Source organism: Clostridium drakei (genome assembly GCF_000633595.2).
GTDB lineage: Bacteria > Bacillota > Clostridia > Clostridiales > Clostridiaceae > Clostridium_AM > Clostridium_AM drakei.
The window spans coordinates 230,687-346,029 of record NZ_JIBU02000023.1; the positions used below are offsets into that span (position 1 = coordinate 230,687).

Annotated in this window: 116 protein-coding genes and 1 riboswitch (2 of these 117 running past the window's edge); of the genes, 9 read left to right on the plus strand and 107 right to left on the minus strand. The window is 29.4% G+C overall.

Annotated elements, in window-relative coordinates; translation table 11 throughout:
* Positions 1-119, plus strand: the end of a protein-coding gene (locus tag EG57_RS0212890; protein WP_032077603.1) for a DUF4367 domain-containing protein. 796 nt of this gene lie to the left of the window's left edge; only the last 119 of its 915 coding nucleotides appear in the window; its start codon lies beyond the left edge, outside the window; its stop codon occupies positions 117-119.
* 201 nt (positions 120-320) lie between these two features.
* Positions 321-1,406 (plus strand): protease complex subunit PrcB family protein, encoded by a 1,086-nt coding sequence (locus EG57_RS0212895; RefSeq protein ID WP_032077604.1) that lies wholly within the window; start codon positions 321-323, stop codon positions 1,404-1,406.
* Between the two features lie 42 nt (positions 1,407-1,448).
* On the opposite strand, the gene dut is transcribed toward EG57_RS0212895, so the two are convergent.
* The 18 genes from dut to purB all read right to left on the minus strand — a co-directional run bounded on the left by dut (position 1,449) and on the right by purB (position 22,396).
* Positions 1,449-1,895 carry a dUTP diphosphatase gene (gene dut, locus EG57_RS0212900; RefSeq protein WP_032077605.1) on the minus strand — a complete coding sequence of 149 codons (447 nt, stop codon included), beginning with the start codon at positions 1,893-1,895 and terminating at the stop codon, positions 1,449-1,451.
* A gap of 160 nt (positions 1,896-2,055) precedes the next feature.
* Positions 2,056-3,513, minus strand: a complete 1,458-nt coding sequence (locus EG57_RS0212905; protein WP_032077606.1) for an amino acid permease — start codon at positions 3,511-3,513, stop codon at positions 2,056-2,058.
* 99 nt (positions 3,514-3,612) lie between these two features.
* Positions 3,613-3,790, minus strand: a riboswitch (Lysine riboswitch).
* Positions 3,791-3,910: 120 nt separating this feature from the next.
* Positions 3,911-4,369 carry a translation initiation factor IF-3 gene (infC, locus tag EG57_RS0212910; RefSeq protein WP_414629347.1) on the minus strand — a complete coding sequence of 153 codons (459 nt, stop codon included), beginning with the start codon at positions 4,367-4,369 and terminating at the stop codon, positions 3,911-3,913.
* 89 nt (positions 4,370-4,458) lie between these two features.
* Positions 4,459-5,697: a flagellar filament capping protein FliD gene (fliD, locus tag EG57_RS0212915; RefSeq protein WP_032077608.1), complete on the minus strand. Its 1,239-nt coding sequence runs from the start codon at positions 5,695-5,697 to the stop codon at positions 4,459-4,461.
* A gap of 237 nt (positions 5,698-5,934) precedes the next feature.
* Entirely contained in the window at positions 5,935-8,154 is a 2,220-nt protein-coding gene (gene clpA, locus EG57_RS0212920) for an ATP-dependent Clp protease ATP-binding subunit ClpA (RefSeq protein WP_032077609.1), read from the minus strand.
* Between the two features lie 2 nt (positions 8,155-8,156).
* Positions 8,157-8,456: an ATP-dependent Clp protease adaptor ClpS gene (locus tag EG57_RS0212925; RefSeq protein WP_032077610.1), complete on the minus strand. Its 300-nt coding sequence runs from the start codon at positions 8,454-8,456 to the stop codon at positions 8,157-8,159.
* A gap of 57 nt (positions 8,457-8,513) precedes the next feature.
* A complete protein-coding gene (lexA, locus tag EG57_RS0212930; RefSeq protein WP_032077611.1) occupies positions 8,514-9,977 on the minus strand; it encodes a transcriptional repressor LexA in 1,464 nt (487 codons plus the stop codon).
* A gap of 299 nt (positions 9,978-10,276) precedes the next feature.
* The gene (locus tag EG57_RS0212935; protein WP_032077612.1) at positions 10,277-10,969 is read right to left on the minus strand and encodes a Crp/Fnr family transcriptional regulator; all 693 of its coding nucleotides are present in this window, start codon (positions 10,967-10,969) and stop codon (positions 10,277-10,279) included.
* 151 nt (positions 10,970-11,120) lie between these two features.
* Positions 11,121-12,068 (minus strand): sulfite reductase subunit C, encoded by a 948-nt coding sequence (gene asrC / locus EG57_RS0212940; protein ID WP_200880561.1) that lies wholly within the window; start codon positions 12,066-12,068, stop codon positions 11,121-11,123.
* Positions 12,069-12,087: 19 nt separating this feature from the next.
* Complete coding sequence (gene asrB / locus EG57_RS0212945; protein WP_032077614.1) at positions 12,088-12,879, minus strand: anaerobic sulfite reductase subunit AsrB; 792 nt, start codon at positions 12,877-12,879, stop codon at positions 12,088-12,090.
* Positions 12,880-13,881: an anaerobic sulfite reductase subunit AsrA gene (gene asrA / locus EG57_RS0212950; RefSeq protein ID WP_032077615.1), complete on the minus strand. Its 1,002-nt coding sequence runs from the start codon at positions 13,879-13,881 to the stop codon at positions 12,880-12,882. It lies immediately after the preceding gene.
* 44 nt (positions 13,882-13,925) lie between these two features.
* Positions 13,926-14,696: a formate/nitrite transporter family protein gene (locus EG57_RS0212955; protein WP_032077616.1), complete on the minus strand. Its 771-nt coding sequence runs from the start codon at positions 14,694-14,696 to the stop codon at positions 13,926-13,928.
* Positions 14,697-14,934: 238 nt separating this feature from the next.
* Positions 14,935-16,245: an MFS transporter gene (locus tag EG57_RS0212960; protein ID WP_032077617.1), complete on the minus strand. Its 1,311-nt coding sequence runs from the start codon at positions 16,243-16,245 to the stop codon at positions 14,935-14,937.
* 293 nt (positions 16,246-16,538) lie between these two features.
* A complete protein-coding gene (locus EG57_RS0212965) occupies positions 16,539-17,765 on the minus strand; it encodes an NAD(P)/FAD-dependent oxidoreductase (RefSeq protein ID WP_032077618.1) in 1,227 nt (408 codons plus the stop codon).
* A 20-nt stretch (positions 17,766-17,785) separates the two neighbouring features.
* A complete protein-coding gene (locus EG57_RS0212970; protein WP_032077619.1) occupies positions 17,786-18,202 on the minus strand; it encodes a 4Fe-4S dicluster domain-containing protein in 417 nt (138 codons plus the stop codon).
* A 3-nt stretch (positions 18,203-18,205) separates the two neighbouring features.
* A complete protein-coding gene (locus EG57_RS0212975; protein ID WP_032077620.1) occupies positions 18,206-20,293 on the minus strand; it encodes a molybdopterin oxidoreductase family protein in 2,088 nt (695 codons plus the stop codon).
* A 246-nt stretch (positions 20,294-20,539) separates the two neighbouring features.
* Positions 20,540-20,800, minus strand: coding sequence for a hypothetical protein (locus EG57_RS0212980; protein ID WP_029161531.1), 261 nt, complete (start codon positions 20,798-20,800; stop codon positions 20,540-20,542).
* A 159-nt stretch (positions 20,801-20,959) separates the two neighbouring features.
* Positions 20,960-22,396, minus strand: coding sequence for an adenylosuccinate lyase (purB, locus tag EG57_RS0212985; RefSeq protein ID WP_032077621.1), 1,437 nt, complete (start codon positions 22,394-22,396; stop codon positions 20,960-20,962).
* Positions 22,397-22,599: 203 nt separating this feature from the next.
* Between purB and EG57_RS0212990 the strand changes: the two genes are divergently transcribed.
* Positions 22,600-22,839: a DUF378 domain-containing protein gene (locus EG57_RS0212990; RefSeq protein ID WP_032077622.1), complete on the plus strand. Its 240-nt coding sequence runs from the start codon at positions 22,600-22,602 to the stop codon at positions 22,837-22,839.
* A gap of 29 nt (positions 22,840-22,868) precedes the next feature.
* Here the strand turns inward: EG57_RS0212990 and EG57_RS0212995 are convergent, their stop codons facing one another.
* From EG57_RS0212995 to dprA, 38 genes are all read right to left on the minus strand, one after another.
* Positions 22,869-23,129 carry an HPr family phosphocarrier protein gene (locus EG57_RS0212995; protein WP_029161528.1) on the minus strand — a complete coding sequence of 87 codons (261 nt, stop codon included), beginning with the start codon at positions 23,127-23,129 and terminating at the stop codon, positions 22,869-22,871.
* Positions 23,130-23,298: 169 nt separating this feature from the next.
* Complete coding sequence (locus EG57_RS0213000) at positions 23,299-24,492, minus strand: pyridoxal phosphate-dependent aminotransferase (RefSeq protein WP_032077623.1); 1,194 nt, start codon at positions 24,490-24,492, stop codon at positions 23,299-23,301.
* Positions 24,493-24,704: 212 nt separating this feature from the next.
* The gene (locus tag EG57_RS0213005; protein WP_032077624.1) at positions 24,705-25,061 is read right to left on the minus strand and encodes an SMR family transporter; all 357 of its coding nucleotides are present in this window, start codon (positions 25,059-25,061) and stop codon (positions 24,705-24,707) included.
* A complete protein-coding gene (locus EG57_RS0213010) occupies positions 25,058-26,311 on the minus strand; it encodes a glycosyltransferase family 39 protein (protein ID WP_032077625.1) in 1,254 nt (417 codons plus the stop codon). The genes EG57_RS0213005 and EG57_RS0213010 overlap by 4 nt, the downstream gene beginning before the upstream one ends.
* Positions 26,312-26,349: 38 nt before the next feature.
* Positions 26,350-27,216 (minus strand): decaprenyl-phosphate phosphoribosyltransferase, encoded by an 867-nt coding sequence (locus EG57_RS0213015; protein WP_032077626.1) that lies wholly within the window; start codon positions 27,214-27,216, stop codon positions 26,350-26,352.
* A gap of 139 nt (positions 27,217-27,355) precedes the next feature.
* On the minus strand, positions 27,356-27,616 hold the full coding sequence (gene spoVS, locus EG57_RS0213020; protein WP_007060056.1) for a stage V sporulation protein SpoVS: 261 nt from the start codon (positions 27,614-27,616) through the stop codon (positions 27,356-27,358).
* Between the two features lie 140 nt (positions 27,617-27,756).
* Positions 27,757-29,298 (minus strand): ribonuclease Y, encoded by a 1,542-nt coding sequence (rny, locus tag EG57_RS0213025; RefSeq protein ID WP_032077627.1) that lies wholly within the window; start codon positions 29,296-29,298, stop codon positions 27,757-27,759.
* 263 nt (positions 29,299-29,561) lie between these two features.
* Positions 29,562-30,638, minus strand: coding sequence for a recombinase RecA (recA, locus tag EG57_RS0213030; RefSeq protein WP_032077628.1), 1,077 nt, complete (start codon positions 30,636-30,638; stop codon positions 29,562-29,564).
* Between the two features lie 306 nt (positions 30,639-30,944).
* A complete protein-coding gene (gene pgsA, locus EG57_RS0213035; RefSeq protein WP_032077629.1) occupies positions 30,945-31,532 on the minus strand; it encodes a CDP-diacylglycerol--glycerol-3-phosphate 3-phosphatidyltransferase in 588 nt (195 codons plus the stop codon).
* A complete protein-coding gene (rimO, locus tag EG57_RS0213040) occupies positions 31,516-32,853 on the minus strand; it encodes a 30S ribosomal protein S12 methylthiotransferase RimO (protein WP_032077630.1) in 1,338 nt (445 codons plus the stop codon). The genes pgsA and rimO overlap by 17 nt, the downstream gene beginning before the upstream one ends.
* A gap of 96 nt (positions 32,854-32,949) precedes the next feature.
* Positions 32,950-35,214, minus strand: a complete 2,265-nt coding sequence (locus EG57_RS0213045) for a DNA translocase FtsK (RefSeq protein ID WP_032077631.1) — start codon at positions 35,212-35,214, stop codon at positions 32,950-32,952.
* A 110-nt stretch (positions 35,215-35,324) separates the two neighbouring features.
* Positions 35,325-35,996, minus strand: a complete 672-nt coding sequence (locus EG57_RS0213050; RefSeq protein ID WP_032077632.1) for a ClpP family protease — start codon at positions 35,994-35,996, stop codon at positions 35,325-35,327.
* Between the two features lie 64 nt (positions 35,997-36,060).
* Positions 36,061-37,266 (minus strand): aspartate kinase, encoded by a 1,206-nt coding sequence (dapG, locus tag EG57_RS0213055; protein ID WP_032077633.1) that lies wholly within the window; start codon positions 37,264-37,266, stop codon positions 36,061-36,063.
* 54 nt (positions 37,267-37,320) lie between these two features.
* Positions 37,321-37,593, minus strand: coding sequence for a YlmC/YmxH family sporulation protein (locus EG57_RS0213060; protein WP_032077634.1), 273 nt, complete (start codon positions 37,591-37,593; stop codon positions 37,321-37,323).
* Between the two features lie 68 nt (positions 37,594-37,661).
* Entirely contained in the window at positions 37,662-38,960 is a 1,299-nt protein-coding gene (locus tag EG57_RS0213065; protein ID WP_032077635.1) for a M16 family metallopeptidase, read from the minus strand.
* Between the two features lie 76 nt (positions 38,961-39,036).
* Positions 39,037-41,151 (minus strand): polyribonucleotide nucleotidyltransferase, encoded by a 2,115-nt coding sequence (locus EG57_RS0213070; protein ID WP_032077636.1) that lies wholly within the window; start codon positions 41,149-41,151, stop codon positions 39,037-39,039.
* A 154-nt stretch (positions 41,152-41,305) separates the two neighbouring features.
* On the minus strand, positions 41,306-41,569 hold the full coding sequence (gene rpsO / locus EG57_RS0213075) for a 30S ribosomal protein S15 (protein ID WP_029161513.1): 264 nt from the start codon (positions 41,567-41,569) through the stop codon (positions 41,306-41,308).
* 115 nt (positions 41,570-41,684) lie between these two features.
* On the minus strand, positions 41,685-42,623 hold the full coding sequence (locus tag EG57_RS0213080; RefSeq protein WP_032077637.1) for a bifunctional riboflavin kinase/FAD synthetase: 939 nt from the start codon (positions 42,621-42,623) through the stop codon (positions 41,685-41,687).
* Between the two features lie 6 nt (positions 42,624-42,629).
* Positions 42,630-43,505, minus strand: a complete 876-nt coding sequence (gene truB, locus EG57_RS0213085) for a tRNA pseudouridine(55) synthase TruB (RefSeq protein ID WP_032077638.1) — start codon at positions 43,503-43,505, stop codon at positions 42,630-42,632.
* A gap of 21 nt (positions 43,506-43,526) precedes the next feature.
* On the minus strand, positions 43,527-44,486 hold the full coding sequence (locus tag EG57_RS0213090) for a DHH family phosphoesterase (protein WP_032077639.1): 960 nt from the start codon (positions 44,484-44,486) through the stop codon (positions 43,527-43,529).
* Entirely contained in the window at positions 44,473-44,838 is a 366-nt protein-coding gene (gene rbfA, locus EG57_RS0213095; protein ID WP_032077640.1) for a 30S ribosome-binding factor RbfA, read from the minus strand. The genes EG57_RS0213090 and rbfA overlap by 14 nt, the downstream gene beginning before the upstream one ends.
* 74 nt (positions 44,839-44,912) lie before the next feature.
* Entirely contained in the window at positions 44,913-47,000 is a 2,088-nt protein-coding gene (gene infB, locus EG57_RS0213100) for a translation initiation factor IF-2 (protein WP_032077641.1), read from the minus strand.
* 17 nt (positions 47,001-47,017) lie between these two features.
* Positions 47,018-47,332: a ribosomal L7Ae/L30e/S12e/Gadd45 family protein gene (locus EG57_RS0213105; RefSeq protein WP_032077642.1), complete on the minus strand. Its 315-nt coding sequence runs from the start codon at positions 47,330-47,332 to the stop codon at positions 47,018-47,020.
* On the minus strand, positions 47,322-47,591 hold the full coding sequence (gene rnpM, locus EG57_RS0213110; protein ID WP_032077643.1) for an RNase P modulator RnpM: 270 nt from the start codon (positions 47,589-47,591) through the stop codon (positions 47,322-47,324). Before rnpM ends, EG57_RS0213105 begins: the two co-directional genes overlap by 11 nt.
* Before the next feature lie 23 nt (positions 47,592-47,614).
* Entirely contained in the window at positions 47,615-48,721 is a 1,107-nt protein-coding gene (gene nusA, locus EG57_RS0213115; protein ID WP_032077644.1) for a transcription termination factor NusA, read from the minus strand.
* A 17-nt stretch (positions 48,722-48,738) separates the two neighbouring features.
* Entirely contained in the window at positions 48,739-49,203 is a 465-nt protein-coding gene (rimP, locus tag EG57_RS0213120) for a ribosome maturation factor RimP (RefSeq protein WP_032077645.1), read from the minus strand.
* Positions 49,204-49,422: 219 nt separating this feature from the next.
* Positions 49,423-50,472 carry a flavodoxin-dependent (E)-4-hydroxy-3-methylbut-2-enyl-diphosphate synthase gene (gene ispG, locus EG57_RS0213125; RefSeq protein WP_032077646.1) on the minus strand — a complete coding sequence of 350 codons (1,050 nt, stop codon included), beginning with the start codon at positions 50,470-50,472 and terminating at the stop codon, positions 49,423-49,425.
* A 115-nt stretch (positions 50,473-50,587) separates the two neighbouring features.
* Positions 50,588-51,598 carry an RIP metalloprotease RseP gene (gene rseP / locus EG57_RS0213130; protein ID WP_032077647.1) on the minus strand — a complete coding sequence of 337 codons (1,011 nt, stop codon included), beginning with the start codon at positions 51,596-51,598 and terminating at the stop codon, positions 50,588-50,590.
* A gap of 49 nt (positions 51,599-51,647) precedes the next feature.
* Entirely contained in the window at positions 51,648-52,802 is a 1,155-nt protein-coding gene (gene dxr, locus EG57_RS0213135; protein WP_032077648.1) for a 1-deoxy-D-xylulose-5-phosphate reductoisomerase, read from the minus strand.
* Between the two features lie 279 nt (positions 52,803-53,081).
* Positions 53,082-53,879 (minus strand): phosphatidate cytidylyltransferase, encoded by a 798-nt coding sequence (locus tag EG57_RS0213140; protein WP_032077649.1) that lies wholly within the window; start codon positions 53,877-53,879, stop codon positions 53,082-53,084.
* A 75-nt stretch (positions 53,880-53,954) separates the two neighbouring features.
* Positions 53,955-54,659 carry an isoprenyl transferase gene (locus EG57_RS0213145; RefSeq protein WP_242859854.1) on the minus strand — a complete coding sequence of 235 codons (705 nt, stop codon included), beginning with the start codon at positions 54,657-54,659 and terminating at the stop codon, positions 53,955-53,957.
* 152 nt (positions 54,660-54,811) lie between these two features.
* Entirely contained in the window at positions 54,812-55,369 is a 558-nt protein-coding gene (frr, locus tag EG57_RS0213150; RefSeq protein ID WP_032077651.1) for a ribosome recycling factor, read from the minus strand.
* Positions 55,370-55,390: 21 nt separating this feature from the next.
* Positions 55,391-56,104, minus strand: coding sequence for a UMP kinase (pyrH, locus tag EG57_RS0213155; protein WP_032077652.1), 714 nt, complete (start codon positions 56,102-56,104; stop codon positions 55,391-55,393).
* A gap of 129 nt (positions 56,105-56,233) precedes the next feature.
* Positions 56,234-57,154, minus strand: coding sequence for a translation elongation factor Ts (gene tsf / locus EG57_RS0213160; RefSeq protein WP_032077653.1), 921 nt, complete (start codon positions 57,152-57,154; stop codon positions 56,234-56,236).
* A 75-nt stretch (positions 57,155-57,229) separates the two neighbouring features.
* Complete coding sequence (gene rpsB, locus EG57_RS0213165; RefSeq protein ID WP_032077654.1) at positions 57,230-57,931, minus strand: 30S ribosomal protein S2; 702 nt, start codon at positions 57,929-57,931, stop codon at positions 57,230-57,232.
* A gap of 302 nt (positions 57,932-58,233) precedes the next feature.
* The gene (gene codY, locus EG57_RS0213170) at positions 58,234-59,010 is read right to left on the minus strand and encodes a GTP-sensing pleiotropic transcriptional regulator CodY (protein WP_032077655.1); all 777 of its coding nucleotides are present in this window, start codon (positions 59,008-59,010) and stop codon (positions 58,234-58,236) included.
* Positions 59,011-59,260: 250 nt separating this feature from the next.
* Positions 59,261-61,366, minus strand: a complete 2,106-nt coding sequence (gene topA / locus EG57_RS0213175) for a type I DNA topoisomerase (protein WP_032077656.1) — start codon at positions 61,364-61,366, stop codon at positions 59,261-59,263.
* Positions 61,367-61,511: 145 nt separating this feature from the next.
* Positions 61,512-62,591 carry a DNA-processing protein DprA gene (gene dprA, locus EG57_RS0213180; protein WP_032077657.1) on the minus strand — a complete coding sequence of 360 codons (1,080 nt, stop codon included), beginning with the start codon at positions 62,589-62,591 and terminating at the stop codon, positions 61,512-61,514.
* Between the two features lie 182 nt (positions 62,592-62,773).
* Here dprA and EG57_RS0213185 point away from each other — a divergent pair, with 182 nt between their 5' ends.
* Both EG57_RS0213185 and EG57_RS0213190 read left to right on the plus strand, forming a co-directional pair.
* Positions 62,774-63,577 (plus strand): MBL fold metallo-hydrolase, encoded by an 804-nt coding sequence (locus EG57_RS0213185; RefSeq protein ID WP_032077658.1) that lies wholly within the window; start codon positions 62,774-62,776, stop codon positions 63,575-63,577.
* Positions 63,578-63,589: 12 nt separating this feature from the next.
* The gene (locus EG57_RS0213190) at positions 63,590-64,408 is read left to right on the plus strand and encodes a TIM barrel protein (RefSeq protein WP_032077659.1); all 819 of its coding nucleotides are present in this window, start codon (positions 63,590-63,592) and stop codon (positions 64,406-64,408) included.
* A gap of 48 nt (positions 64,409-64,456) precedes the next feature.
* Here EG57_RS0213190 and EG57_RS0213195 read toward each other — a convergent pair whose 3' ends face one another.
* Complete coding sequence (locus EG57_RS0213195; protein ID WP_032077660.1) at positions 64,457-65,974, minus strand: YifB family Mg chelatase-like AAA ATPase; 1,518 nt, start codon at positions 65,972-65,974, stop codon at positions 64,457-64,459.
* A 324-nt stretch (positions 65,975-66,298) separates the two neighbouring features.
* On the opposite strand from EG57_RS0213195, the gene EG57_RS0213200 reads away from it, so the two are divergent.
* Complete coding sequence (locus EG57_RS0213200; RefSeq protein WP_032077661.1) at positions 66,299-66,667, plus strand: YraN family protein; 369 nt, start codon at positions 66,299-66,301, stop codon at positions 66,665-66,667.
* Between the two features lie 89 nt (positions 66,668-66,756).
* On the opposite strand, the gene EG57_RS0213205 is transcribed toward EG57_RS0213200, so the two are convergent.
* The 22 genes from EG57_RS0213205 to pta form a co-directional block, all read right to left on the minus strand.
* A complete protein-coding gene (locus EG57_RS0213205) occupies positions 66,757-67,578 on the minus strand; it encodes a ribonuclease HII (RefSeq protein ID WP_200880562.1) in 822 nt (273 codons plus the stop codon).
* A 98-nt stretch (positions 67,579-67,676) separates the two neighbouring features.
* The gene (gene ylqF / locus EG57_RS0213210) at positions 67,677-68,519 is read right to left on the minus strand and encodes a ribosome biogenesis GTPase YlqF (protein WP_032077663.1); all 843 of its coding nucleotides are present in this window, start codon (positions 68,517-68,519) and stop codon (positions 67,677-67,679) included.
* Positions 68,520-68,553: 34 nt separating this feature from the next.
* Positions 68,554-69,075: a signal peptidase I gene (lepB, locus tag EG57_RS0213215; protein WP_032077664.1), complete on the minus strand. Its 522-nt coding sequence runs from the start codon at positions 69,073-69,075 to the stop codon at positions 68,554-68,556.
* A 108-nt stretch (positions 69,076-69,183) separates the two neighbouring features.
* Entirely contained in the window at positions 69,184-69,528 is a 345-nt protein-coding gene (gene rplS / locus EG57_RS0213220) for a 50S ribosomal protein L19 (protein ID WP_029161484.1), read from the minus strand.
* A 131-nt stretch (positions 69,529-69,659) separates the two neighbouring features.
* A complete protein-coding gene (trmD, locus tag EG57_RS0213225; protein WP_032077665.1) occupies positions 69,660-70,376 on the minus strand; it encodes a tRNA (guanosine(37)-N1)-methyltransferase TrmD in 717 nt (238 codons plus the stop codon).
* Positions 70,367-70,855 carry a ribosome maturation factor RimM gene (gene rimM, locus EG57_RS0213230; protein WP_032077666.1) on the minus strand — a complete coding sequence of 163 codons (489 nt, stop codon included), beginning with the start codon at positions 70,853-70,855 and terminating at the stop codon, positions 70,367-70,369. The genes trmD and rimM overlap by 10 nt, the downstream gene beginning before the upstream one ends.
* Before the next feature lie 86 nt (positions 70,856-70,941).
* Positions 70,942-71,169: a KH domain-containing protein gene (locus EG57_RS0213235; protein WP_029161481.1), complete on the minus strand. Its 228-nt coding sequence runs from the start codon at positions 71,167-71,169 to the stop codon at positions 70,942-70,944.
* Positions 71,170-71,190: 21 nt separating this feature from the next.
* Entirely contained in the window at positions 71,191-71,448 is a 258-nt protein-coding gene (gene rpsP, locus EG57_RS0213240) for a 30S ribosomal protein S16 (RefSeq protein ID WP_007060101.1), read from the minus strand.
* A 32-nt stretch (positions 71,449-71,480) separates the two neighbouring features.
* Complete coding sequence (ffh, locus tag EG57_RS0213245; RefSeq protein ID WP_032077667.1) at positions 71,481-72,845, minus strand: signal recognition particle protein; 1,365 nt, start codon at positions 72,843-72,845, stop codon at positions 71,481-71,483.
* Between the two features lie 12 nt (positions 72,846-72,857).
* Positions 72,858-73,199 (minus strand): putative DNA-binding protein, encoded by a 342-nt coding sequence (locus EG57_RS0213250; RefSeq protein WP_032077668.1) that lies wholly within the window; start codon positions 73,197-73,199, stop codon positions 72,858-72,860.
* Between the two features lie 114 nt (positions 73,200-73,313).
* The gene (gene ftsY, locus EG57_RS0213255; protein WP_032077669.1) at positions 73,314-74,225 is read right to left on the minus strand and encodes a signal recognition particle-docking protein FtsY; all 912 of its coding nucleotides are present in this window, start codon (positions 74,223-74,225) and stop codon (positions 73,314-73,316) included.
* Between the two features lie 31 nt (positions 74,226-74,256).
* On the minus strand, positions 74,257-77,823 hold the full coding sequence (smc, locus tag EG57_RS0213260; RefSeq protein ID WP_032077670.1) for a chromosome segregation protein SMC: 3,567 nt from the start codon (positions 77,821-77,823) through the stop codon (positions 74,257-74,259).
* A gap of 10 nt (positions 77,824-77,833) precedes the next feature.
* Complete coding sequence (locus tag EG57_RS26295) at positions 77,834-77,932, minus strand: DUF4044 domain-containing protein (protein ID WP_108849443.1); 99 nt, start codon at positions 77,930-77,932, stop codon at positions 77,834-77,836.
* A gap of 207 nt (positions 77,933-78,139) precedes the next feature.
* On the minus strand, positions 78,140-78,400 hold the full coding sequence (locus EG57_RS0213265; RefSeq protein WP_007060107.1) for a stage V sporulation protein S: 261 nt from the start codon (positions 78,398-78,400) through the stop codon (positions 78,140-78,142).
* A gap of 48 nt (positions 78,401-78,448) precedes the next feature.
* A complete protein-coding gene (locus EG57_RS0213270) occupies positions 78,449-79,537 on the minus strand; it encodes an elongator complex protein 3 (protein ID WP_032077671.1) in 1,089 nt (362 codons plus the stop codon).
* A complete protein-coding gene (gene rnc / locus EG57_RS0213275) occupies positions 79,530-80,231 on the minus strand; it encodes a ribonuclease III (RefSeq protein WP_200880563.1) in 702 nt (233 codons plus the stop codon). The genes EG57_RS0213270 and rnc overlap by 8 nt, the downstream gene beginning before the upstream one ends.
* A gap of 133 nt (positions 80,232-80,364) precedes the next feature.
* A complete protein-coding gene (gene acpP, locus EG57_RS0213280) occupies positions 80,365-80,598 on the minus strand; it encodes an acyl carrier protein (protein WP_108849544.1) in 234 nt (77 codons plus the stop codon).
* A gap of 135 nt (positions 80,599-80,733) precedes the next feature.
* Positions 80,734-81,741 carry a phosphate acyltransferase PlsX gene (gene plsX / locus EG57_RS0213285; RefSeq protein ID WP_032077674.1) on the minus strand — a complete coding sequence of 336 codons (1,008 nt, stop codon included), beginning with the start codon at positions 81,739-81,741 and terminating at the stop codon, positions 80,734-80,736.
* Positions 81,742-81,832: 91 nt separating this feature from the next.
* Positions 81,833-82,015, minus strand: coding sequence for a 50S ribosomal protein L32 (gene rpmF, locus EG57_RS0213290; RefSeq protein ID WP_032077675.1), 183 nt, complete (start codon positions 82,013-82,015; stop codon positions 81,833-81,835).
* A gap of 14 nt (positions 82,016-82,029) precedes the next feature.
* Positions 82,030-82,533, minus strand: a complete 504-nt coding sequence (locus EG57_RS0213295) for a YceD family protein (RefSeq protein ID WP_032077676.1) — start codon at positions 82,531-82,533, stop codon at positions 82,030-82,032.
* A gap of 95 nt (positions 82,534-82,628) precedes the next feature.
* Entirely contained in the window at positions 82,629-83,828 is a 1,200-nt protein-coding gene (locus EG57_RS0213300; RefSeq protein ID WP_032077677.1) for an acetate/propionate family kinase, read from the minus strand.
* Positions 83,829-83,844: 16 nt separating this feature from the next.
* Positions 83,845-84,849 carry a phosphate acetyltransferase gene (pta, locus tag EG57_RS0213305; RefSeq protein WP_032077678.1) on the minus strand — a complete coding sequence of 335 codons (1,005 nt, stop codon included), beginning with the start codon at positions 84,847-84,849 and terminating at the stop codon, positions 83,845-83,847.
* A gap of 255 nt (positions 84,850-85,104) precedes the next feature.
* On the opposite strand from pta, the gene EG57_RS0213310 reads away from it, so the two are divergent.
* Both EG57_RS0213310 and ylbJ read left to right on the plus strand, forming a co-directional pair.
* Positions 85,105-86,331, plus strand: coding sequence for a nucleotidyltransferase (locus tag EG57_RS0213310; RefSeq protein ID WP_032077679.1), 1,227 nt, complete (start codon positions 85,105-85,107; stop codon positions 86,329-86,331).
* Positions 86,332-86,477: 146 nt separating this feature from the next.
* A complete protein-coding gene (ylbJ, locus tag EG57_RS0213315) occupies positions 86,478-87,647 on the plus strand; it encodes a sporulation integral membrane protein YlbJ (protein WP_032077680.1) in 1,170 nt (389 codons plus the stop codon).
* Here ylbJ and EG57_RS0213320 read toward each other — a convergent pair.
* The 6 genes from EG57_RS0213320 to EG57_RS0213345 all read right to left on the minus strand — a co-directional run bounded on the left by EG57_RS0213320 (position 87,630) and on the right by EG57_RS0213345 (position 93,508).
* Positions 87,630-88,154 (minus strand): hypothetical protein, encoded by a 525-nt coding sequence (locus EG57_RS0213320; protein WP_032077681.1) that lies wholly within the window; start codon positions 88,152-88,154, stop codon positions 87,630-87,632. The genes ylbJ and EG57_RS0213320 overlap by 18 nt on opposite strands.
* Positions 88,155-88,168: 14 nt before the next feature.
* A complete protein-coding gene (gene coaD, locus EG57_RS0213325; RefSeq protein ID WP_032077682.1) occupies positions 88,169-88,651 on the minus strand; it encodes a pantetheine-phosphate adenylyltransferase in 483 nt (160 codons plus the stop codon).
* Positions 88,652-88,656: 5 nt separating this feature from the next.
* On the minus strand, positions 88,657-89,217 hold the full coding sequence (gene rsmD / locus EG57_RS0213330) for a 16S rRNA (guanine(966)-N(2))-methyltransferase RsmD (RefSeq protein WP_032077683.1): 561 nt from the start codon (positions 89,215-89,217) through the stop codon (positions 88,657-88,659).
* 146 nt (positions 89,218-89,363) lie between these two features.
* Entirely contained in the window at positions 89,364-91,409 is a 2,046-nt protein-coding gene (gene recG, locus EG57_RS0213335; RefSeq protein ID WP_032077684.1) for an ATP-dependent DNA helicase RecG, read from the minus strand.
* A 95-nt stretch (positions 91,410-91,504) separates the two neighbouring features.
* Positions 91,505-93,142: a DAK2 domain-containing protein gene (locus tag EG57_RS0213340; protein ID WP_032077685.1), complete on the minus strand. Its 1,638-nt coding sequence runs from the start codon at positions 93,140-93,142 to the stop codon at positions 91,505-91,507.
* Positions 93,143-93,157: 15 nt separating this feature from the next.
* Positions 93,158-93,508 carry an Asp23/Gls24 family envelope stress response protein gene (locus EG57_RS0213345; RefSeq protein ID WP_032077686.1) on the minus strand — a complete coding sequence of 117 codons (351 nt, stop codon included), beginning with the start codon at positions 93,506-93,508 and terminating at the stop codon, positions 93,158-93,160.
* 204 nt (positions 93,509-93,712) lie between these two features.
* Between EG57_RS0213345 and rpmB the strand changes: the two genes are divergently transcribed.
* Positions 93,713-93,904 (plus strand): 50S ribosomal protein L28, encoded by a 192-nt coding sequence (rpmB, locus tag EG57_RS0213350; protein ID WP_007061457.1) that lies wholly within the window; start codon positions 93,713-93,715, stop codon positions 93,902-93,904.
* A 146-nt stretch (positions 93,905-94,050) separates the two neighbouring features.
* Here rpmB and EG57_RS26730 read toward each other — a convergent pair whose 3' ends face one another.
* The 22 genes from EG57_RS26730 to EG57_RS0213455 all read right to left on the minus strand — a co-directional run.
* A complete protein-coding gene (locus EG57_RS26730; protein ID WP_200880555.1) occupies positions 94,051-94,218 on the minus strand; it encodes a hypothetical protein in 168 nt (55 codons plus the stop codon).
* Positions 94,219-94,309: 91 nt separating this feature from the next.
* Positions 94,310-94,984 carry a DUF2971 domain-containing protein gene (locus EG57_RS0213355; protein WP_032077687.1) on the minus strand — a complete coding sequence of 225 codons (675 nt, stop codon included), beginning with the start codon at positions 94,982-94,984 and terminating at the stop codon, positions 94,310-94,312.
* A gap of 178 nt (positions 94,985-95,162) precedes the next feature.
* Positions 95,163-95,801: a thiamine diphosphokinase gene (locus tag EG57_RS0213360; protein WP_032077688.1), complete on the minus strand. Its 639-nt coding sequence runs from the start codon at positions 95,799-95,801 to the stop codon at positions 95,163-95,165.
* Complete coding sequence (rpe, locus tag EG57_RS0213365) at positions 95,802-96,452, minus strand: ribulose-phosphate 3-epimerase (RefSeq protein ID WP_032077689.1); 651 nt, start codon at positions 96,450-96,452, stop codon at positions 95,802-95,804.
* A gap of 38 nt (positions 96,453-96,490) precedes the next feature.
* Positions 96,491-97,357: a ribosome small subunit-dependent GTPase A gene (gene rsgA, locus EG57_RS0213370; protein WP_032077690.1), complete on the minus strand. Its 867-nt coding sequence runs from the start codon at positions 97,355-97,357 to the stop codon at positions 96,491-96,493.
* A gap of 23 nt (positions 97,358-97,380) precedes the next feature.
* Complete coding sequence (pknB, locus tag EG57_RS0213375; protein WP_032077691.1) at positions 97,381-99,240, minus strand: Stk1 family PASTA domain-containing Ser/Thr kinase; 1,860 nt, start codon at positions 99,238-99,240, stop codon at positions 97,381-97,383.
* On the minus strand, positions 99,218-99,967 hold the full coding sequence (locus EG57_RS0213380; protein WP_032077692.1) for a Stp1/IreP family PP2C-type Ser/Thr phosphatase: 750 nt from the start codon (positions 99,965-99,967) through the stop codon (positions 99,218-99,220). The genes pknB and EG57_RS0213380 overlap by 23 nt, the downstream gene beginning before the upstream one ends.
* A 3-nt stretch (positions 99,968-99,970) precedes the next feature.
* Positions 99,971-101,020 (minus strand): dual-specificity RNA methyltransferase RlmN, encoded by a 1,050-nt coding sequence (rlmN, locus tag EG57_RS0213385; RefSeq protein ID WP_032077693.1) that lies wholly within the window; start codon positions 101,018-101,020, stop codon positions 99,971-99,973.
* Positions 101,021-101,029: 9 nt separating this feature from the next.
* A complete protein-coding gene (rsmB, locus tag EG57_RS0213390; protein WP_032077694.1) occupies positions 101,030-102,358 on the minus strand; it encodes a 16S rRNA (cytosine(967)-C(5))-methyltransferase RsmB in 1,329 nt (442 codons plus the stop codon).
* Positions 102,359-102,383: 25 nt separating this feature from the next.
* Positions 102,384-103,064, minus strand: coding sequence for a zinc metallopeptidase (locus tag EG57_RS0213395; protein WP_032077695.1), 681 nt, complete (start codon positions 103,062-103,064; stop codon positions 102,384-102,386).
* A gap of 39 nt (positions 103,065-103,103) precedes the next feature.
* On the minus strand, positions 103,104-104,036 hold the full coding sequence (gene fmt / locus EG57_RS0213400) for a methionyl-tRNA formyltransferase (RefSeq protein WP_032077696.1): 933 nt from the start codon (positions 104,034-104,036) through the stop codon (positions 103,104-103,106).
* Between the two features lie 4 nt (positions 104,037-104,040).
* Complete coding sequence (gene def / locus EG57_RS0213405; protein ID WP_032077697.1) at positions 104,041-104,496, minus strand: peptide deformylase; 456 nt, start codon at positions 104,494-104,496, stop codon at positions 104,041-104,043.
* A gap of 42 nt (positions 104,497-104,538) precedes the next feature.
* On the minus strand, positions 104,539-106,743 hold the full coding sequence (gene priA, locus EG57_RS0213410) for a primosomal protein N' (RefSeq protein WP_032077698.1): 2,205 nt from the start codon (positions 106,741-106,743) through the stop codon (positions 104,539-104,541).
* Between the two features lie 81 nt (positions 106,744-106,824).
* A complete protein-coding gene (gene coaBC, locus EG57_RS0213415) occupies positions 106,825-108,012 on the minus strand; it encodes a bifunctional phosphopantothenoylcysteine decarboxylase/phosphopantothenate--cysteine ligase CoaBC (RefSeq protein WP_032077699.1) in 1,188 nt (395 codons plus the stop codon).
* A 3-nt stretch (positions 108,013-108,015) separates the two neighbouring features.
* Positions 108,016-108,234, minus strand: coding sequence for a DNA-directed RNA polymerase subunit omega (rpoZ, locus tag EG57_RS0213420; protein ID WP_032077700.1), 219 nt, complete (start codon positions 108,232-108,234; stop codon positions 108,016-108,018).
* Positions 108,215-108,844: a guanylate kinase gene (gene gmk, locus EG57_RS0213425; RefSeq protein ID WP_032077701.1), complete on the minus strand. Its 630-nt coding sequence runs from the start codon at positions 108,842-108,844 to the stop codon at positions 108,215-108,217. The genes rpoZ and gmk overlap by 20 nt, the downstream gene beginning before the upstream one ends.
* On the minus strand, positions 108,844-109,122 hold the full coding sequence (remA, locus tag EG57_RS0213430) for an extracellular matrix/biofilm regulator RemA (RefSeq protein ID WP_032077702.1): 279 nt from the start codon (positions 109,120-109,122) through the stop codon (positions 108,844-108,846). Before remA ends, gmk begins: the two co-directional genes overlap by 1 nt.
* Positions 109,123-109,138: 16 nt before the next feature.
* Positions 109,139-110,017, minus strand: coding sequence for a YicC/YloC family endoribonuclease (locus EG57_RS0213435; protein WP_032077703.1), 879 nt, complete (start codon positions 110,015-110,017; stop codon positions 109,139-109,141).
* Positions 110,018-110,282: 265 nt separating this feature from the next.
* Positions 110,283-111,761, minus strand: coding sequence for a stage IV sporulation protein A (gene spoIVA / locus EG57_RS0213440; protein WP_032077704.1), 1,479 nt, complete (start codon positions 111,759-111,761; stop codon positions 110,283-110,285).
* An 86-nt stretch (positions 111,762-111,847) separates the two neighbouring features.
* The gene (locus EG57_RS0213445) at positions 111,848-112,846 is read right to left on the minus strand and encodes an NAD(P)H-dependent glycerol-3-phosphate dehydrogenase (protein ID WP_032077705.1); all 999 of its coding nucleotides are present in this window, start codon (positions 112,844-112,846) and stop codon (positions 111,848-111,850) included.
* 2 nt (positions 112,847-112,848) lie between these two features.
* Complete coding sequence (der, locus tag EG57_RS0213450) at positions 112,849-114,165, minus strand: ribosome biogenesis GTPase Der (protein ID WP_032077706.1); 1,317 nt, start codon at positions 114,163-114,165, stop codon at positions 112,849-112,851.
* Between the two features lie 2 nt (positions 114,166-114,167).
* A protein-coding gene (locus EG57_RS0213455) for a DUF512 domain-containing protein (RefSeq protein WP_032077707.1) crosses the window boundary here: on the minus strand, positions 114,168-115,343 show its 3' portion. It continues 159 nt past the right edge of the window; 1,176 of the gene's 1,335 nt are visible here — the last part of the coding sequence; the start codon falls outside the window, past its right edge; its stop codon occupies positions 114,168-114,170.

The window sequence follows — 115,343 nt, forward strand, 5'->3', positions numbered from 1 at the left end:
CGAAAGATAGTAAGTCTGCCAATACACAGATAGTATGGATAAACAATAATGTACAATATTATCTATCTAGCACTTTGCCAGAGGATTCGTTGATAAATATAGCTAAGTCTATTAATTAAAAAAACATAAAAACTTTTGAAACATTTTATAATATGATTACGTCTAATTCAATATACGGAGGAAGTTCTATATATTTATTATTTTAATAGGGTATATTTCTTGTACCCTATTAAAATGGCGTTTGACTAATTTAGAATTTTAAAAATACATTTATTTTGTATTTAATTAACTAAAGGATTATTTTCAGGGAGGTCCCATTAATGAGAAAAAAATTTTTAATATCCACGTGTATTGCTTTGAGCATAGGTTTAGTATACATACCATCCAAAGCAAGTGCTGAAGTCTTGTCCAAAAACACAAATTCTGTTGAAACAAAAACATATTCTATAATTTACAATAAAGTTAATTTTCATACTATATCACAGGATGACGCTCCTAGTGATTTGATGAAAAAAATTGAACTTTATAAAGGTAATGAAGGGTTTGTTTCCTATACTGATAGTTCTTCTAATAAATCATATATAGCTGTTATGGCTGGAGAAAAGTCCACTTCTGGTTACGGAATTACTGTAAAAACTGTAGAAAATTCTAAGCAAGAAGTAAATGTATTAGTTGAAGAAACTTCTCCAGATAATAATGCTATATTACCTCAAATAGTAAGTTATCCTTATACTATAATAGAAACAGATGTTCCATTAAATAATATAACAGTAAAAAATTCTGATGGAAAAAATTATAGCTATTATGACATTCAAAGAAGTTTTCAACCTATAATTGGTATATCATGGGTTTCAGGTAATTTGAAAAATATATATAAAGAAAATAATTTTATATTTTTGGAAGTTCAAAATTCTAACAAAGTATCCCAATTTTTCTACCTTAATGATAATGAAGAAAGTGAAAATAAAATTAAAGATTTAAAATTAAATAGTAACGTTACTATAAAATACGCATTAGGAACTCCACAAAAATATAATAATAATGCTTCTTTCCCATTAACAGAAATATTATTGCCTGTTGATAAATCATCTTTTACTGACTCTAAATGGCAGGATTTAAGTCTACAAAAAAGCTTAGACAAAAATATGCAGTTAACGTTATATTATGATAAAGACCTTGAAAAAGAAAATGTAAGCAACACAAACATATATGTAGTGGATAGTGATGGAACTAGAATTCCTACCGAAGCAACTTTATCTGATGATAAAAAATCTATAAGAATTATTCCTTTGAAACCTTATATTGCTAATCAAACTTATTATCTATTCATAACAAGTGATGTTACCTCTAATATTAAGGTTTCTAATCAAGGCTACAGAATGCAATTTGAAGTATCAGTTCAATAGAAAAAGGAGTACTTATAAGTTCATAAGTACTCCTTTTCTATATTACTTGACTCCTGTTGATCCAAATCCCCCTTCTGCTCTTTCACTTTCAGATAACTCTCCTACTTCCAATATACTAACTCTAATTATAGGTTTAATCACCATTTGAGCTATTTTCATATTCTTTTCAACTTTAAATGGAAACTTTCCATGATTGATAAGTATTACACCAATCTCACCTCTATATCCTTCATCTATAGTTCCCGGAGTATTTAAAACTGTTATTGAATGTTTAAGCGCTAGACCACTTCTTGGTCTAATTTGAGCTTCAGTATTTCTTGGAAGCTCTATTTTTATACCTGTATGTATAAGTGCAGTTTCTGATGAAGGTATGGTAACTTCTTCTATAGAAAATAAATCCATACCTGCATCACCTTCATGAGCATACTCTGGTAATTTTGCCATTTCATTAACTTTTATAACTTTTACTTGTATTGTACTTTCATTCATTGTATTTATCTCCTTAATCATATATTTTGTGACATTATTCATTTTATCAATTATTAGTCATACTGCCAAGGAATTGGATAAAAAAATAGTTAGCAAAACATAAAAGTACACGCTAATAATATACAACCTAGCATGTACTTTTTACATTACAAAATATATCCTATTTAAAATGTTTTTTTTCAGTAACTTCTAAATCAACCTCTTCCAATTTTACAACCTTAGTATTATGCTTCTTTTTATATCCTAACCATAATACTAAAAATAATGGTAATCCTATATATGATGAAGTTACTCCTTTCCAATCTATTGTATCTGCTTGAAAATAAGTTAATCCCTGCCCTAAAATAACCACTATGCACAATACCAAGGCTATTATTGGGCCTAATGGAAATAACTTAGCTGTATACTTCAATTTACCTAAGTCACGTCCTTGAGCTACATAAGCCTTACGAAAACGATAGTGACATAATGCTATACCAACCCAAGCAACAAAGCCTGCAAGTCCTGAAGCCGCTACAAGCCATACATAAACTGTTGTTTCTGCATAAAGACCTGTTAAAAAGCAAAGTGATGCTATTATTGTAGTTGCTATTAATGCATTTACAGGAACTCCTCTTGAATTAAGTTTTCCAAAGAATGCAGGAGCTTTTCCATCCTTAGCCATTGCGTATAGTGTTCTACTTGAAGCATACATTCCTGAATTTCCAGCTGACAATACTGAAGTTAGAATAATAGCATTCATCAATGATGCTGCTGCTGCAATACCAGCTCTTTGAAATACCATAGTAAAAGGACTAGTTTGAACACCTGCATCTGTATAAGGAATTAATGCTCCAACTACAAATATTGTTCCCATATAGAATAGCAAAATTCTCCAGAATATTGTATTTATTGCTTTTGGTATATTTTTTTCAGGGTCTTCACTTTCACCAGCAGCTACACCAACAAGTTCAGTTCCTTGAAATGAGAATCCTGCAATTAAAAATATTAGGAAAATTGATTTAGCTCCACCTACAAATGGTGCTTCACCAATTGTAAAATTCTTGAATCCAACATAATGTCCGCCTATTATTCCATATATAGTTGCAATGCCTACTATTAAAAATATAATTACAGTAGCTACTTTAATACCTGCAAACCAAAATTCTGCTTCTCCATATGCTCTTGCTGACAAAAGATTAAGTACAACTACTAATGTAAGAAAGAATACACTCCATATAACAGGTGGTACTCCCGGAAACCAAAATTTCATAAGAACAGCACCTGCAACCATTTCCGTTGCAACAGTAATTGCCCAATTATACCAATAATTCCATCCCATAGCAAATCCAAAAGCTGGATCTACAAATTTTGTTGCATAAACACTAAAAGAACCTGAATCTGGCATAAAAGTTGCCATCTCTCCTAAACTAGTCATTAAAAAATACACCATAACCCCTATACAACCATATGCAACTAAAGCTCCTCCGGGACCTGCTTGTTTAATTGTATCTCCTAATGCCAAAAATATTCCTGTTCCAATGGCACCACCCATTGCAATCATATTAAGATGTCTCGCCTTTAGACTTCTTTTTAATTCACCTGACTCTTGATCTTTAATTTGATTAGCTTGTTCCATTTTTCTCCCCCTTATCGGTAATATTCTCCGATAAGTGAAATAACTAAGATAAAAAATGCTCTGAGAACACACTCAGAGCATTAAAATACACATTAATACATGAATGATAGCTCCCCACAAAATAAACTTTGTGACAGTCCTGTACATATTCTATACAAAGCCCAACTATATAGCATTAAAGCATCTGCTATAAGTTTCGGCAAAATTTCCTTTCAAACTGCTTCATAGTACTTACCTCTGCAGTGCTACTCTTAAATTTTGCGCCTCTATCTCAGTTATTCACTTATAATTAACTATTATACACTAAAATTTATAATTAGTAAACATATTTTAAATGTATTTAACTACAACTATAGTAATATGTTGTAGTTTAAGTTAAATAATTATTAAAAATATATTATTTCTTAGGTGCCAATATCATAATCATATTATTTCCCTCTAATTTAGGGGACTTTTCGATTATTGCAGCATCTTCTAATTTAGAAATAAATACATCAAATACTTTATTTCCTAAATGAGTATAGTTATTTTGTCTACCTCTAAATCTAATGGATACTTTCACTTTATTCTCACTAGATAAAAACTTTTTAGCATTATTAGCCTTAATTTGTATATCATGTTCTTCGATATTAGGTCTTAATCTTATTTCTTTAATATCAACAACCTTTTGATTTTTTTTTGCTTCTTTTTCTTTCTTAGATTGTTCATAAAGGAATTTATTATAGTCCATTATCTTACACACTGGTGGCTTAGCTGTTGGTGAAATCATTACCAAATCTAATCCTTCTTCTCTTGCACGATTTAAAGCTTCATTAGTTTTGACAACTACACTTTCTTCTTCACCCACCAATCTAATTTCATTTTCCCTAATACCTTCGTTTAAATTAAAATTTTTATTAATAATACAACACCTCCATAATTTTTTTAATCTATAATTTTATATTTTTACCGAATTAAATTAAGAAAATTTCCATATTGAGCTGTACTTTGCATAATAGCATAATTATTATTATATCCAATATTTTGATTAACTTGTACAACTATATTTGGATTAATTTCCACTGCTCTGGCAGCACTAGTTATTTTTTTACCAATTCCAGTATATCCTGAAAATATGTTTTTTACTTTATCAGTATCATTTTCAATTGCATCATTAAGTTTCTTCTTATCTATAGATAAAGTATTATCTTCATTAATAGTTATTCCTATACCTTTTAATCTGGATTCATTTCTCCTTAATGCACTTGATGATGCTTTTAATATGTTGGAATCTAAATCATTATTTTGAATGGCACTAGAAAATTTATTATAACTATTTACAAAGCTTTCAATGCCATTTTTTATTTTATTAGTGTTGCTTTTAATTGATACCTTAATTGGAGTTGTAGTGCTTTCCTTAAGATTTAAATTAACTTTTCCATTATCTAAACTTATATCATTTGTTTTAGATACATAGTTTACCCCATTTACACTATAATTTGCATCTTCAGCTGCCTGAACTTTATTACTAGCTCCAGATGCAGTTACTGCATTACCAACCTTGTCTATAATTTCAAAAGAGTTAGTTTTTCCAGCTTCTTTTGAATCAATCTTCATATACATTAGATTGGTTTTAGAATCTTTTATTATTGAAGCCTTAGCTCCTGCATCAGAATTATTTATAGCACTAACCATACTATTTAAAGCTTTTTCATTGTTATCACCTTCATCTATTTTGAAGGATATATCCTTAATTTGTCCATTGTGATTTATTGCAAAAGTATTATTTCCTGCATTAAGCATTGCTTTATCATAAGCATTAAGCTCAGTACTCTTATTACTTTGATATTTAGCAACATTTTTAACTTCTACACTATAAGTTTTATTTAAAGTACCTTCTTTTGCTGAAGCAGAAACCTTTTTATCATCACTAGAAACAGCAATTTTGGATTGAAATAATCCATTGCTACTTTCATCCACTAAATTTTTACCTTTAGTAAAAAGTTCCGCAGCATCATTTTTAACTGTAGATACTGAATATATCTTGCTAGAGGAATTTTTAACATTATAGTTATAGTCACTTTTATTTGTTTTTATACTATTGTATGCTAAAGAAAGATCATCTAATGTATTATATTTTCTAACACTACTTGTATTGTCTATCATAGGAATATTTTTATAATTCCAATTTAAACCATTAATCATTATAATCCTCCTCTGTGGTATAATATTTCTATTTCATTATTTATATTATCGCACACTTTTAGGATAATTTATATAATTTTATCATTTTTTTCTTACTTTTTTGAAAATGACAAAAATATAAATCAAAAACAGCTTTGGTAATTCCAAAACTGTTTTTGATAAAATTTGATATTACATAAAACTTCTTGGTATGTTATTTTCTAAGATATATTTACTTAAAATTGATTAATCTACTTTTTAATCAATAACAATATTATCATTTTTAACATCTATGATTATAGTTTTTTTGCCATTCACATTTCCAAACAGTACCTTATCAACAAAATAAGGTTTTATTTGCTGTGATACGATTCTTATTATTTCCCTTGCGCCATATTCTAAAGATAATCCTTTACTTGCTAACCACTTATAACACTCTTCTGTAACCTGTATTCTTATATTTTTAGTTTTTAGCTTTTCTTCAAATTGGCTTATAGTTTTTTTAGCTACCAAAAGTGCCATATCTTCATTCATTTTATTAAATACTATTATATTATCTAGCCTATTTCTAAACTCTGGAGAGAAAAATCTTTCTATTTCTTTATCTATATTTTCATTTTCTACAGTTCTTCCTCCAAATCCCATAAGAGGTTTTCCAATAGATCTAGCTCCTGCATTAGAAGTCATTATAAGTATTACATTTCTAAAATCAACCTTTTTTCCAGTACTATCTGTAAGAGTTGCATAATCCATTAACTGCAGCAATACATTTAAAACATCTGGATGAACCTTTTCAATTTCATCAAGCAGCAGTACACAATAAGGATTTTTTCTCACTGCATCTGTAAGAAGTCCACCTTCTTCATAACCTACATATCCTGGAGGAGCTCCAATAAGTCTCGCCACTGTATGCTTTTCTTGATATTCACTCATATCAAACCTTATAAGTGGAATATTTAACGCCTTTGACACCTGTTTACATATCTCCGTTTTTCCCACACCTGTAGGTCCTACAAATAACAGATTAGACACAGTCTTATTTTCATCATTAAATCCTGCACGGGATTTTTTTATAGCTGTAACTATAGATTCTATTGCTTTTTCTTGGCCAAATATCTCCCTTTTTATTGTTTTATCTAAATTTTTCAGTATATCGGCTTCATCTACTGATACAGTTTTTTCAGGTATTTTAGCTATGGATGCCACTATTTTTTCCACATCCTTCGCATTTATTTCAACAATACCCTCTTCTTCTGAATGAAGCTTTACATAAGCTCCTACTTCATCCATAACATCAATTGCTTTATCTGGAAGATACCTGTCTGTAATATATTTTGCTGAAAGCTCCACCGCAGCTCTTAAGGCTTCTTCTGTGTATTTTACATTATGAAATTCCTCATAATTTTCCTTAAGTCCATTTAATATATTAAAGGTATCCTCTATAGAAGGCTCTTTTACTTCAATTTTTTGAAATCTTCTTGCTAAAGCTTTATCCTTTTCAAAAACTTTTTTATATTCATCATAGGTAGTAGAACCTATAAATTTAATATTTCCTTTACCTAAGAAGGGTTTTAGTATATTTGAAGCATCCACAGAACCTCCTGAAACTGCTCCTGCACCTATTATAGTATGAATTTCATCTATATAAACAATAGCCTTTTCTTGTTTTTCTAAATTCTTAAGCACACTTTTTATTCTGTTTTCAAAATCACCCCTATATTTAGTTCCAGCTAAAAGAGTTCCCATATCTAGAGAATATATCTTACTTCCTTGAAGAAGCTTTGGTACTTTATTTTCTACAATCATTTGGGCTAATCCTTCTGTAATTGCAGTTTTACCTACTCCAGGTTCACCTACATGAATTGGGTTGTTTTTAAGTCTTCTTGAAAGCACTTGTATAGTTCTATCTAATACATCTTCTCTTCCAATAAGAGGGTCTATTTGTCCGTTTCTAGCTCTTTCTGTAAGTTCTATAGTGTACTGACTTAAAGATCCTTCTTCTTGTCTTTCATGGTTCTCTTCATATACATCTTCTTCTACTTCTTCCAAATCAAATTCTGTAATACCATGAGTTATATAATCTAACATATCTAATCTTTGTATTCCTTGCTTCTTTAAAAAATAACTAGCATAGCTTTCTTCTTCGTCATACATAGCTACAAATATATCACCTAACCCTATAATTTCCTTTTCCGCTGATAATACATGCTGTCCTGCTGAAGCTACTATATTGCCTACTCCAATAGTTTCTGTTGGTTCTCCCTTTTCTATTAAATCCATATTATCTTTAAAATATTTTATTAAATCTTCTTTTATATATTCTACATTACCACCACAATTTTCTATTATTTTTTTTCCTTCTTCAAAGAATAAGGAAGCATATAAAATATGCTCTGGTGTAAAATATTCATGTTTTGAATATTTTGCTTCATTATATGCAGCTGTAATGATTTCATTTACTATAGTATCTAATTTCATTTTTACTCCTCTTCTATACTAAATTTTAATGGGAATCCACTTTCTCGTGATGCCTTCATTGCTTGTGCCATTTTAGTAGCTGCTATATCATAGGAATATATACCTGCAATTCCTATGCCACTCCTATGTACATCATACATAATCTTTGTAGCTTCTACTACAGACTTTTTAAAAATCTCTATTAAAATTTTTATCACAAATTCCATAGTAGTATAATCATCATTGTATATAATTACTCTATACATTTTTGGTTTTTTTATTTCTGTTTTTGTATCTTGTTTTTCAATAGTTTTCTGACTCATTTATAAACAACTCCAAAGTTAAAATTATTAAATCGTTAGATGTAAATTAAGTTTAATCTAATTTTGTTTAATTATTCCTACTGCTACTCCTATAATCCTTGCCCCTTCATCATTAATGCGAATAGGTTCATATTTCTTATTTTCAGGCATAAGGTATATGCCTTCTTTTTTATTTACAAACCTTTTTAGTGTAGCATTTCCATCTAAATTAACTGCTACAATATCCTTATTTTGAACTGTATATTGTTTTTTGATTATCACGTAATCTCCATTATCTATATCAGCACCAATCATACTGTCTCCTCTAACTTTTAATATGAAACAATCCTTCATTCCTTTAAGCCAATAATTTGGAACATAAAAAACATCTTCAATTTCAGGATTCATGAGTATTGGTTCTCCTGCTGCTATATCGTTATATACAGGTAACTTTTTTAATTCCTCTTCACTATATTTATATTGCGAATCTGAATCTTTTACTATTATTTCAGAAATATTATTTATATCTCTAGATAATTCATAATCCCTTCCATGCTTTATGTCACAATACTTAAATGATTCCATAGAATAGTCAATACTTTTCTTTTCCACATGATCTTCATATCTTTTAGTAAATATGTGTCCTTTTACTTTTGATGGTAATCCTAAACTGCTAATTTTACGTGATTTTATCAACCATCCATTTGAATTTTTGCAATTATCTTTACTAACTACATAAGTAGTGCTAAAATAAGTCTCCTTACTATTTAGCTCTCTTACTAATTCTAATTGTACCTTAGTTAGATTTTGACTTTCGTCTACTATAATATGGGTATATCTTTCATCAGTAATATTTTTACATTGCTGTAGTGCTATTAATGCCATATCTTCTAAATCAATTAATTTTTTTTCTTCAAGCTTTTCATTGTATAAAGTCATAATTTTAAAAATAGCTTCTCTTATATCAGAGTTTTTCATCAATCTTCTAGGTCCTTGAATTTTACTATTACTTCTTCCTATTCTATCAGCATCTTGATAATTCTCGAGTATAGTATAATTGCAACTTTTAATCCAACTTATCTCATCTATAATAAACTCTATATACTTACTGTTCAATATCTTTATCTTCTCATATGACTTTTTAACATTTTTTATGCATTGAACTAATATTTCTTCCTTTTCCTTTTTACTTTCTATTAAATTATAATTACTATATTTTTCGTTATACTGAAAATATTTATATATAATATCCTCTATACTATGTATACATAATTTATCATCTGACTTTGAAAATAAGGTCATATAATTAAATTTAGTATTTTCTTTTGCTTTATCATAAATTTTTTTTATATTTTCAATCTGTGTACTATCTCCAGCAATCATCAAAATTCTATCTTTGTCATATAAACAATAGTAATTTTCTAAATACACGACTCTATACACTGCTGTTGTAGTTTTCCCCGCGCCTGTTACTCCCTTTAGCAAATTATATCCTAGCGATTTATTTTCAACTAATTTTATCTGTGCTGCATTTAATTCCATAACCACACCTCCTTGTATAGGAATAACCTTTAATTTAAGTATATTATAACTTAAATTGTTGTGTTATGTTATAAATATTTTATTAAAAATAAAGTAATTGCCTCCAGTTAAAGTTCTAACTAGAATCATTATTCATTAATTATAAGTAATTTCAAAATCATATTTATAAATATAACAAAAACACCAACATAGTACATAATGTTATCTGCATTACTATATGCTGGTTTTCATAAATTACTTATTTAAATTTCACTTTAATATTGATTACATTTTCCTATGTACTACAAAATAAACCCTATTTATTCCCTACCTCTAAAGTATATAGACAACTCTTTAGGATCTCTGACCAATATTTTTTTATCTACATATTTAACCATACCACTTTTTTCAAGCCTCTTCATGCATCTTGATATAGTTTCTCTTGTACTTCCTAACATATCTGCTAAATAAGTAATGCTTATATTCATATCAATTAACGTTCCTTCTTCCACTTCAACTCCATAATCTTTACACAATTTCCACAGTTTTGCTGAAAGCTTTTTATCCATCTTAATAGGTACAGTATTTTTAAGCTGCCTATAAAGTCTTCTAATTTTTCGAGCCATAGAATTTATTATAACTTTTGTCAATTGAAAATCTCCTGCCATAATTTCCAATAAATCCTTCTTATTAAAACATAAGACACAGCTTTCCTGGAAAGCCTCACAATTTATAGACGCAGGTAAATCATCAAAGATAACTTCATTAACAAAATCTCCATCACCTAAAATATAAACTACTCTTTTTTGTCCCTCTTCTGAATTTCTATACATAGTTAGTCTTCCATGTAAAATCAAATATATTTTATTAACCTTCTGTTTTTCATAAAACAAAAGTTCTCCTTTTTTAAGCCTTACTTTAAAAGCCTTAGCTTTTAACAATTCTAAAGTTCTTTCATCTATTCCTTTAAAAACTGATATTTGATTAAAATCTTGTTCTGTGGCCTTAATCATTATTATCTCAACCCCATATTTTAATTTATTTAAATCAAATTCTCTTTTTATAATTTTATTTTAACAATTTTACATACATTTGTCAGTAACTAATGTTACAAAAATACGCTAAAAAAAACGGACATCAATGTCCGTTCTTTAAATCAGGTTATTACCAATAAATATTACCTTGTATTTCCACTTTATCTCCTAATTTTATGTCTTTTAATGCCCATTTCTTATATTCCTGATATCCAGTTCTATCTATAATATATCCAATGTGTTCCTTACCTAATGGCGCATCTTTATCAATATACTCTTCTATAAAATCATAAGTGTTCAATACAATTTTTATTATACTTTCTTCATCTATCCATTTAGCAAAATCCTTAGCAAGTCTCGGATTTTTCTTGCCTGTTCTTCCCATTATAACTAGTTTAAAGTATTTTTCATCACTTCGTGTCCAGGCACCTGTTGGACATTTACCAACACATTCTCCACAGCCAATACACTTATCATGATCTCTTACAACCTTAAAATTTTCAAAACGTAATGCTCCTGCTGATCTTTTTTTACAATTCTTAACACAAGCTTGACATCCTATACATCTATAACTGTCATATTGTGGTTCAGTCATTCCTATAATTCCGAAATCCTGCATTCTAGCTTTTACACAATCGTTAGCACATCCTGTAAATGCAATTTTTACATGACGATCATTAGGAAAAATTGCTTTTTCCATTTTCTTTGCAAACTCAGATGTATTATAATTACCAAAAGGACAGACATTATTTCCTATACAGGCAGATATATTTCTCGTACCAGATGAAGCATATCCTGTATTTGAATCAACTTGATTTATTTCTAAACCTTCTATTACAGGTTGAATCAATTCATTTATCTTTGGAATATTCCTCATATCTATTCCAGGTATTTCAAATCCTTGTCTTATAGTTATATGAACAGTTCCATCACCATATTCTTCAGCAATTTTTTGCAATATTTCAAAATGTTTTGCTTCCATATGTCCACCTGGAACCCTTATTCTTACCGCAGTCTTTCCTCTTTCCTTTGTAACTCTAAACGCATTCTTTTTTAGACGTTTTGTATTAATATCTATAGACATAGTTCTCCCCCCTTTAATCCATTAAATGTTTAGCCTTAGTATAGTTAAACACTGGTCCTTCTAAACAGATATAAGTATCATCCATTTTACAGTGTCCACACTTACCTAGACCGCAGCACATTTTTCTCTCATAGGAAACCCAAATATTTTCTTCTTTGATTCCTCTTTTAAGAAACTCAGCTATAGTAAACTTTATCATTATTGGAGGTCCAACAGCCACCACTTGTGCTTCTTCTATATTTTCGATTTTTAAATCTTTAATATAAGTAGTAATCAAGCCAACATTTCCATTATATCCTTCTTCAGCTTTATCTACAGTTACTGTAACATTTACATTTTCGCTCCATTTTTTTAGGGATTCTCTGAATAGTATGTCGTCTGGCGATTTAAATCCAACTAAAAGATCTAAGTTCTTAACTTCATCTCTGTGCGCTGAAAAATAATCTACAATTCCTTTAACAGGAGCTAGTCCAGTTCCACCTGCAGCTACAATAACTTCTTTTCCTTTATATATATTTACATCAAATCCATTTCCATAAGGTCCTCTCATAAAAAGTGTATCTCCTGGGAAGAAAGTATGAATAACATCTGTAACTACTCCCACACGTCTGATTGTTAAATCTATATATCCCTCTCCTATTTCACATACAGATATTGGAGCTTCTCCGTATTTAGGTATAGAAACCTCAAAGAATTGACCAGGCTTTACATCACCTGTAAATTCCATTCTAAACGTATAATCAATATCTGTATGTGGAGTAATACTAATTATCTTACTAGCCTTTGGTAAATATATATTCTCCATTTACTTCACCTCTTCTATAGCATTGTTTAATTTATTTATACAATTGGAAAGTGAGATATACTCTGGACAGGCATCATCACATCTTCCACAACCTACACACATGTGATAACCGAATCTCTTTTTAAAGTCATAGATCTTATGCATAACCTTAAATCTCATTCTTTCACCTTGATCTTTTCTAAAGCTATGTCCACCAGCCATATCCGTAAAGCCATCTACCTGACAAGAAGCCCAAACTCTTCTTCTTTCTCCAGTCTTTTCATTATCCTTGTAGAATATATCCTGCATTGTAAAACAAGCACAGGTTCCACAAACTGTATTACATCTGCCACAAGCTATGCATCTTTGTGAATACTCTTTCCATCCACTCCAACCAAATACGCTTGTATCTAAATTTTCAGGAACTTTTACTTCTTTTTCGTTAGATTCTACGAATTTAGGACTTACTTCAGACTGTTCAGAAGCCTCAAAATATTCTTTAAAGCTTTCATCCTTACATTCAACAAAAACTTGTCTATCTACTACTTTTACAAATAAATCGTATTCCTCTGTTTTGTTACTTTCCATACTTACACAGAAGCAGTTATCAAAGCTGTTTTCACATTCCATAAGTACAAATTTAACTTTTTCTCTTAATCTCTTGTAATATGGATCTTCAGCACCATTCTTTAAATATATTTGATCTAATCTCTTAACAGCATGTATATCACAGCTTCTTAAGAATATTAAAGCTTTTTTATCTTCTACTTTAGGTTCTGTTACACTATCTTCTGTAAAGTAGAATATAGTTTGTGTAATTGGAAGAATAACTTCCTTTGGTGAGAAATTAGATTTCTTATTAAATTCTATTTCCTCAACCTTACTAACTTCACCATACCTAACAGTATCTGTATCTGAAAATGTACCTTTACCTTTTAATAGTATAGGAGCATAAACCTTATATTCATCTCCTATTGCAGCTAAAAAATCATTAAACTTTTCTGAGTTTAATTTATATCCCATATTAATCCTCCTTATGCTACTTTAATTTTAATTATCTAAATTCTTCAGGATTTTTTGTTAGATATATACCAATAAGCTATGCCAACAAAAATCATTCCACCAACAATATTGCCCAAGGTAACCGCTGATAGGTTATACATAAATCCACTGATGGATACTGCTGCTTTGTGTGGAATCATTAAAGCTATTGAAAGCAATGTCATATTTGCTACACTATGTTCAAAACCTGAAGTTATAAATGCAAACAAACACCAAAATACCATGATAAGCTTTGCAGCTTCATCCTTTAATTTGAAAAAACACCATACGGCTAAACACACTAAAATATTACATAAAATTCCTCTTACAAATAGCTCCATATATGGTGCTGTCATTTTTGCAGCTGATGTTTTTAAAATAAATTCAGCTGTAGTACCTTTCCAAAGTCCTGATTGTACAAATAGTGCTGCTAAAACTACAGAACCCAAAACGTTTCCAATATAACTAAAAATCCATATGCCCCAAACTGAACTCCAAGAAACCTTTTTCTCTAGGGCACCTATTGGCATAATCATGTTATTACCTGTAAATAGTTCTGAACCAGCGGCTAATACTAAACTTAATGCGATTCCAAAAGAAACTCCCATTGCGATTTTAGTAGCTGGTGCATTTACAGAGGATAGCAGTCCCCCTACCGTAAATATAAGTATAATTCCAAAACCTACAAACATACCTGCTAACGCCGATGCAATCAAATACCTGCTCTTACTTTCCTTTAAAAATGATGCCTTTTTTACTGCAGCTCCACTAAGTTTGTTAATTTCCTCGCTAAACAAATTTACCACCCTTTCAAATTTTTTATATTGTATTACATATCAACATAATTAGTTTGTATAAATTGTGGGCTTACTCAAACTGTTGCTTAGACTCACAAAGTATGATCTTCTACAGTTTTGCATTTTTATAGTGAGACGGAAGCATCCTCGTGTATGCTATTTTCTATCCCTCACTATATGATAAATATATCACAACTTCTTTTTAAACTCTGTGACGTCCATCACGTTTGTTAATTTTTTAAATTTTGCTAATAACTGGTGAATTCTTCGCACCCATTCTAAAAATTGCTAAAATTAAAAGTGATACTATAGCTAATGCTGAAAATACTAAGAAGCCTTTAGAAAATCCACTTAAATTTACACCAGTTTTATCTATAAATGATGCCATTACAGGTGGTATAACAAATCCTCCAAAAGCACCTATTCCTCCAACCCATCCTGAAGCTCCTCCTATTGCATGTGGCACTTCTTTTGGAAGTATTTTAAATACAGCAGCATTTGTTACGCCCATTCCAACTGCTAAAAATAAAATTCCTATTATAGCTATTGGTAATGAAGTAGCAATAACCATACAAATAGTTCCTATAAGCATTATAAAAAGAGATACATTAGAAACCCTTTCGCCTCCAAGCTTATCAGCTATCTTTCCACCATATATTCTTACAACAGACGTAATAATTGAGTAAAGTGCAGTTAGTACACCTGCCATTTTTATATTTAGTTTAAAGAAGCTCATCCAATAAGTAGGTAACCAGCTTGTTAGAGCTAAAAATCCTCCAAAAGTTGTAAAATATATTAATACTAGCGCCCAGGTCTTCCAAGTCCTTGCAGAAATCATTAAACTTTCACTTACTTTATCATTTGGAAATAATTCTTGTCCATATTCTGATGCAGCTATTCTTTTTGCTTCACCTTTTTCCACGCCAGCATCAATTAATTGGAAATACCATGCATTTTTACCTATAATACAATATGCTATGGTTCCTACTATTAAAAATATTAACCAAGCCAAATAAGAGCCTGATAATCCTAACAATGGCAGTGCAACATTAGGTAGTAATAATGTAAATATTCCTGGTGCCAGATTTCCAACACCTCCATATATGCCTAAAGCCGCTCCTTGTTTACTCTGAGGAAACCAATAAGATGCCTGGCTAACTCCAACAGAAAATGTAGCTATACCACAGCCAGATAATGCTCCAAAAATTAATAACAAAGAATAATACTGACTTAAATTTTGTTTAAAAAATGCCATAATTATATACAAACCAGCCATTCCAATTATTGAAAGTCCAAGTAATGTGATAAAAGGTTTTCTTCCCCCATTTATATCTACCCAAGCTGCAAATGGAATTCTAAGCAATGAACCTGACAGATTTGGTATTGCAATAAGCAATGCTAATAGAATAGGATTAAGAGTTGAAAAACTTTGTTTAAACACAGCAATTGTAGCTCCATAAAGCGCTACTGCAGCAAATCCCACAAAAAAACCAGTAGTTGCTCCTGTTAATCCTTGCTTTGAGTTTCCTTTTACTTTTAAAGAATTCATTATTTTTCCCCCTTATATTATTGACTATTTTAAAAATTGTTAATTATTTAACCTCAGCTTTTAAAATAAGTCCATTTATTATTACGGTAAGTATATCATTATACATTTTTTTGTTCCGTGATTTATATCACGCTCTATAAGTTTCTCTTAAATTTTTAAAACAACCTTTTTCTTAAATGGTGAAACTATCAACTATGTCCAAATGCTCTATATAAAAAAAGGTAATGACATGCTTATGGGGTAAAACATATCATTACCTTTTCTTATTTAATGTACATACTAATTTAGACTAGCTAATATGTAAATTCAAAATTTTCCTTAATATTAAAGAAATCAGAGTAATCTATTTTAAATATTGGCTTTTTAACCTTTGAAACATCAATTTTAGCTCTAATCAATTGAGTCAAAATACCAACATAAGATAAATCACCTTGAAGAATAGCTCCATAAATCCTGCCATCCTTATATATTACCTTTTTATAATTTCCTCTATCATCACTTTCAATTTCAACTGTATAAGTTTCATCTGTAGGCTCATTAATTCCAAGAGACATTGTAGGAATACCTAAAAAATTCATTGTTGATTTGCTAGCAAAAAAATCAGTTATTTCACTTTTTATCCCTACCATATTACTTGCTGCAATAATTCCTTCCTTAACAGCTGTAGGCCAAATAGGATTTCTTCCTGTAACATCTCCTGCACCATAAATATCTTCACAATTTGTTTTTCCAAACGCATCAATAATAAGTCCAAACTTATCAGTTTCGACACCTGAACCTTCTAGAAATCCAACATTAGCACGAACACCAGCTGCAACTACTAATAAATCACATAGAATTTTTTCTCCAGTTGTTAACAATATATCTGTAATTTTTCCTTCTTCATCAACAATTAATTCCTTAATTCCTTTTTCATAATATTGCTTGACACCTTTACTTTCCAAACCTTTTTCATAAGCTGAAGCCGCTCTTTTATCAAGCTGAATTGAAAGCATATGATCCTTCATTTCAACAAGAGCAATATTTTTACCAGTATGAAGCAGACCCGAAATAACATCTATTCCTATAAGTCCAGCCCCCATAATTACTATATTATCACATGTCTTTGACAACTCCATTACCTTTTCACAATCATCGAAATTACGAAATCCGATAGCATTAGGTGCAGTCTTTAAGTTCGATATAGGTGGGAAGAATGTGTTTGATCCTGTTGCTATAAGCAATTTATCAAATTTTACTATTCTTTCATCTAAAAGCAAAACTTCCTTTGAATTCACATCAATTTTAACAGCTTCATTTCCCTTAATCCATTCAATATCATTCTTATTTATAAAATCGTCTTCAACAAACTCAAGTCTTTTAACATCACGAATGCCTTCCATATAATGATGAAGTATACATCTAGAATAAATTTTATCATCCTTTGATATCAACATAATTTCAGCTTCTTTATCCAAGTTTCTAAGCTGGCGAACTCCATTAATTCCTGATGCTGAAGCACCCAAAACAACATATTTCATAAAACTCCCTCCTGTAATCCTTACGCTTCTTCTAGCGTTATTGCACCCATTGGACATTTTTCCACACACATAGGTTTTGGTTCATTATTTTCTGTACGATGAACACACATATTACATTTCATAATCTCTTTATTTTGAATTCTATCACTTTTCAATACACCATAAGGACATGCCATTATGCACATATAACAACTTGCACATTGTTCTTTATCATATTGAACCAATCCAGTTTCTGTATTCTTAGACATAGCACCAGTCATACATGTATAAACACATTCTGGTTTATCACAATGACGGCAGAAAATAGGTGCAGGTTTCGTTTTACTATCTATAGTTACACGATTTCTTGCATCACTACTTTCATGGCTAACAATGCAGGCAGTAACACAAGTTAAGCATCCTATACATTTACTTCTATCAATCTTTATTCTTTTCATAATTTAGATTCCTCCCATCTTAATCTTTGAAATATTAATTGGAGTAGTCTTATATGAAGGTTCTTTGGAATAAGAATCATATAAAGATGGTGTTAAATTATTACATTCCAAATAGTGCAAAGGTGCATAAAGCTCATCATATCTAACATTGTCTGTAAGCTTAACCATGAAATTTGAATGCTTTCCATTTATAGAAGAAACTTTGATCATTTCATTTTCTTTAATATCAATTTCTTTGGCAAGTTTAGTATTAATATAGATATATGCATCTTTAACACTGACATCTTCAACAAATGCAACTTCCCTTGTACGTGTTTGGGTATGCCATTGTCCAACACTTCCTCTACCTGTGTTCAGTGTATATGGGAATTTCTTTGTAGTTACTAATGGATTCTCACGTACTTTTTCAAATACAAATTTAGCTTTCTTTGAAAGTGTATAATATATATTGTCTTCAAATAAACGTCTTTGGTCATCCTTAAGGACTTCTCCTTCTCTAAAAGGCCATTGTATCCCCTTTGAGTCTACTAATTCGTCATAACTAACTCCAGTCATATCACAAGGCATATTCCTTGAACATTCCTTCATTAAATTAAAGGCATCTTTTGGAGTTTTCCATTTATCAAGAAGACTTCCCATACCTAATGCTTTTCCAATACCATATATAATTTCATAGTCACTTCTTTCATCTTTTGATTTCTGGAGTACTGGTCGCATAGCAGAGATACGTCTTTCTGTATTGATATATGTTCCTTCCTTTTTTATACCAGGAACAGCTGGAAGGTATATATCACAATCTTTTGAACTATCTGTATCACCGTAGATATCTTGTACTACAAATAATTCTAATTTTTTCATTGCTTCTTTAAAAGTCTCATTATTAGTCCATGAATGGCGAGGATTTGTACATACAATCCATAAAGCTTTTATTTCTCCAGAAATTATTTTTTCAATTATAACGTTATAAGGCAGTGTTGGCTTATCTGCAAGTACATCATCACTAACACCAAGAACTTCTGCCACTCGCCTACGTCTATCAATATTGTCAAAATCTCCACCAGCATAGAGCATTGTAGTATTGCTATATGCACGGGAACCCATAGCATTACACTGACCTGTAATAGAATTAGCCCCAGTACCTGGTTTGCCAATATTACCTGTCATTAAAGCTAAATTAATAATAGCTTGAGCTGTTCTAACTGCTTCATATCCTTGATTAACTCCCATAGTCCACCAAAATGAAACCCTTTTACCGCTATGGATTAATTCTACCAATTCTAAGATTGAAGTTTCAGCAAGTCCTGTTGATTCAGCTGCTTTTTCTACAGTATATTCTTTAACAAATTCTTTAAAAGCTTCAAATCCTTCCGTATAATTCTTTACATATTCATTATCTATGTATCCTTTTTCTATAAGCTTATTAGCTATTGCATAAAGCAATATTAAGTCCGTTTTCCCTTTAATATCATACCAATAATCAGCATTCTGTGCTGTTTCTGATTTTCTTGGATCTATAACTATTAATTTTTTATTTCTATTTTCTCTTATTCTTCCCCATAATATGGGATGTGCTAAAACTGGATTAGCTCCAATTAATATTATTGTATCGGAAAGTTCTGCATCCTTTAATGTATATGGTGGTGCATCAAACCCAAAACTCTGCTTATGAGTAACTACTGCTGTTGCCATGCAAAGTCTAGTATTTCCATCCACATTAGCCTTTAAGTAATTTCTCATTACATGACCAAATAATGCGAACTCCTCCAAGGCCAGTTGACCAGTACCAAGACCTGCAATACTTTCTTTTCCATACTTTTCTTGCAATTCTAAAAATTTATCTGCAACTAGTTTATATGCATCATCCCAAGGAATTCTTTTAAAAGAACCATCTTTTTGTCTAAGTCTAGGCAATGTTGATTCTCTCACTATTGTTTGCTGCTTATCCAATGAAATTCCTTTGATACATGAAAAACCATCATTTACTGGATAACCTTTTGTTGGTATTACTTTAACTATTTTATTGTTTTCAACATAAAAATCTAAATTACAATCTAAGGCGCAATAATTGCATGTTGATTGAATTTTTTTCATAACTATCCCTCTTTCACAAATTTAATATTAATGGTTATATTATTCATATTTATATCATCAATTGTTTCAAAAAATTGTTAATTATTTAACTTTAATTTTTAAAAAAATGTTTTTTCCCTATTAATTGTAAGTATATCATGGTACATTTTTTTGTTCCGTGATTTATATCACATTTTTTGAGCTGTAAAAAAATAATATATAATAAAAAAAGCCTACTTATAAAATAGACTTTTTTAACATGGAATTTTATCCAGCGTATTGCTTTATTTTTTTTATATACTTTCTATCATTACTTATCCGCAAAAGGCTTTCTATAAAATATTTACTGTGACTTTTAGGCATCCGTTTCTTTTCTACTAATTTAATCATAACCATACATATATCATATTTTTTCACATGAGTATGTCCATACTTAAAATCTTTATGCCTATTGTGAACTATATAACCATCCCCAGTTTTATAAACCTTAAAATCTGGACTTTGATATATTTGTGTGCTCACTTCCATCACCCCATAATTATAATATCGAGATATTGATATTATTATAAAAATATTAAGGATAACTATATATTATGCATAAATATCTGTATAGAAAACTAGTATATATTATATTTTATCACATATACTAGTTTTTCGTTACAATTATGAAATGTTTTAATATTCTAATTAAACGTTTATTTCTGCTTCTTCTCCTAATAAATCTTTATTTTTCTCTAATATAGGTTTTATTTCTTCTTCTACAAAATCTACTACCTGTCCTGGTGCTCTTCCAACAAACTTCACTGGATCTATTAGTGATAATATCTCTTCTGAAGTCATATTAAAGAAAGAATCATTTATTATTCTTTCTATAAGATCATTATCCTTTCCTTCAACCTTTACCATTTTGGCAGCTTCCATGGAATGCTGTCTTATTCTTTCATGAAGTTCCTGTCTATCTCCACCTTTTTTTACAGATTCCATAATTATATTTTCTGTTGCCATGAAAGGAAGTTCCTTCTTAACGTGTGATTCAATAACTTTTGGATATACTACCATATTCGAGGACACATTCATATAAAGATTTAATACACCATCTAATGCTAGAAATGCTTCTGCTACAGATATTCTTTTATTTGCAGAATCATCTAATGTTCTTTCAAACCATTGAGTAGCAGCTGTTATCGCTGGATTCAATGAATTAACTATTATATATCTCGAAAGAGCTCCCATTCTTTCTGATCTCATAGGATTTCTCTTATATGCCATAGCCGATGAACCTATCTGATTCTTTTCAAAAGGTTCCTCCATTTCTTTCATATTTTGGAGTATTCTTAAATCATTACTAAATTTATATGCACTTTGAGCAACTTCTGAAAGAGTATTTAATATTGTTGAATCTAACTTTCTTGTATAAGTTTGACCTGTTACCATAAACTCTTTCTTAAATCCCATCTTTTCAGTAACCATTCTGTCTAAAGTTTTTACTTTGGTTTCATCTCCATTAAAAAGCTCCATAAAGCTTGCTTGAGTACCTGTAGTTCCCTTTACTCCTCTGAATCTCATTTGATCTATTAAAAAATCTATGTTTTCTATATCTAAATAAAGATCTTGAATCCAAAGTGATGCTCTTTTTCCTACAGTAGTTAGCTGTGCAGGTTGAAGATGGGTAAACCCAAGAGTAGGTAAGTCTTTATACTCTAAAGCAAACTTAGTCAAAGAATTTATAGTATTGATAATTTTTTTCTTTATTATAAAAAGAGCTTCTTTCATTATTATTAAATCAGTATTATCCCCTACATAGCAACTTGTAGCTCCTAAATGTATTATTCCTTTAGCTTTAGGACATTGTACACCATATGCATATACATGGCTCATAACATCATGTCTTACTTCTTTTTCTCTTTTTTCTGCTACTTCATAATTTACATTATCTACATTTTCTTTCAGTTCTTTTATTTGTTCATCATTTATGTTTAAACCTAGCTCTTTTTCACATTCAGCTAGAGCCACCCATAATTTTCTCCAAGTCTTAAATTTCATTTCATCAGAAAATAAATAACTCATTTCTTTAGATGCGTATCTAGTATTTAAAGGTGTGTTATATATATCTCTTTGTTTCATAATAAAAGTACCTCCAATGCGTATATAATTTATAATTTTGCCTTTTTAATTCATATTATAACATATGTTTAATTCATTTCATATATATTATGTTCGTATTTTTATTTTTTATTATTTAACTTCAATAAATTGTTCTATTTTATGCATTACAATTAATATAATTTATTAGATCAAGTTTATTAGATTTGGGGGTATGAGAATTTATGTACAAGTTTAGCATTTTAGACAAAATTTCTCTCGTATTAGTAATACTAGGTGCCATTAACTGGGGACTCATAGGTTTATCAAATATTAATTTAATAGGATTCTTTTTAGGAGAACCAGCTGATTTAATAGGTAGGATTATATATATATTAATAGGTGTATCTGGTCTCAACATATTACTTATTCTTTTTAGAATGAAAAATGCTGTAAATATTAAGCCAATAAATAAAAGGCTCTAAGAGAGCCTTTTATTTATAAAAATCAAATATTATTCATCTAATGAATCTATTAATTTAGTAACTTCTTCTACAGCTAATGATTCATCATCACCTGATGCAATAATTTTAATAGTTGCATTTTTAGTAACTCCTAAAGATAGAACTCCTATTAAACTTTTTACATTAGCTTTTTTTCCATCAAACTCTATAGTTATGTCTGATTTAAAAGAAGACGCTTTTTTTACTAATAATGTAGCTGGTCTAGCATGTAAACCAGTTGCACTTTTAACTATAACTTCCTTAGATACCATTTAGTTCACCTCTATTTTAAAATTTTACATTGTACTAACTTTTCAATTCAATTATATCATTTTCTGTAGATGTTTCAACAATTATTTTTGTATGAAAATGGTTACATTGTAACAAATTTTACTTATGTCGACTTATTTATATATAATAGTATACCTAAATTTATGATTGTTATTTCAATTCAGTTATGAATTTTTCTATTCTATCTAATCCTGATTTTATGTTATCCATAGATGTAGCATAAGATAATCTTACATAGTTATCCATACCAAATCCTATACCTGGTATAACTGCAACCTTTTTTTTTTCTAAAAGTGCTTGTGAAAAAGTTAATGAATCCTTAATTTCACACTCATTAGACTTTTTACCAAATGTCTTTGATATATTCATCATTACATAAAAAGCACCTTTAGGTTCAGTACAAGATAAATTTTCTATTTCATTTATCTTTTTTACCATGTAATCTCTTCTATTTCTAAATTCTTTTACCATTTTTTCAATTTGTTCTTCATCACCATTTAAAGCTGCTACAGATGCATACTGCGCAATTGAATTAGGATTAGCTGTGGTATGACTTTGAAGACTTGACATCAATTTTATTATTTCTTCATTAGCTGCAGCATATCCAATTCTCCAGCCTGTCATAGAATAAGTTTTAGAAACTCCATTTATAGTTATAGTCCTATTGTAAGCATCCTCTGAAAGACTTCCAATGCTTATATGTTTTTCATCTCCATATATAAGTTTTTCATATATTTCGTCAGATAATATTATTAAATCATGCTTCTTAGCTAATTCCGCTATAGCTGTTAATTCTTCTTTTGTATAAACAGTTCCTGTAGGATTATTAGGACTATTTACAAGTATAATTTTCGTTTTATCTGTTATTGCTTTTTCTAAATCTTTTATATCATATTTAAAATTATTAGCTTCACTAGTTTCTATAAATACAGGTACACCATCTGCTAATTTTACTAGTTCAGGATAGCTTACCCAATATGGTATTGGTATTATAACTTCGTCTCCAGGGTTCAATGTTGCTGAAAAAGCATTTGCTAAACACTGCTTTGCACCTGTAGAAATTATGATCTGTGAAGAATTATATTTTAGGCCATTATCCTTATAAAACTTATTAGCAATAGCTTCTTTTAATTCTGTAATTCCAGATGCAGCTGTATACTTCGTAAATCCCTGCTTTATAGCTCCGATAGCTGCATTTTGTATATTTTCTGGAGTATTAAAATCTGGTTCTCCAGCTCCAAATCCAATTACATCAATTCCTTCTGACTTCATTTTTTTAGCCTTTGCTGTTATAGCCAATGTAATAGATGGCTGAATTTGCTGTGCTTTTTTTGATAGTATCATTTTTACTTCCTCCATATATAGTAAATTTTAAATATTTGACTAAATTGCAACTTAAAAATTTCGTTTAGTTATAATATACCATCATATTTACATGTTTACAATTAAATATTTTATTTTTTGCAATTTAACGGACTTGATTCATGCATAATAACTATATTCGAATCTACTTAATTATTATATCAAACACTTATTACTACCTGAAATTTATAATTTTAACTTCTAGATACAAATATTACACCTATTATAATAAAAACAACACCTGCTATTCTTATTATTGATATATTTTCTTTAAAAATAAAATAAGAAAAAAACATGATCAGTACATATCCTATACTAACCATAGGATATGCATAACTTAACTCCACTTTACTTAAAACTTTTATCCACAATAAAAAACTTACTCCATAAGATATAATACCGCACATTACCGGTACATTTTTCAAAATTCCTAAAATACTAGGTATTAAATAACTACCAGAAAAATTCAACTGCAAATTAACCGCTCCATATTTAACTAAAACCTGTCCAATAGCTCCTAAAAAAACTGAAATTAAAATTAAACCTATCATACTCGCAACTCCTCATATCCATTTATTAAAGCATCAATAAAGTTACAAAAGCTATATATCATTATAAATATTTCAGGAAAAGCATATCTTCCTTGACCTTCTGTCACAAAATAAACTGAAGTAAACATAAAAAATAACACAACTAAATATAAATTAAACTTGTTTAATAACTCAGTTTGTTTCTTAAATATACTTCTTAAAATACACATGCTGTAAATTAATATATATACAATACCAAAACCAAATACTAAGTTTCTTATATTATTGGTTATATTTAGCATAGTTGTTTTAGTATGATCGCTTATCCCACTTCCGTAAGTACTATATAAAATATCATCTCCTACAAAATATGTATTAAACAATCTTTTAATCCCTAATTCTACAAACTGTACTGGATGACCTTTAATCCAATTCTTTGCTGCATTGCTTAACATTTTATTCTTTTGAGTCATATTAGCACTTTTATATTCATCCGTTTTTACTATAGAATTCTCTACTTCTTCTGCTGCCATCCATCTTCCTATATTGTTTTGAGAGTTATTGTTTATATATAAAACTATTCCTCCATTATTAGAAACATAAGTAAGTTGACCTACTAGCTTTGTATTTCTATAAATCCACGGTGAAATCACTAATGCGGAAACTAAAAGAACCACAAAAGAATTTTTGATAGACTTCATAAACTTCTTTTCTTTAAGCAAATCTACTAAAAATATTGCAAAGAAAAAAATTGCAAAAAAAGGCTTTACCATAGTATTGAACCCAGTCAAAATACCTATCCATAAATATTTAAATTTTGCATTTCCAAAATATATATTAGTAATTAAAAGTAAAATTGTAGTAAATAGCACTTCTGTTGCAAGAATACTATTATAAAATATGTTATTAGGCATAAATACAAATATAGCAAATATTATTTTCTTTTTTCTTTCTTTAATATCTAATTTATCTAATATGGAAATAAAGCATATATTACTTACAAAGATGAGCAATATATTAAATATTTTTGCTTTAAGTATACTAGCTCCAAATAGCTTAAATATGCCTCCTAATACTATACAATACCCTACAGATGTATAAGTATCTCCCCAAGGGAGACCATTGGCTATATTAACTGATAAGTTGTAATAATAGTCAAAATCAGAAAAGGGCTGTGTATTTACAAAAGTTACCCATAGTATAGAAGCTATCAATCCCAAAACTATTATAACTTTATAATACATACTTTCTTTTAAACTTTTGATTTTCATGTATAAAATCCTTTCCAAACTATAAGTTTAAATTGCTATTATAATTTAAAATATATTATGAACAAAACTGATATTCCCCACATAATTATATTTATTAAAAAAGGTTTATCCTTTCCAAACACATCTTCTGGCTTTCCTCCTATATTCTTCTTGTCCATTAAATACTCATATCTAAAAATTCCATATAAAATAAATGGAATAGTAAATATCATAGTTTTACTTTGTACAGAACTAAAAGTATATAAGCAATAGGCCATAAGAATAGATGGTGTTACTATAGTCAACATTTTATCAAGCATGGCAACCGAATACTCCTCAAGTATTTTTCTGTGAGAACCACTCTTATCTTTTAGTGTTATAATTTCACTTTTTCTCTTGTTAAGTGCTAAAAATAACGATAATAAAATTGTACACAAGAACAGCCATGAAGATACCCTTACTCCAGTAGCAAGACTTCCGCTTTCTACTCTTAAAACAAATCCAAATGTAATTACCATAACATCAATAATTACTATATTTTTTAATTTAAAACAGTATGCTATGTTTATTATCATATATATTATAAGCATAGCAGAAACTTTAATACTTAAATACATATATGAAGAAAATAAAACACCGCAAACTATAAAAAAATCCAAAACAATTGCTTGTCTTTTTGATACTCTTCCACTTGGCAGTGGTCTATTTTTTTTATCTGGATGACATCTATCCTTTTCTATATCAACTATATCATTTAATACATATATAAAAGAAGATGTAAAACAAAATAAAATAAAAGTTAAAATATTTGAATATAATATATGTATATTAAAAAAGTTTCCTGAAAAAACTATGGCTGCAAATACAAAACAGTTTTTAATCCATTGCTTCGGTCTTAATAATTTCAGAATTGCTTTAATGTCCATTTTTTCCTCCTAAAAATCAACGATTGTATTATCATATACCTTTTACATTTTAGCACAGCACAAAATATAGTCAATATAATTATGCTAAAACTAAAGGATTTGAATTAAAATTCAAATCCCTTTATAAATCTTATTATTCTTATCTTGGCTGTACTATTAACTTTATAGCAGTTCTTTCTTCTCCATCTATCTCGATATCAGTAAACGCTGGAATACATATTAGGTCTATTCCACTTGGTGCTACAAATCCTCTTGCTATAGCCACAGCTTTTACAGCTTGATTCAATGCTCCTGCTCCTATAGCTTGTATTTCTGCAGCTCCTCGTTCTCTTAAAACTCCTGCTAGAGCACCTGCAACTGAATTTGGGCTTGATTTTGCTGAAACTTTTAATACTTCCATAATAAACCTCCTATATGTTATATTAACTTAATTAGTTATTGTTACTACTTTATAATATTCTACAAAAAATTAAAAATTCCTTTTAAATTTTGTAAAGCTTTAAACTTTACAGAATTCAAAAGGAATAATTATCATCTTAGCTATTTTGCATATTCGATGGCACGTGTTTCTCTTATAACATTAACCTTTATTTGACCAGGATATTCTAATTCATTCTCTATGGTTTTAACTATGTTTCTTGCCATTTCAATAGCACCTGCATCATCAATTTCTTCTGGTTTTATCATAATTCTGATTTCTCTACCTGCTTGAATGGCATATGACTTTTCTACCCCTTCACATGTGTTTGCTATTTCTTCTAATTTTTCTAATCTTTTAATATAAGCTTCTAAAGTTTCTCTTCTTGCTCCAGGTCTTGCAGCTGATATTGCATCTGCTGCTTGAACAAGTACCGCTTCTAAGGATATAGATTCTACATCCCCATGATGAGCTGCAATAGCATTAACTATTATAGCAGATTCTCGATACTTCTTGGCAACTTCTGACCCAATGATAGCATGAGGCCCTTCTACTTCATGATCCACAGCCTTACCTATGTCATGTAATAATCCTGCCCTCTTAGCTATAGTTGGATCTATTCCAAGTTCTGAAGCCATAAGACCCGCCAAATAAGCAACCTCTATAGAATGTTTTAGTACATTTTGACCATAACTGGTCCTATACTTCAATCTTCCTAATAACTTTATTAATTCTAAATGAAGACCGTGTACTCCTGTTTCAAAAGTTGCTTGTTCGCCTTCTTCTTTAATATCATTTTCAACTTCTTTTTTAGCTTTTTCAACCATTTCTTCGATTCTTGCTGGATGAATTCTTCCATCAATAATCAATTTTTCTAATGCTATTCTCGCTACTTCTCTCCTTATTGGATCAAATCCTGAAAGAATTACTGCTTCAGGTGTATCATCAATAATTAAATCTACACCAGTAAGAGTCTCAAGGGTTCTTATGTTTCTGCCTTCTCTACCTATTATTCTTCCTTTCATTTCATCGTTAGGAAGAGTAACTACATGAACTGTAGTTTCAGCTACATGATCTGCTGCACACCTTTGGATAGCACAAGTTATTACTTCTCTTGCTCTCTTGTCTGCTTCCTCTTTTGCTTTTGTTTCCACTTCTTTAATCATCATTGCAGATTCATGTTTTATTTCCTTACTAACTTCTTCTAATAAAATTTCTTTAGCTTCTTCAGTTGTTAAACCTGAAAGCTTTTCTAATTCTTCTCTTTCTTTTTCATACAATTTCTCTACATTTGCTTGAATTTCATTAATCTCTTGCTGCTTTTTACTTATATTTTCTTCTCTCTTTTCCAACATATCACTTTTTTTATCAAGTAATTCTTCTCTTTGGATTAACCTTCTTTCAAGCCTTTGGCTTTCATTTCTTCTATCTCTTGATTCTTTTTCTAAATCTGATCTTAATTTATGAACTTCTTCCTTAGCTTCAAGTATAGCCTCTTTCTTTTTAGACTCAGCATCTCTTTCTGTTTCTTCTTTTAATCTATTAGACTCTTCTTGAGCCTGTGATTTTATAGCATACGCTTTATTTTTTACAACATAAAACTCTACTAATAAACCAATGGCTATTATTACGCCAGCAATAATTTCATATATAATAGGACTCACATGAACACCTCCTTTGCTTTTTGTGCATCTATCATTTAGTTAAATATGCAAGCATAGAAAAGGTGACATATTTATTCAATTGGTAATTAATTTAATACATGATAAACCAGAATTTGTCTTAATTTTATATTATATTTTGCCCATTGTCAAGTTTTATGTGCATTATTTCAGTTATTGTCTTTCTTACTAATTACTTCAATAAATCACACCAATAATTGTTTAATAAAATCGCAAGTTTTTTACAACTTGCGATAACCTAAACATTATTTATTTTCAGAATTAGCTTCTTGTTTTGATTTATTTTCATTTTTTGTTTCAACTTTATTGGCACTAGGTTTCATAATAGGCAACTCGTATTTTTCTCTTATTTTATTTTCTATTTCATATAGTATATTTGAATTTTCCTTTAAAAATTGTTTGGCATTTTCTCTTCCTTGACCAAGTCTATTTTCTTTATATGCAAACCAAGCTCCACTTTTCTGTACAAGTTCTTCTCTTACTCCTACATCTAACACATTTCCTTCTCTTGATATTCCTTGATTATACATTATATCAAATTCTGCTTGTTTAAATGGTGGTGCAACTTTATTTTTAGTAACTTTTACTCTTGTTCTATTACCTACAATAGAATCTCCTTGTTTTATGGAATCTATTCTTCTAATGTCCATTCTCACTGAAGCATAAAATTTTAATGCTCTTCCACCTGGTGTAGTTTCAGGATTTCCAAACATGATACCAACTTTTTCTCTTAATTGATTTATAAATATAATTACACATTTTGATTTATTTATAGCCCCTGTAAGTTTTCTCAAAGCTTGAGACATAAGTCTTGCCTGTAACCCCACATGTGAATCTCCCATTTCTCCTTCTATTTCAGCTTTAGGAACCAAAGCTGCAACAGAATCTACAACAATTACATCTACAGCCCCAGATCTTACTAAAGCTTCAGCTATTTCTAGTGCTTGTTCTCCTGTATCTGGCTGAGATACTATTAAGTTTTCTATATCTACTCCTAATGCTTTTGCATAAACTGGATCTAATGCATGCTCTGCATCTATAAATGCAGCAGCTCCTGCAGCTTTTTGTGCTTCAGCTACTATATGCAATGCAACAGTAGTTTTACCTGAAGATTCAGGTCCATATATCTCTACTACTCTTCCTCTTGGAACACCACCTATACCCAAAGCTATATCAAGATCTAAACACCCTGTAGATATAGCTTCTATATCTAAAGTACTATGTTCTCCTAATTTCATTATAGATCCTTTTCCAAATTGCTTCTCTATCTGTCCAAGTGCAGCCTCTAAAGCCTTTAACTTTTCGCCATTAACGTTTCCCAAAAGGGTCACTTCCTTTCTTAAATTACAGTATATAATAATCTAAAACTCGTTTATCACAAATTCGAACACTTGTTCTAAACTAATTATATAATATATTACATTTATGGTCAACTACATAAATATAATTTTAAAAATAACATTTTTAACTTTACAATATGATTATTGACATAATTACATATATCTAGTCCACAAATAAAAAAATAAGATACAATTTTCAAAGTAAATAATGATTAATAACTTTCTTAACTACTCAATATTCACTAAAAGATTGTATCACATTTTAATTCTCGCACTAAGCTCTATTTCCTATTTGTCTGCTCTCATTACTTCCTTATTTTTAACAAAATAATCCACACCTGAAATTATAGTAATAATCACTGCTAATCCCATTGCTACATCTGTAGTTATATTTAAAAATTTATGTGGATAATTAATGAACCTTCTAACAATTCCCAAAGATACATGATTATAATTTAAATTTACCAGTGCTAATACGATTGCTATTATTTGAGTTACTGTTTTAGCTTTTCCCCATTTACTAGCTGCTATAACTATCCCTTCTGCTGCAGCCACTGTTCTCAATCCTGTTACTGCAAATTCCCTAGCAATAATTATTGTAGCTACCCAATTTGGTATTATACGATATTCCACTAATGATATTAATGCTGCAGTAACTAATAGCTTATCTGCCAAAGGATCCATAAACTTACCAAATCTAGTTACTTGATTTCTACTTCTTGCTATGTATCCATCCAGTTTATCTGTAATTGAAGCTATTACAAATATAGCAATAGCAATAAGTTTACCATAAGGTACACCTTTTATAGTTATAAATATTAGAAAGAAAGGAATTAATAAAATTCTTAATATTGTAAGTTTATTTGCAAGATTCATCACATACAACTCCTATTAAATCATATTCTAAGCTATGAGTAATCCTTACGTTAACTATAGAGCCAACTTTTAAATTTTCATCACTGTTAAAGTATACTAACCCATCTATCTCTGGTGTCATTTCATAACTTCTTCCATACCATTCTTCTTCTTTACCTTCTACAATAACTTCATATATTCTTCCAATTTTACTGCTATTAATTTGTTTTGATATTCCCTGTTGGACACTCATCAGTTCTTCTTCGCGACTTTCTTTTATACTTTCATCAATTTGATTCTTCATTAAAGCTGCTGGAGTTCCATCTTCTCTTGAATATTTAAACACTCCTAATTTATCTATTTTTTCTTCTTTAATAAAATCTTTTAATTCTTGAAAGTCTTCATCAGTTTCTCCCGGAAAACCTACTATAATGGATGTTCTAAGTACAATATTTTTTACTTTTTCTCGAAGTTTATTTATGTTATTTAATATCTCTTCTTTAGTTCCTCTTCTCCCCATAGCTTTTAAAACATTATTACTTATATGTTGCAGTGGAATATCTAAATATTTACACACTTTAGAATTAGTTGCTATTTCATCTATAAGTTCTTCGGTAATTTCTTCTGGATAACAATAAAGTACTCTTATCCAATGAATATTCTCTATTTTAGAAAGCTTACGTATAAGTTCACTAAGAGCTTTCTTACCATATATGTCTGTTCCATATCTAGTTGTATCTTGAGCTACAAGTATTATTTCCTTGACACCTTGCTTTGATAAACTTTGTGCTTCTTTTATAATATTTTCCATTGATCTACTTCTATATTTTCCTCTTATTTTAGGAATTATACAATAAGTACAAAAATTATTACATCCTTCTGCTATTCTAATGTAAGCTGTATGAGACGGAGTTGTTAAAATTCTTTCTCCTTCATTTACTCCTATATCTGTATATTCACAACTGTAAACTTTTTCTTCACTATTTTTAATACACTTATCTATGCTTTCATTCAATTTATCATAATCATTAACTCCCAGCATTACATCTATTTCCGGCATAAGCTCCATAAGTTCTTTACCATATCTTTGAGTAAGACATCCTGTTACTACAAGCAATTTACAATTATATTTATTTTTATATTTAGCCATTTCCAATATAGTATCTATAGATTCTTGTTTTGAAGTTTCTATAAATCCACAGGTGTTTACAATTATTATGTCTGCTTTTTTTGCATCACTTACTATTTCATTGTTAGCTTTAATATTGCTGAGAATAATTTCAGAATCTATTCTATTTTTATCACAGCCCAAACTTATTAGTCCAACTTTTAAATTATCCACTATTTTTCCTCCTGAATATATACTGTTAAAATTAAAAAACACACACTTTATTTTAAATCTACTTTTTATATTTTACAAGTAAGTTTTTAGATTTAATTACAAATCTTCTCGATTTATAAGCACCTGTCTTGGTTTACTTCCATCTCTCCCTGAAATAATTCCTCTTTCCTCCATTTGATCTATTATCCTAGCAGCTCTATTATATCCTATTCTAAGTCTCCTTTGTAAAAGCGATGTAGAAGCTTGACCTGCATCAACAACTATTCTAGTGGCTTCGCTCAATAATTCATCACATTCTGAATTGCTTCCACTTGCACTACTATCTATTTGACTTATTATTTCATCTTTATATTCTGGTTCTCCCTGCTGTTCTTTAATAAAGTTAACCACATTTTCTACTTCATTTTCTGAAATGAATGCTCCTTGTATTCTTACAGGCTTAGGCTCTCCTACAGGATAAAATAACATGTCTCCTTTACCCAAAAGCTTTTCTGCACCAGTAGTATCAAGTATAGTTCGAGAATCTATCTGACTTGATACAGCAAAAGATATTCTGGATGGTATATTAGCTTTTATGACTCCTGTAATAACGTCAACAGAAGGTCTTTGAGTTGCAATAACTAAATGCATACCTGCCGCTCTTGCCATTTGTGCTAATCTTCCTATATAATCTTCAATATCGTTTGGGCATACCATCATTAAATCTGCTAATTCATCAATAATTATTACCACAAAAGGTAATTTACTTTCAATTTTACCTTTTTCAAACAATTCATTATAACCTTCAATATTTCTAACTGAATTTTCCGCAAAAAGTTTATATCTTCTAGTCATTTCTTGAACAGCCCAATTTAAAGCACCTGCAGCTTTTTTAGGGTCTGTAACCACAGGTATTAAAAGATGAGGTATTCCATTGTAAACACTAAGTTCAACTACTTTAGGATCTATCATTAAAAGTTTTACATTTTCTGGTGAGTATTTATAAAGCAAACTTATTATAAGGGTATTTATGCATACACTTTTACCCGAACCAGTTGCACCTGCTATAAGCATATGCGGCATTTTGCTAAGATCAGATACAACACAATTTCCTCCTATATCTTTTCCTAAGCAATAAACTAAATTTTTATTATAATTTACAAATTCAGGTGACTCTATAACTTCTCTCAAATAAACAGGTGTTAAATCTCTATTAGGTACTTCTATTCCTATGGCAGATTTACCAGGTATAGGAGCTTCTATTCTAACTCCTGAAGCTGCGAGTCCTAATGCTATGTCATCAGATAAATTTACTATTTTACTTACCTTTACTCCTGGACTTGGCTGTAATTCAAATCTGGTGACTGAAGGTCCTTTACTAACTTGATTGACATTAGCCTCAACACCAAAACTAGCTAAAGTCTCAACTAACTTATTAGCATTAGTGATTAATTCCCTTTTATCTTCTTTATTTAATTTAGATTGAACATTAAGCTTAAGCAAATCTATTGGTGGAGTTTTATATTTAATACTTTGTACATTATGATCTAATTTTATCTGCCTATTGAGTTCCATGTTAATTGAATCATCTACTGCTCTATCTGCAGCACACTGAACTTGTACTTCAGGAACCTTGTCCCTTAATTTTTCATCTTTTTTAACCTCAATATCCTTTACTTCTTCATCAGTTTTCTTATCTCCCGACTTCATAAAATCTAATATTTTTATTCTATTATTTATATTTTTTATGAAGCTTTGCTTTTCATCGTTATTTTCTAAGTGATTATCTTTTATATCTTCTTTTTCTTGGATAATTTCATCATCCATACTATCATCTTTTAATGCATACTTAATATTATGTAATATATCATATATGGTAATTTTACTCATTAATATGAAACATATTATATATATAGCAATAAAAATAACATAGCATCCTGCAGTACCAAATAAATTTAGCAAAGGTATATCAATTAAAAAACTTATAATTCCTCCATGCAATATTTTGTCTGTTTCATATATCTTTTTTATACCTAAACTTATATCATTATTTACATAATAATTAGGCATTAATATCAACTGTATAAATAATAAAGTATCTATTATAAAAATTAGTATTCCATAAAATTTTTTACTAAAACTAATCCTATTTTTTTTTACTATGCAACAAAATCCTATAAAAATTATTAAAATAGGAAAAATAAAGGCTCCAAGTCCTGCGATGGCTATTAATATCTTTCTTACAAACTTGCCTAAGATGCCTGAGGCTCCAGAAGAAAAAACACTAATTACCATAAGTACTCCTACAGTAACTAATAAAATGCCTTTTATATCACTGTTCAATTCATATTTTTCCTTTTTCCTAGCCATTTTTCTAGCCATGTAACTTATCACCTCCAGTTAATAATTCTACATTTAATAAAGATTTCCTTTCAAATTTTCTATAAATATAAATTACCATAGGATTCACCTATGGTGATTTTTAATGAAAATTATTTTTTCTCCATAAGAACATTTAATTTCTTTATAGCATCACTTATACCTCCTACTCCGTCTATAAGTCCAGCTTCTACTGCCTGTTCTCCTATTAATATAGTACCCATATCATTTAAAAGCTCATCTGTCTGAACCATAAGCTTTTGAACCTGTTCTCTCTTTATTTTGGATGTTCTCACTATAAATTCTGTTATTCTTTCCTGCATTTTGTTAAAATATTCAAAGGTTTGAGGTACACCTATAATTAAACCATTCATTCTTATCGGATGAATGATCATAGTAGCTGAAGGTGATATAAAAGAATAATCTGCAGCAGTAGCAAGTGGTACTCCTATGGAGTGTCCTCCTCCAATAACTAAAGAAACTGTAGGCTTACTTAAGCTCCTTATCATCTCAGCTATTGCAAGTCCTGCTTCAACATCACCACCTACAGTATTTAAAACTATTAGCAATCCTTCTATATTTTCGTCATTTTCTATATTTATTAATTGAGGTATAACATGTTCATACTTAGTACTTTTACTTTGAGGAGGTAAAATCATGTGTCCTTCAATTTGACCTATTATAGGAAGCACTTGAATTTTATCCTTACTTTTTTCATTACTCATAACACCTAGTTCTTTTATACTTTCCAGATTTTCATTTTTATTATCATTCTCTTCTGGCATAATAATCCCCTCCTTAATACAAATTTATTTTATGCATTAAAGAGGACACCTATTCATTTTAATACTATTCTTTTCCCAACTTAAATTCACTATGAAGTGAATTTATAGCATTATCTGAATCCTTATCTTCTACAAGACACCATATAGTTGTATGTGAATCTGCAGTTTGAAGTACTTCTACATTATTCATTAGAAGTGTTTTCAATATCTTTGCCATAACACCTGGAATGCCTCTCATCCTACTTCCAATTACAGCAATTTTTGTACAATGCTCAACAAAAGAATATTTTAACCCTAAATTCTCCATGACTATTTTAAAATTTTCCATATCTTTCTCATCAATAGTAAATATTTTTTCTTTTGGAAATACATTAATTAAATCTATACTTATCATATCATTAGCCAATTCATCTAACAATATATGATAATTTTCATTATTTTTATTTTGTTCAAATTCTACCGTAATTTGAACTCTATCTCCCATAGAAGTTATTCCAGTTATAACATTATGTGAATTTTGCATTGTATCATTACTTATTATAGTTCCCTTACACTCATTAAGAGTATTCTTAATAACAAGAGGTATATTCCCTTTCATTGCAACTTCTACAGCACGAGGATGTATTACCTTTGCTCCTTGATCTGCAAATTGAAAAACTTCATTATACCCTATTTTTTCAATTAGTAACGCATCTGAAACTATTCTTGGATCTGCAGTCATTATGCCATCTACATCTGTATATATTTGAACTTCTTTAGCTTTTAACGCTACTCCTAAAAGTGAAGCTGTAACATCACTTCCTCCTCTTCCCAGAGTAGTAATAAAACCTTTTTCACTTCTTCCTTGAAAACCTGCCACTACTGGAATTTTTCCTTGTTTTATTACATTCATTATATTATCTGTGTCTACTCTTAAAACAGAAGCATCATTGTAATTATCGCTAGTTATAATTCCTGCTTGTCCTCCTGTTAGCGGTACTGATTGCAAATTTTTCTTATTTAATTCCTCACTCATCACTACAGTACTTATAATTTCTCCACAACTCATTAATAAATCTGCAGCTAATTTATTACTATTTTTAAATTCTTCACCTATTAATGAAAGAAGAGTATCCGTTGCATATGGCTGACCTTTTCTTCCCATAGCAGATACTATTACTACTGGTGAAAATCCTTCTTTTTTAGCTTTCAATATTTTATCAACCACCATTAGTCTTCTTTCGTGAGTAGAAACAGAGGTCCCTCCAAATTTTTGTACTAATATATTCATTTTTCCCTCCATAAAAATTTATATTAATATTATATTAAGGAGACCTCTTTTATGTTAATGAGATCTCTTTATCATTTTTTCATCCGCATCTATTATTATAGTTTTTGAACCAATCTTTTTTACACATTCCCATGGTGCTTCTATAAATTCTGTCTTTCCGAACAATCCAAGTTTAGATTTGCTATTATTCAATATTAATAGTTTTAAATCTCCTTCTTCGTTAATAACAATATCATTATTTCCTAATGAATTAAACTTGTCTCCATCGTTTACATTTATTATTTCATATCTTTCCATTTCACTATATAATTTTACGTTATCACTCATTTTAAATACCTCCTAATATAATTATAGTTAAGCTTATTTTTAATACTATGAATTATATTAGGTAGTTATTACACCTGCTTACTTTTGGAGTTTCTGAAAGGTACAGTATCTTTTTGTATTATATCAGTTAAAATAGATAAATCTATCTTTTCTCCTACAAAAGCTGAATTTATTATACCTCTTTCAAAGCTTTTTTTCATAACAAAATTTAAACTTTCTTCATCTATTCTATTAATCTTTTCTATAATATGTTCTGGTGTATTAATTCTATTTAAAAATAAAACTGATTTGCCATTGTTAAACATCCTACTACTAGTGCTTTCCAAACCTAAAATATAGCTTCCTTTAAGTTGTTCTTTAGCTTTAGCTAGTTTTTCTTTACTCACACCAGTTTTGGTGAACTTTTCTACTTCTTCCTTTATAGTAAATACTACATCTGCTGCATACTTAGGATTTAAACTAGTATATATATTTAATACACCTGTATTATTAAAAGCTGAAACATATGAATAAATTGAATAGCAAAAACCTTTTTCTTCTCTTATTTTTTGAAATAATATAGAAGAAGCTCCCCCACCAAATATGTTGCTTAAAAGTAGTAATGTATAAATGTTGTCATTTCCTGTTTCAATCCCTGGCATACCTAAACTTAGATGAAGTTGTTCTATACTTTTTTTCTTAAAAAGATGATTTTGCTGTAATTCTGGTTTTGAATAAACAGTAATTTTTTTATTATTACTATTCCAATGTCCAAAATATTTTTCTACCAGCTTTTCTATATTGGACATATCAAATTTTCCTGCAATAGATATTATTGAATTTTCAGGTATATAGTATGAAGAAATATATTTTTCTATTTGATCTTTTGTAAAAGATTTTACTGTATCTATGTTCCCTAAGATAGGAAGTGATATAGGATCTTCTCCCCATATAGCTTCACTGTGAAGATCTGATAATACATCTTCTGGTGAATCTTCATTCATATTTATTTCTTCTATTACAACACTTTTTTCTTTTTCTATGTCTTCAGTGGAAAATTTACTATTAAAAAGCATATCTGATATTACATCTAAACTTAATTCTAAATGTGAATCTAAAGCTTTTATATAAAAGCATGTAGCTTCTTTTCCTGTAAAAGCATTTATTTGACCTCCAACATCTTCTATGCATTCAGCTATTTCAAGTGCAGTTCTCTTTTTTGTACCTTTAAAAAACATATGTTCTATAAAATGAGAAATTCCACTATTAGTTTTATCTTCATTTCTTGAACCATTTTCCACCCACAAACCTACACTTACAGAATTAACATAATCTATATTTTCTACAACAACTCTTAATCCATTATTCAACTTAAATAAATTATACATTATTTCCTCCTAAGGAATTACATAATTTTTTCTACCCTACATAAAAATAAAAAGGCATCATAATGCCCTTCTATTTTTATTCTTCTTCTTTTGATTCTTTTTCCTCTGAATCTTTTATAGCATCTTTTCTTGATAGATTAATTCTACCCTGATTATCAATGTCTGTTACCTTAACAAGTATTTCATCTCCAACAGATACTATATCTTCAACCTTATTTACTCTAGCAAAGTCAAGCTTAGATATATGAACTAATCCCTCCTTGCCAGGAAGTATTTCTACAAAGGCACCAAAATTTGTTGTTTTAGTAACTTTTCCTAAATAAATTTCTCCTGATTTTACTTCTCTAGTTAAATCATCTATAATTTTCAAAGCTCTTTTTGCACATGTGCTATCATCACACATTACAAATATTTTTCCATCTTCTTTTATATCAATTTTAACACCAGTTTCAGCAATAATCTTATTTATTACCTTTCCACCAGGTCCTATTACATCTCTTATTTTATCAGGATCAATATTCATTGTATAAGTTTTAGGAGCATACTTTGATAGCTCTTCTCTTGGTCCACTGATACAATCATTGATTTTTTCCAATATAAATAATCTAGCTTTTTTAGCCTTATCTAGAGTTTCCTTTATACAATCATTTGATAATCCATGAATTTTTGTATCAAATTGTATAGCAGTAATTCCAACCTCTGTACCAGCTACTTTAAAGTCCATATCTCCAAAGAAATCCTCTATACCTTGTATATCAGTTAAAACCTTCTCTTTAGATAAATCTTCACTAGTTATAAGTCCCATAGCTATACCTGCTGCTGGTCTTTTTATTGGTACACCAGCATCTAAAAGTGCTAAAGTACTACCACATACACTAGCTTGAGAAGTTGAACCATTTGAACTTAAAACTTCTGATACAAGCCTTATTGTATATGGGAAATTATCTTCATTTGGTATAAGTGGCTCCAAAGCTTTTTCTGCTAAAGCTCCATGACCTATTTCTCTTCTTCCTGGTCCTCTTAAAGGTCTAACTTCTCCTACACTATAAGATGGGAAGTTATAGTGATGCATATATCTTTTGAATTCTTCTGAACCAATTCCATCAAGAATTTGTACATCTCCTAAAGCACCTAAAGTAGCCACAGTCATTACTTGAGTTAATCCTCTTGTAAATAAACCTGTACCATGCGTTCTTGGAAGTAACCCAACCTCACAGCTTATAGGCCTTATTTGCTCAAAACCTCTTCCATCAGGTCTTCTATTTTCATTTAAAAGCATATTTCTTACTATTTCTTTTTGAAGTTTATATACTACTTCTGCTATATCTGCACCATTATCTGAATATTTTTCTTCAAATTCATTATTAATTTTTTCTTTCGCAGAATCTATGGCAGCATTTCTTTCATCTTTATCCATTATGTACATAGCTTCTTTTATCATCTCAAAAGAAAAATCTCTAACTTCTTTTTCTAAACCTTCATCTACTTTATATAAAGTAGGTTCTACTTTTTGTTTACCTAATTTTTTCATAGCCTCTTCTTGGAAAGCTACTATTTTTTTGCATTCTTCAAATCCAAACATGATAGCATCATACATTACATCTTCTGGTATTTCAGATCCACCAGCTTCAACCATCATAACTCTTTCTTTAGTAGCGCATACAGTTAAGTTTAATGTGCTTTTTTCTCTTTGTTCTAATGTTGGATTTATTACAAATTCATCATCAATTAATCCTACAGATACAGCACCTAAAGGTGTGTTAAAAGGAATACTTGAAAGGCTTAAAGCTATTGATGCACCATTTATAGCTAATATATCAGGAGCATTATCCTGCTCTACAGATACTACAGTACATACTACCTGTACGTCATTTCTATATCCCTTTGGGAACAATGGTCTTAAAGGTCTATCTATAGCTCTAGCATGGAGAATTGCTTTCTCTGAAGGTTTTCCTTCCCTCTTAATAAATCCTCCTGGTATTTTACCTACAGCATATAGTCTTTCTTCATATTCTATACTTAAAGGAAAGAAATCAACCCCTTCCCTTGGTTTATCTGAAGCATTTGCATTAATAAGTACTACTGTTTCACCATAACTTACAAGCAAAGCACAATTTGAAAGCATTCCAACTTTGCCAAAATCAATTTTAAGGGTTCTTCCTGCAACAGTAGTTTCTAGTGTTTGATTCATAAATAAATTAACCTCCTCTCAATGGTTATAATATTATTATCATTATTTATCAATTATATTATACAATTATTAAACTAATTCAACTATGAATTTACAATAATTTTTAAAATTATTGTTTAAAATAATAGAGCGGTCTTAAGCCGCTCTAATAAAACTATTTTCTTAAATTTAACTTTTCGATAATAGCACGATATCTTGCAATATCTTGATTCATTAAGTAGTTTAAAAGACCTCTTCTTTTACCAACCATCATTAAAAGACCTCTTCTTGAATGATGATCTTTCTTATGAGTCTTTAAATGCTCATTTAAATGATTAATTCTTTGAGTAAGTAATGCTATTTGCACTTCTGGAGAACCTGTATCTCCTTCATGTCTTGCATACTTTTTCATTAATTCTTCTTTTATTGCCTTTTCCATTAAACCTACACCTCCAAATGTTAATCCCCTTTATTCCAAGAAAAGCGTCGGCAAGTCGAGTTTCTTAGCATAAGGATCACAAACGTATTATAACAAATCTAAATACACTTGTAAATTAATTTTTAAAATTAATTTCTAATTTTTGCTTTTTTGCATATATTTTATCTTTTTTTAGCTGTTCAGCTAAAAATTGCACAGAATCAAACTTTTTTTCATCTCTTATTCTATCCACAAAATATATTTTTATATGCTTATTGTATATATTTTCATCAAAATCCAAAATATGGGTTTCTACGCTTAATTTATTGTCTTCTACAGTTGGATTATATCCCACATTCGTTATTCCTCTAAAAAATTTATCTTCATACTTTACTAAAGTGTAATAAACACCACCTCTTGGAAGTACAAATCTTTTATCATAATTCAAATTTACAGTTGGAAATCCTAATGTTCTGCCTAATTGCTTTCCTTTAACTACATTACCTTGCAGCATAAAAGGTCTAGTAAGCATTTTATTTACCTTTTTCATATCACCTTCGTCAGAGATAATACTTCTTATGACTGAACTACTAACTACTTGGGCTTTATATTTTACTGGATCAACCACACAAAGGTCAAAGCCATACTTTTTACTTAATTTTTTTAACAGTTCCACATCACCAAGATTTTTATATCCAAACCTATTATTAAATCCTACTACTATGCCTTTAGCTCTATAATGACTTACTAAATTTAATATAAAATCTTCTGGTGATAACATCATAAGTTCTTTATCAAAATTGGCCATATTTATTATATCTAGACCAAAAGATTCTAAAACTTCTATTTTGTTGGAATTATCCATAATAATCTTAGGTGCCATTTCTTTATTTATAATACTAAGTGGATGATTCTTAAAAGTAAATATCATACTTTTAGCCTGATTTTTTGTTGCAAGCTTTATTGTTTTATTTACTAAGCTAACATGTCCTATATGTATCCCATCAAAACTTCCTAGTGCAATATATGTATTATACTGTAAATATTTTTTAAAGTTATCCTCCATTATAATCATATTAAATTACCTCTGAATTAATAGTTTTGTCATTTTAAATCCAAAACTCTTTTTCATACCAATACCAATAAATTTTTCTTTTCCCAAATAAACTCTATATAATATATCCATTTCTATGTTTTCAATTAACATGGGATTTTTTAGAGTAACGCCATTAAGCAACAGCTTTTCATATTTTTCATCTATGTAAACTGCAGGGTATTTTTCTAAAGCTCTGTCCATTGAAATTAAATATTCATTAATATTTTCTATATTTAATTTATCCAAATCCACTGAACATTCTATATTAAAACTTCCTGTTCTAGTCCTTTGAAGATTCCACATAGTGCCTCCACACTTAAGTCTTTCTCCAATATCATAGCATAAACTTCTTATATATGTACCCTTAGAACATTTTACTTCAAATATCACTTTAGGCAATTGAACATCTATTATATTTATGCTGTGTATAGTTATACTTCTAGGTTTTCTTTCTATTTCTATTCCCTGTCTGGCCAAAGAATACAATCTTTGTCCATTGACTTTTAAAGCAGAATACATAGGAGGAATTTGATCTATATTTCCTTCAAATTCTTTAATAACCTTTTTAACCTCTTCAACCTCTAAATCTACAGGAGAATTTTTAATTACTTTTCCTTCCCTGTCATAAGTATCTGTGGTAATTCCTAACATCAATTCTACTCTATATATTTTATAATCGCTCATTATATAATCTACAAGCTTAGTAGCATTTCCTATACATATAGGAAGTACTCCTGAAGCTTCCGGATCTAAAGTACCTGTGTGACCTACTTTTTTAGTTTTAGCAATAGCTTTTACTTTTCTTACTACATCAAAAGAACTCATTCCTAAAGGTTTATTAATATTTAATATTCCATCCATATATATCAACTCTTTTTCTGTTTATAATAAATTTTCTACTTCATTAATTATCAGCTCTCTTGCTTCTTCTACAGTTTTATCATTCATAGCTAAACCAGAAGCTTTTATATGTCCACCGCCACCAAATTTTTCTGCAATTTTTCTTACATCCACCTTTGATTTAGATCTAAGACTTGCTTTTATACCTGCTTCAGTTTCTTTTATAAGCAATGCTACTTCTACAGTATCTATTTGCATAGCAAAAGCTATAATATCAGATGTATCAGTATCCTTTGCATTTCCATTTTGTAATAACATATCTTTTGTAATAGTTATCACACATATTTTATCTCCAACCAACTCCATTTTTTCAATAGCTTTTCCAAAAAATTTTATTCTCTCAAAATTTTTATTTTCATATATAATTCTATGAATTTCGCTAAAGTCAATACCCGTATTTACTAAATCTCCTGCTATAGCATGTGTAACTGAAGTAGTTGATGAATATTTAAAAGCTCCTGTATCTGTAATCAATGAAGTATATAAACACACTGCCATATCTTTAGTGATATTTATACCTATAATTTTAAGCATTTGATAAACAATTTCACTTACTGCTGCGGCATTCGTATCTACATAATTTAAGTCTGCATATAATTCATTTGACATATGATGATCTATATTAATTAATGTATACTTCCTATTTTCAAAATCTAAATTTGCATTTATTCTTTTTACATCGCCGCAATCTAAAACTATTACACATTGGGTTTCATTAATAACTTCATGCTTCAATCCATCTATTTCTTCTGAACAAGGTAAAAAAGAAAAAGATTCTGGCACTTTTTCTTTAGAAAGTATATAAACTTCCTTATTAAGCTTATTAAGCCCCTGCATCAAAGCAAGAGCAGACCCCAATGAGTCTCCATCTGGAGATTCATGGAAAGTAATAGCTATTCTATTACTTTCCTTTATTTTTTTTAAAATATTATTCATTATCATGATGCTCTTTCTCCTTTATTTTGTGTAAAAGTGCATCTATATGCATACCTTGTTCTATAGTATTATCTAATTCTATAAGTATTTCTGGTGTATATCTTAAATTTATTTTATGACCAATTTCTCTTCTAATAAATCCAGCTGAACCCTTTAAAGCCTCAAATGTACTGTTTTTAGCTTCTTCATTTCCAAAAATACTTACGTATACTTTGGCATATCTCAAATCTTTTGTCACATCTACTTTAGTAACACTTATCATAGCACTTAATCTTGGATCTTTTATATCATTTTGAATTATAGTGCTTATTTCTCTTTTCATCTCTTCATTTATTCTACCACTTCTATATTTAGCCATATAATATCACCTCATTCTTACATAGTATATATGACATAACTACTTTTAATTCTCAATTTCCTAATATTTTTAAATTAAAGTGAATCCTTTTTAACTTCTTCCATAGTATAAGCTTCTATTTCGTCTCCCTCTTTTATGTCATTAAACTTTTCAACAGAAAGACCACATTCATAGCCTGATGCCACTTCTTTAACATCATCCTTGAATCTCTTTAAAGATGCAAGCTCTGATTCAAATATTACTATACCATCTCTTATGACTCTAACACTGCTATTTCTAACAATTTTTCCATCTGTTACATAGCATCCTGCAATAGTTCCTACATTAGATATTTTATATACCTGTCTTACTTCAACTTTTCCAAGTACTACTTCCTTGTAATCTGGTTCAAGCATTCCAATCATAGCTGCTCTTATATCATCTATGGCATTATATATAACTCTATAAGTTTTTATATCTACAGCTTCTTTTTCTGCTGCTGCTGTTGCATTATTATCAGGCCTTACGTTAAATCCTATAATTACAGCATTAGATGCAGATGCAAGAGTAACATCTGTTTCAGTTATTGCACCAACTGCTCCATGTATAACTCTAACTTTTATTTCTTCATTAGATAACTTTTGAAGAGATTGTTTTAAAGCTTCTATAGATCCTTGAACATCAGCTTTAACTATTATATTTAATTCTTTAACTTTTCCTTCTTGTATCTGATTATATAAATCTTCAAGAGAAACTTTATGAGTTGATTGTAAATACTCAGCTCTTACTTTTTCTTTTCTCTTATCAGCCATTTCTCTTGCAGTTTTTTCATCTTTTACCTGATGGAATCTATCTCCTGCTGCTGGTACTTCAGATAATCCAAGTATTTCTACTGGTATAGAAGGTCCTGCTGATTTGATTTTTTTACCCTTGTCATCAAACATGGCTCTTATTCTTCCATAAGTAGATCCTACTATTATAGAATCTCCAACATGTATAGTACCATTTTGAACTAACAATGTAGCTACAGCTCCTCTTCCTTTGTCAAGCTTAGATTCTACTACTGTTCCTTTACCATTTCTACTAGCATTAGCTTTCAATTCTTGCATTTCAGCTGTTAAAAGCACCATTTCTAGTAATGTATCTATTCCTTCTTTTGTATGCGCAGATACAGGTACACATATTACATCTCCGCCCCAATCTTCTGCTACTAATCCATGTTCAGTTAATTCTTGCTTAACTCTATCTGGATTAGCTCCTGGTCTATCCATTTTGTTTATAGCAACTACCATAGGAACATTAGCAGCTTTACAATGGTTTATAGCTTCAACTGTTTGAGGCATTATTCCATCATCTGCAGCTACTACAAGTATAACTATATCTGTAATTTGAGCACCTCTTGCTCTCATAGAAGTAAAAGCTTCATGTCCAGGTGTATCAAGGAATGTTATTTTTTCTCCATTTATAGTTACAGTGTATGCACCAATATGCTGAGTAATTCCGCCTGCTTCTGTAGATGTAACTTTTGCTTTTCTTATTGCATCTAATAAAGATGTCTTACCATGATCAACATGACCCATAACTGTTATAATTGGAGGTCTCTTTTGTAAATCATTATCATCATCATCATCTTCTTCTTGTTCTACAGCTTCTTTATCTATATCCTTTTCCTTTTTAGCTACTAAAACATCAAACTTTTCTGCTAATTTTTCTGCAGTATCAAAATCTATTTCTTGATTTATAGCTGCCATTACTCCCATAAAGATAAGCTGTTTAATAACTTCTGTAGTAGGCTTACCAATTTTCTCTGATATTTCCTTTACTGTTATAGTTTCATCTATTTCTATAACTTTCTCAATTTCATTACTTTCACCATTTTCTTCAGAACCCTGTTGACCTTTGTTTTCTTTGTTCTTATTTTTAATTTTGGTTACCTTTATGCTTTTTTTTAGATTTTCCTCAGCTAAATCCTCATACTTCTCTTCTATGGTATCACTTGGATCTGATGCTTTTTCTTTCTCTTTTTCTGCAAAAAGCTCTTTTATTAATTCTGCATCTTCATCTTCAATAACACCCATATGATTCTTAACTTCTATACCAAACTCACTAGAAAGAATACCAATTAATTCTTTACTTGATATTCCTAGTTCCTTTGCTAATTCATAAACTCTTATTTTTGACAAAGTATTCACCCCCGAAACTAATTTTTTCTACATTCTTTCCATAAGACAAGCAACTTTTCACTCATTCGTTTATCAGATACACCTAAAACTTTTATTTCTGCCATACCTAAAGCTTTTCCTAAATCTTCTTTATTATATCCTTGCAAAATAGAAATTTGATATTTCTCACTATAATTTAGAAATTTATCCACTGTATTTTGTGATGCATCTTCTGATATTATAATTAGATATGCTTTTCTTCTCTTCAAAGCATCTTCACATTTATTATATCCTTCTAATACTTTTCCTGCACGTTTTGTTAATCCTAGAAATTGAAAAAACTTATTTTCCATTCTCTATCTCTTCCTTTAATCTATTGTAAATTTCTTCACTTATCTTAGTTTCAAGATTTTTTTCAAGCTTCTTACTTTTAAAAGCCTTCTCTAAACATTCAATGCTCTTACAAATATAAGCTCCTCTTCCATTCTTCTTGCCTGTTAAATCTACAGTCACTTCATCTTCTTTACTTTTTACCACTCTTATAAGCTCTTTTTTAGGTTTCATCTCCATACATCCTGTGCACATTCTCTGTGGCATTTTCTTCATCTTCATATTATAACCACCTCACCTAAAATTTAGATATCCTCTTCATCAGAAATATCTTCTGCTTCAGAAATACTTTCTACTTCAGTAACAGTTTCTACCTGAGACTTACTTTTTATATCTATTTTCCATCCTGTAAGTTTTGCTGCTAATCTTACATTTTGGCCTTCTTTTCCTATTGCTAGTGATAATTGATTATCATCAACTACAATTTGAGCAAACTTATTTTCTTCATCTAAAGTGACATCTATTACTTTTGCAGGACTTAAAGCATTCGCTATATATTCTTCTGGTAACTTACTCCACTTGATAATATCTATTTTTTCATTTTTAAGTTCATTTACTATATTTTGAACCCTTATTCCCTTTGGCCCAACGCAGGCTCCCATTGGATCTACATTTTCATCATTTGAACTTACAGCTATTTTAGTTCTAGACCCTGCTTCTCTTGCAATAGATTTTATTTCAACTGTACCATCAAATATTTCAGGAACTTCAAGTTCAAATAATCTTTTTACAAGACCTGGATGTGTTCTGGATATTACTATTTGAGCACCTTTTGTAGTATTTTTAACTTCTACAATATATAATTTTATTTTGTCATTAAAATTATATTTTTCTCCAGGCATTTGTTCATTTGGTCCAAGAACAGCTTCTGTCTTACCAAGATCTACAAGTACATTGTTTTTATCTTTTCTTATTACTGACCCTGTTATTATGTCATCTTCTTTTTCTATAAAATCATTGTATACAATTCTTCTTTCTTCTTCTTTTATTCTTTGTATAACAACTTGCTTAGCAGCTTGAGCAGCTACCCTTCCAAATTTTTTAGGTGTAACTTCTATACTAACTACATCTTCTATATCGTAATTTGGATCTATACTTTTAGCTTCTTCTAAAGAAATTTCATTTATTTCATCAGACACTTCATCAACTACAGTTTTCTGAGAATAAACATGAATTTCTCCATTTTCTCTATTCATTGTAACCTTAACATTTTGATTGTTTCCGCCTTGATTTACATAATTTTTTTTGTATGCAGCAACTAATGCATCCTCTATAGTCATAAATAATAAATCTTCACTAATTCCTTTTTCTTTCACTATTTCTTTTAAGGCTTCAATAAATTCCTGATTCATTTTTCAATTTAACCTCCTTAAAATTCACCTTTTAAATTAACTCTTGAAATTTTTTCCCTAGGAATAGATACTTCCTCATCTTCAACCTTTATATTTATCTCTTCATTATTAAAATTTACTAATTGTCCTTCGTATTTTTTCTTTCCATTTAATAATCCAGATATATTAACTGCTACATCATTTCCAGTATATTTTTGTAAATGTTCATCTGTATGCAGAATTCTCTCTATTCCTGGTGAAGAAACTTCTAAATAATATCCTTCTTTAATAGGATCTTTTACATCTAACATATCACTAACTGCCCTACTTACTTTTTCGCAGTCCTGTAGTGATATTGCTTCATTTTCTTTATCTATATATATTCTTAGATAGTTATCTTTTCCTTCTCTTACTAATTCTAAATAATATAAACCATAACTTAGTTCAGTTACTATTGGCTTTATTAAATTTGTAAGTTCATCTATTAAAATTTTTTTATTCATCATAATCCCTCCTTATCTGTATCTTCTGCAATTTTTCATAAAAAATAATTTTTTTGCTCTAATTTAAAAACGCAACTAACGCTGCGTTTTTTACAAATAGAAAGAGCGGGCTTGTAAACCCACTCTACAATTTCAATAAACTTCTGTAGATTCCCCAAATTCATTTTAACACACTGTTTTCCTTATTTCAAGAAAAAGTTAACAACTGGTATAAGCCATCTACATACTTTCAATTTCTTTTAAGAGTTCATTTACTAAATCCTTCTCATTTACCTTTTTAATAATTTCACCTTTTTTAAATATAAGACCTTCACCATTACCACCAGCTATACCTATATCTGCTTCTCTAGCTTCTCCTGGTCCATTCACCACACAACCCATTACAGCTACTTTGATATTTTTATTACAATTACTTAATCTTTGTTCAACTTCTTCTGCTATTTTTATTAAATCTATTCTAGTTCTTCCACAAGTAGGACAAGAAATAAATTCTATTCCTTCATTTAGATAAGCTAAAGATCTTAATATTTCTCTTCCAACTTTAACTTCTTCAACTGGATTTCCTGTTAAGGATACTCTTATAGTATCTCCTATACCTTCTGACAAAAGAGTCCCTATTCCAATACTAGATTTAATTGTTCCTCTCCAAATAGTTCCTGCTTCAGTAACCCCAAGATGCAGTGGATAACTTACTTTTCTTGATATCATCCTGTAGCTTTCTATCATTTGAATTACATTTGAAGATTTTATAGATATAGCAATATCATCAAAATTTACGCTTTCCAAAATATTAACATGCTCTAAAGCACTTTCTACTAAAGCTTCTGCACAAACCTTACCATATTTATTTAATATGTCTTTTTGAAGAGAACCTGAATTTACTCCTATTCTTATAGGTATATTTTTTCCCTTAGCTGCTTTAGCCACTTCTCTTACTCTATCTATACTTCCAATATTTCCAGGATTTATTCTAAGCGCTGATACTCCATTTTCTATAGATTTCAATGCTAATTTATAATCAAAATGTATATCTGATACTAAAGGAATATTTATATCTTTAACTATTTTCTTTATAGCCTCACCAGCTTCTATATCTGGTACAGCACATCTTATTATATCACACCCAGCTTCTTGAAGTTCTTTTATTTGTTTCACTGTTTGTTCTACATTCCTAGTATCTGTATTAGTCATAGACTGAACTGCAATCTTAGAATTCCCACCAATGAAGGTATTCCCAACTTTAATTCTTTTAGTTTTTACTCTATCCATATGTTCATCTCCTACAAAAATTATAATGTAAAAACTTAAAATTGAGAATGAAGACACTCTCCATTCCCAATATAAAATTCTAATTCAGAGTACTCTGCTTATATGTTAATTTATGCTAAAACTTAATAGGATAAAGTATATCTTTTATAGTAACTAAAACCATCAACCCCATAAGTAATGCAAAACCTACATAATTTATAACTCCAACTTTATTTTGATCTACTTTTTTCCCCGTAATCAGCTCAAATAAGAATAAGAATATATATCCACCATCCAATGCTGGAATTGGTAAAAGATTAAATATTCCAAGTTGCACTGTTATATAAGCACCAAATGCAGCGAGAGTTAAAATTCCAGCTTTAGCAGCTGCTCCTGAAAGTTTTATTATAGTTACTGGTCCACCAAAATCATCTTTACTTACTTTTCCCTTAAAAGCTGATTTAATGAAAGAAAAAGTTTGTTTTATTAAAGAATTAGTTTCAGTAAATCCATAAGAAATAGACTGACCTATAGTTGGTTTTTCAACCGCTGTAGGATAAACTCCAACCATAAACCTATTTTCTTTTGTATCCTTTACTGGTGTAACTTTTACACTTTTCGTTTCCCCATTACGTATATAAGTTATATCCATAGGTTTTCCTGCTGAAGTATATACTCCAGTTACAAAATCTTCCCATGTTAAAATCTTTGATCCATTAACTTTAACTATTTTATCTCCAGATTTTATTCCCATAACAGCCGCTGGTTGGTTTGGAACTACTTTGTCAACTATTGGAGATAAATAACCTTTACCTGCAGCTATAATAGCAAAGAGTACTATACCTAATATAAAATTCATTACTGGACCTGCTAAAACAACGCTAAGCTTACGAAGTGGACTTTTATTATTAAATGCTCTAGGATCTGTAGATTCACCCTCATCTCCAAGCATTTTTACATACCCACCTATAGGAAGTATTCTAATCGAATACAAAGTTTCTTTTCCATTTACTTTGAATATTTGTGGTCCCATGCCTATAGCAAATTCTTCCACCTTAATACCATTTAGTTTAGCCAATGTAAAATGGCCAAGCTCATGGATTAAAATCAAAATGCCAAAAGTTATAATGGCAGCTATAATATACAAACGCACTCCTCCTTTTATAGATTACAATTATCTATAAATTATTTTTTATTTAATATACTTTACTACTAACATATTCTTTTACTTTAGAATCTATTTCTAGTATATCTTCCAAATCATAATTTTCCTTTGATTCAAATTTATTCATACATTCTTCTAATATGTTTCCTATATCTAAAAATCCAATTTTCTTATTTAAAAAAAGTTCTACTGCAGCTTCATTAGCAGCATTTAATATAGCTGACATTGTTCCACCTGTACTACCTGCTTCATATGCAAGTTTTAAAGGTTTAAAAGTATCTATATCAGGCTTTTCAAAACTTAAACTCTTTAAATCATAAAAATTCAACTTTTTTATTACACATTGTTGACGTTTAGGATAATTTAAAGCATATTGTATTGGCAATTTCATATCTGCATTAGCTAATTGTGCTATAACACTCCCATCTACATACTCAACCATGGAATGTATTATACTTTCAGGATGAACTATAACTTGAATATTATCATAATTCACATCAAAAAGCCAATGAGCTTCTATAACCTCTAACCCTTTGTTCATAAGAGTAGCTGAATCAATAGATATTTTCCTTCCCATTTTCCATCTTGGATGTTTTAGTGCATTATCTACAGTAACATTTAAAAGTTCTTCTTTTCTTTTTCCCCTAAATGGTCCTCCTGAAGCAGTAAGTAATATTTTGCTTACTGATGATTTGTCATTGCCTTGCAAACATTGGAAAATAGCTCCATGTTCAGAATCTACAGGTAATATTCTCACTTTATGTTTTTTTGCTTCAGACATAACTAATTTACCTGCTGCTACCAAAGTTTCTTTATTAGCTAAAGCTATATCTTTTCCAGCTTGAATTGCTTTTAATGTTGGAGTTAATCCAATCATACCAACTACAGATGTAATTACCATGTCCACTTCTGGTAATGTACTTATTGTATTTAGCCCTTCTATTCCAAATAGTATTTCCGTATTTATTTTTTTATCACTGCAATATCTTCTAACCTCATTAAAAGCATTTTTATTCATTAGTACCGCATAAAGTGGTTTGAATTCCTCAATAACATCTATTATTTTATGTGAACTAGTATTAGCTGAAACAGCTATTAATTTAAACTCTTCATTCTGTTGTCTTATAACTTGCATAGTTTGCGTTCCTATAGATCCTGTTGCTCCAAGTACAGCTATATTTTTCATGCCATCATCTCCCTACATATGTTAAATTTCCATTAAAATAAGTACTGTCAAGTAATTTTTTCACATTTATTTAAACATTACCTACATTAATTTCAATTAGTAACACGATTAACTATATCATATTTATATCTCAAAATAAAGTAATCATAAATATTGTCTACAAAATTTTAAAATATAATCCATACAAAAAGCATACTACAGTGGAATTTTAAACATTCTATAAAAATTCACATTGTAGTATGCTCTTATTTACTAATTTATATATAAAATTTTATTTCATTACATTCCTATTGCAAATGTTAAGTAATAATATACAACAACAGATGAGAATAATATACTATCAAATCTATCTAATATTCCACCATGTCCAGGAATCAAATTACTATAATCTTTTACTCCCACATACCTCTTTATTGATGATGCTGTAAGATCTCCTAGCTGACAAATACTACCACAAAGTGCACCAATAATAAAGAAATTATATGCAGGTATATTAATTCCTTTTAAATTAAGTACTAATCCAAATATGCCACAGCATATAGTACTTCCTAAAATTCCACCTAATGAACCTTCTACAGTCTTCTTAGGGCTTACTTTTGGACACAATTTTGTTTTACCAAAAGCCTTACCTGTGTAATAGGCAAAAGTATCACAAAGCCAAGAAGCAAGAAATATAATCCACACCAAATATTTTCCATAAGGCTTATTGTCTACTAATACAATAAAGCTAAAAAACACAGCTATATACAAGAAAGCAAATATAGTTATAGACACATCTATGAAATTATATTTTAAATTCAATACAGGTATACACATTAGAATAAATACAGTTATTATAATAGTAAAAAACGTAAACTTTAAATTAATCTCTACATTTAAACTTATATAATAAACTATACATAATAGATATCCTATTAAACTTATAGCATTAATGTTTTTTTCTTCAACTACCTTATAAAATTCATACATTCCCAATAAAGATAAAAGCATAACTGCAAACTTTAAATATACTCCTCCTAAAAATAAAAATATAAGAAAAGGTGCTAATATAACTGCTCCAATATATCTATTATTCACGCCATCATCTCCTAAGCTATATGTTTTTTATCCTATGACTATCAATTCAAATAAGATTTAGATAAATTTCAAATTTTATTTTACTCCTCCAAATCTTCTATTTCTATTTTGATAATCATATATTGCTTTATGCAAATCTTCTTTTCCAAAATCAGGCCATTTTATATTTGAATACCAAAATTCTGAATAAGCGCACTGCCATAATAAAAAGTTGCTGAGTCTCTGTTCACCACTTGGCCTTATTATTAAATCTGGATCAGGCATATTACTAGTATACATATATTTCGATATAACAGTTTCATCTATAGATTTTTCACTCAATTTATGTGATTTTATATCTTCATATATAAGATTAAATGCACGAATTATCTCGTTTCTTCCACCATAATTTAAAGCTAAATTTAAAATTAGTCCAGTATTATTTTTTGTATTATTATAAGCATCAATTAATTCTTTTTGACAAGCTGATGGTAATTTTGATATGTCTCCTATATGATTTATAATGACATTATTATCATTTAATTCTTTAAATTCTTTTTTTAAATATTGAACAAGTAAATTCATAAGTGCATTAACCTCATCAGAAGGTCTTTTCCAATTTTCTGTTGAAAAAGCATACAAAGTCAAATACTTTACTCCTAATGCACTTGCTTCCTTAACAATTTCTCTTATAGCTTCTACCCCTGCTTTATGTCCCATAGTTCTTGGAAGTTTTCTTTCCTTTGCCCATCTTCCATTTCCATCCATTATTATAGCTATATGTTTTGGAATATTGTTCATATCAATTTTTATTTTATCATTTTCAGTATTATTTTCATTATCCTTTTTAACTTTAAAAAAACTTAACATATCCTATTCTCCATTCATAAGTATAATATAACAATTAAACTTAATATGTTAATAAAAACCTGCGGATTCGCAGGTTTGAACAATTATAATGACATAATTTCTTTTTCTTTAGCTTCCACAACTTTATCTATTTGCTTAATAAAACCATCTGTCTTTTTTTGTATTTCATCTTCAGCCTTTTTAATTTCATCTTCTGATATATCACTTTCTTTTTTAAAGGCCTTTATTTTATCATTACAATCTCTTCTAATTGATCTAATAGCAACTTTTGAATCTTCGCCATCTTTTTTTATATTTTTAACAATATTCTTTCTTGTTTCCTCTGTAAGTTCTGCAATAACAAGTCTAATCATTTCTCCATCACTAGATGGATTAATTCCTAAATCAGACTTTAATATAGCTTTTTCAATAGCTTTAAATGATCCTTTATCCCAAGGTTGTATAGCAAGCACCCTTGGTTCTGGAACTGATATGTTTGCAAGTTGATTTATTGGAGTCATGGTTCCATAATACTCTGCTTCTATTTTATCTAGCATAGCAGGATTAGCTCTTCCTGCCTTCATAGAAGCTAATTCCCTTTTTAAGGATTCAACAGTTTTATTCATTTTTTCATCTGCTTTTTTCATTATATCTTTTATCATAGAAAATACCTCCTTATTTTGTTATTCTTTGCAAACTAATGTACCAATTTCTTCACCTAATATAGCTTTTCTTATATTCTCTGGGTTATCTAACCCAAACACTAATATAGGAATGTCATTATCCATACACAACGATGTTGCTGTAGAATCCATGACTTGTAATCCTTTTTCTAATACTTCTATGTAACTTAATTTATTGAATTTTATAGCATCTGAATATTGATGAGGGTCTTTGTCATAAACACCATCTACTTTTTTAGCTAGAAGTATAACATCTGCTTCTATTTCAGCCGCTCTCAACGCCGCCGCAGTATCTGTTGAAAAATATGGATTTCCTGTGCCAGCACCAAAAATTACTACTCTACTCTTCTCTAAATGTCTCATAGCTCTTCTTCTTATAAAAGGTTCTGCTACTTCTCTCATTTCTATTGCTGTTTGAACTCTTGTATTAACTCCAATATTTTCAAGAGAATCTTGAAGTGCCAAAGCATTTATACATGTAGCAAGCATGCCCATATAATCAGCAGTGGTTCTATCCATACCTTCTCCACTTCTTCCTCTCCAAATGTTTCCTGCACCTACAACAGCACCAACTTCTACTCCCATATTTACTAAGGCTTTTATCTCTTCAGCTATTTTATTAGTAACATCGAAGTCTATACCATAACCCTTGTCTGCTGCTAAAGCTTCTCCTGAAAGTTTCAACATTACTCTCTTATATTTAGGCTTACACATATATTATACCTCCAAATTGTAAAAAATTACATACTATTTGATATTAAGTTTTACTTTCTACGAATTTTCTAAAACTCATTACAATCACACTTTAAAAAAAGAGAACACGCAGTGTTCTCTTTTCAGTTGCTATTTACCCTGTATCTGCTTCTGAACTTCTTCAGCAAAATTTTCTTCTTTCTTTTCTATACCTTCGCCTTTTTCAAATCTTACAAAAGAAGCTATTGTTATTGGAGCACCAACTTCTTTTGATTTTGCTTGAAGATATTTTTGAATAGTAAGTTCTGAATCCTTTACCCAAACCTGTTCTACTAAACAATTTTCTTTATAGTATTTTTGAATTCTTCCCATAACCATTTTTTCAACGATTTTTTCTGGTTTTCCTTCATTTAATGCTTGAACTCTGTAGATTTCTTTTTCTTTTTCTAAAGATTCATTATCAACTGAATCTTTATTTAAGAATAATGGATTTGTTGCAGCAACTTGCATAGCAACATCTTTAGCAATTTCTTTTAAAACTTCGTTGTCTTTTTCACATTCAAGTTTTACAAGAACTCCAATTCTTCCACCACCGTGGATGTAGCTTTCAATTGCTCCATTTTCAACAGAAAGTTTTTGAAATCTTCTTACTGCCATATTTTCTCCAAGTTTTGCTATTAAGTCTGTTACAGCACCTTGAACTGTCTTTTCTCCATTTGCTATGTATTTTTCTTCTAAGAAGCTTTCTATTGTATCAGCATTTGTATTAGCTGCTTGTTTTGCAACATTATCAGCAAACTCTACAAAAGCATCATTAACTGAAACGAAATCTGTTTCACAGTTAACTTCTACTATTGAAGCAACTTTTCCATCTTCTGAAATAAAAGTTTTTACTAAACCTTCGGCAGCTATTCTTCCAGATTTTTTAGCAGCTGCTGCTAAACCTTTTTCTCTTAATATTTCAACAGCTTTTTCTGTATCTCCATTAGATTCATTTAAAGCTTTTTTGCAGTCCATCATGCCTGCTCCAGTTCTTTCTCTTAACTCTTTAACCATCTGTGCAGTTATCATCGTAAATTCCTCCAAATTCAAATTTGATTTAAAAGGTAAATGAAGAAAACTTCTTTCTTCATCTACCTCCACAAATTACTCAGCTAGTTGTTCTCCCTGTCTTCCTTCTATAATAGCATCTGCCATTTTAGCTGTTATTAATTTTACAGCTCTAATTGCATCATCATTTCCTGGTATTACGTAGTCAACTTCATCTGGATCACAGTTTGTATCAACTATAGCTACTACTGGAATTCCAAGAATTTTAGCTTCTAATATAGCATTTTTTTCTTTTCTTGGATCAACAATAAATAATGCTCCTACATTTCCAGAATTCATTTCTTTTATTCCGCCTAAGTTTTTCTCTAATTTTTCTTTTTCATTCTTAAGCTTTATAACTTCTTTCTTAGGAAGAACTTCGAAAGTTCCATCTTCCTCCATTTTTTCTAATTCTTCTAACTTCCCAATTCTAGTTTTGATTGTTGTAAAGTTAGTCATCATTCCACCAAGCCATCTATTATTAACAAAGTGCATTCCTGATCTCTTTGCTTCTTCTCTAATAGCTTCTTGAGCTTGTTTTTTAGTTCCAACAAATAGAACATCTTTTCCTTCTTCTGAAACGCTTCTTATAAAATTATAAGCTTCTTCAACCTTTTTAACTGTTTTTTGTAAGTCTATAATGTATATTCCGTTTCTTTCTGTGAATATATATGGAGCCATTTTAGGGTTCCATCTTCTTGTTTGATGTCCAAAGTGAACACCTGCTTCTAATAATTGTTTCATTGAAATAACTGACATAAATTTTTACCTCCTAGTTTTTACCTCCACTACCGTCATATTCATAGAACACCTTAAAGCAAGGCACTATTCCATGAATTGGATAATGTGCGTATTTTCTTACCTTAGTAGTATATCACAAGCGTTGATTCTATTCAACAATAAATTTTAATTTATATACTATTTAAAATCTATTACTTCTGTTAAGATTATTTTCAAATTTATGAATTTTTATACCAATACAAAAATATGTAAAATTTAAAATAATTCATTTATTAAACCCACATGATTTATTCATGTGGGTTTTTAAAACATTTCATTCACTATTTTATTTTCTTTAATTCATCTAACAACTTTTCATTAAGTATTCTTATGTGTGTTCCCTTCATACCTAGTGATCTTGATTCAATAACTCCAGCACTTTCAAATTTTCTTAGTGCATTTACTATTACAGATCTAGTAATACCAACTTTATCTGCTATCTTAGAAGCAACAAGTAATCCTTCACTGCCATCTAATTCATTAAATATATGTTCTACAGCTTCTAATTCTGAATAAGAAAGTGTACCTATTGCAAGTTGTACTACTGCCTTTTTTCTTGCTTCTTCTTCTATTTCATCATGTTTAGCTCTTAGTATCTCAAGTCCTATGATGGTAGCACTATACTCAGATAATATTAAATCTTCATCTGTAAAGTCTTCATCAAATCTTGCAAGCATCAATGTACCTAATCTCTCTCTATTTCCATTTATAGGTACTATAGTTGTTAGCTTATTTTTTATGGCACAAGGTTCACTATCATCATAAACACAAATACCATTGTTAGTTAAATTTGAAAGTGTTTCATGAATATTAAGTAGTTTATTATTGTATCCTTCTGGAAATCTCATTTCATTTAAAACTTTCTCTTTAACTGTTTCGCATTCAAAACCTGCTGAAAAGTTATATCCAAGCACTTTTCCTTTTCTGCTTATTATATAAACATTACAAACTAATACTTCACTTAATAAATTACATATATCATCAAAAACAACTGGTTCTGTTCCTGATTTTTGTAATATTTTATTTAACATTCTTGTTTTATTTAACAATGATGTCATTTGTATTCCTCCTTTTTTATTTTTATACTAGTCCTAACCATTATTACTTATACATCTATCTGTGTTTAATTTAATTATATGAATTTTTTTTTTCAATTATTAAAGACTTAAACAAATATGAGTTATTGTATTAATAATTTAGACTTTTTAAAATATTTAGAATTATTGTCCATTCTCTAACCATGATAACATAATAATTATTACTTTTCAACATCAATTTTATAAATTTCGACATTTTAGCTAATAACCTTTATTTATTTTCACTGATGCTTTGATTCTCTACTATATCTTCTATATTCTTGCATTCATTGTTGGAACACTGCAAATAATCACCTTTACTCTTACTATGTTTTTTTACCATATAGCTTCCACAAATAGAGCATTTTTGGGAAACAGGTTCAAGCCAACTTACAAAATCACAATCTGGATAATTACTACACCCATAGAATTTTCTTCCTTTTTTGCTTCTCTTGATTAAAATATTTCCACCACATTTAGGACACTTTACATCTAGTTCCTCCACTATTGCTTTAGTGTTTTTACACTCAGGATAACCAGGACATGCAAGAAAATCTCCAAATCTACCATGTTTTATAACCATAAATCTTCCACACTTTTCACATTTTATATCTGTAACTTTATCTTCTATTGTAACTTTAGCTACTTCTTTTTCAGCTATATCTATAGCATCCTTTAGTGGAGTAAAAAACTCATTTACTACTGTATTCCAATTTTGTTTTCCTTCTTCAACACAATCTAACTTTTCTTCCATCTCTGCTGTAAATTCTTCATCTACTATCTGTTTAAAATACTCACTAACTATATTGTTTACTATATAGCCAAGTTCTGTTGGTTTTAAAGTCTTTTTCTCACGTTCCACATACTTTCTATCTAATAATGTAGATATAATTGGAGCATAAGTACTAGGCCTTCCTATTCCTTTTTCTTCTAACGTTTTTACAACAGTAGCTTCTGAATACCTAGCTGGTGGCTGAGTGAAGTGTTGTTTACCTTCTATATTCTTTTTTTGAAGCAATTCACCCTCTTCTAGTAGCGGTAAATTTATATCTTCTTTTTCTTCTTCTGTTGCATATTCATACACTTTCATAAATCCATCGAATTTAACTAAAGAACCACTTGCCTTAAGTAAATATCCACCATTTTCTATGCTTACAGATGTAACATCCATTATACAAGAAGACATTTGACTTGCCACAAATCTATTCCATATTAATGTATACAATTTATACTGCTCATCTTTTAGGTTTTCTCTAGCAATTTGTGGAGTTATTTCCACATTAGTTGGTCTTATTGCTTCATGTGCATCCTGGGCATTTTTCTTTCCCTTAAACGTTCTGTATTGTTTTGGTGCATAATCTTCACCAAAACTTTTACTAACAAAATTTTTACAAGCTTCCTGTGCTTCATCAGCTATTCTAACTGAATCCGTTCTCATATATGTTATAAGACCAACTGCCCCATAACCTTTTATATCAATACCTTCATACAATTGCTGTGCTATTGACATAGTTCTTTTAGTTGCAAAATTCAACTTTTTATAAGCATCCTGTTGCAAAGTACTAGTTGTAAATGGCGCTAATGGATTCTTATTTTTTGATGTTTTCTTAATACCTTTTACTATAAATTCTCCACCATTAAGTTCTTCTATTACTTTATCTACTTCTTCTTTTGTTCCTATTTCTATTTTTTTCTTGTTAAAAGTATTTAGCTTAACTTTAAAAGATTTTTTAGTTTTATTTTTAGCTAATTCACATTCTACAGTCCAGTATTCTTTTGCTACAAAGTTCTCTATTTCCTTTTCTCTATCACATACCATTTTTAAGGTAACAGATTGAACTCTTCCTGCACTTAATCCCCATTTTACTTTTCTCCATAAAATTGGGCTTATCTTATATCCAACTAATCTGTCTAAAACTCTTCTTGCCTGTTGTGCATTAACTAAATCCACATTTATTTTCCTTGGTTCTTTAATAGCACTTTTTATAGCATTTTTTGTTATTTCATGAAATTCTATTCTACACTTGTCATCTTCATCTAATTTAAGCACATGTGATAAATGCCATGAAATAGCCTCTCCTTCTCTATCAGGGTCGGTTGCAAGGTATATTTTGTCACTTTTTTTGGCTTCCTTTTTTAATTTATCTAATAACTCCCCTTTACCTCTTATAGTTATATATTTAGGATTATAGTTATTATCTATATCAACTCCCAATTGACTTTTGGGAAGATCTCTTACATGCCCCATAGATGCTTCTACTATATAGTTTTTACCTAAATATTTTCCTATAGTCTTAGCTTTTGCTGGTGATTCTACTATAACTAATTTTTGTCCCATTTTGTGCTCCGATGAATTATTTTACACCAGAGTTTTCACACCCCCTCGTTTTGAACTACACACTTATATTACTTATTTTCTTTACATTTACTAAATACTATTCCCTATCTAAATAAATATACCTGATTTTGTTACATTAATGTTTTCACAGCGCTTTGTTTATCCTAGCATAATAATTTCCCGAAATACATATTACTTCATCTCTAAGCTGCAATTCAAATAATACCTCATATAATTGTTTTATGTCAATATTAGTTCTTTCAAATATATCGTCTATATGAGCAGGAGTATCAGTTATGCTATCATAAATTTTTTTTTCTATAATTGTCATTTGTTTTAATTTTTTAGAATTTTGACATACATATTTCATATTTAATATTTGAAACAAATCTTCAAAACCAGTAAATACATATGCTCCATCTCTAATCAACTTATTAGTTCCTTTACTTTGATCTGAGAATATAGTTCCCGGAACCGCTACAACATCTTTTCCTTGATCTAAAGCTAACTCTGCAGTTATAAGTGATCCACTTTTTTCTCCGGCTTCAACTACAATTATTAAATCACTAAGACCACTTATTATTCTATTCCTTATTGGAAAATTTCTTGACAATGGCTTTGTTCCTGGTAAAAATTCCGATAATACACAACCATTTTCTGAAATTTTATCGTATATTTTTTCATTTTCTTTAGGATATACCACATCTATTCCAGATCCCAGAACTGCACAAGTGTATCCTTTCTGCTTTAAACAGGCTTTATGTGCAAAGCTATCTATACCTCTAGCCATACCACTTATTATATTCATTCCATTTATTGAAAGTTCTTTACTTATAATTTCTGCAACATTTTCTCCATAGACACTACAATTTCTAGAACCTACAATTCCAATTGATAATTTTTCACTTATACCATTTATGTTTCCTTTATAAAACATTATTGCAGGTGCATCCACAATATTTTTTAAATTTTTAGGATATACTTTTTCATTAAAAACTACAGTTTCAATTCCTTTAGTTGAAAGATATGTATATAAAGATTCTAATTGAACTTTATCCCATGCCTTTTTTAAATAGAATCTAATCTTTTCATTAATAGTTACACTATCTTTTACATAGAAGGCATAATTCCACAATTGCTCAGTACTCATCATATTTTTTAATAGTAGTAACTTTATTCTATTTGATAATTCTATAGAACTAAACCATAAATCATAAATATTCATTTTTATCCCCTTTCAAAAACATACAATTAATATGTAAAATTGTTGTCATAATTCTTCTTTTTTATTCACAAAAAATATCCAAATATATTTTTATTCATATTTCTTTATTTATATGTTATATTATTATTTGTTTAAAACAATTATTGATGAAAGTTTTATATTTAAGAAAGGAGATCTTTACTTTGGAAAAATTAACTGTATTAGGTACAGGTTCTGCTATGGTTACAAAATGTTATAATACATGCTTTACTCTTTCAAATGACAAGGAACATTTTCTAATAGATGCTGGTGGTGGCAATACTATTTTATCCAATTTGGAAAGTACTAATATATCTATTAGTAATATTCATCATGTTTTTATATCTCATAGCCATAATGACCACATAACAGGTATTATTTGGATTGTAAGAGCTGTAGCTCAAAAAATTTTAAATGAAAGTTATGAAAATAATTTATATATATATGCTCATAAAGAAGTAATAAAAGTAATACGAACCATTTGCAATTTACTTCTTCAAAAAAAATTTACAAACTTTATGGATAATAGAATCCTTTTTAAAGAAATAGAAAATAATAGTTTCTTAAAAATACTTAATTGGAATGTAAACTTTTTTGACATCGAAAGCAACAAGCATTTACAATTTGGCTTCAATTTAAATTTAAAAAATGGAAAAACTTTAACCTTTCTAGGTGATGAACCCTATAAAAATTCGCTGTTCAAATATGCTTATAAGGTTGATTATTTATTGCATGAAGCTTTTTGTTTATATTCTGAAAGGCATATATTCAAACCTTATGAAAAATTTCATTCAACAGTAAAAGATGCTTGTGAAAATGCCTCTAAATTAAATGTTAAAAACGTAATTTTATATCATTCTGAAGATACAAATCTTAAAGTTAAAAAAGAACTTTATACAGAAGAAGGCAAAAAATTTTTTAGTGGAAATATATTAGTACCTAATGATCTAGAAATAATAAATCTTTAAGGAGGTTTAACTGTGGACAATTTGTTATTTGGTATATCTGGTATACCTATTGGAGATGGAAATAAAAAATTTAATTATGAATCAGGCATAATTTATTTAAAATCTATAGGATTAGATGCAATGGAACTACCTTTTGTGCGCTCTGTAAATGTCACAGAGAAAAATAAAGATAAAATATTGAAAGCAAAAATAGATAATAATTTTTATCTTTCTGCTCACGGTTCCTATTATATAAATTTAAATGCTGATGAAAAAGAAAAGCAAGAACAATCTATGGAAAGAATAGTTAAAGGCGCTGAAGGTCTATTAAAGGTTGAAGGTAAAAGTCTAATCTTTCATCCAGGTTTCTATTTAAAGGATTCAAAAGAAGAAACCTTTACTACCATAAAAAATAATTTAATGAAGTTACCTTATTTAGGTGTAGATTATAGGTTAGAAACCACTGGTAAAGGTACACAATTTGGTGATTTGAAAGAATTAGTTTCTCTATGTAAAGAAATAACTCACTGCAAATTGTGTATAGATTTTTCACATATTCATGCTAGATTTAATGGAATTTTAAAAGACTATGAAGGTTTTGAATCCATTCTTAAATATATTGAAGATGAATTAGGAAAAAATGCTTTAGAAGATATCCATATACATTTATCAGGTATAAATTACACTATAAAAGGCGAAAGGAATCATCTTCCACTTCAAAAAAGTGACTTTAATTATGTTGCTTGCTTAAAAGCTTTAAAAAAATTTAAAGTAAAAGGCTGCATCATATGTGAAAGCCCTATTTTAGAAAAAGATGCTCTTCTGCTTAAAGAAACATATAATAGTTTGTAGAATGAACATAATGCGAATCAAAGCTTCGCATTATGTTCATTCTATAACTTAAATAATTTTCTTATTTAAAAATTTTCTATACTGAAGTGCTTCTATAATGTGAATTTCTTTAATAGATTCACTTTCATCTAAATCAGCTATAGTTCTAGCTACTTTTAAAATTCTAGTATAAGCTCTTGTGCTTAGGCTATACTTATTGTAAATTTTCTCTATTATTTTACTTGATTTATTATCTAATTTGCAATACTTTCTTATTAACTTACTATCCATTTGGGAATTGCAAAATATATTCTCATTTTTAAATCTATTTTGCTGGATTTTCCTGCATCTTTGTATTCTATTTCTTATTATTTCAGATGATTCACCTTTAGATTTATTTTTTAATTCTTCATAGGATAATGACTTTACAAAAGTAAATATATCTATTCTGTCAAGCATAGGTCCAGATAATTTATTCATATACTTTTTTCTTTCATATTCACTGCAAACACACTGCTTATCTGAACCATAGAATCCACAAGGACATGGATTCATAGAAAATATAGTCATACAATTACATGGATATGATACCGTTCCAGAAGCTCTACATATTTTTACTGTTCTATCTTCAAGAGGCTGCCTTAAAACTTCTAAAACATATTTTTTAAATTCCAAAACTTCATCTAGAAACAAAACACCATTATGTGCAAGTGATACTTCTCCTGGCATAAGCTTTCTTCCTCCACCAACTAATGCAACACATGTAGTTGTGTGATGAGGGTTTCTAAATGGTCTTTCCCTTACCAGCCCTTTAGCATCTTTCAAGTTTCCAGAAACACTATAAATTTTAGTTACCTCTAAAGCCTCTTCATAATTTAATGGAGGCAGTATACTCGGTATCCTCTGCGCAATCATAGTTTTTCCAGAACCAGGCGGACCTATCATCAGTAAATTGTGATTTCCAGCTGCAGCAACTTCTACAGCTCTTTTACAGCTTTCTTGACCCAGTATATCTTCAAAATTTAGTAAACATTTCCTATTATGTTCTATACTTTTATATTTATATGGTAACAAGTCCCTGTACATAATATATCCTATAACTTCTTTTAAATTACTAAATGGATATACCTTACTTTTTTTAACTACTGAACACTCCTCTGCATTTTCCATTGGCAGGATAAAACTATATATATTATTTTTTAAACCTTCAATGGCAATAGGTAATATTCCTCTAACTTTTTTCAATTCCCCTGAAAGGGATAGTTCACCCATTATAAGAAAACTCTCAGAATCTTCGAAATTTATCTGTTCTGCAGCTGCTAAAATACCTATAGCTATAGGCAAATCAAATAGAGCTCCTTCTTTTTTTATATCTGCAGGAGCTAAATTAACAGTTATTCTACTTACAGGAAAATCAAAACCTGAATTTACTATTGCAGCTCTTACTCTATCCTTAGATTCCTTAACAGAAGTATCAGCAAGTCCAACTATATTAAAACACGGCATTCCTCTTGCAATATCTACCTCTACAGATACTACTACACCTTCTATACCAGTAAATGTAGCAGAATTTATTTTAATTGTCATTGGATATCACCTCAACTTAATTATTAACATCGATATCCATTTATATTCATTTTTTCAATGTATATTCTTTGTTGTAAATATTATATTTACAATACTAATTAATATTGTTAAAATTAATATATGTTAATTTGTTAAGTATTTTTCTAATTTATATAGAGTTTATTTACATATCTTAATAAATTAATTTATTGCATAAGCAAATATAATTATTACAACATTTAAAAATTTAAACTCTTTTCATTAATATTTGCACTTTTAGATGGATTTTTATTAATTTATTGGTTAAAATGAACAATATAATATATTTTCGAAAGGAGCAAATTTATGCATTCTTTTAACAAGGAAATAGGTTTCCTGGGCGAAGATATTGCTAACAATTATCTAAGACAAATTGGTTACACCATATTAGACAGAAATTTTAGATGTAAAATAGGTGAAATAGATATAATTGGACGTGATGGCAATTATATTTGCTTCATAGAAGTAAAAACTAGATATGGTTCATTATATGGTAATCCTTGTGAAGCTGTAACTTATTCTAAGCAGCACAAAATATATAAAACTGCAGAAATTTATATAATGAAAAAGAAACTTTTTAAATTTAATTTTAGATTTGATGTTATAGAAATTATATTAAATAATTCCAATAACATACCATCTATAAGACTTATTAAAGATGCCTTTGAAATGTAAAAAAAGCATATGATAAAATTCATATGCTTAATACAATTTTTAATGTGTATGTTTTTTATAGACGTGAAGAATATTTTTTGCTTCAAATATTAGGTTATACAATTATGTGGCAAAATATTTTTTAGGAAACTTTTTCTATGTATTTTACAAATTCCATATTTCTTTATGGCTTCAATATGTTCTTCCGTACCATAACCTGAATTTCTTTCAAAGCCATATTGCGGGTATATCTTAGAATATTCCTGCATTAAGTTATCTCTATAAACTTTTGCTATTATAGATGCACATGCTATACTAGCACTTTTAGCATCTCCTTTTATTACAAATTCATTTTCTATACTCAAATTTTTTACAGCATAACCATCTGAAAGCACTAAATCTGGCTGAATTTTTAATCCACAAGCCGCTCTTCTAAGCACTTCATTATTGCACCATGCTATTCCTCTTTCATCTATTTCTGCATTATTTATAACTGAAATATTATAGCTTATAGCTTTAGCTTTTATAAGTTTTGATAATCTTTCTCTAGTGTCATGTGAAAGCTTTTTAGAATCTTTAATTCCAAGCAGCAAATCGCTTAAATCCTTGGACCTTAAATTTAGAACTACTGAACCAGCTGCTATGGGACCTGCCAAAGGTCCTCTTCCAACTTCATCTACTCCAGCTATATATACATAATTTCCAAAATTCTTATCAAAGCTGTACATAGATTTAACCCTAATCAATTCATTTTCCTGTTTAACTGAATATTTACTTAAACTTTCTGATAGAAGCTTTACATTTTTCCTGCCATCTTTATTTAAACATTCTAGTACCTTGCTTAATGTATCTTTTTCAATATGAAAATAATTTTTCTTCAAATAGTTCGTATAAAGTTTAATATCTTTCATTTTCAAACTACTGATTTCCATAAATACTTTTTGTTCTATATCATAAATTTCATTATGATTATCTTGTATGCTTTCACCCATAATTGAACATCTCCACCTTCTATAAACTGTCTTTCATTTTATGGTGTTTCAAGAGAAATATGCCCTATTTTTCCACCTCTAAATTCATCTAAAAGCATTACTGCCACTCTATTATAATCTATTTCACCTCTGGCTATTACAGCTCCTCTTTTTCTTCCTATGTTATCCATATTGTCCAATGGTGTTTCACTTAATTCTTTAAGCTTATATCTTTCCATTAACTTCTGTGGATATTTATCTTGAAGCCTTTCTACAAGCTTTAATGCTAATTCTTCAATATCCATTACTTCATCTTTTATTGCTCCTGTAAATGCAAGATTCAGTTGAGTTTCCTCACTTTCAAGCTTAGGCCATAAAATTCCTGGAGTATCCATAAGCTCAATACCTATTTTAGTCTTTATCCACTGCCTGCTTCTAGTAACACCAGGCCTATCTCCAGTTTTAGCTATACTGCTTTTAGCAACTTTATTTATAAAAGATGATTTTCCTACATTAGGTATTCCTACTACCATAACTCTATCAGTTATATTCACAATACCCTTTGCTTTCTTTCTCTCATGTTTCTCTTGTAAAAGTTCATTTACTACTGCTTTAATACTTTTTAATCCTTCACCTGTAATACAATTTACAGTTAAAACTCTTATATTATCTTTAGAAAGTGCTCTTATCCATTCCTTAGTTACTTTTTCTTCACTTAAATCACTTTTATTTAGCAATATTATTCTAGGCTTATTACCACATAGATCATCTATATCTGGATTTTTACTAGACCTTACTATTCTTGCATCTCTGATCTCTATTATAGCATCTACTAATTTTAAGTTTTCTTTTATCTCTCTTCTAGTTTTGGCCATATGACCTGGAAACCAATTTATAGCCATATTTTATCTTATCCTTTCTTATGCCTAAATTCATCTATTTTGATTTGTACAAGCTCCCGAATTTACTGAATGGATAAATTCGTAATGCAGCTCTTCCTACCACCATATTATATTTTACAAACCCTACATCTGAATATCTACTATCCCTACTATTGTTTCTATTATCACCTAATACAAATACTGTGCCATCTGGAACTGTTACTTCACTAAAATCGCGCATATTTTGTTCAAGTATATAATTTTCATCTTGAGGTTTATCATTTATATATACCTTATTATTCTCTATCTTTACTCTATCTCCAGCTATACCTATTACTCTTTTTATAAACTTTTCCTTTGGATCTGCTGGATATTTTATTACAACTATATCACCAGGCTTTGGTTTACTAAAGTAATATGTTACTTTTTCCACTATTAGCCTATCTTTGTTAGCTAAAGTTGGATCCATAGAATGACCATCAACGCTTACAGTCTCAAACACGAATGTTATTATTAGAAACGCCGCTATTATAGCTATAATTACTGACTTACCAAGTTCTATTAACTCTTTTACCAAAATTTTCACACCACCCTAATATGCAAAAAAAGGGACTTATTAAGCCCCATTTTCAACATAATATTTCTTATACCAGATAACTAACTTATGTAATATTTACAAATTTACTTATCTTATTTCTTTTACTTTTGCAGCTTTACCAACTCTATCTCTTAAGTAGAATAATTTAGCTCTTCTTACTTTACCTCTTCTTACTACTTCTATTTTTTCAATGATAGGAGCATTAACAGGGAATGTTCTTTCAACTCCAACATTGTAAGCTACTCTTCTTACTGTAAAAGTTTCTCTTAATCCACCATTTTGTCTTTTTAAAACTGTTCCTTCAAAAACTTGAATTCTTTCTCTGTTACCTTCTTTGATTCTTACGTGAACCTTTACTGTATCACCTACATTAAATGCTGGTAAGTCAGTTTTTATTTGTTCTGCTTCTATTTGCTTTATTATATCTAACATTGTGCATTACCTCCTAAATTTTATTCGACGTTCATGCCCAGCTATATGAGCAGACAGCGGAGCGCCTGTAGTAGCACAAAATTCATTTTATCATATATATACAATTTTTTCAATATAAAATTCTATTTTTTCTAAAGCTCCTTTAAAAGTTTTTTATCTTCATCAGATAAATTTAGCTTTTGAAATAAATCTATTCTTCTATCTCTGGTTATTTTTAAAGATTGTAATCTTCTCCACCTTCTTATATTTTCATGATGTCCTGAAATCAAAACTTCAGGTACTCTTTCTCCTTGAAAATACTCCGGCCTAGTATATTGCGGATATTCTAATACACCATTATAAAAAGATTCATCTATATAACTTTCACTAGTTTTTAAAACTCCATCAATCATTCTACATATACTATCAATTACAGGTATACAGGCCATTTCTCCACCTGTGAGCACAAAATCTCCCAAAGATATTTCCATATCTATATATTTATATGCTCTCTCATCTATACCTTCATAATGACCACAAAGAAAAATTAATTCCTTTTCCTTAGAAAGTTTTTTTGCAGTCTCCTGATTAAATTTATTTCCTCTTGGACCTAAAAATATTACTTTTCCTTTATTACTTTCTTTTACTTTCTTGATGGAATCTACTATAGGTTGTGCAGCCATGACCATTCCTGCTCCACCACCATATGGATAATCATCAACTTTTTTATGCTTATCTAATGTATAATCTCTTATGTCAACCGTATTTATATTTACAATACCCTTTTCTTTAGCTTTTCCTATTATACTGTGATTAAATATGTCAAACATTTCAGGAAAAAGTGTCAAAACATCTATTTTTACTGCCATGTTTCCACCGGCTTTATTACAATTTTTTTATTTTCTATATCCATATCAATGATAATATCCTTTAAAGCTGGAATTAAAAGTTCCTTTCCTTCCTTTATCCAATATACATCATTACTGCCAGTCTTAATCACATCTGCTATCTTACCATATTCAACACCATTTTCACCTACTACACTGCATCCAATTATATCTGCAATAAAATAACTGCCTTCTGGTAATTTAACCGCATCTTCTCTAGATACATCTAAATATTTTTCTTTATATTTCATAGCCTCTTCTACAGAATCAATACCCTCAATTTTCAATATAACCTTATCAGTTTGGAGTTTACACCAAACTACACTTTTTTCTACGCCTTCTACATAAACCTTTTGAAGTTTTCTAAACCTTCTTAAATCATCTGTTAAAGGATATACTTTTAATTCTCCTTTAATACCATGAGTATTTATTATTTGTCCTACAGTTACAAACTGCTTCATATGAATAAATCCTCCTAATTCCTCAAATTAATTAATGAAAATTCACGTTAATTATATATAATAAAAGAGTTAGGCTTACCTAACTCTTAAATTATTTCAACAACAACTCTTTTGTTTTCTTTTATAGCTGCTGCCTTCACAACAGTTCTTATAGCTTTAGCTATTCTACCCTGTTTTCCTATTACTTTTCCCATATCATCTGGTGCAACTTTTAGTTCAAGAATAATAGATTGTTCACCTGCAATTTCATTAACTTGAACCTCGTCTGGGTTATCAACTAATGATTTAGCTATAATTTGAACTAATTCTTTCATAATATTACACCCCCAGTAACACTATTTTGCAAGTTTTTCATTTAATCCAGTTTTTGCAAAAAGTCTTTTAACTACTTCTGTTGGTTGAGCACCATTTTTTACCCATTGAATAGTTTTTTCTTCATTAAACTTTATAGTAGCTGGTTCAGTTAATGGGTTATAATAACCTAATTCTTCTATAAATCTACCATCTCTTGGAGATCTTGAATCTGCTACAACTATTCTATAAAATGGAGATTTTTTAGCGCCCATTCTTTTTAGTCTCATTTTTACTGCCATTAGTATCACCTCCTTTAAAAAGTATCTACAATCTATTTAAAACCATTAAAAGGTAATTTACCAAGCATTCCTTTTTTGCCGAAAGATTTTTGCATTCCTTTCATTTGCTTCATCATCTTCTTCATATTTTCAAAATCCTTGAGAATCTTGTTAACCTGCTGAACTGTAGTTCCTGAACCTTGTGAAATTCTCTTTTTTCTTGATGGAGATCCACTCACTAATGAAGGATTTCTTCTTTCCTTTATGGTCATAGAACTTATGATAGCTTCTATCTTTACCATTTCTTTTTCACTACCACTTAAATCTACACCTTGTAATTCTTTAGTATTCAATCCTGGAACCATTTCTAATAATTTATTCATTGGCCCCATTTTCTTTATTTGTTTCATAGATGATAAGAAATCTTCTAAGTTAAATTCCTGACTCATCATACGACTTCCTATTTTTTTTGCTTCTTCTTCATCTATGGACTGTTTAGCTTTTTCTATAAGAGAAAGTACATCACCCATTCCAAGTATTCTTGAAGCCATTCTATCTGGATGGAAAACTTCAAAATCACTCATTTTTTCTCCTAAACCTACAAATTTTATAGGTTTATCTGTCATCGCTTTTATAGAAAGAGCTGCTCCACCTCTCGTATCACCATCTAGTTTTGTAAGTATTACACCACTTATATCTAGCTGATCATTAAAGCTATTAGCCACATTAACTGCATCCTGACCTGTCATTGCATCTACTACTAATAATATCTCATCTGGCTTTACATTTTCTTTTACATCTTTGAGCTCATTCATAAGCTCTTCATCTATATGAAGTCTACCTGCAGTATCTATTATAACTACATTCAATCCATTATTTTTTGCATACTCTATAGCACCTTTTGATATATCTACAGGACTAACCTTATCCCCCATAGCAAATACCGGCACATCTATTTGTTTTCCAACTACCTGAAGCTGCTTTATAGCTGCAGGTCTGTATATATCGCAGGCTGCAAGAAGTGGTTTTTTATTTTTCTTTCTAAATTGAAGTGCAAGTTTACCAGCCATAGTAGTTTTTCCTGCACCTTGCAATCCTACTAACATTATCATTGTTAATCCACTAGAGGAAAATTGCACTCCACTTTCAGTGCTACCCATTAAGTTTGAGAGCTCATCATTAACTATTTTAACAACCTGTTGTGCTGGAGTTAGACTTTTTAAAACTTCTTCTCCAAGACACTTTTCACTAACTTTTTTAATAAAATCTTTTACAACTTTATAATTAACATCTGCTTCTAAAAGTGCAAGTTTTACTTCTCGCATAGCATCTTTAATATCTTTTTCAGAAAGTTTACCTTTACCTCTAAGTTTTTTTAGGGTTTCCTGAAGCTTAGAAGCCAATCCTTCAAAAGCCATGAGCTATTCCTCCTAAATATTATCTATTATATATTCTTTCATTTTCTTTAATGCTTTTAAATTAACTTTATCTTGTGTTGATAAATCATTTATATCATTTAAAAGACATTCCTTAAACTGTTTCATTCTAAATTTTATATCCATTAAACCTAATTTTTCTTCATACTGCACTAAAAGTTTATGGCATCTTCTTATAATATCATGAACTGCCTGTCTGCTAGTATTGGTAAGCTCTGATATTTCTGCTAAAGATAAATCGTCATTATAATAAAGATCCATAACATCTTTTTGTTTTTCAGTCAAAAGTTCACCATACAAATCTAATAATATAGAAAGTTTAACTCTTTCTTCCATGAGATATACTGCAACTTAAAATTGCAAATTCACTCCCTTGATTTATTATTAATTCAACGATATTCATATTATCAAAAATTTAATGACCTGTCAAGTATTTTTACTTAACACCTTTTAAAATAATGCTTCTACAAATTCTTTTGGATCAAATTCCTGTAAATCATCTATACCTTCACCTACGCCAACAAGTTTTACAGGTATATTTAAACTATGTTTTATTGAAATAACTATTCCTCCCTTAGCAGTTCCATCTAATTTAGTTAAGATTATTCCATCTATAGGGCAAACCTCCATAAACTGTTTTGCTTGTTCTACTGCATTTTGTCCTGTAGTAGCATCTAGCACTAAAAGAGTCTCTCTTTCCACTTCACTAAATTCTCTATCTATTACTCTATTGATTTTTCCAAGCTCATCCATTAAATTTTTCTTATTGTGTAATCTTCCAGCTGTATCACATATAAGTACATCAGTTTTTCTAGCCTTAGCAGCCTGTACTGCATCAAATACAACTGCTGCAGGATCTGATCCTTCTTGATGCTTTATAATATCTACTGATGCTCTATTACTCCATACTTCAAGTTGATCAATGGCTGCTGCTCTAAAAGTATCTGCTGCTGCCATCAATACTTTGTACCCATCATTTTTTAACTTAGCTGATATCTTACCTATAGACGTAGTTTTGCCTACTCCATTTACCCCTATAACTAGTATTACTTCAGGAGTTTTATTAGGTTTTATAGTAGCTCCTTCTTCTCCAAGTATATCTACTATAACCTCTTTTAAACAATCATTAACTAGACTAGGGTCCTTTATCTTCTTTTCTCTTATCTTTTCTTTCAGCTTTTCTATTATATAAAGTGTAGTATCTACACCTATATCTGCTGTTATCAATATTTCTTCTAACTCTTCATACAAATCGTCATCAATGCTCATAGCACCACTTAGCATATCTGTTATCTTTTCAGTAAAATTATCTTTAGTCTTTGTAAGACCCTTCTTTAGTTTGTCAAAAAATCCTCCAAACATTTGTACTCCTCCTATATGAATTATAAGTTATTTAAGATGCTTCTTTCTCTAGATCTACGGAAACCACTTTAGATATTCCTTTTTCCTCCATAGTAACTCCATATAATGCATCACTAGCTTCCATAGTTCCTTTTCTGTGTGTTATAACAATAAACTGTGTACTTCCAGAAAACTTTTTTAAGAATTCAGCATATCTAGACACATTTGCATCATCTAGCGCCGCTTCTATTTCATCTAGTATACAAAAAGGTGTCGGCTTCATCTTTAAAATAGCAAAAAGTAATGCTATAGCAGATAATCCCTTTTCTCCTCCAGACATAAGATTTATGTTTTGAAGTTTTTTTCCTGGAGGTTGAACTGTTATTTCTATATTTCCTGTTAATTCATCTCCATTTGATAAAAGCAAATCTGCATTTCCACCTTTAAAAAGTTCTCTAAAAGTTTCATTGAAATTATATCTTAATTTATTAAAATTCTCATTAAATACTACTTTCATTTTATCTGTCATTTCATTTATTAAACTTACTAATTCATCTTTTGCATTTATTAAATCATTTCTTTGAGTAGTCATAAAACTTACCTTTTCAGTTAATTCCTTAAATTCTTCTATTGCACCCAGATTAATTATACCTAAGGAACTTATACTATTTTTTAAGGTTAAAATATCTTTTTTATAAACCTCTATATCCTTTATCTCTGATTTACTTTCTAATGCTTCTGCATATGTAATTTGGAGTTCCTCATTAAGTTTCTTGTAAAACACCTCTTTTTCTGTAGTAAGCTTTGCTAAAGAAACTTCCATCCTGTGTAATTCATCTTCCTTTTTCCCAATTAACAAATTAATACTTTCCATTTTTCCATTGCTTATTTTTAATTTTTCTTTCGCTTCAATCAATTCCACTTCTAACTCTTTAATATCTTCTTTCTTTTTTAATATATCCTCATTAATCTTGACTATTTCTTTTCCATTGGAATCAATTTCACTTTTATTCTTAAATACATTTTCATTTGAATCTTTAATTTCTTCTTCTATATGAACTCCCTTTTGCCTTAATTCATCCAAGTCTTCACTTAATTTTCGCAATGAATTGGATCTATTTCCAACATTTTCATCTACTCTAGCCTTTTTTATTTTAAGCCCAACAAGTTTTTCCTTGGTAATTTGAACTTCTTTATTTTTATCTTTAAGTTTTTCTTCCATTTCAATAATAGAATCATCATTTTTTAATTGCTTTTCAGATAATACTTTTAAGTTTTCTTGCTTTTCCTGAATCTCTTTTATCACATTATTTACTTTTTGATTTAGCAATTCTATTTCATTATTAGATACCTTAAGATTTTCTTTGATTTTTAAACTTTCACTATCAATAGTACTTATTCTTTCTTTTATTCTTGTTACTTCAATGTTTTCATGATAAATTGAATCTTTTAAATTTAAATTTTGTTCATCTAAACTTTTTAAAGTAGTTCTTATTCCTTGTATTTCATCACTCAACAAATTTATTTTCTTTTTAGTACTTTGTATTTTTATTTTTGTCTCTTCTATTTCTCTTTTTCTTCCCATAATGCTAACACTCTTATGATAAACGCTTCCTCCAGTAAGAGCTCCTCCTGGATTAACCACTTCCCCTGCAAGTGTAACTATTTTGAAACTATAGTTAATCTCTTTAGCAATTTTAAGAGCGCTATCCATATCTCTACAGATTATAGTTCTACCGATTAAATATTCTATAGCATTAGTAAAAATTTTATCATATTGTATAAGCTGGCTTGCTATTCCTATGTATCCATCAATTTTAGATACTCTATCCTCATAAGCTAACTTTTTGCCTTTAACTATATTTAAAGGTAAAAATGTAGCTCTTCCCATATTATTATCTTTTAAATGTTTTATAAGCTTCTTAGCAATCTCTTCATTTTTAGTTATAACATCAGAAATAGTTCCTCCTAATGCTATTTCTATAGCTGTTTCAAATTCTTTTTTTACATCTATGACTTCTCCCAATACGAAACAGCTGTCTTTTTCAACTATTACTTTACTCTTTATTACATCCTGCATAAGGTTTTTTACAGCTCTATTATATCCTTCATACTGCTTTTCCAGATTAATAAGCATGTGACAATTAGCTTCTAGTTTATTGTGCAAAACATTTAATTCTTTAAATTCCCTATCTTTATTACCCAAATTATTATTGATTTTACCAATTTGTTGCTTATTAAATTTAATATTATTTTCAAATTTCACTATTTTACTTTTCACTGTTTCAATTTCAGATAGTAATGTTTCTTTTGTACCTTGATTTATAGTAATAGAATGTACATAACTATTACAAGAATCCTTTAATTCTTGTATTTTCTTTTTTGTTTCATCTAAATCATTTTTTATCATGATTAAACTATTTTTAGAATTAGCAATGCTGCTTAAATATTCTATTTGATCATCTTTTAATCTCTTAACTAAATCATTTTTATCATAAATAGATAAATTTACTTTTTCTATAAACTTTTCATAATTATCTATTTCATTATTTAAACTTTTTTGCTCATCTTTCAAAGATTCTAATTCTATAGTTTCCTCATTCTTTATCTTATTCATATTCAATATCTTATTTTTTACAATTTCAAGTTCCTTTAAATTTTTTTCTATGAGCTGAGACAAATTTTCTAGTCTTTCATGCAACAAAGAAGTTTGAGATTCTAAATTTTGTTTTTTAGACTTAGTATTATAATATTCATTTTTATAATCTTCACTTTTCAAATTTATTGTTTGAATTTCATCATTCCATTTTTTAATAGAATTTTTTACTTCATTACATCTATTGTTTAACTCTTCATTAGCCAAATTTACATCATTTATGGTATTTTCTATTTCATTTAATTTACATTGAACCTTTTCAATAAAATGCGCAGCAATGTTTATCTCCTTAATTTTAAGCTCTTCAGATAGCTTTATAAATTCCTTAGCCTTTTCATTCTCAATTCTTAGAGGTTCCAGCCTTTCACTATAAGTTTCTAAAATATCATCTATTCTTACAAGGTTGCTTTCAGTATTTTCTAATTTCTTCTGTGCATCCTCTTTTCTCCACTTAAACTTTACTATACCAGCTGCTTCCTCTAAAAGGCTTCTTCTTTCCTCTGGCTTACCACTTAGTACTGCCTCAATTTTACCTTGACCTATTATAGAATATCCTTCCTTTCCTATTCCTGTATCCATAAATAATTGCTGAATATCTTTCAATCTGCAGTGGGTATTATTTATATAGTACTCACTTTCTCCCGAACGGTACAATCTTCTGGATATGGTGATATATGCATAATCTAGTGGAAGCTTTTTGTCTTCATTATCCAATGTTAAAGATACCTGACACAATCCTACAGGTTTTCTAAATTGAGTACCAGCAAAAATGACATCTTCCATTTTACCGCCTCTTAAACTCTTTACGCTTTGTTCTCCTAGAACCCATCTTACTGCATCAGAAATATTACTCTTACCACTGCCATTAGGTCCTACTATACCCATAATTCCATTTTTAAATACCAGCTCTGTTTTATCTGCAAAGGATTTAAATCCTCTTATTTCCATAGACTTCAAAAACATAAGGATCTCCTTATCTTCCAAACAGCTGTGGAATTATACTAACCACAAATATAATTACTACCAAAACTACAAATACTTTAGTCATTTTTTCTCTTTTCTCTTTTTTCATAAGAAAACACCTCTCCTAATTTTTAAATTTTCATGCAAATTATTAACCTTTTTAATATTTTATCTTTTGAAGTACATTATACATACTAATAAAATATTTAAGTTTATTTTTATGTTTAATACAAAATATAGTTTATAATATATGAATCAAAATATCAATGCAATAAAAATAAAAACCCTGTCTACACAGGGTTTTTTATTAATTATGTTATCTCTGTTCAACTATAAATTTTATGGCAGTCCTTTCTTCACCTTCTATTTTTATTTCAGAGAAAGCTGGAACCACTACCAAATCAATACCATTTGGTGCTACAAATCCCCGTGTAATTGCAATAGCCTTTATAGCTTGATTAACTGCCCCTGCTCCAACGGCCTGAACTTCTGCAGAAATATTTCCTCTAAGCACTGCTGCCAGTGCTCCTGCTACAGATTTTGGTTGAGATTGAGCTGATACTTTTAATACTTCCATAATTTAATTCCTCCCTACAAATATGCATATACTTATAAGGATATAATTCTATAAAACCCTGTATTTCCCTTCTTTATATTTTTCGCTCATATATTCAAAAATTGATATGTTTTTACTTTTTTCGCCATATATAAAAAGAAGACTTCCTCTTTGCACACAATTATCCTGTTTTACTTGAATATTTGTTGTAGTTAATTGTTGTTTAATGTCTTTAAAAAAAATTTTTTTATTTGCATATATTTTTGATAAATCTCTACTATTAACTTTAATCATAATCTTTTGTTCTTTAACCTTATCTATCTCTTCTAATATGCATTGATTATATAAACTTCCTTCCACCAATTCTCTAAATGCAGCATGAAAAGGACCTGATACAATCTCTTTTCCTTCATTTATTTCCTCTGTTGGCTGAAGTCCAATTCTTATAACATTTATATTATTTGAAGTAAGCATACAATATATTACTTTTGATATTTCTACTGCTTCATATAAACCATAAGGCTTATACATACCACTCTCATACATTTTTTCCATAGGTGTATCTTTAATAACTAGTGCAGGATATATTCTATATATATCTGGTTTCATAAGTATAGATTTTTTAGTGGTTTCTATATCTTTTTCAAAAGTATCACCTGGTAAACCTAACATAATTTGATGTCCTAATACAAATCCATATTTCTTAATAAGCTTTGATGCTTTAACTACATCTTCTGGTAAATGTCCTCTTCCAGATTTTAAAAGCACTTCTTCATCTAAGGATTGAACGCCAAGCTCTATTACATCTACAGAATAATTTTTAAGATTTGTAAGTATCTCATCATTTATATAATCAGGTCTTGTAGATAAATGTATAAGATCTATAAATCCTTTTTCTTTATATTCTTTTGCTACAGCCAAAAATTCATTCTGTTTTTCCATACTTATTGCTGTAAATGTACCTCCAAAAAAAGAAACTTCGATTATTGAATTTTCTCTTTTTATAGTTTTTAAATATTCTTCTATAGTATTTCTAGTAAATTCAGCATCTATTTTCCCACTGCTTCCTGTTATAGTATTTTGATTACAAAATACGCAATTATGTGGACACCCTTCATGAGGCACAAATATAGGTATTATATAATGATTTTTACCCATTATCCTTCTCCAACCCCTTTAGTGCTTTTTTTGCTGCGCTTTGTTCAGATTCTTTTTTACTATAACCTGTACCATTACCTAAAACTTTGCTATTTACAGATACCTGTGTGTAAAATTTTCTTCTGTGAGGAGGTCCTTCATATTTAATTAGATCATATTGTATATCCACATCTCCATTTTTTTGCATTACCTCTTGAAGCTTTGTTTTATAATCCAATACTATTTTATTTTTTATTGCTTTATCTATAGTTTCTTTGAAATTAGTAAGTACAAATTCCTTTGCCTTTTCAAAACCAGCATCAATATAAATAGCTGCTATTATAGCTTCCACACAATCTGCCAATATTGATACCCTTTCTCTTCCACCTGTAAGTTCTTCACCTTTACTCATTCTTATATGTTTTCCAAGATCCCATTTCTTAGCTATTTCATAAAGAGAATTTTCACATACAATAAGTGCTCTTCTCTTAGTAAGTTCCCCTTCAGTTTTTTTTGAATAATTTAAAAATAAATATTCAGATATAGAAATCTGAAGCACAGAATCTCCTAAAAATTCCAATCTTTCATTAAATTTAATATTTTTCTTTCCATTTGCATAAGAACTATGTGTTAACGCTACTTTTAATAATTCTTTATTCTTAAAACATGTGTCTAACTTTCGTTCTAACTCTACAAATATATCATTTTTATTGATTACACATTCATTTACAAGCATTATTTTAACTCCTTCTGAAGTTTATTCTTCAGGTTGCTATTTAATTAAGTAAACTCAAGAATAAACTACAACTTTACAGATTTAAAGTCCCGTATATAGCGGGACTTTAATTCTACTCTTCAGTATGATTTTTTATGTACTCAACTACGTCACCAACAGTAGTTATTTTTTCAGCATCTTCATCAGGTATTTCTAAATCAAACTCTGTTTCCAAAGCCATTATTAATTCAACAACATCAAGTGAATCAGCACCTAAATCATCAATAAATGATGCTTCCATAGTTACTTCTTCTGAGCTTATACCAAGCTGCTCTGAAATTAAATTTTGAATTTTTTCAAACATAATTGTCACCTCCTAAAAGCTTTATACATAAATAATATTACATAACTACTTCACCGTCAATATAAATGCTACTAAAATTATTATGTTAAATTATTTTATATTAATTCATTAAATTTATATTATTCAAAAAATATATTACTAATTTTCTTCTGCTAACTTTTCCAGTTGAATTTTTATCTTATCTACAATTTCATTTTCATAACAATTATAAGCTTGTTTTATTGCATTTTTGAAAGCTTTACTATCTGAACTACCGTGAGCCTTTATAGAAATTGCTTTTGATCCTAAAAATACAGATCCTCCATATTCGGAATAGTCCATTTTTTTCTTTAATCCTTTAAACACAGGTTTTAATAGTGCTGCACCTACTTTTGTTGTAAATGATTTCATAATTTCTTCTTTAATCATGCTAAATAAATTCATGGCTACTCCTTCATACATTTTCAGTATGGTATTGCCTACAAATCCATCACAAACTAAAATATTTACATCACCATTACATACATCTCTTGGTTCCACATTACCTATAAAATTGAACTCATCTGATTTAAGTTTAAACATTTGATAAGTACTTTTAGTTAACTCATTTCCCTTTTCTTCTTCCACTCCTATATTTATTAATCCAATACTGGGATTAGTAATCTTCAAAATATTTTCAAAGTATATTTTTCCCATTAAGGCAAATTGAATTAAATATTGAGGTTTACAATCAACATTAGCTCCTACATCTGTTACCATAAATGCTCCATTTTTGCCTGGAATAATAGGTGCTAAAGTCACTCTATCTATCCCTTTAATTCTTCCTGCTATAAGCGTTGCTGCTGTCATTATGGCACCTGTACTTCCTGCTGAAACAACACCTTGCGCTTTTCCTTCTTTCACCAATTCAAAAGCTCTAACTAAACTAGAGTCCTTTTTCTTTCTAACAGCCATAACTGGAGCTTCATTTGTACTTATTATCTCTTCAGCATTAAATATTTCAATTTTATCCTTAGGATATTTGTAATTATTCAATTCCTTTTCAATAAGTTCTTTCTTACCTGTAATAATTATATTTACATCATACTCTTTTACAGCTTGAACACATCCATCTACCACAGCTGCTGGTGCAAAGTCTCCTCCCATACCATCTACTGCAATAACCATATTCTCACTTCCTTTTTATGCAACAGCTGATAAGCCATAACATTTATTAATTATTATGAAAAAAAAGAAAGTCCTATGACTTTCTCTTTTGTTATTTTTCTGTTGAAATAACTTCTTTGCCATTATAATATCCACAACTCTTGCACACTCTATGAGCAAGTTTCATTTCATGACACTGAGGACATTCAACTATTCCTGGTAAACTTAATTTGAAAGTTTGTGCTCTTCTTCTATCTCTTCTTCCTTTTGAAAATCTTCTCGCTGGATTTCCCACAGTAAAACACCTCCTTAATCAGTCGAAAACATGTCTTTCAATTTTGCCAATCTTGGGTCTATATCATCATCTTCACATTGGCATGTAGCAAAATTTAGATTATTACCACATTTATGGCATAATCCTTTGCAATCTTCTCTACAAAGCCTTTTAATTGGCATCTCTACAATTATATTGTTTTCAATTACTTCTGTGATATCTATTGTATCACTATCAATAAAGATGACATCGCCATCTCTACTTGCTCCATCATTATTGGTAAATTGTTCTTCAATGGTAATATCCACAGCATAACCAAATTTTTCAAGACACCTTGAACAAGTTAGCTCTAACATGGTGCTTATAGTGCCATTTAAAGCAAGCATATCACCAATTTTATTTAGTGCCCCATTTAATTTAATTGGATGTAGAAATTTTATAGTTTCCCTACCATCATGAAAACTTTCTTCCTGAATTTCAAGATGGAGCTCTTTTTCGGCCTTTTCTCTTTTTAATAAATCTGACACATCTAATTTCATAATGCTCACCTCTACATATTAGCCACATTTATTATATAAAGATGAGCATTAAAAGTCAAGAATTATTTATTGTTGCTATTTAATTGCAATTTCTCTTATTTACCAGATACTACAATATTTTTTGTATCTCTAGCTATCATAAGTTCTTCATCTGTTGGAATTACAAATACTTTAACTTTTGAATCTGAAGTACTTATTTCAATTGCTTCTCCTCTTTGAGCATTCTTTTCTGCATCTATTTTAATTCCTAAATAAGTTAATCCTTCGCATATCTTTGCTCTATTTACGCCTGAGTTTTCACCAAGTCCTGCTGTAAATACTATTGCATCTACTCCATTTAAAGCTGCTACATAAGAACCTATAGAAGTTCTTACTCTATAATCAAATAGATTTATTGCAAGCTCTGCTCTTTTATTTCCTTCTTTAGCTGAATTCTCAATATCTCTGAAGTCACTGCTTACTCCTGATACACCGAATACACCTGATTTTTTATTTATTAAATCATTAATTTCATCCACACTTAAATTTAATTCTTTCATTAAGAAAGGTATTATTGAAGGGTCTATATCTCCACATCTAGTTCCCATAACAAGTCCTGCAAGTGGAGTAAATCCCATTGTAGTATCTACAGCCTTTCCTCCATCTACAGCACAAAGACTAGCACCATTTCCTAAATGACAAGTTATTATTTTTAATTCTTTTGGATCTTTACCCATCATTTTTGCAGCTTCTGCTGATACGAATCTATGAGAAGTTCCATGGAATCCATATTTTCTCACACCATTTTTAGTGTAAAGTTCATATGGTAACGCATATGTAAATGCATAGTCTGGTAAAGTTTGATGGAATGATGTATCAAACACACTAACCATTGGAGTATTTGGCATCAATTCTTTACAAGCATTTATTCCTATTATGTTTGGTGGATTATGAAGTGGTGCTAATTTAACACATTCTTCTAAAGCTTTCATAACATCTTCATTTATAAGTACTGATTCTGCATATTTTTCTCCGCCATGAACAACTCTGTGACCTACTGCCGATATTTCTGACATGCTGCTGATTACTCCATGTTCTTTATCAACTAAAGCATCCAATACTAATTTTATTGCAACTTTATGATCTTTCATTGGTTGTTCAATAATATACTTTTCTCCATTAACTTTTTGAGTCAATATTGAACCTTCTATTCCTATTCTTTCAACTAATCCTTTTGCTAGTACTTTTTCATCTTCCATGTTGATTAATTGATACTTTAATGATGAACTTCCACAATTTATTACTAATACTTTCATTTCTCAATCTCTCCTTTTAGTTTTCTTGTGCTTGTGCTTGAACTGCAGTTATAGCAACAACATTAACTATATCTTCAGCACTACATCCTCTTGATAAATCATTGATTGGTTTAGCAAATCCTTGACAAACTGGTCCTACAGCTTCTGCTTTAGCAAATCTTTGAACTAGTTTATATCCTATATTTCCAGCTTGAATATCTGGGAATACTAATACATTTGCCTTTCCTGCTATTTTACTATTTGGAGCTTTTAAATCAGCTACTTTTTGAACTATAGCAGCATCAAGCTGTAATTCTCCATCTATATCTAAATCTGGTCTCATTGATTTTGCAAGCTCAGTAGCTTTTGTTACTTTATCAACTAATTCATGGCTAGCACTTCCCATAGTTGAGAATGATAGCATTGCAACCTTTGGATCCATTCCACAAAGATTTTTTGCAGTTTCTGCTGTACTTACAGCAATTGAAGCTAATTCTTCTGCAGTTGGACATGGATTAACTGCACAATCTGCAAAAAGGAGCATTCCATCTTTTCCATATTCGCAATTTGGTATATTCATAATAAATGTACTTGAAACAACTGATACTCCAGGAGCAGTTTTAATTATTTGAAGTCCTGGTCTTAAAAGATCACCAGTAGTATGAATAGCTCCTGAAACCATTCCATCTCCATCCCCTAATTTTACCATCATTGTTCCATAATATAGAGGATCTCTTACTATCTTATCTGCTTTTTCTGGAGTCATTCCTTTTTTCTTTCTCAATTCATAAAATCCATTAGCATATTTCGCAGTATCCTCTGAAGTTTCAGGATCTACTACATTTACTCCTTCTAAATTGACTCCAATACTTGCAGCTTTTTCTCTTATTACTTTTTCATTTCCTACAAGGACTAAATTTGCAAGTCCTTCTTCTACTATTTTTGCACTTGCTTTAAGTGTTCTTTCTTCTTCACCTTCTGGTAAAACGATTGTCTTTTTATTAGCCTTAGCTTTTTCCCAAATCTCATCCATTAATTTCATTTTTTTATTGCTCCCTTCAAAATATATAGAATTATATAAAAGTACATACACTATATACTATAATCCTTTTCTTATATATTTTTCAATAAAAAAACTTATATTTTTAATTTTTTCTTAAAAAAATTTCTATAAAACATAAAAATCACAATATTTTTTGTAACATTTGTTTATTATTTATGTAAAATGTTATACTTAATATTACATAAATTACTCATAAATAAATTAGACCTTACAAAAAAAATCGGAGGGCAAGGTATGAATATTACAGGAATTATAGTTGAATATAACCCTTTTCATAATGGACATTTATACCATATAAAAAAATCCAAATCACTAACTAATTGTGATGCTATTGTCGCAATAATGAGCGGTAACTTCGTTCAAAGAGGACTTCCTGCTATAGTCGATAAATGGACCAGAACTAAAATGGCATTGATGAATGGAGTTGATTTAGTTATAGAACTTCCTTTAATTTACAGTTCATCTTCTGCTGAATTTTTTGCTAGCGGAGCCATAAGCCTTTTAAATAGTTTGGGAACAGTAAATAATCTATGTTTTGGAAGTGAATGTGGCGATATCGAGACTTTATTATACATATCAAAAATACTATCTGAAGAACCTGAAAATTTTAAAAAATTTCTCAGAGATGAACTCAATAAAGGTTTTTCTTATCCACTTGCAAGAAGTAAAGCATTATTAAAATTTTTGAAAGTTTCCAGCAGTGAATTATCTCGTTTTAAAAATATTCAAGAAATTTTGAATTCTCCCAATAATATTTTGGGTTTAGAATATTGCAAAAAATTAATCAAATTGAATAGTAATATTTTGCCCTTTACTATAAATAGAGAAGGGGGACACTATAATAGTACTGTTTTTAATGAACAATTTTCTAGTGCATCCTCCATTAGAAAATATTTAAAAGAAAATACAAATATCAATATTTTAAAAAAATACATTCCAAAAAATGTATATACCTTATTGTTAAATTTAAATGAAAACAATTACCATTTCACCTTTGAGGATGAAATGATTTCTTATATAAAATATAAATATACCTTATATAAAAATTCTATAACAAAACTTCCAGACGTATCTGAAGGTATTGAAAATAGAATATTCAAAGTCTTAGAAAATACTAAAAATTTTAATGACCTAATATTACATTCCAAAACTAAAAGATATACTTATACTCGTATAAACAGAATTCTATGTCAATTTTTCCTAGGTTTGGAAAACTGGGATACTGCAACTTTAAGAAAAGATCCTTGTCCATATGCTAGAATTCTTGGTTTTAATTCCACAGGTTCAAAACTTTTGAAAACATTAAAGGAAACCTCAACCATCCCTATATACACTAAACTTCCCAAAGATCCAATTCCTACTTTAAGTTTAGATATACATGGTACTAAGGTCTACAGTCTGTTAAATAAAAGTATAAATCCTAATGCAGACTATTTGACCAGTCCAATAATAATTAAATAGCCTTACACATAAACAATTTAACACCATCTTATATAAAATTAGAATAACTAATAAAATTTCTAAATATACTTATATAGCAAGTTAAACTTCGTAGTACTTGCAGAATTTTCCCACACTGTAGATTTATATAAGGTTGGTGTTTAAGATTGAAAATTATTTTATACATATTGATAATAATCATAATTATATTACTAGCTCTTTTACTGAAGAACAAAAATATTTTTGTAACCATAATTTGTTCTTTGATTATATTGGAAATAATAGCTTCTCCTAAATTATGTATAGATGGAGCGGTATCCGGATCTTTACTTTTTTTCTATAAAGTATTTCCTTCTTTATTTTCATTTTTAATCGTATCAAATGTAATAATGGCTTACGATGGCATATATATATACTCTAAAATTCTTGGAACTGCTTTATGTAGACCATTAAGACTTCCTAAAAACTGTAGCTTTGTATTAATTATAAGTTTGCTCTGTGGATATCCTTTAGGCGCAAAATATGCTTGTGATCTGTATGAAAAGAATATAATAAACTTAAAAACCTGTGAAAGGTTATTAAATATAGCTTCAAATGCAAGCCCTCTATTTGTACTTGGGTCTGTAGGTATATCCATGTTAAAAGACTCTAAAATAGGATATATATTATTATTATCAAATGCTCTCTCATGTATAGCTATGGGCTTTTTTCTTCCTGCAGATATTTGTGGACAAAAAAATGGCTTTAAGGGAACTCACACTTACTCAAATTCAAACATTGGTAATGTCCTTAAATCCAGTATTGAAAATTCCATTAAAACCTGCCTATCTATAGGAGGATTTGTTACCCTTTTTTCTGTAGTAAATAATATTGTTAAAAGTAACTATTTATTTAATAGTTTTTCATATAAGCTTTCTCTATTGCTTAATACTCCACAAGACATATTACAGGGATTCCTGCTTGGAATAATAGAAATGACTAATGGATGCAATTTAGTTTCAGCATCAAATTCATCCATATTATTAAAAATAGCAATAGTAAGTTTTCTTTTTACATTTAGCGGATTATCTATTATTTCACAAGTTTACTCTTTTACTTATAAATTTAATATTTCCATGAAAAAATATGCTTTCAGAAAGATACTACAAGGTATAAGCTGTTCTGCAATAAGCATTATTCTTTATAAACTTATGTATTTCAGTCAATCAAAACAAAGCTCAAATATAAATTATATAAGCACTTACTCACTTGAATATGGCTTTATAATAACAATTATTTTTTTAATAATGTTACCTTGGATTATTTTTAAGATCAAGAAGCTATTTCATATCTCTTAGTTCTTTAACATTTTCTCTTATGGTATCAGAATTCAAGTTAATGCTAGATTCCAAATCAATTACAAAATCTTGCATTTGCTTTTTTAAGTTTATCATCATAATTTTACTTTTATTAGCTATTTCATTGTCTAACTGATTTAAAATTTCATCTGCATAATCTCTAGCTCCTAATCTTATGGATTTAGCACTTCTTTCAGCAGAAGCTACAATAGCCTCTGCTTTTACTTTTGCTTGTTTTGTTATATCGTGATTTTCTATCTGCTTCTTTAAAAAGTTAATATTTTCCCTTTTTAAATTTTCAGATTCTTCAATAGCCTCACTTAATATTCTTTCTTTTTCCTCAACTATCCATTGTGCTTTTTTCAATTCATCTGGAAGATAATTAATTATTTTTTCTATTATTTCCAAAGTTTCTTTTTTGTGTACTATGACTTTCCCTGTCATAGGAACTTTTGCAGATGTTTCTATAATTTCATTAAGATATTCTAGTAATTTAATAACATCCATAAAATCTTTTCCCCCTAAAGGTTTTTTATCTTATTAATTACAGCTGGCATTACACTATCTGGTACTAATCCTTTAATACATCCACCAAACATAGCTACTTGCTTAACTGATGAAGAGCTTAGAAAAGAATTTCCTGAACTAGCCATCATAAATACTGTTTCTATATTAGGATCCAATTTACTATTCATAAGTGACATTTGAAACTCATATTCAAAATCTGAAACAGCTCTAAGTCCTTTAACTATTACCTTAGCATTCTTCTGTCTCAAAAAATTAATAAGTAATCCACTGAAACTTTCAACCTTTACATTTGGTATATCTTTAACAGCTCTTTTAATTAATTCAACTCTTTCTTCTATATCAAAAAGCCCTTTTTTTTGAGGATTTATTAATACTCCAACAACCAATTCGTCAAAAACCTTTGAAGATCTTTTTATTATATCTAAATGACCATTAGTTATAGGATCAAAACTTCCAGGATATACTGCTGTTCTCATAATAATTAATCCTCCCTGTACCTATAAAAACAAACTGTTGTTTTACCATACTTTCTATAATCAACAAGTATTATTTTATCTGTTCCCTGATATAATTCTTCTCTAGTATCAATTTTAGTTACTATAAGTCCATCTTTATTAAGCAATCCTTCTTTTTCTATAATTTCAACTGCAGGTGGAATCATATCCTTCATATAAGGTGGATCTATAAAAATCAAATCAAAAACTATCTTTTTTCTCGCAAATTCTTCCAAAGCCTTATATGAATCCATATTAATACACTTACAAATTTGTTCGAATTTCAGATTTTGCACATTTTTAACTAAAAAGGAATAAGTTTCAGGACTTTTGTCAACTAAATAACATTGTTTAGCTCCTCTGCTAGCAGCTTCTAATCCTAAACTTCCTGTTCCAGAAAACACATCCAAAGCTATTGAACCATAAGTTTTATTTTGTATTATGTTAAACATAGCTTCTTTTACTCTATCTAAAGTAGGTCTCGTAGTATCCATACCAATTGGTGACATAATTTTTCTTCCCTTTGCAAGACCTGCAATAATTCTCATAATTTTTCCTCCTTGTAATTATCACGATGTTTAAAAATTATATATTTTTCTATAATATTTTAACATATATGCTTTCATTATACAAAATTTATTTCAATTATTAGAAATACAATTTCAATTCTCAGAATACTTATTCTTTTATAAAATTAATTAAAACAAATATATTTTGTACTTTTACCAATTTTATCATAAATCCCATTTTTAATATTTATATCTTTCTCATCATTACTTTCAGTAAGTCTTTTAGCTTCTAAATTTGCTAATTTCAATAAATTTATATCTTGAACTACATCTGCTAATATAAGTCCATTTTCACCATGCTGCCTAAAACCAAATATCTCGCCTGCTCCTCTAATTTTTAAGTCTTGCTCCGCAATAAAAAATCCATCATTACTGCTTTTCATGATTTCCATTCTTTTTCTTATAATATCATTTTTAATATCTGCAATAAGTATACAATAGGATTTGTATTTTCCTCTTCCCACTCTTCCTCTTAATTGGTGAAGCTGTGCTAATCCAAATCTTTCTGCATTTTCTATTATCATAAGAGTAGCATTTGGAACATTAATTCCCACTTCTATAACTGTAGTTGAAACAATAACCTTTGTTTCTCCTTCCTTAAAATCATTCATTATTTTTTCCTTGAGTTTGGGAGTCATTTTACCATGTAGTATTTCCATACTTATATCATTAAAATACTTTTCTTTCAATTCCATGTATAAGTTTTCCACAGAACTTAATTTTAATTCCTCATTCTCTTCAACTAGTGGACAAACTATATATACTTGTCGTCCTTTTCTTATTTCATCTAAAGCAAAATTATAAGCTTTATATTTAAAATCTTGTTTAATATATTGAGTTTCTATTTTTTGACGTCCTGGAGGTAATTCATCAATAATTGATACATTTAAATCTCCATAAAGATAAAGGCTTAAAGTTCTAGGTATTGGAGTAGCCGTCATGACAATAGTATCTACATTTGCTCCTTTATTAGTCAATCTGCTTCTCTGCATTACTCCAAATCTATGCTGTTCATCTGTAACTACCATTCCCAAATTTTTAAATTCTACATCATCTTCAATCAAAGCATGTGTACCTATTATTAAATCTATTTCTCCACTTGCCAATTCTTTTTTTATACTCTGCTTGTTTTTTTGTGATACACTTCCACAAAGTAACTTTATATTTATATCAAAGCCTTCAAATAATTTTGATGCTTCATCATAGTGCTGAGTAGCCAATATTTCCGTAGGTGCCATCATTACAGCTTGATATCCATCTTTTATAACATTAAATATGGATATTAATGCTACAATAGTTTTACCACTTCCTACATCACCTTGAACCAGCCTATTCATAGGACACGATTTTTTTTCATCTATTAATATTTCTCTTATTACCCTATTTTGAGCCTTAGTCAAGTCATAAGGAAGCCTATCCTTTAAATCATTTAGTTCTTTTGCTATACCAAATGCTATACCTTTTTTATTTTCATTAAAATAGTTTTTAAGCATCAATATTTTTAATGAATATGTAAATAATTCCTGAAATTTAAGTCTTTTAGTAGCTTCGTCTAACTCAGCTAAATTTATAGGATTATGTATAACTCTTATGGCTTTATCTAGAGAACATAATTTATATTTATTTATTATATAATTGGGTAAATTTTCTACTATTACTACATCTTCTAATACTGCATTTACTAACTTAATTACTAAATTGCTAGTTATTCCAGATTTTAAAGGATACTTTGGTATTATCTTTTCCTCTACTTTTGAAATATTTTGATTGTCTTTTAACAATTTGGGATTAACAATAGATATTGACCCTCTAAACTCTTCTATTTTTCCCATCAAAGTATAGGTGTTACCTATTCTAAAGTTATTTTTTATATAAGGCTGATTAAACCATTTTCCCTTTAAAATATTATTTCCATCATGAAAAACTATAGTTGTTAATATTTTTCCTGTTTTAGTTCTTATATCTCTTTCAGTTCTAATGGTTTTGCACTTTATTATAACTTTATTATTAGTTTTTTCTCCTTTTAAATTTCCACAAGAAGATATACTTTCATAATCTCTTGGGAAATATAGAAGCAAATCCATAATATTGAATATACCACATTTTCTTAAATTATCTGCTGTTTTAGGTCCAACCCCTTTTATGCTGCTTATATCACTATATACATCCACAAAACCACCCACTTTTAAAGTTCATAATAAACATTATTAAAATACTTGCTTATCTACAAATAAAAAAAGCCTAAAGGCTTTTTTTATTCAAGATTTTATTCCACAGATACAATAAAGTAGTATAATGGCTGATTTCCATCGTAAAATTGTACATCTATATCTTTATATTTTTCTTGAAGTTTACTTGAAAATTCATCTACTTTATCTTTTTCGCAATCCTTTCCACAAAAAACAGTTATTAGCTCACTGTCATCCTTCACCATGCTGGAAACAATATTATTGCATATGTTAAACATATCATTCCCTATTTCCTCTATTTTTCCTTCTACAATACCTAGAATATCTCCTTCTTTAATGACTTTACCATCTATTTCAGTATCTCTCACGGCATAAGTCACAGAACCTGTAGTTACCTTGTTTATACCTTCTTCCATAGCTTTTATATTTTCATCAAGTTCTAATTCTTCATTAAATGATGTTATAGCTGTAATTCCCTGAGGTATAGTTTTAGTTTCTACCACCTTTACATTTTTATCAGAAATTTCTGCTGCTTGATTAGCTGCCATAATTATATTTTTATTATTTGGGAAAACCAGAATATTTTCTGCATTTATTTTATTTATACATTCTAATATATTTTGAGTACTTGGATTCATAGTTTGGCCGCCTTCTATAACAAAATCTACTCCTAGATCCTCAAATATATTTTTTATTCCTTCTCCCATGGCCACTGATACAAAAGCATACTTCTTTAACTGAATATTTTCCTGTTCTTCATCCTTTTCAATAGAGGCTTCATTATGTATATCTAATACATTTCTATGCTGTTCTCTCATATTATCAATCTTTATTTTAGAAAGTTCTCCAAGTTTAACGGCTTCTGACAATACCTTACCTGGATCATTTGTATGAATATGAACCTTTACTATATCTTCATCATTAACTATTACCATAGAATCACCAATCTTTTCTATGGTGTTTTTAAAATCATCAATTTCAACATTGTTTGAATGTATAAAAAATTCAGTACAATATCCAAATTTTATATCATGTTCTTCTAAATTTTGAATTACCGATGGCACTTCAACTTTTCTAGGAGATTTAATTTCTATTGACTCCATATTATTCTTTACAACTTCATACATTCCTTGAAGTATTATAAGAAGTCCCATACCGCCAGCATCAACTACCTTAGCTTTTTTAAGCACTGGAAGCATTTCAGGAGTTTTATTAAGCATTGATTTGCTGTAGTCACAAACTTCTTCTAACATTACTGCTATATCGTCACTTTCACATTTAACCGCACTTTCGCCGGCTGCTCTTATGATAGTAAGTATAGTACCTTCTGTAGGTCTCATAACAGCTTTATAAGCAGCCTTTGACCCTTCCATTAAGCTTTCCGCAAATTCTTTAGAATTAACATATTCTTTTGTTTCTAATGATTTTGCGATTCCCCTAAATATTTGTGAAAGTATTACGCCAGAATTTCCCCTTGCACCCATAAGTGCACCTTTAGCTAATTTTCTTACAATTTCTCCAACTGATTTATTTTGCATACCTTGTATTTCTGATACAGCTGTTCTAAACGTCATAGACATATTAGTTCCTGTATCGCCATCTGGAACTGGGAAAACATTCAAAGAATTTACATACTCTTTGTTTTCTTCTAGGGAGTTACTCCCATTTACAACCATATTATAAAAGCATTGCCCATCTATTTTTAAGTGTTTCATTTATGATTTACCTCCCTAGACTCTGACACCTTGAACATTTACAGTAATACTTGATACTTTAAGTCCTGTATAATTTTCTAAATTATATTTTATTTTTTGAATTATGTTATTAGCTATCACAGATATTTTTGTTCCATACTCAACCATTATATATAACTCTATAAATAACTCGTTATCCTTTGAACGAACTTTTACACCTTTACTTAAGTTTTCACCATTTATTAATTTCCAGAGTCCATCTTTAGCATTCCTTGAAGCCATACCTACAACACCATAGCATTCCATAGTTGAAACTCCAACTATATTGGCAATTACTTCTTCTGAATAATTAATATATCCATTCTCGCTGGTGATATTACCTATCATAATAAAACCCTCCCTACTTTAAACATCATATAACATATTTTATATTAAATAATAAATTTATTCAAGGAAATATATAATTTAAAACATTATTTACTCTACTAAATTATATTATATACTTGCGCAACTAACATATTCTATGGTAAAATAATAAATGTTTGAATTGAGGAGATTATTTCTTCACAATTTTTTAAGGAGGTGTTTTTAATGTCAAAGAAGTGCGAAATATGCGAAAAAGGCGTTGTATTTGGTGTTCAATACAGCCACTCACACCGTCAATCTAAAAGATCATGGGCTCCAAACATAAGAAAAGTTAAGGCCATAGTTAACGGAACTCCAAAAACTATTCATGTTTGTACAAGATGCCTTCGTTCTGGAAAGGTTCAACGTGCTATTTAATAAATAAAAAATGCAGTTGTTTTTACAATTGCATTTTTATTTATTTTACTGTAAATTTATTTTTTTTTCTTAAAGACTTTTATAATTCTAGATATAAATCTAGGAAGTTTTATTGTAATAAATTTCATATATATTCCTCCCCCAAATTAATGAAAATCTATAAGCTTAAATCCTAGGCAGATGAGTAATGCACCAACCACCATTATAAATCCCCAAAACGGGATAATAACAGTAATTATAATCCCCAAGCCAATGGATACCAGAGCAATTCCAACTTTTTTCTTAAAACTTTTATTACACACCTTCTTAGACATATTGTTATCCCCCAAAGTTATTCTATATTATTATATGAAACAGAAAAATAGAATGTTACAAAAATATTGTTAATCTTAAAATTTTAATTACTTATAAATCATCTGGAGAATATAAATCTGATTTTATCGGAATAATATTAAAACCTAATCGTAAGCAATATAATTTTATAGTTTCTAAATACCAATCGCTAGCTCTCGGATCAACTATTATACCCTCTATAAATTTAAATGGATCTATTTTTAAATTTATATGTGTGCAATTTTCATATTTTTTATCTAAGCATTCTTCATTATTTATAACAATTAGTCTAACTTCATTTTCATGTTTAAAAGCTGCTCTTTTTAATAGTCCACTTCCAAATATGGCTTTAGCACCCTTCGCATTTTTTAATTCTAATAGTGCTTTTTGTAAATCATTATAATATATAACTGGCGAAAGTATTCCAAACTTAATATCAGAAATTAATTTAAATTTTTCTGGAGAAGTTTCAATTAATATCCCCTCTTTATTTGATGAATAAATTTTCCATAATGCATCTGAAATGCCTTCTAAACTCCAGCATTGTCCATATAAATCATTATTATATAAATATTTATTTTCAGTTTCATTCGTAGGTATTTCCCACTTATCCTCCCAAGATTTAATTTTTGCAAGATGGATTTCCTGCTTTTCCATCATGCACATAAATTTACCTAATGTCATATATCTATAAATTTTTATATTTTTTTTAATACTTTCATCTAAAATAAGACCATATGCATTCATTATTTATTTTTCCTTTCCTATACTTAAATACTCCAAAATTATAAGATTTTAAATAGTATGTACATATTATGTAATATTCCCTTTTAACTACTTAATATTTCGATAAATTCAAAAAATATAAAAAAGTTCACTAGAATCTGTGAACTTATTTTCATTACATATTTTCTATTAATTATGTCTAATCTTTACTATAAAATACCATTAAATTTCCACTAGTAAAACTTATCTTAACTTCCTCATCTAAAAATTCATTAGATATAGTTCTAGGGTCTCCTATTTTCAAAAAGTACTCTTGAAGCTTATACTTAGCTCCATTTATACTTAAATTTTCTACACTTTCACCATAGCAATGAAGCGAAAATGTTGCACCTTTTTTTCCTTTTATTTTTATAGGCTTATCTACTATTTGAATACAATTATGGTCGTCTTTTATAAAAGCATTTATATTTAATTTCAAACATTTTAAAAGCATACCCATATTTCCCATTAGATGATCTATTCTTGTACCAATACAACCTAATAAAACAATTTCAGTTCCACCTAGTTCTAATGCTTTGTTTAGCACAAGCTCTGTATCAGTAAAATTTTTATCTGTAGGATAAGTTTCTATACAACACTTTGAAGATCTTTGAAAAAATTCTAAAGCTTTTCTATCTATAGAATCAAAGTCTCCCATTAAATAATTAGGCAATATATTGTACTTGTATAAGCAATTTCCACCACTATCTGCACAAATCAAAAAAGAACTATTTTCTAATTCCTTTTCTATTAACTCATAGGATGGTGCTTCTCCCCCTGATACAATTACTATTTTCATTTACCTATCCCCTTTTAACATCTTTATGTTTTCTTCAATTTTTCCATCTTTAAAAACTGCAGATCCAGCCACTATTACATTAGCACCACATTCAACTGCTATTTTTATATTGTCTTTTCCTATTCCACCATCTACTTCTATAAGTAAATTCTTATTAAACTTATTGCTTAATTCTTTTAATTCCTTTATTTTTTCAGAACAATAATTTATGTACTTTTGACCACCAAATCCAGGATTTACAGTCATTATAAGTACCATATCCAAATTAGGTAGCAAATACTTTATATTTTCCACAGGTGTAGCTGGATTCAAAGCTATACCTACTTTAGCTCCTAAGCTTTTTATATAATTGACTGTTCTATCTATATGTCTATCTGCTTCATAATGTATAGTTATCATATCTGCTCCTGCTTTTATAAAGTCTTCCACAAATCTAGCAGGTTCTTCTATCATTAAATGAACATCAAAAGTAAGGGAGGTAATGTTTCTTATACTCTTAATTACAGGTATTCCAAAAGATATATTAGGTACAAACATTCCATCCATTACATCTATATGTACCCAGTCTGCTCCATACTTTTCTAATTTTTTAATATCCTCACCTAATTTAGAAAAATCTGCTGACAATATTGAAGGTGCTAATTTTATCATTTTGTATTTTCCTCCTTAATTAAAGCAACTAAAAATAGCTACCATTGTTTTTTTCTATTGTTTATATCTTCTAACATTTTTATATAAAATCCATATCTTTTTGCATTTATTTTTTTTTGTTCTAAAGCATGCTTTACAGCACATCCAGGCTCTTTATAGTGAAAGCATCCTGTAAATTTGCAATTACCTATATATGAATCAAATTCAGGAAAACATTGTTGTAAATCTTCTTTAGAAATAAATTCTATTTCTAAAGAAGAAAATCCTGGTGTATCCACTAAAAATCCATTTCCAATATCTATAAGTTCACTATGCCTTGTAGTGTGTTTACCACGTCTCAGCTTTTCACTTATTTCTCCCGTAGCCATAACTTCTTCTCCCATTATGGAATTTAATATTGTAGATTTTCCAACTCCAGAAGGCCCACATAAAACTGTAACATTATCCTGCAGCTTTTCTCTTATCAAATCAATTCCATAACCTTCCTTAGCCTTCAAAAACAACGTTTCATACCCTGCACTTTTAACCATTTCTACAATTTCATTTGTTTCTTCTTGCAATATCAAATCTAGTTTATTAAAGCATACTATGGCCTTTAAATTATTGTATTCACAATTAAGCAAAAACTTATTTAACAATTCTTCATTTATTTCAGGATTTCTTAATGCAAAAACTACTAATGCCTGGGTTACATTTGCCACAGAAGGTCTTATAAGCTTATTTATTCTAGGATAGATTTTATCTATAACACCTTTTCCATTTTTTATTGTAATTTCTACTTTATCACCAACCATAGGTGTAAGTTCATTGTGCCTGAACTTACCCCTAGCTTTACATTCAACTACATTTTTATCTGTTTTTATATAATAAAACCCTGCTATTCCCTTTATTATAGTTCCTTCCATACACCCTCCTATTGAATTAATACTTACTGACTTTTATTATTGTTACCTGAATTTGATTTATTATTTGAATCGCTGGTACTGCTCTTATTCGGATCACCATTACTTTTGTTTGGATCTGTTTGATCACCTTTTTTTGGATCTACATTTGGATCAGAATTCTTGTTATCTGGTTGAGTAGGTTGCTGTTCCTTATACTTATAATAAGTTAAATTAACAGTACTTCCTGCTTTTGCTTGTTCTCCACCTGAAATAGATTGACTTATTACTTTTCCATCTTGTGATTTATCTGATGTATCTACTGCTGATTTTGTTACTTTGAAACCTGCACTAGATATTGTTCCTGACGCTTCATCAATACCTTTCCCATTTACATCTGGAACAGTTAAATTCTTAACTTCTTGTCCTCTGCTCACTACAAGATTTATTTTGGTATCTGCTGTAGCATCTGAATCTGGTTGAGGATCTTGCTTTATTACATTTCCTTTAGGTACGCTATCATCATACTGTCGACTTACATCTCCAATCTTTAATCCACTTTTTTCTATAACATCTTTTGCAGAATCTAAATCCATACCTATTAAACTAGGAACTGCTAACTTATCTGGTCCACCACTTATACTAACTCTAACTTCTGAATTTACATTTACACTTGTTCCTGGGTCTGGATAAGTTCTAAGTACAGTCCCTTCTGGTTTATCACTCTTTTCCTTTCCTATAGAAACAAATTTCAACTTACTATCTTCAACAGCTTTTTTTGCATCTTCTTGCTTCATACCAACTATCTTAGGCACTGTAGTTTTAGCAGATGCCTTGTTAAGAGCAAAATATCCTGAAACCCCACCTATAACTAATACTAATATTGCTGCAGTAACAAACATTAGTATTTTTCTTTTTTTAGGATCAATCATTGTTTTCTTTTTATCATAATGATCATCGTAATCATCATTATGGTTTTTACCATTATCATATTTATTTTTATTGTATTTATCTTTATCATCTACTACTACAGCATCCATTACTCTAGTCATATCTTCATCAAAATCATTAGTAGAAATATTAACTTCTTGATTTTTTTCTATCTTTCTAAGATCAGTAAGCATATCTTTTATTGTCTGATATCTTTTAATAGGCTCTTTTTCCACAGCTTTCAATATAAGATTATTTAAATTATCAGGTATATTTTCATTTAACTGATTTGGTGGAATCACTGGTTCTTGTATATGCTTTAATGCTACTGATACTGGACTATCAGCATCATAAGGTACTCTTCCTGTACACATTTCATAAATAACTATACCTAAAGAATATATATCTGTTCTACAGTCTACAAAACTTCCTTTAGCCTGTTCAGGCGAAAAGTAATGTGCTGATCCCATAACTTTGCTGGAATTAGTTATTGTAACTGAATTAGAAGCTTTGGCTATACCAAAATCAGTTACTTTTACTATTCCTTCATTAGTAACTAATATATTTTGAGGTTTTATATCCCTATGTATAATGTTGTTTCTATGTGCACAATCTAAAGCCCTAGCTATTTGAATAGCTAGATTTGCAGTTTTTGCTGTAGGGATCTTGCCTTGTTCACGAATTATTCGTTTTAAAGTTTTACCATTAACATATTCCATTACTATATAATTTATATCACCTTGTGTACCTACGTCATAAATATTTACTATATTGTTATCTGAAAGACTGGCTACTGCTGTTGCTTCTCTTTTAAACTTTTCAACAAATTCTTTATCATCAGAATACTGTTCTTTTAATATTTTAACTGCTACATAACGATTTAATAAATGACATTTAGCCTTATAAACTAATGCCATACCTCCCTCACCTATTTTTTCTAACAATTCATACCTATTACCTAGCATGGTTCCTATCATCTTCACACTCTCCTTCAAATACAATAACTGATATGTTATCTCTTCCACCCTTTAACTTACTAAGTCCTATTAGTTGCTTACATGCTCCCTGATTACTATTATTCATTATTATATCATACATTTCATTCAAACTTACTCCATTAGATAATCCATCAGTACACAAAATTATTTTTAACGTATCAGATAAATTTGCTTCAAAAATATCTATATCCACATCTATATTTGTACCTAATGCTCTTGTTATTATATTTTTATTAGGATGACTTACAGCCTCTTCTTCAGTAATACTTCCTTCATCCACCAACTGCTGCACTAATGAATGATCCTTAGTTATTTTAACTATTCCATCATACTTCATAATATAACAGCTGCTATCTCCTACATTAGCTACTATCATTTTATTTTCTTTAATTAAACATGCAGTTATAGTTGTCCCCATTCCATTAAGTTCAGAGCTATTTTTAGACAAATTAAAAATTTTTTCATTAGCTGATTTTATACCTGATTTCAATGTATCCTTCATACTCTCTATACTAATAAAGTTAACAAATGATTTTACATAATCAATAGTAGTGTCTACTGCCAATTTACTAGCAACTTCTCCGGCATTATGTCCTCCCATACCGTCGGCAATAACATAAATATCAAAGTTTTCACTTTGATAAAATCCAACTGAGTCTTCATTAATTTTCCTAACGTTACCTATATCTGACAACATCCCTACCATTTTTTACACCCCTCTTAAATAATTTTTAGATTTCAAATAGCTCCTTCTTAACTGACCACATGCAGCATTTATATCTGAGCCCATTTCTCTTCTAATAGTAGTTTCTATACCTTTTTTAATTAAAATGTTAGAGAAGTTTTTTATATTATTTGTAGAAGATTTTTCAAAATTGTTTTCCCTTACTTTATTTACAGGTATAAGATTTACATGACATAAAATCCCCCTTAAAAGCTTAACTAATTCTTCTGCAGATTGAGCACTATCATTAACATCATTTACTAAAGCATATTCAAAGGTAATTCTTCTGTTTGTCTTACTTATATAATACTTACATGCTTCTATAATATCGTTTATAGAATATTTATTAGCTATCGGCATCATAGTTTTTCTAAGTTCATCATTAGCAGCATGAAGTGATATTGCTAGTGTTATTTGATAATTTTTGTCTGCTAGTTCTTTAATTTTAGGAACTATACCACAAGTTGAAAGAGTTATGTGCCTTTGACCTATATTAAGACAATATTCAGCATTTACTAAGCTCAAAAATTTTGTTACATTTTCATAGTTATCTAGAGGTTCGCCACTTCCCATTAAAACTATGTTCGATATTCTTTCCCCCATTTTTTCTTGAGCTTTTAAAATTTGAGCTATTATTTCACCACTACTTAAGTTTCTCACCATTCCATCTACAGTAGATGCACAAAACTTACATCCCATCCTACAGCCAACTTGAGTAGAAACACATATAGAATTTCCATGTTTATATTTCATAACTACTGTTTCAATTATATTTCCATCCTTATATTCATAAAGAAATTTATGTGTATCATCATTTTGGGATTTGTATACTTCTATAATTTCTGGTATATCTATCTCAAAACATTTTATGAGTTTTTCTTTTGTTCCTTTGGGTAAATTATCCATTTTTTGAAAATTCCACTGATTGTTTTTGTATATCCAGTGAAATACTTGCTTAGCCCTAAATTCACTTTCTCCATTATCCTTCATCCATTGCTTTAGCTCTTCAAGGCTTAAGTCTAAAATATTATCCACTAATTACACCTACCCACGTCTTATCATTTTTGCAATAAAGAATCCATCCATGTATTTATTTGGTAATATGGTTATATATCCTTCATCATGATAAATTATATTATCTAATTTCCCGTAATATATTGGTTCTATCTGAAAATCTGGTCTTTTCTTTATAAACCATTTTATGTTTTCTTCATTTTCTTCCTTGTTTAAAGTACAAGTAGCATAAATAAGTTTTCCATCTTTTTTAACATATTTAGCTGCATTGAGCATAATTGTCTTTTGAATTTTCACAAGACTTTCTAATGACTCTTTATCCTTATTCCACTTAATTTCTGGTTTCTTCCTTATAATCCCAAGTCCTGAACAAGGTACATCTATCAATACCCTATCGCCTTTTTCCTCATATATATCCATATATTTAGAAGCATCTAAAATGCCACATTTTATATTTGTTATGCCAAGTCTCTTAGCATTTTCCCTTATTAAAGGCAGTTTATTTTCATGAATATCAAAAGCATATATTTTCCCTTGATTATTTGTAAGTTCTGCTATATGGCAAGTTTTACCACCTGGAGCACTACATAAATCTAAAACAGTCATATTTTCTTTTAACTCCATAGAAGGAGCCACCATCATCGCACTTTCATCCTGAACAGTGATCAATCCATTTTTAAAAAGAGGATTATTCTCTATATTTCTGCCTCTATTTATTATAATTGCTTCTGGACATACTTTTCCTTCTTCTATGTCATATTCATTTTCCTTAAGTTGTTCCCAAGCTTCTTCATAATTAGTTTTTAAATTATTTACTCTTACTGTAATTGCAGGAACTTCATTCAATCCCTGTAATATTTTTTTAGTTTCTTCTTTTCCATACTGTTTATTAAATAAACTAACCATCCACTTAGGAAAAGAATAATCAAAACACATTTTTTCTATATCACTATTTTTATTATAATAATCTATATTATTGCTTCTAAGATAACTTCTTAAAACTCCATTTACAAGTCTTGCAGTCTTCACAGCTTTTCTCTTGGCCAATTCAACTGCCTCATTAACTATAGCAAACTCTGGTATTTTATCTAAATACTTTATCTGATAAATAGATATCCTAAGTATATTTAGGATATCTATATCTAATTTTTTAAGTCCACTTTTTATATAGTAATTCAATATAGTATCTATTGTATATTTGTATTTTAAGGTTCCATATACTATTTCTGTTACTAAAGCTTTATCTTTATCATTCATATCAGATCTATTTAGTTCTTTTCCTATAACTATATTAGAGTATGAATTTCCACAAAATACTTCTTTAAGTATTTTAACTGCCGTTTTTCTAGCACTATCCATTATATTACCTCTGCTTCAATTATTTTTAATCTTCTCTTCTACTAATAAGTATTAATCTTATCAAGTTTGATATAGCTGTTATAGCTGCTGCTACATATGTCATAGCAGCTGCACTTAACACAGATTTAGCTCCTCTTAGTTCCTCACTATATAGTATACCTCTTTTTTCCAATATCCTTAATGCTCTACTGGAAGCATCAAATTCCACAGGTAATGTTATAAGTTGAAATATAACTACTGCTGAGAATAATAATATTCCAAAATTAATTAGAGGTTTTATACCAAGTACAAACCCTGCAAGAAATAATAACCATGAAATATTTGAACTAAAATTCACCACAGGAACTATTGAATTCCTAATTACTAAAGGTGCATAACGTTCTTTATGTTGAAAAGCATGGCCTGTTTCGTGAGCTGCCACTCCGATAGAAGCTACAGAATTTCCATAAAAAACTTCTTCTGAAAGCCTCATTACTCTATTAGTTGGATCATAATGATCTGTAAGCTTTCCTGGAATGACTTCTACTGGTACATCATATAATCCATTATTGTCAAGTAACATTCTTGCAACTTGTGATCCTGTATATCCATTACGATTTCCAAATTTTGAATACTTGTCAAAAGTAGAAGAAACCTTATATTGAGCCACAGCTGCTATTATTAATGCTGGAATTAATATAATGAAACTACTATCAAAATAAAACATAGCTACACTCTCCTTTTCAATTACTTAAATTAAAGTAATTTATTCTCCCAATATAATACCTTTATTTAGTTTATGTCCTCTTATATATTCGCTAACCTTCATTGGCTTACCACCTGAAAATTGTATACTCGTTAAAAGTAAAATTCCTTCTTTGCAAGCAACTTTTATTCCTTCATCACACACATCTATTACATATCCAGGATTATAATTATTATTTTCATTTAGCATACTTGCTTCATAAATTTTCATATTTTTTCCTTCATAATGAGTATATGCAATAGGCCAAGGATTTAATCCTCTAATTAAATTTTTTATTTGCTTATTACTTGAATTCCAATCTATTTTAGCCATATCCTTATTTAGCATGGATGCATAAGCAGTGGTTGAATCTCCTTGTTTTTCTCTATTTATAGTTTTGTCTTCAATACCTTCTAAAGTTCTAACTAAAAGCTCTGCTCCATCTTCCATTAAAATATCATGAAGTTCTCCTGCTGTCATATCTTCTGCAATATCCACATGGCTTTTTAAAAGCATATCACCAGTGTCTAGACCAACATCCATAAACATAGTTGTGTTTCCACTTTCCTTCTCCCCATTTATTATAGCCCAATTTAGAGGTGCAGCTCCTCTATACTTTGGAAGAAGTGAAGCATGTAAATTTATGCACCCATGTTTAGGTATATCTAATACTTCTTTTGTAAGTATCTGCCCATATGCCACTACTACTATAAAATCAGGACTCATATTCTTTAAGCTTTCTAACGCTTCAATATCTTTTCTTAATTTTTCTGGTTGATATACAGGTATATCATGTTCTAGTGCTACTTCTTTTACTGCTGACATACCTAATTTTTTTCCTCTTCCTTTAGGTTTATCAGGTTGAGTAAAGACAGCTATTACATTAAATTTTTCTATAAGTTTTTTCAATGAAGGAACAGCAAAATCTGGTGTTCCCATAAAGACTATATTCATACTTCTAATTTTCTCCTTCAATTTCTAAAATTTTATCAACAAACAATATCCCCTCTAAATGATCTATTTCGTGGCATAATGCTCTTGCAAGCAATTCCTCACCTTCTACTATAATTTCTTCTCCTTTTTCATTTAAAGCTTTTACTTTTACTTTGTAGGGTCTTTCCACTTTTCCTTGCTCACCAGGTACACTTAAACATCCTTCTTCATCGATGTAACTACCTTCCGTAGATATAATTTCAGGATTTACAAGTTTTAATATTCCCTCACCTACATCTATTACTACGACTCTTTTAAGTATACCTACTTGAGGAGCTGCAAGTCCTACTCCATCAGCCTCATACATTGTTTCTGCCATATCATCTAACAATGTTACAATTCTATCATCTATATTTTCTACTTTTCTACTCTTTTTTCTTAATAAATCATCACCATATTTTCTAATATTTCTTAAAGCCATTACTTTTACCTCCTAATTTAAATACAAACTTTATTTAACCAACTATAATAAACTATTAGGGTTTACATCAATACTTACCCTTATATCATTATAAACATTTTTTAATAAATCATAAACTAGTTTTCTTATTTTTTCCTTAACTTCCTTTTCTATATTGCCCTTTAATATTATTTGCCACCTATAAAACTCTTTAATTTTAGAAATTTCACAAGGACAAGGTCCTAATATTTTAATTGTATCATTTTTTTCTAATATATTTTTTAAAAATATACCAACATTTTGTATACTTTTTATTAATACATTTTCGTTTTTGCTACTCATATTAATAAGAAATAAATCAACAAAAGGTGGATACTCCATAATATTCCTAACTTTTATTTCTTCTTCATAGAAATCTTTATAATTATTGTTAGCTGCACATATTATACTATAGTTTTCTGGACTATATGTTTGAATAATAACTTCTCCTCTTTTTTCTCCTCTACCAGCTCTACCTGAAACCTGTGTAATAAGTTGAAATGTCCTTTCACTAGATCTGAAGTCTGGCAAATTCAAAGATAAGTCTGCTGCAATTATCCCTACTAAAGTAACATTTTTAAAGTCTAATCCTTTTGCTACCATTTGAGTTCCTATGAGTATATCTGCTTTTTCTTGTTTAAAAGTGTTATATATTGTTTCATAAGAATTTTTACCTCTAGTAGTGTCAAAATCCATTCTTAAAGTTCTAGCATCAGGAAAATATTTTTGTATCTCCTGTTCTATCTTTTCAGTACCAACGCCAAAATATTTAACATACTTACTTCCACATTCAGGACAAATACTAGATGATTTTCTACTACTGCCACAATAATGGCACACCAATTTTTTTTCATCTCTATGATAAGTTAGAGATATATCACAGTTATCACACTTGAATACATACCCACACTTTCTACAAGAAACAAATGTTGAGAAACCTCTTCTATTTAAAAAAAGTATTATTTGTTCTTTTCTATTCAATCTTTCTTCTATAGATTCATAAAGTTTCTTACTAAAAATAGATTTATTATTGTTTAGCAATTCTTGTCTCATATCTACAATTTTAATTTTAGGCATAATAGCATTATCAGCTCTATTTTTTATAGTTATAAGTTCTATATCTTTATTTTTGCATCTATAGTAGGTTTCTACTGATGGGGTGGCCGAGCCTAGGATTAACTTGCAATTACTTATTTTACATTTCATTTCTCCAATTTCCCTTGCATTATATTTAGGATTACTATCAGATTTATAACTTCCTTCATGTTCTTCATCTATTACTATGATTCCTAAATTGCTAAAGGGAAGAAATATTGCAGATCTAGCTCCTATTGCTACTTTAACTTTTCCTTCCTTTACTCTTAGCCATTCATCGTATCTTTCCCCTGGTGATAACTTACTGTGAAAAACACTTATATCTTTTCCAAACCTTCCTTTAAACCTTTCCACCATTTGAGGTGTAAGTGCAATTTCAGGCACTAGTATTATAGATTCTTTATTTTTTTCCATCATGTTACTTACCAAGTGCATGTATATTTCCGTTTTCCCACTACCTGTAACTCCATGTATCATAAAGAGACTTTGGGATGAATTTAATATAGTATCTACAGCATTTTGCTGTTCCTCATTTAAAATCTTCTTAGAATATTTTTCATACTGTCTTACATTATATCTATTTACCACATTCTCTTTTTGATCGAGAAAACCATGTTTTATCATTGTATTTATGGAAGATAGTGATACACTAAATTTTTTCGCTAAAGCATTCTTATTATAAATACCTGGATTTTTTTTTACTATATAGTATATACTTAAATATGGTTCTTTTTTAAATTTTTCACTTAGATCCACTTCTCCTGTATACACTTGTATTTCTGTTTTATTTTTCATTCCACTAGAAATACCTGTTGGAATAAAAACTTTTATACATTCCAAATAAGTTGATAAATATTTATTTTTCATCTCTTTAATAAGAATTACATCATCTCTGGTAAACAAGGTAAACTTATCACATATTCCTGATATTTCTTTAATTCTTGTATTACCTGTATATTCATCATAAAGTTCTACTACAAATCCATCTATCTTTTTATTTCCCATACCAAAAGGGACTTTTACCCTAATGCCAATATCTATTTTGTTTACTAATGTTTCTGGTATTTTATATGTAAAAATCCTATCTACTTGTAAGGAACTATTACTAACTACAATACCTGCATAACTGTACACTTAATCACCCTTTGTTTTCAATACTAAATAGGAGAGGTATTACCTTACGATAAATCGTAAGTTTCAACCCCTCCCCAAAATTTATTTTTCATTTATTAAATCAAATAATTTCTTTGCAACTTGCCTTTTAGACATCTTTTCTAAATCAATTTTTCTTCCATCTTTACACAAAATAGTTACTTTATTGTTATCAGAAGCAAAACCTGTATCTGATGCTGTTATATCATTTGCAACAATATAATCTAAATTTTTAGCCTTCAGTTTTTTCTGTGCGTTTTCTAATAAATCATTACTTTCCGCAGCAAATCCTACAAGTATTTGTTTCTTCTTTAAAGTCCCTAACTTTTTAAGTATATCCTCATCTTTAACAAGTTTTAATTCAAACTCATCTTGAGATTTTTTTATTTTCTTTTTGGAATAATCCTTTGGCTTATAATCCGCTACAGCTGCAGCTTTTATTACTATATGCTGCTTTTCAAAGTTATCTATAACACTATTGAGCATTTCCTTATTAGTCTTAACATGAATTACATTTACTCCAGCAGGAGCCTTAATATAAGTATCTCCAGATATTAAGGTTACATCTGCTCCTCTGTCTCTAGCTTCTTCTGCTACAGAATAACCCATTTTCCCCGAAGACCTATTGGTTATGTATCTAACAGGATCCATTGACGCTATAGTTGGTCCTGCTGTTACTAAAACTTTTTTACCTTCAAGATCTTTTATATCATACATCATGCTTTGTACAAACTCTGATATAAGTTCTGTATTAGCAAGTTTACCTTCACCTTCATCACCACAAGCCAATCTTCCTGACTCAGGGTATATAAACTTATATCCAAACTTAATAAGTTTTCCCATGTTATCTTGTACTATAGGATTATTATACATATTAGTGTTCATAGCAGGTGCAAAAACTACTGGTGCTTTAGTAGCCATAATAGTTGTAGATAATAAATCATCTGCTATGCCACTAGCAACTTTTCCTATTATATTTGCTGTAGCTGGAACTATTAACATCAAATCTGCTTTTTTTGCAAGCGAAATATGTTGGATTTCCCAAGCTTTAGGTTCAGAAAACATATCAAAATTAACTATATTTTCACTTAATGTCTGAAAGCTTAAAGGAGTTAGAAATTCTAAAGCTGCCTTAGTCATAATTACATGTATTTCAAAATCTTTTTTCTTTAGTTTACTTATTACATCTAAAGCCTTATAAGCTGCAATACCACCTGTTACACCTATAACTATAGTCTTCTTGTTATTCACTGTTTATTTAATACCTTCTTTGACTGTAGTATAAGTGATAACTCCTTGACTAATTTCATTTATTGCTATTGTAACAGGTTTAGTAGAAGTAATTCTTACCATAGGTTCTGCACCTTCAATTAATTGTCTAGCCCTTTTAGCTGTCATTGTAACTAATGTATATCTATTGTCTATTTTTTTTAATAAATCTACTACTGATGGATTAATCATAGAGTTGCTCATGAATAATACCCTCCTTTGAATCTAATATATTTTCTTTAACTCTGTCTACTCTACATCTTTCTGCTATAACTATGCCTTCTATTTTTTTTAATGCTTCTTCAACAGTGTCATTTACAACAGCATAGTTATATTTCGAAACATAATTTATTTCTTTATATGCAGCTTTAAATCTTGTCATTAAAGACTCTTCAGTTTCACTTCCTCTATTTATTATCCTTTGTCTTAATTCTTTCATAGATGGAGGAAGTATAAAAATGAAAACTCCTTCTGGATAAGTTTCTTTCACCTTTAAAGCTCCTTGAATATCTATTTCTAGCACTACATCTTTACCACTATCTATTGCTGATAAAACGCTATCTTTAGGTGTTCCATAATAATTTCCATAAACTTCTGCATATTCAAGAAACCCTTCATTTTTTATCCTATTTTGAAATTCTTCTTTACTCAAAAAATAATAATTTACGCCATCTACTTCTCCTACCCTTGGACTTCTTGTAGTTGCAGAAACAGAAAGCCAAAAATCATTTTTTTCTAATAAAGCCTTACATATAGTTCCTTTACCAGCTCCTGATGGACCTGATATCACCACTAATAGGCCTTTTTCTTTCATTATTCCTCTACCTCATTAGCTGCATCATCATCTTCTTCTTTTGAGGCTAATCTATGTGCTACAGTCTCTGGTTGAACTGCTGAAAGTATTACATGATCACTATCTGTAATTATAACAGCTCTTGTTCTCCTTCCATAAGTAGCATCTATAAGCATTCCCCTGTCTCTAGCTTCTTGTATTATTCTTTTTATAGGCGCGGACTCAGGACTAACTATAGCTACTAATCTATTTGCTGAAACTATATTTCCAAAACCTATATTTATCAATTTTATACCCATATGCTTCCTCCTAATTTTACTCTATATTTTGAATTTGTTCTCTAATTTTCTCAATTTCATTTTTTATATTTAATACATGGTTAGTTATCTCTAAATCATTTGACTTTGAAGCAATCGTATTAGCTTCTCTATTCATTTCCTGAACAATAAAATCCAACTTTCTTCCTATAGGTTCCTCTAAATTTAAAGTGTCCTTCATTTGAATCAAATGACTATTTAATCTAACAATTTCTTCATCTAGGCAAGCTTTATCTGCAAACAAAGCAATTTCCATAGCAATTCTACTCTCATCAATGGTATAATCCTGCATTAGCTCGCTTAACCTAGTAGTAAGCTTTTGTTTATAATCCACAACTACCTGTGGTGATCTTTTTTCTATTTTATCCAATAGTGATTTAATATAGTCACACTTTACAAATATATTTTGCTGCAACTTTGTTCCCTCTTTTTCTCTCATAGAAACAAGCATATCCACTGCATCTTCTAATGGAGTTCTAAGAGATTCCCATAGTATTTCTAAATCTTCTTCTTCCTGCTTTATAGTTATTACTTCTGGAAACTTTGCAATAAGCGATACAGTTATATTTTCTTGCATACCATATCTCTCTCTTATTTTGTTTAAACATTGAACATAGCTATCAGCTAGTGGTTCATTTAATATAGCATTTACACCTTGTTTTTCATAATTGTTTTGTGTGATAAAAATGTCAATTTTGCCTCTATTAACCTTTTCCTTAATAAGTTTTCTCATTCTGTCTTCAAGTGCTATAAAGGTCTTAGGCATTTTAATATTTAAATCCAAGTACCTATGATTAACAGTTTTTATTTCTACTGTAAATCTTCCACCTTCTTGATCTGTACTTCCCCTTCCGAAACCAGTCATACTTTTTATCATATTTTTCATCCTTCCGTGTTTACCTTACCAATCCATACTAATTATACATAAATACTAATAATAATTTCAAGACAAATTTATAATTACTAATATCATAAGAAGATTAAAATACATTTATAAAAATTATACCACAAAATACAAGGTATAAACACATTTAATGAAATATTGAAATTTTATTTTAAATTATTTCATATTACGTTTCAAAGCCTGTGAATTTAAATTCACAGGCTCACTTTAATGAAATTATATGCTAGTACATGAAATTTTATAATATAATGCAAATCAATCCACCATTGCCTTCATTTATAATTTTCTGAAGTGTTTTTTGTATTTTTACTTGAACATCTTCAGGCATCTTATATAATTTATTTTGAAGCCCTTCCTTTACTAGTATTTCCAAGGATTTACCAAACATATTGCTTTGCCATATCTTTGATGGATCATTTTCAAACTGTTCCAATAGCGATTTAATCATTTGCTCACTTTCTCTTTCTGTACCAATTATAGGAGAAACTTCAGTCTCAATATCTGCTCTTATAAAATGTAATGAAGGTGCACTAGCTTTTAATTTAACTCCTGATCTATTACCTTGTTTTACTATTTCTGGCTCTTCCAATTTCATTTCTGAAAGCTGTGGAGCAACTAATCCATAACCTGTCTCTCTAACATCTCTTAAAGCATCTGCTACCTTATCATATTCAACCTTTGCTTCATGCATCTCCTGTACTGCTCTCAAAAGATCACTTTCACCTATTATTTCACTATCACAAACTTCACTGAGGATTTTATAGAATAAATCTTCCTTAGGATTTATACTTACTCTTGAAGTACCTTCTCCCATATTAATTTCATTTATATCTGATCTTCCTATAAATTCCACATCATTTAAGCCGTCTACAGACTTGTTTATATCCCTAACCTTATATATGTTTTTACACATATCTTTCACAACATTAATAAAATCTACCTTAAGCCAGTGCTTTGATTCTAACTTTTCAATCCATTCAGGCATATCAATATTTATTTCTTTAATTGGAAATTCTTTTAATATTCTCTGAAATATGTTAGTTATGTCTTCTTGTTTCATATTAAGTACATCCATTGTCTGAACAGGCACATCATATTTATCCTCTAAATCTTTTTTAATGGTCATAGTTTCTGGATCATATGGATGCTGAGAATTAAGAACTACCATAAAAGGTTTATTTATTGATTTAAGTTCATTTACTACTCTTTCTTCTGCTTCTAAATAATCATCTCTGTTTATATCCGTAATAGATCCATCTGTTGTAACTAATAATCCAATAGTAGAATGTTCGTTTATAACTTTTTTAGTACCTATTTCAGCTGCTTCTTCAAAAGGTATTTCATAATCATACCAAGGTGTAGTAACCATTTTTGCCTCTTCGCCTTCCATATATCCTAATGCACTTTTTACAATATATCCAACACAATCTACCATTCTAACCTTAAACTTAGTGCTTTCATCCAAACTTATTTCTACTGCTTCATTTGGTACAAACTTTGGCTCAGTAGTATGAATAGATTTTCCTGAAGAACTTTGAGGTAATTCATCCTTAGCTCTTTCTTTTTTATAGGAATTTTCTATATTAGGTAATACCATAAGCTCCATAAATCTTTTTATAAATGTAGATTTTCCAGTTCTAACAGGGCCTACTACTCCCACATATATGTCTCCCTGGGTTCTTTCTGCTATGTCTTTGTATATATCAAAATTTTCCAAAGTATACCCCCCAATATTCTAATATTAACAATATATATATATTAAAATTAGGGGTAACTTATTACTAAATATAAAAATTATACTGTTTAATAAACTTCTTCTTTCTTATCTCTAGTCATTAATTCATAAACTCCATACTTAACATCTTTACCTTCAAAAAGCACTTTATACAAAACATCTGTTATGGGCATAGAAACTCCTAATTTTTCTTTTAAATCATAAAATGCCCTGCAGGCCTTTATGCCTTCCACAACCATTCCTATTTGTTCTGTAGCTCCTTCTGGAGTAGTCCCTTTTCCTATGAGTATACCCGCTCTTCTATTTCTACTGTGCATACTAGTGCATGTAACTATAAGGTCTCCTATACCCGTAAGTCCTGAAAATGTTTCTTTTCTTCCACCTAAAGCTAATCCAATTCTTATTATTTCACTCATACCTCTTGTCATAAGAGCAGCTTTTGTGTTATCACCATATCCAACGCCATCAGATATTCCTGCTGCTAATGCTATAATGTTCTTAACAGCACCACCTATTTCAACCCCTATTAAATCATCATTAGTATAAACCCTAAATTTGTTTGTCATAAATAAATCCTGCACATTCTCTGCAAACTTTATGTCTTCTGAAGCAGCAACTACTGTAGTTGGTATGTCCTGAGCTACTTCTTCTGCATGACTTGGTCCTGATAAAATAACTATATGATTTAATGGCAGTTCTTCTTTTATAACCTGCGAAAGCCTCTTACCAGTTTTTTCTTCAATTCCTTTTGCTATACTTATCACTATTTGATCTTTACTAATAAACTTTGCCGCTTCTCTAGATATTGTTCTTACTACATGAGATGGAACCGAAATTACTATGTAATCACTATCTTTTATTACTTCTTCCATATTTTCTGAAGCTTCTACACCAACAGGTATAACTGCTCCATGCAAATATTTTATATTTTCTTTCTTAATATTAATATCATCTATTACATTTTTATTTCTATCCCAAACTTTAACTTTAGTCCCTTTTTTAGCTAGCATTATAGATAATGCTGTTCCAAAACTTCCTCCGCCTAAAAAAGCAACTTTAGAGCTCATATTTATTCCTTCCTTTCCCTAAACTGTAACTTTATGCCTGTACCTGTAAAGTCAAAATTTTCCCTTAATTGATTTTCGATATATCTCTCATAAGAAAAATGAAGACAAGATGGATCATTTACAAAGAATACAAAAGTAGGTGCTTTTGTACCTATTTGCGTAACATAATATATTTTTAATCTTTTTGTCCCCATTATAGGAGGTTCTTTCATCATTATAGCTTTACTTATTACATCATTTAATACACCTGTTTTTATCTTTTTAGAGTAATTGGAATAGCACTCTTTAACCATATCTAATACTTTTTGAATTCTCTGTCCCGTTTTTGCAGATATAAATAGATATGGAGCATACGACATAAATGAAAGATTCATACCTATTTGCTTTTTAAAAGCATTCATGGTATTTGTATCCTTTTCCACTAAATCCCATTTATTCACTATAACCATAATAGCTTTACTCATTTCATGAGCATAACCTATTATTTTCTCATCTTGATCTGTTATACCGTGAGTGGCATCTAACATAAGTATACAAACATCTGCTCTTTCTATAGCTGCATAAGTTCTTATTACACTATATCTTTCAATTTCTTCCTTTACTTTACTTTTTCTTCTAAGTCCTGCTGTATCAATAAGAGTAAATTTGCCCTGTTCTGTTTCCAAATAGCTATCAATAGCATCTCTAGTAGTTCCAGGTACATCACTTACTATAACCCTATCCTCTCCTAAAAGTTTATTTATAAGAGATGACTTTCCTACATTAGGTTTTCCTACAAATGCTATCTTTATATATTCATCATCTTCATCATATAATTTGTCATCATCAAAATATGATACAACTTTATCTAACATATCTCCAAGTCCAAGCGCTTGTGAAGCTGATACAGCAATAGGTTCCCCTATACCTAAATTATAAAATTCATATGCATTATCTTCATCTTTTAAACTATCTATTTTATTAACTACAAGCACTACAGGTTTTTTACTTTTTCTAAGCATTTGAGCTACTTCTTTATCAGCATCTGTAAGCCCTTGTTTACCATCTACTATAAATACTATGACATTTGCAGTTTCAACAGCCATTGTTGCCTGCCTTCTCATTTGAGAAATTATTACATCACTATTTTCAGGTTCTATACCACCTGTATCAATTATAGTAAAATTATATTTAAGCCACTCAGCCTCTGCATATATTCTATCTCTAGTAACACCTGGTGTATCTTGAACTATGGATATTCTCTTTCCAGCTAATTTATTAAACAATGTAGATTTTCCTACATTAGGTCTTCCTACTATGGCTACTATTGGTTTTCCCATTTTTATTCCTCCTTACAATGATCATTTATTATATTTATTAAATCTTCTCCTGTGAAGTCACATATGATAACTTTTCTTTTTAAAACCTTACCTAATTGTTCTATAGTAACATCATCTAAAAACACTTTTTCATTATTCGAAGCAAGCTCGTATCCTTTTCTCAGCATAACATTAGGAATTATAAGATATTCTCCCAGTTCTACTCCCTTTAACTGCTGGATTATATCTCCACCAGTTACAAGTCCTGCTACAGTTATAGTATGGCCAAAAAAATCATTAACTATCTTTTCAACCTTTATATTAATCTTATTATTAACAGTACATATTTTTTGAATTCCCATATCTATTTCTTCATAAGCAGAAACTCCTGTAACAACAGTAAAAGAACCTTTTATATCTTTCTTCAAATTTTTTAAAGAAGTTTCAATAGTATCTCTAAAAACTCTTATAATTCCTATTCCATCTTCTAGTTGTTCAAAGCCATCATAAAAATCCGATGAAGGTACATCTCTTTCTGCTAAAACATAAAATTCGTCTGATAATCTTACAAATGGAGATCCTATTTCTTTTATATACTTTTTTTGAACTTCGGAAATTCTATCTAATTCCTCTCGTGCTGTTTTTTTATCATATAGCTTAAGTTGATATAGTCCTTTTCTATACTTTGTAATACCTACTGGAACTACTGCTAAATTTTCAATTTGTGGATACAATTTGTATAAATCTTCTATGGTTTTTTTCAGTTCCTCTCCATTATTTATCTCTGGACAAGACACCACTTGGCAATTCATTTTTATGCCTGCTTCAGCTAATCTTTTTAATCTATCATAAACATTTCCTGCAAACCTATTATTAATCATTTTAATTCTAAGATCAGAGTTAGTTGTATGAACAGATACATTTATTGGACTAATTTTATATTGAATTATCCTATCTATATCTTCTTCCTTCATATTAGTCAATGTTATAAAGTTACCTTGCAAAAAAGCAAGCCTTGAATCATCATCTTTAAAATAAAGGGTTTCTCTCATACCATTAGGCAATTGATCTATAAAACAAAATATACAATTATTATGACAACTTTTAGGTTTATCTAAAATAGCCTCTGCAAATTGTATTCCTAGCTTTTCATCATACTCTTTTTCTATATCTAACTCCCATATCTCTCCAGACTTCTT

Bases quoted from the DNA above. Each gene is read 5' to 3' on its own strand.
- EG57_RS0213070 (WP_032077636.1), bottom strand. From the start codon at position 41,151: ATGAATCAAACACTAGAAACTACTGTTGCAGGAAGAACCCTTAAAATT.
- EG57_RS0212990 (WP_032077622.1), top strand. From the start codon at position 22,600: ATGTACAAGTTTAGCATTTTAGACAAAATTTCTCTCGTATTAGTAATA.
- rimM (WP_032077666.1), bottom strand. From the start codon at position 70,855: ATGAAGCAGTTTGTAACTGTAGGACAAATAATAAATACTCATGGTATT.
- spoVS (WP_007060056.1), bottom strand. From the start codon at position 27,616: ATGGAAGTATTAAAAGTTTCAGCAAAATCAAGCCCAAATTCAGTTGCA.
- EG57_RS0213310 (WP_032077679.1), top strand. From the start codon at position 85,105: ATGAATATTACAGGAATTATAGTTGAATATAACCCTTTTCATAATGGA.
- fliD (WP_032077608.1), bottom strand. From the start codon at position 5,697: ATGATTAATGGTTTAAATTGGAATTATAAAAATATTCCTATGATAGAC.
- EG57_RS0212895 (WP_032077604.1), top strand. From the start codon at position 321: ATGAGAAAAAAATTTTTAATATCCACGTGTATTGCTTTGAGCATAGGT.
- purB (WP_032077621.1), bottom strand. From the start codon at position 22,396: ATGAAACAAAGAGATATATATAACACACCTTTAAATACTAGATACGCA.
- EG57_RS0212995 (WP_029161528.1), bottom strand. From the start codon at position 23,129: ATGGTATCTAAGGAAGTTATAGTTAAAAGTGCAACTGGTTTACATGCT.
- rsmD (WP_032077683.1), bottom strand. From the start codon at position 89,217: ATGAGAATTATTGCAGGTCTTGCAAAGGGAAGAAAAATTATGTCACCA.
- EG57_RS0212965 (WP_032077618.1), bottom strand. From the start codon at position 17,765: ATGAAATATGTTGTTTTGGGTGCTTCAGCATCAGGAATTAATGGAGTT.
- EG57_RS0213200 (WP_032077661.1), top strand. From the start codon at position 66,299: ATGCATTCTTTTAACAAGGAAATAGGTTTCCTGGGCGAAGATATTGCT.
- ylqF (WP_032077663.1), bottom strand. From the start codon at position 68,519: ATGGCTATAAATTGGTTTCCAGGTCATATGGCCAAAACTAGAAGAGAG.
- EG57_RS0213105 (WP_032077642.1), bottom strand. From the start codon at position 47,332: ATGGAAAATAAGTTTTTTCAATTTCTAGGATTAACAAAACGTGCAGGA.
- rpoZ (WP_032077700.1), bottom strand. From the start codon at position 108,234: ATGAGCAACTCTATGATTAATCCATCAGTAGTAGATTTATTAAAAAAA.
- der (WP_032077706.1), bottom strand. From the start codon at position 114,165: ATGGGAAAACCAATAGTAGCCATAGTAGGAAGACCTAATGTAGGAAAA.
- EG57_RS0213345 (WP_032077686.1), bottom strand. From the start codon at position 93,508: ATGATAGGTAATATCACCAGCGAGAATGGATATATTAATTATTCAGAA.
- EG57_RS0213090 (WP_032077639.1), bottom strand. From the start codon at position 44,486: ATGATAATGAATAATATTTTAAAAAAAATAAAGGAAAGTAATAGAATA.
- pyrH (WP_032077652.1), bottom strand. From the start codon at position 56,104: ATGTGTAAGCCTAAATATAAGAGAGTAATGTTGAAACTTTCAGGAGAA.
- topA (WP_032077656.1), bottom strand. From the start codon at position 61,366: ATGGGACAAAAATTAGTTATAGTAGAATCACCAGCAAAAGCTAAGACT.
- gmk (WP_032077701.1), bottom strand. From the start codon at position 108,844: ATGAAAGAAAAAGGCCTATTAGTGGTGATATCAGGTCCATCAGGAGCT.
- rpsO (WP_029161513.1), bottom strand. From the start codon at position 41,569: ATGGAAAAGGCAATAAAAGAAGAATTAATGAAAAAGTATGCAAGACAT.
- EG57_RS0213065 (WP_032077635.1), bottom strand. From the start codon at position 38,960: ATGTATAATTTATTTAAGTTGAATAATGGATTAAGAGTTGTTGTAGAA.
- rplS (WP_029161484.1), bottom strand. From the start codon at position 69,528: ATGTTAGATATAATAAAGCAAATAGAAGCAGAACAAATAAAAACTGAC.
- EG57_RS0213000 (WP_032077623.1), bottom strand. From the start codon at position 24,492: ATGATACTATCAAAAAAAGCACAGCAAATTCAGCCATCTATTACATTG.
- rbfA (WP_032077640.1), bottom strand. From the start codon at position 44,838: ATGGCTAAATATAGAAGTGGTAGAATAAATGAAGAGATGAAAAGAGAA.
- rnpM (WP_032077643.1), bottom strand. From the start codon at position 47,591: ATGAAGATGAAGAAAATGCCACAGAGAATGTGCACAGGATGTATGGAG.
- EG57_RS0212925 (WP_032077610.1), bottom strand. From the start codon at position 8,456: ATGAGTCAGAAAACTATTGAAAAACAAGATACAAAAACAGAAATAAAA.
- EG57_RS0213060 (WP_032077634.1), bottom strand. From the start codon at position 37,593: ATGAGTGATAACGTAAAATTATATAGTGAAATGGAAAGATATGAAATA.
- EG57_RS0213145 (WP_242859854.1), bottom strand. From the start codon at position 54,659: ATGAACAATATTCCAAAACATATAGCTATAATAATGGATGGAAATGGA.
- EG57_RS26295 (WP_108849443.1), bottom strand. From the start codon at position 77,932: ATGAAAAAAGAGAAAAGAGAAAAAATGACTAAAGTATTTGTAGTTTTG.
- nusA (WP_032077644.1), bottom strand. From the start codon at position 48,721: ATGAATCAGGAATTTATTGAAGCCTTAAAAGAAATAGTGAAAGAAAAA.
- rpsP (WP_007060101.1), bottom strand. From the start codon at position 71,448: ATGGCAGTAAAAATGAGACTAAAAAGAATGGGCGCTAAAAAATCTCCA.
- EG57_RS0213195 (WP_032077660.1), bottom strand. From the start codon at position 65,974: ATGACAATTAAAATAAATTCTGCTACATTTACTGGTATAGAAGGTGTA.
- EG57_RS0212960 (WP_032077617.1), bottom strand. From the start codon at position 16,245: ATGAATTCTTTAAAAGTAAAAGGAAACTCAAAGCAAGGATTAACAGGA.
- EG57_RS0213300 (WP_032077677.1), bottom strand. From the start codon at position 83,828: ATGAAAGTATTAGTAATAAATTGTGGAAGTTCATCATTAAAGTATCAA.
- coaD (WP_032077682.1), bottom strand. From the start codon at position 88,651: ATGAGAACAGCAGTATATCCTGGAAGTTTTGATCCTATAACTAATGGT.
- def (WP_032077697.1), bottom strand. From the start codon at position 104,496: ATGGCTTTAAGAAATATTAGAAAATATGGTGATGATTTATTAAGAAAA.
- EG57_RS0213015 (WP_032077626.1), bottom strand. From the start codon at position 27,216: ATGGACATTAAAGCAATTCTGAAATTATTAAGACCGAAGCAATGGATT.
- smc (WP_032077670.1), bottom strand. From the start codon at position 77,823: ATGTTTTTGAAGTCTATGGAAATAAGAGGATTTAAATCCTTTGCAGAT.
- lexA (WP_032077611.1), bottom strand. From the start codon at position 9,977: ATGGAATTAAATGCAGCACAGATAAAATTAGTTGAAAATAAATCGCTA.
- EG57_RS0212975 (WP_032077620.1), bottom strand. From the start codon at position 20,293: ATGAAAAAAATTCAATCAACATGCAATTATTGCGCCTTAGATTGTAAT.
- fmt (WP_032077696.1), bottom strand. From the start codon at position 104,036: ATGAATATAGTCTTTATGGGAACACCAGATTTTGCTGTTCCTTCATTG.
- rsgA (WP_032077690.1), bottom strand. From the start codon at position 97,357: ATGGAAGGAACTATAATAAAGGGAATAGCAGGGTTTTATTATATAAAA.
- rpmB (WP_007061457.1), top strand. From the start codon at position 93,713: ATGTCAAAGAAGTGCGAAATATGCGAAAAAGGCGTTGTATTTGGTGTT.
- asrB (WP_032077614.1), bottom strand. From the start codon at position 12,879: ATGGAGAATATATATTTACCAAAGGCTAGTAAGATAATTAGTATTACT.
- dapG (WP_032077633.1), bottom strand. From the start codon at position 37,266: ATGAATATATTAGTACAAAAATTTGGAGGGACCTCTGTTTCTACTCAC.
- rimP (WP_032077645.1), bottom strand. From the start codon at position 49,203: ATGAATAAAAAAATTTTAATAGATGAACTTACAAATTTAATAAAGCCA.
- EG57_RS0212935 (WP_032077612.1), bottom strand. From the start codon at position 10,969: ATGATTAAGGCCACAGAACAAGATTTTAATCAAATATCAGTTTTTAAA.
- pta (WP_032077678.1), bottom strand. From the start codon at position 84,849: ATGAAATTAATGGATGAGATTTGGGAAAAAGCTAAGGCTAATAAAAAG.
- EG57_RS0213250 (WP_032077668.1), bottom strand. From the start codon at position 73,199: ATGGAAGAAAGAGTTAAACTTTCTATATTATTAGATTTGTATGGTGAA.
- ffh (WP_032077667.1), bottom strand. From the start codon at position 72,845: ATGGCTTTTGAAGGATTGGCTTCTAAGCTTCAGGAAACCCTAAAAAAA.
- EG57_RS0213235 (WP_029161481.1), bottom strand. From the start codon at position 71,169: ATGAAAGAATTAGTTCAAATTATAGCTAAATCATTAGTTGATAACCCA.
- trmD (WP_032077665.1), bottom strand. From the start codon at position 70,376: ATGGCAGTAAAAATAGATGTTTTGACACTTTTTCCTGAAATGTTTGAC.
- EG57_RS0213270 (WP_032077671.1), bottom strand. From the start codon at position 79,537: ATGGGTAAAAATCATTATATAATACCTATATTTGTGCCTCATGAAGGG.
- plsX (WP_032077674.1), bottom strand. From the start codon at position 81,741: ATGGTTATTGCAGTAGATGGTATGGGAGGAGACTTTGCACCAGCAGCT.
- dut (WP_032077605.1), bottom strand. From the start codon at position 1,895: ATGAATGAAAGTACAATACAAGTAAAAGTTATAAAAGTTAATGAAATG.
- EG57_RS0213010 (WP_032077625.1), bottom strand. From the start codon at position 26,311: ATGAAAATCAAAAGTTTAAAAGAAAGTATGTATTATAAAGTTATAATA.
- EG57_RS26730 (WP_200880555.1), bottom strand. From the start codon at position 94,218: ATGTCTAAGAAGGTGTGTAATAAAAGTTTTAAGAAAAAAGTTGGAATT.
- EG57_RS0213265 (WP_007060107.1), bottom strand. From the start codon at position 78,400: ATGGAAGTATTAAAAGTATCAGCTCAATCTCAACCAAAATCTGTAGCA.
- EG57_RS0212970 (WP_032077619.1), bottom strand. From the start codon at position 18,202: ATGAAAAGAATAAAGATTGATAGAAGTAAATGTATAGGATGCTTAACT.
- EG57_RS0213435 (WP_032077703.1), bottom strand. From the start codon at position 110,017: ATGATAAAAAGTATGACTGGTTTCGGAAGGGGAAGTACAGATCAAGAA.
- EG57_RS0213045 (WP_032077631.1), bottom strand. From the start codon at position 35,214: ATGGCTAGAAAAATGGCTAGGAAAAAGGAAAAATATGAATTGAACAGT.
- pknB (WP_032077691.1), bottom strand. From the start codon at position 99,240: ATGATAGGAACCATGCTAGGTAATAGGTATGAATTGTTAGAAAAAATA.
- EG57_RS0213395 (WP_032077695.1), bottom strand. From the start codon at position 103,064: ATGTTTTATTTTGATAGTAGTTTCATTATATTAATTCCAGCATTAATA.
- dprA (WP_032077657.1), bottom strand. From the start codon at position 62,591: ATGAATATTTATGATTTATGGTTTAGTTCTATAGAATTATCAAATAGA.
- asrA (WP_032077615.1), bottom strand. From the start codon at position 13,881: ATGGGATATAAATTAAACTCAGAAAAGTTTAATGATTTTTTAGCTGCA.
- frr (WP_032077651.1), bottom strand. From the start codon at position 55,369: ATGATAAAAGATATAATGAAAAAAGCAGATGAAAAAATGAATAAAACT.
- EG57_RS0213340 (WP_032077685.1), bottom strand. From the start codon at position 93,142: ATGAAACACTTAAAAATAGATGGGCAATGCTTTTATAATATGGTTGTA.
- remA (WP_032077702.1), bottom strand. From the start codon at position 109,122: ATGGGTATAAAATTGATAAATATAGGTTTTGGAAATATAGTTTCAGCA.
- codY (WP_032077655.1), bottom strand. From the start codon at position 59,010: ATGACATCATTGTTAAATAAAACAAGAATGTTAAATAAAATATTACAA.
- EG57_RS0212905 (WP_032077606.1), bottom strand. From the start codon at position 3,513: ATGGAACAAGCTAATCAAATTAAAGATCAAGAGTCAGGTGAATTAAAA.
- ftsY (WP_032077669.1), bottom strand. From the start codon at position 74,225: ATGTTTGGAGGATTTTTTGACAAACTAAAGAAGGGTCTTACAAAGACT.
- dxr (WP_032077648.1), bottom strand. From the start codon at position 52,802: ATGAAAAATATAGCTGTACTTGGAGCAACAGGATCTATAGGAACGCAA.
- rpsB (WP_032077654.1), bottom strand. From the start codon at position 57,931: ATGTCAGTTATTTCAATGAAACAATTATTAGAAGCAGGTGTTCACTTT.
- rsmB (WP_032077694.1), bottom strand. From the start codon at position 102,358: ATGGATAGTGCTAGAAAAACGGCAGTTAAAATACTTAAAGAAGTATTT.
- EG57_RS0213205 (WP_200880562.1), bottom strand. From the start codon at position 67,578: ATGGAAATCAGTAGTTTGAAAATGAAAGATATTAAACTTTATACGAAC.
- EG57_RS0212980 (WP_029161531.1), bottom strand. From the start codon at position 20,800: ATGGAAGTGAGCACACAAATATATCAAAGTCCAGATTTTAAGGTTTAT.
- EG57_RS0213050 (WP_032077632.1), bottom strand. From the start codon at position 35,996: ATGCCAGAAGAGAATGATAATAAAAATGAAAATCTGGAAAGTATAAAA.
- EG57_RS0213295 (WP_032077676.1), bottom strand. From the start codon at position 82,533: ATGAAATTAGATGTGTCAGATTTATTAAAAAGAGAAAAGGCCGAAAAA.
- truB (WP_032077638.1), bottom strand. From the start codon at position 43,505: ATGGATGGAATATTAAATATTAATAAACCTTTAGGAATGAGTTCTTTT.
- EG57_RS0213080 (WP_032077637.1), bottom strand. From the start codon at position 42,623: ATGATTATAATGGAGGATAACTTTAAAAAATATTTACAGTATAATACA.
- ispG (WP_032077646.1), bottom strand. From the start codon at position 50,472: ATGGATAGAGTAAAAACTAAAAGAATTAAAGTTGGGAATACCTTCATT.
- EG57_RS0213360 (WP_032077688.1), bottom strand. From the start codon at position 95,801: ATGAAAATAGTAATTGTATCAGGGGGAGAAGCACCATCCTATGAGTTA.
- EG57_RS0213445 (WP_032077705.1), bottom strand. From the start codon at position 112,846: ATGAGCTCTAAAGTTGCTTTTTTAGGCGGAGGAAGTTTTGGAACAGCA.
- pgsA (WP_032077629.1), bottom strand. From the start codon at position 31,532: ATGAATCTTGCAAATAAACTTACAATATTAAGAATTTTATTAATTCCT.
- tsf (WP_032077653.1), bottom strand. From the start codon at position 57,154: ATGATAACTGCACAGATGGTTAAAGAGTTAAGAGAAAGAACTGGAGCA.
- EG57_RS0213320 (WP_032077681.1), bottom strand. From the start codon at position 88,154: ATGGATGTTATTAAATTACTAGAATATCTTAATGAAATTATAGAAACA.
- clpA (WP_032077609.1), bottom strand. From the start codon at position 8,154: ATGAAATTAGATACTATAGTAAATGAAATCATTACAGCTGCATATAAT.
- EG57_RS0213355 (WP_032077687.1), bottom strand. From the start codon at position 94,984: ATGAATGCATATGGTCTTATTTTAGATGAAAGTATTAAAAAAAATATA.
- EG57_RS0213380 (WP_032077692.1), bottom strand. From the start codon at position 99,967: ATGGTAGGGATGTTGTCAGATATAGGTAACGTTAGGAAAATTAATGAA.
- EG57_RS0213005 (WP_032077624.1), bottom strand. From the start codon at position 25,061: ATGATAGGTTTAATTTTAATTTCAGTTTTTTTAGGAGCTATTGGACAG.
- rpe (WP_032077689.1), bottom strand. From the start codon at position 96,452: ATGATAAAATTAGCACCTTCAATATTGTCAGCAGATTTTTCTAAATTA.